Below are 114,519 nucleotides of genomic sequence, written 5' to 3'. Positions count from 1 at the left end.
TCACGGCCGGCCTGGTCTTCCGCCGCTGCCCGGACTGCGGGTTGTGCAACGTGGTGCGGGACGGCGATTTCAGCTGCGTCGCCTGCGCCGCCGACCTGCCTCGACAGTGGAACGTCGACCGGAGTTGACGATCTCTCCGCTCTAAAACTGAAGGGCGGAGCACTGGCCCCGCGTCCCGGTAGCCGAGCTGAAGGAAGCGGCCGAGCAGATGATGCTCTCGCACATGCACCCGGCGGCAGTGTGTGCCGTACCCGAGCAGGGTCCGGGTCGTCTCGGCCACGGCGGCCGGGTTGTCCCGCCGAGACGAGGGTGTCCGGATGATCCTCGCCGACGCTACGGCCGGCGCTGTGCAACGCCGCGCCGACCGACGCCCGGACCACCTCGATCTGCGGCAGGGGGTGCTGATCTCCTCGACCGACGCGCTGGCCGCTTCGGGTCAGCGCGTCAGATGCAGGCCGATCACCGGGCCGTTCGCCGAGTTGTCGATCGGGCTGGTCCCCGCCGTCGCGGACCGGTCCGGCTCGGGCTGTCGCCCGGGCCACCCTGGTCAGCCCGGGTAGTGGTTCGACCGTGACCTCGGCGGTGACCTGAAGGTCGAATCCGTCGAGCGTGCAGCCGGTGATCCGGGCGCTGTTGGCGGCGGCGATGTCCGCCGCCCGGGCACAGGCCCGATCCGGACCGTCCAGCGCATGGGCTGCGCCGGCGAGCGCGCCGAGGTCAGCCGCGACCCGGGCCTGGTGCCGGGCCACCCGGGCGGCCCCGATCGCCGCTGCGCCAAGGCTGAACACCACCAGTACCAGGCCCACGCCGAGCAGCCACAGGGTGCCGCTGCCCCGATCGGATCCACCGCAGTGCTGGATCGGCCGGCAACCTCGCCCATCAAGACGCCGAACAGTTCGTCGGCACCGAGCCCGGACTCGCCGAGTCCAGTCGAGCCCGGGACGGGCCCGGGTCGCGATGTGGTGGGTCGTCATGACGACGGCTCCGGTGCGCCCGGTTCGACCGCCGCCACCGCGATCGCGCTCACCGTCAACCGGGGCAACCGCGCACCCAGAGCGCGCACCGGTGCCCGTACGGTCGCCACCACCTTGTCGCCGTTCACCGAGACCGACACCACCGCGCCCGGTGGAGCGGCCCGGGCACCGGCCGGTACTCCCGGGGCACCGCGGGAGGCAGCCAGGGCCGCCTCCCGCGCCGCATCCACGCACTGCCCCTTGATGGTCACCGCGTTCACGGCGGTGAGCCCGGCGAGCAGCAACAACAGCAGCGCCGGCAGGCCGGCCGCCAACTCGGCGGTGAACGAGCCCCGGTCGCGGTCGCCCGGCCAGCGCCGGATCACGACAGGGCCCGGTCGATCACGCTCGCCAGTGCGGCCTGCACCCGGCCAGAGGTGAGTACCTTCAGCAGGATTCCGGCGAAGGCGACGGCGGCGAGGGTGCCGACGGCGTACTCGGCGGTGTTCATCCCGGCCTCGCCGCGGAGCCGGGCGGTCAACTTGCGCAGCATAAAGTTCCCTTCTCGGATCGGTCACAGCACGTCGCCGAGGACGGCGACGATCACCGGCACCAGGCCGGCGAGAATGAAGGCGGGCAGGAAACACAGGCCGAGCGGCAACACGATCAGCACACCGGCCCGCCGGGCCGCCGCCTCGGCACCGGTCACCCGGTCGGCCCGCAGGTCGTCCGCGAGTCGGGTCAACGCTCCGGCCAGCGCCGCCCCACTCGCCGAGGAGCGGACCGCCGCAGACGTCAGCCGCTCGGCGCCCGGCACCGGCCCGAGGCGCACCCACGCCTCCTCGGGCGTACCGCCGAGCCGGAGGGTCCGGCCGACCTCGGTGAGCCGCTCGCCCAGTGGGCCGGCGAGCGCCTCCGCGACCGCGCAAACGGCCCGGTCGACCGGTGCGCCGGCCCGTAGTGCCGCCGCTAGCAGGTCAGCGGCGAGCGGCAGGTCGGCTGACTCGCGCAGCCGACGCCGCCGAACGGCCGCTGGTTCGAGCCGTCTGAGCAACCGGTCGAGGCCGACCGCCGTCGCCACTCCGAGCAGTACGCCGAGCCAGCCGCCGAGCAGGACTCCGGCCGCCAGCCCGGCCAACCCCGCAGCGAACCGGATGAGGTCGATCCGGCCCGACCAGCCCGGCCGGCTGTCGTCCCGTCCGCGCCGGGCCACGTTGGAGCCGCGCCGCCTCTGGTCCGGCCCGCGTCCCGGGTGTCGGTCGCCGCGCTCGTCCAGCTCGTGAAGCGCGGGGATCGTGGCGTGGCGCGATCGGCGACCGGTCGGCCTCAGGGGCTGCCGCATAACGTCCGGGGAGGCGGCCGCCCGAGCGGACAGCCCGGCGGGGTCGAGCGCGGAGAGCCGCCGTCGGGACGACCGTCGGGCGGGCACCCCCACCAGTGCCAGCAGCAGGGCGAGACCGGTCAGAACTCCCGGGACCAGGATCCGCACCGTCGTCAGCGCCCCGAGGTGGCGACGGACGCGAATTCACCAGACCCACCGACCCCGCCACCGAAGCCGTCAACCTCGCCAGCCCTGCCAGCCCTGCCACCGAAGTCGTCAACCTCGTCAACCTCGCCAGCCTTGCCGGCTCTGCCACCGAAACCGTCGACTTCGCCAGCCCCGCCAGCTCTGCCACCGAAGTAGTCAACCTCGCCAGCCCTGCCAGCTCTGCTATCGAACCCGTCGATCTCGCCGGCCTCATCGGCCAACCTGCCGGCTTCACCAGCTAACCCGTGGAGCCCATCGCCGAACCTGTCGGTCGCGTCGGTCGTGCCGCCAGCCTTGTCGGCCCGGTCGCCATCGCTGTCGAGCCGGTCGGCGCGGCCGGCGCCACTGAGCCGACCTGCCCAGAGCAGGCCCACGAGTTGCAGGACGATGGCGCCGACCGCGCAGGCGGCACCGATCGGGGTGTGCAACAGGATCTCCAGCGGATCGACGCCGATGCCGTAGCCCAGGGCGATGCCGCCGGCCGGCAGCCCCGCCAGCAACCAGGCGGTGGCACGTGCGCCGGCCGCCTGCGCCTCGGCTGCGGCCAGCCCTCGATCCATCGCCCGCGCGTCGGCCTCGATCCGCTCCACCAGGTCGGCCAGGGGCGCGCCGGTCTGCTCGGCGAGGCGTACCGCTGCCCGGGCCAGACCGGCCAGTCGGTCCGAGCCGCCGGCCGCCACCATCACGGTCGACGGTGGCAGCCCGGCGCGCAGGTCGGCGGCGAGGCCGCAGAGTGCGTCGAGTTGGCGGCGATGTGCCCGCTCGGCAGAGCGGCTGGCCCGACGGCGGAGCAGGCCGCGTACTGCCAGGCCGGTGTAGACGGCGACGGCGAACGCCGCCACCGGGCCACCGGCGAGGATTCCAACGATGCCGCCCAGCGCAGCACCGACGGCCACGCCCCGCCAGGGCGGCACCGAGGCCAGCAGCCGATCCAGTGCGGTCGACCAGGACACCCGTGAACTCGCCGAGTCGCTCTCTGTCGGCCGGCCTCCCGGGTCGGGCCGCCGAGCGGTCTCCACGGCGTGGCGCCCGCCGATCACCGCCCGGCGCCGGGCCCGAACGCGGCCGACCGGCCAGCCGACCAGCACCGCCGCGCCGGCCAGACAGGCGCCCGCCAACCACCAGGCCGTCACGGCGTACCCCGGGTGATCTCCCGCCGGCCCGGCGAGGACTGCGGCCAGGAGCGGGACGCCGCGTCCAGCAGGGGTGGCACCGGCACTCCCCGCTCGGCGAGCAGTGCGGCCAGTGCCGGGGCGGCTGGCCCGAGACCCCGATCCCGACGCCAGGCCGGTACGACGGTGACCAGCCGCTCCGGACCCGCCGGCAGCAACAGGCAGACCGCCTCCAACACCCGTCCCGTCGACGCGCGACGGACCTGGAGCAGTACCTGGAGCGCGGCGGCCACCTGAGCGTGCAGGGCCGGCCGGGGCAGCCCGCCGAGCAGACCGAGTGCCTCCAGCCGGGCCGGTACGTCGGCCGGAGTGTTGGCGTGCAGGGTGCCCGCCCCGCCGTCGTGCCCGGTGTTCAGGGCGGAGAGCAGGTCGACCACCTCGGCGCCCCGGCACTCGCCGACCACCAGCCGGTCGGGACGCATCCGCAGGGCCTGCCGCACCAGGTCGCTCAGCCCGACCGAACCGGCACCCTCCACGTTGGACGTCCTGGCCTGGAGGCCGACCACGTGTGGGTGCAGCGGGCGCAGTTCGGCGGCATCCTCGACCAGCACGATCCGTTCGGTCGGCGGCACCAGGCCGAGCAGCGTGTTCAGCAGGGTCGTCTTGCCCGACCCGGTCCCGCCGACGACCAGGTAGGCGAGCCGGGCGGCGACCACCGCCGCGAGCAGCGTGGCGGCGGCGCGGGGCAGGGTGCCGTGGCGTACCAGGTCGTCGAGGGTGAACGGGCGCTGGCGGAAGGTACGCAACGAGAGGTACGGCCCGCTGGTCGCCACCGGTGGCAGTACGGCGTGCAGCCGGGTGCCGTCCGGCAGCCGCGCGTCGACGTACGGGCTGCCCTCGTCCAGCCGTCGGCCGCAGGCGGCGGCGAGCCGCTGGGCGAGCCGGCGTACCTCGTCGGGGCCGCCGAGCGGCACCGACACCGAAGACAGCCCGGTGCCCCGGTCGACCCAGACCTTGGCGCCGTTCACCAGCACGTCGGTAACCTGGTCGTCGGCGAGCAGGGGCGTCAGCGGGCCGGCACCGACCAGGTCGTGGTGCACCCGGGTGGCCATCCGCAGCACGGTGGTGTCGCCGAGGACGGCGGCGCCGGGCTCGGCACGTACCGCCGCGACGACGGCGGCCGGGGTCACCGTCGTCCCCTCGGCGGCGAACCGGCGCCGGACCCGGGCGGCGAGATCGTGCCTCATGACCCGGCCGCCTCGATGCGGGCGACCCGACTCGGGACGGTGTTCGTGCGGCCGATCCGACTCGGGGCCGCGTCAGTGCGGGCGGGCCAACCCTGGGGCGCGTCGGTGCGGGCGGGCCGAGCCTGGGGCGCGTCAGTGCGGGCGGGCCGAGCCTGGGGCGCGTCAGTGCGGGCGGGCCGAGTCTGGGGCGCGTCGGTGCGGGCGGGCCGCTGGCGGGTGGTCATCGCGCGTCGGCCGGAACGCCGGCCGCACCGGTGAGGTCGGTGATGATGCGCTGGCAGAGCGCCGCCAGCGGGCCGCGCCCGGCCGCCGCCGGGGCCTCGCCGCGTTCGAGGTTGCGGCAGAGCCCAGGCTCGGGTCGCAGCGTGCCGACCAGCGGCAGGTCGAGTGCCCGGGCAACCTCGCGGGCCTTGAGCCGGCCGGGGGCCGGACCGCGCACGATGACCGAGAGGTTGGCACAGTGCAGCCCGGCGACCGCGACCACCCGGGCCGCCGCAGCCGTGGCCCGCAACTCGGCGGGGACCAGTACGAACGCCTGGTCGGCGGCCTGGAGTGCGATCACGGCCGCGTCGTCGAGTTGCCGGGGCAGGTCGACGACGACGATGTCCCGGCCACGTCGACCGGCGTCCATGGTGGCCGCCATCGCCTCGGCCGGCAGCGCCAGCAGGTCGCCGCGATCCCAGGAGAGCATCACCAGGTCGCCCCGGCTGGGCAGCGCCCGGACCAGCGCGGGCGCGTCGACCCGGCCGTCCGCCTCGGTCAGCGCCGGCCAGCGCAGACCCTCCAACTGCTCCCAGCCGAGCACCAGGTCGAGGCCGCCGCCGAGCGGGTCGGCGTCGACCAGCAACGTACGCAGGCCGCATCGGGCCGCCGTGATGGCGAGCCCGCCGGCCAGTACGCTCGCGCCGGCCCCGCCGCGCCCGCCGATCACGGCGACGATCCGGGCCGGGCCGCCCACCGCACCCCGGCCGGTGAGACTCTCGCCGAACCGGTCGACCAGCCACGGCTCGGCCGCTGGCAACACGGCGACGTGCTCGGCACCGAGCAGCTCGGCCACCTCCCAGCCGCCCGCGCCCTCCCCGGAGCGGCCGACCAGGACCACCCGGGGTCGGCGGGGCAACCTCGCCCGCAGGCATGCCTGCGCCTGGTCGGTGCCGACCACCACCAGCGGCGCGGCGGCCCATCGGGACCGGGCCGACGCCGGATCGGCGGCTACCTCCACCTCGCCGCCACCCGCCGCCGCGAGCCGGAGCAGCTCGTCGAGTAGCTCGTTGTCCGAGGTCACAACCAGGGGCAGGCGCGGTCCGGGACGGACCGGGGTACGCGGTGGCATCACGTCCTCCAGCGGTGGGATCCGGCTCCAACGGGCGGTCCGGTTACCGCCAGACCCTGGCGTTCCGAACCTCCGTTCCGGGCCTCGAAAATCCGCGTTGTGGATAACTGGACCGGTTGTGGATAACGCCCGTCAGGGCAGTGGATCTGGTATGTCGCCCCGGGGCGTCCGGCAGCGATCCCGGCGGCAATCCCCCGGCAGCGATCCCCTGGCGGCGGGCGCGAGCGGCTGTGCGCGTACCCGCAGGGGGTTTTGTCGGGGTGCGGCGGGCGGGCTGCGGCGGGCGGTCGCCGACCGGTGCGGGCGCCGCCGGGCAGGCCATATTCGGAGCCGGCGGGGGTACCCGAGCCGTGCGGGTCGCTACCGCGCGACGCAGCGGTGAAGATCGGGGGAGGAAGCCGTCATGGCGCAGTCCGTGAGCATGACCTCGGTGGTACTGGAACCGGCCGCGGAGGAGCTGGCCCGGATGACGGCGAATCCGCCGTTCCCGTTCCAGCTCGGCCCGGAGAAGGGGCGGGCGAAGCTGGTCGACATGCAGTCGGGAACCATCCCCCGGCCAGAGGTCGACATCGAGGACATCATGGTGCCCGGCGGCCCTACCGGGCAGGTACCGGTGCGGATCGTCAAGCCCCGGGGCGCCGGCCGGCTCGGCGGCGCCGGCGGAGGGCTGGGCGACCGCCTCCGCTCCGCCGCCCAGGAGATGATGCGACCGCGCGGGGTCGGCGGCATGCTGCCGGCGGTGCTCTACATCCACGGCGCCGGCTGGGTCTTCGGTGACTCCCTCACCCACGACCGGTTGATCCGCGAACTCGCGGTCCGGTCCAACTCGGCGATCGTCTTTCCGGAGTACAGCCGGGCGCCGGAGGCGCGGTTTCCGATCGCGATCGAGGAGTGCTACGCGGTGGCGCAGTGGTTGGCCAGCCAGGGCGACGACTACGGTCTGGACCCGACCCGGATCGCCATCGCGGGTGACTCGGCGGGCGGCAACCTGGCGACCGTGGTGACGATGCTGGCCACCCGGCGCGACGGACCCCGCTTCGCCCAGCAGGTGCTGCTCTATCCGGTGACCGACGCCGACTTCGACACCGCGTCCTATCGGAAGTTCGGCACCGGCTACTACCTGTCCCGGGAGCTGATGACGTGGTTCTGGGACCAGTACCTGCCGGACCCGGCCGAGCGGTCCGACCCGATGGCCGCACCGCTGCGGGCCGGCCCGGAGCAGCTCCGGGGCATGCCGCCCACCCTGATCACCACCAACGAGGCGGACGTGCTGCGCGATGAGGCCGAGGCGTACGCGGCCAAGCTGCGCCAGGCCGAGGTACCGGTGACCCAGGTGCGATACCAGGGCATCATCCACGACATGGCGATGCTGGACTCGCTGGCCAGTACCCAGGCGGCGCAGGCGGTCACCGCCCAGGCCGCGATGACGCTGGCCCGGGCCCTGCACCACGAGTAGCGGCGCCGGATGTGTCAGCCTTCGGGTAGTTGAGCGCCCTCACGAGGCGGGGACGGCGATCGGGACCGGGGTCGGGAACCGAGCCGTACCGGCCGCGTCCTCGTATGGTTGGCCTGGTGAAGACCCTCCACACGGCGTACCGCGTCTCGGATCTCAGTGCCTCGCTTCACTTCTACACCGCGCTCGGGTACACCCAGGTCGGCCGGGTCGACCTGGGAGGCGGGGCGAGCCTGACGGTCCTCAAGTTCCCCGAGGAGGAAGTCGTCACACTCGAACTGGTCCACCGGCCGGACGACGGGCCGGTGGACATCGGCACCGGGTTCAGTCACCTCGTGGTGCAGGTCGACGACCTCGCCGGCACGGTCGACAGGCTGCTCAGGGCCGGTCTCTGGCCCGGGCCGGTGGACCAGCCCGCCGGTCCGTACGGCCCGCAGACCTCGTGGCTCAGCGACCCGGACGGCTACCGCATCGAGTTGGTGCAGTGGCCACCTGGGCACCCAGCCGGAATCACCGCCGCCGACTTCGGATAACCGCGGCGGGTAGCGACCACGGGCCTCCCCGCACGCGGCACGGGGAGGCCCGCAGCCAGCCCCAGCATGCCGGGCTGGGGCTACTGGAGACCGCTGCATACGGCTCCGGGCGGCTGGGAGCGCTGGGAACGGCTGGGAACGGCGCCTAGGACCGAAGTTCCGCCAGGGCCGCCGCGAGGATCCCGGACAGTGATCTCTGCGCGAGTTCGTCGCGAAGCGCCTGGTAGTGCGGGTAGTAGCTCAGCATCCGACCAGGGTTGGCCGGATCCGGGTACCCGGCGAACGCTCCCCAGCGCCACAGCGCGTACTCATGCCGGCTCGCCATGGGGCCACCGCCGTGTTCCGTGCACTGGAAATGACCGGGGATGAACAGCTCGGGGTAGACCTGCCACACCTCCTCCTCGTTCGGAATCGGCAGGTAGAAGCGGTCGAAATACCCGTCGCACCCCACCTGGAACGTGGCCTGCATCTTGGTGAAGGCGGCGATCAGGTACTCCTCCAGTTGCGCGGTCTGCAGTCTGGCCTGCGCCCGCGCCGCCAACGCGACGGGTCCCAGCGTGGTGAGCAGGACGCCGAGGTCGCGCATGGCCCCGAAGTTGAAGTTCTGCCCGACCACGTCGTACCGGACGTTTATGGCCGTGACGCAGGCCGTGGCGTCCTGCGCGAACCGCTGCTTGAGGCTCAGCGAGAAGTCCTGGCTCTCGACGAACTCCAGCATGGCGTGCTCGGTGCAGCCCCGGACCTCGGCGACGGTCAGCGCGTCCATGTGATTCTTGATCGCCTGCTCGGACCGGCGAACCTCGCTAATCATCAGGGTGACCGCCTGGTCCAGGGTCAGACCGCCGCTCTTCGAGTCGTTGTAGAGGGAGTACGCGGCGTAGGCGAACTGAGCCACCTGGATGATCGTCCCCGGGTCCACCGCCCGCGCCGAACGCGGCGCGGCCGGCACCGCGACCCCGGTGGCCACCACCGTGGCGACCAACCCTCGGATCGCCGTGTTCTTCAGTCTGGCTCGCATAGTCACATCCCTCCGTCGTTCATCCGCTGCAGGGTGTCCCGGGCCAGCACCCAGCTCGTGCCGGCGCCGGCGGCGGTCTTGAGCGTCGCCTCGGTCCACGGCCCTTCCCGCCAGTCGCCGTCGACCTGGTAGTCCTGGAAGGTGCGGGGGCCGCGCGGCGTCGAGCACGTGTACACCACGTGGTAGATGGACGGGTGCCAGTCCATGTCCCCCTCGCTCGGGACACACCTCGGCTCCAGCCGGTTGACGATCGCCTGCATCGCCGCCCGGTAGTCCGGCAGGTACGTGCTGGTGCCGATCCCGGCCGCGACCCGCGCTTCGAGCCCGACCGCGTAGAGCGAGTAGATGGCGAAGCCGAGGTGGTCTGCTTCGGAGTCGGACTGGACCGCATTGAAGACGCTCTTGGCCTGGCGCGCGTGCAGCGCGACCTCGAGGGCGTAGTCCTGCAACGGGTCCTCGCCGAGATGGGGCAGTGAGGGTATCTCCAGGATCGCGTGCTGGGCGGCGCCAACCCATGGCGCCGCGGCGACCGCGTCGAGATGCGTGAGGATCTCGTTCTGGGCCTCGCCGACCACCGCGACGAACTGCTGTAGCGCCTGGATGATCTGCTGCTCGGTCAGGTTGCCGCTGCGCGCCTCCAGGAACAGGTTGAAGGCGATCTCACCGACCTTCTTGATCGAGTCGGCGCCGGTCGCCCGTACCGGGGTGGCCGTTCCAGGCAAGGCCACCACCACCGCCAGCACCACCACGGCAACGCCGCGCAACAATCTGGCTCTCACCTCGAGTCTCCCTCCACTGTGGCCGCTGCGGAGCCAAGCCCGTCGATGCGGCGCTGGTACCAGGAGGAAAACATTGCCAAGCGCGACTGGACGATGACTGGATTCGACGCCGGAGCTTGCGTCACGAAAACCTCGGCATGAAACTGCACACGCTGGTCGCCCGTCCGGAGCGCGCCGGCGACCAGATCCTGCGGCCCGCACCCGGCCTGTCGTACCGACGGTTCATGGCCCTGGTCATGGTGGGCGAACTGGGGGTATCCACCCAGCGTGCGCTAGCGGATCCCGACGGTGAGCGAACCCTCGGTGAGCTCGGCGGGCCATCCGAGCCGTGGTCCCTAGCGAACCAGAAGCAGGGCTACCCTCGGTTGATGCGGTACTTGACACGGTCGTTCGCCGTCGGGGCATTGCGGCGAGGCAAAGGGATCGAGCAGTTCCTTGGTCCAGTCGATGTCGCGGGCGAACCCGCGATCCGCTGGGTTTCCGTAGACCCACGGGGCGGCCAGTACCGAGTTGCTGTACACCTAGGAAGAGACCCCGACGACGAGAGCGTCCGCGACCTGGCAAATCTGCTGCCGCTCGACCCAGCGGAGGAGCAGTACGTCGGAGAGGGCCGCGAACTCGCTCTGGTGCCCGACCCAGAGACGGCGATCACACAGGCGGAAACGCTCGCCGACGCAGTGCCCGGGCAGTGGGTCAACTGCGGGGTCGCCGGCGAGGGCTACGCAGACCTCGTCCGTTCGCGGCGTGGCGTGACGTGAGACCGAACATCATCCTGGAGGACTCCTGGGTCCTGAGCGTGGACGCCACGCTGACCCGGCTGACGTTTGCGCTCGACGTAGTCCTGACGCCGGCCCACTCCCCTGCCCTAGGAGCCCGGCCCGGCATGTCACCTCGCCAGCTTTCGCAAGTTGACGTGCCGAGTATGAGCATCCCTCGGTTGAGTACCGACCGAGGATCAACTGAGTAGTAACGGCATCCGCTCTCGACCCGTACCGCCGCCGGCCTCCCACCCGACGGGCGCCGCAACCCGACGCACGTCGTCCGGAAGACGTCGGCAGCCGGACCCGCGTACCCGAGGCCGCTGAACGGCCGTGACCAGCGTGAATGCGCTTCACCGCGAAAAGCGACGACCCCCGTCGGGGGGAGACGGGGGTCGTCTGGGGTTCGGCTCCGGGGGGGTCGAGCCGAACCCGCTCGGCGGTCACGGGGGGTGCGACCGCCGAGGTCTACCGAGCACAGAGGATATGAAAGTGTGTCGTAACTACAAGCATGCCTGAGTCGACCCGTATACGTCGAGTGGCGTTAACTTCCACTCCCTGCGAAAGTCCGCCCCCGAGCTGTGACCGTGATCACCCTGGGGCTGATCGGCCGATCAGGGGGTAACCGGTCGGCAGGTGCCAAAGGTGACCCCGCGCACCCGCTGACCATAGACCATCCGGATAGACTTTCGCGCCGTGGGCCGAAGCGCCGCTTTCTTCGATCTGGACAAGACCGTCATCGCCAAGTCGAGCGCCTTGGCGTTCGGTCGGCCGTTCTACCGGGACGGGCTGATCACACGCCGTGACGTGGTCAAGTCCGCGTACGCCCAGCTCATGTTCCGGCTGGGCGGCACCGACGAGCAGACGATGGCACGTACCCGCGACTATCTGGCGACCCTGTGCAAGGGCTGGCCGGTGGAGCAGGTCCGGCAGATCGTCGCCGAGACACTGCACGAGCTGATCAACCCCTACGTGTACGCCGAGGCCGCCGCCCTGATCGAGGAACACCAGGCGGCCGGCCGGGATGTCGTACTCGTCTCCGCCTCCGGCGAGGAGATGGTCCGGCCGATCGGGGAACTCCTCGGCGTCGCCGACGTGATCGCCACCCGGATGACGGTGGTGGACGGGCGGTACAGCGGCGAGGTGGAGTTCTACGCGGCCGGGCCCAGCAAGGTCGACGCGGTCGGCGAGCTGGCCACGGAGCGCGGCTACGACCTCGCCGCGTCGTACGCCTACTCCGACTCGGTCAGCGACCGCCCACTGCTGGAGTGTGTCGGCCATCCGAGCGCGGTCAACCCGGATCGGGCGCTGCGCAAGCTCGCCGTGGAGAACGGCTGGCCGGTGCTGGAGTTCCGGCACCCGGTGCCGCTCGGTCGCCGGCTCCGGGAGCGTCCCGCCGTGCCGGTCGCGGCGGCGGCCATCGGGGTCGGCGTCGGGGTCGCCATCGGCATCGCCTGGTACGGCCGGCACCGCCGGGCCCGCGCCACCACCGCCTGACGCCGCGCCACCAACGCCTGCTTCAGGAAGGAGCCTGATTCAGGCACGAGCCTGAATCAGGCAGGACCGGGGTCGATCGGTCCCCGTGCGCCCTGGCTCGAACCGGCAGCCGTCGCCCCGTCAGGCGTCGGGCCGGAGGGTGCCGGATTCGCCAGTACCTCGTCGCCGATCTCGGTCAGCCGCTCCGCGCCGACCTCCACCGCCGTCGCGTAGTGCCGGAGCCAGGAGCGGAGCCCGTCCGGCGTACCGGTGGCGAAGGCGCCGGCCGCGCCGACGTACTCCGGCTCGCGTTCCAGGTGACCGAGGTCGACCGCGATCAGGCCGCGCGGGTCGAATCCGGTGGCGAGCAGGGTGAGCCGGGCGGCGGCCCGGGCGACCACCCCGGACGGGCCGGCGAAGGGTCGCAGCGCCAGCAGTTCCCCGTGTACGACGGCAGCCAGCACCACCGGCGACACCGACGTCCCACCGGCGACCAGCCGGGCCAACCCGTCCAGCCGGGCGCCGAGCGCGTCCGGCCCGACCGACGCTCCGGCAGCCGGGCCGGGGCCATGATCCGGTACCGGTCGACCGAGCGCCTCCTCCGGCACCGCTCCCCTGGCGGCCAGGGTGTGCAGCCGGGCGAGCACCTGGCGGGGCGCCTTCGGCCACAGGTCGGCCAGTCCGGGCAGCGCACCGGCGACCCGGAGGGCGCCTTGCGGTACCGGATCGGTCACGGTCCCGGCGCGGACCGTCTCGCGCTCGTGGGCGTACCCCTCAAGGGCGGAGCTGGCCACCGCGGACCGCAGGCTGACCTCGGCCGCGACCTGGCCGCCGTGCCGGCGCAACGCGCGGTGCCGCAGCGCCTGGTCGACCCGCTCGCGGGCCCGCTCGACCGCTGGCGCGACGTCGGCGAGTTCCAGCAGCGGGGCGAGCGGGTCGGTGGCCATGCTGTCACCGTAGTTGCCGGCCAGGGCGGACCAGCGCCGAGCACCGGAACCGGCGCCCCCACCATCGGCGGCGGCCCGGCGCCCACCATCGGCCGCAGACCGGCGCCCACCATCGGCCGCAGACCAGCGCCGAGCACCGGAACCCGCGCTCACCGTCGGCGGCGGACCAGCGCTCACCGTCGGCGGCGGACCGGCGCCAACCGTCGGCGGCGGAACACGCCGTGACCGGCGAGCGCCGGAACGCGGCCATTCGGCGCGTCTGGCCGCGTGAGTGGTGTGCACCCCTCGCCCCGGCTACCAGGCCCGATTAACCTCCTACCGAACGACACTGACGCGATGCCTGAGGAGCCACCCACCATGAGCGAGACTCTGGCAAACCTGTTGCAGGAGACCCGGCGGTTCCCGCCGCCGGCCGACCTTGCCGCCGCGGCGAACGTCACCGCGGACGCCTACGACTCCGCCGCCGAGGACCGGTTGGCGTTCTGGGCACGCCAGGCGGGCCGGCTGGACTGGTCGACGGAGTGGGACCAGATCCTCGACTGGTCGAATCCGCCGTTCGCGAAGTGGTTCGTCGGCGGAAAGCTCAACGTCGCCTACAACTGCCTGGACCGGCACGTCGCCGCAGGGCACGGCGACCGGGTCGCGATCCACTGGGAGGGCGAGCCCGGCGACACCCGCACCATCACCTACGCCGACCTGCTGGCGATGACCAGCCAGGCGGCGAACGCGCTGACCGATCTCGGGGTCACCGCCGGTGACCGGGTGGCGATCTACCTGCCGATGATCCCGGAGGCGGCGGTCGCGATGCTGGCCTGCGCCCGGATCGGTGCCACCCACAGCGTGGTCTTCGGCGGCTTCTCCGCCGACGCGCTGACCAACCGGATCCAGGATGCCAGCGCCAAGGTCGTGATCACCGCTGACGGCGGGTTCCGCCGGGGCAAGCCGTCGGCGTTGAAGCCGACCGTCGACGAGGCGGTCGCCAAGTGCCCGACGATCGAGCGGGTGCTGGTGGTCCGGCGTACCGGGCAGGACGTGGCCTGGAGTGACCGGGACGTGTGGTGGCACGAGGCGGTGGAGACCGCCTCGACCGAGCACACCGCCGAGGCGTTCGACGCCGAGCACCCGCTGTTCATCCTCTACACCAGCGGCACGACGGCGAAGCCGAAGGGCATCCTGCACACCACCGGCGGCTATCTGACCCAGGCGGCGTACACCCATCACGCGGTCTTCGACCTGAAGCCGGAGAGCGACGTCTACTGGTGCACCGCCGACATCGGCTGGGTGACCGGGCACTCCTACATCGTGTACGGCCCGCTGGCCAACGGCGCCACCCAGCTCATGTACGAGGGCACCCCGGACACCCCGCACAAGGGCCGCTTCTGGGAGCTGGTGCAGAAGCACAAGGTGACGATCCTCTACACCGCGCCGACCCTGATCCGCACCATGATGAAGTGGGGCGACGACATCCCGCGCGGCCACGACCTCTCCTCCCTGCGCCTGCTCGGCAGCGTCGGCGAGCCGATCAACCCAGAGGCGTGGATCTGGTACCGGGAGAACATCGGCCGGGGCGAGTGCCCGGTCGTCGACACCTGGTGGCAGACCGAGACCGGGGCCATCATGATCTCCCCGCTGCCCGGGGTGACCTCGACCAAGCCGGGCAGCGCGATGCGCCCGCTGCCGGGGATCAGCGCCGACGTGGTGGACGACCAGGCGCAGTCGGTGCCGGACGGTGGCGGCGGCTTCCTGGTGCTGCGCGAGCCGTGGCCGTCGATGCTGCGTACCATCTGGGGCGACGACCAGCGGTTCGTCGACACGTACTGGTCCCGTTTCGAGGGGCTCTACTTCGCCGGTGACGGGGCGAAGAAGGACGACGACGGCGACCTGTGGCTGCTCGGCCGGGTCGACGACGTGATGCTGGTGTCCGGGCACAACATCTCCACCACGGAGGTGGAGTCCGCGCTGGTCTCGCACCCGTCGGTCGCCGAGGCGGCGGTGGTCGGCGCCACCGACCCGACCACCGGGCAGGCGATCGTCGCCTTCACCATCCCGCGCGGCTCCGTCGACACCGAGGGCAGCGCGGGCGAGGCGCTCATCGCCGAACTGCGGGAACACGTCTCGAAGACCCTCGGCCCGATCGCCAAGCCCCGGCAGATCCTGCTGGTACCGGAGCTGCCGAAGACCCGGTCCGGGAAGATCATGCGCCGGCTGCTACGCGACGTGGCCGAGAACCGCTCGCTGGGTGACGTCACCACGTTGCAGGACTCCTCGGTGATGGACCTGATCTCGTCGGGGATGCGTTCCGGCAAGTCCGACGAGGACTGAGCCGCCGCCGGCCAGGGACGGCAGCCGGCCCGGGCGGTGGTGACAGCCGGCTCGGACGACGGCGACGCCCCGCCCGGCACCGGTGGTGGCCGACCCGGTCGGATCAGTGAATCCGCACGATGGGCGGGCCCGACCTGGGCCCGCCCATCGCCGTCTCCAGCGGCAGGTCAGGGGCCGGGTCAGGGCTGGTGCGGGTCGGGTTGTTCGGGGTACGGGCCGACGTCGCGCCCGAGCTGCGGGTGCCGTTTCCGCAGGGGCGTACCCCGGTCCTGTTACACCACGACGGGCCGGCAGACGTGGGGGAACCAGCGTGGTTCCGGCCGTAGCCGAATCGTGACATTCCAATGCGCGAAAATAGGCAACCGTTAGAACGCTTTCGCCCTGATTAGACGTAGATCGGATCACCCGGACGAGCGGTTTTCGACCCGTGACAGCCTCCCATCGATCTGCAAGGGTGGTGGACGCTTCTGATGACAGTGCCCGCCAAGAGCCGGCCTGTCCTGTAACACTTCCACAAAGGAGGAGGACCTTTGAGGAGACGAGTCACAGCGGGTCTGGCGGGTGCCACGGTCGCGCTGTTGGCCGCCAGCGCGGTCGCCGTGCCGGCCTACGCCGCTCCGTCGGCGCCAGCTCCCGTGGACCGGGAACCCCAGGGTGCGGCCCACCGCGCCGACAACCTGTCCGACCCGCTCGCCGAACAGCAGCAGCAGGTCCGGCAGGAGGCAATCGCCGCCCTTCTCTCGGGCAAGGCGAAGCTGCAGACCCGGAACGGTTCGAAGGTCATCCAGATCAAGGCCGACCGGTTCGTCGAGTACCAGCAACCCCCGAAGACCGATCCGATCTTCTCGATCCTGGTCGAGTTCGGCAACCAGAAGGACCCGCGTACCGGCGGTACCGACGGTCCGCTGCGCAACCAGATCCGCCAGCCCGACCGGACCTACGACGGCGGCGCGACCGACGACAACAGCACCATCTGGAAGTCGGACTTCAGCCGCCAGTCGTACCTCGACCTGTTCTACGCCAAGGGCAAGGAGTCGATGGCCGACTTCTACCTGAAGCAGTCGGGTGGCCGTTACACGGTCGGCGGCGACGTCAGCGACTGGGTGAAGGTCCCGTTCAACGAGGCCCGCTACGGCAGCAACAACATCCCGGAGCGGGACGGCTACTGGAACTTCGTCAAGGACACCACCACGTCCTGGTACGAGTCCCAGGTCGCCGCCGGCAAGAGCAGCGCGCAGATCAAGCAGTACCTGGCCCAGTTCGACGTCTGGGACCGGTACGACTACGACGGTGACGGCGACTTCAACGAGCCCGACGGCTACATCGACCACTTCCAGGCGGTGCACGCCGGTGAGGGCGAGGAGGCCGGCGGCGGCGCCCAGGGCGCGGACGCGATCTGGTCGCACCGCTGGGCCGCCTTCCCCGACCTTCAGGGCAGCGCCGGGCCGGACTTCAACAAGCTCGGTGGCGTGCAGATCGGCGACACCGGCCTCTGGGTCCGGGACTACACCACGGAGCCGGAGAACGGCGGTCTGGGCGTCTTCGCCCACGAGTACGGCCACGACCTCGGCCTGCCGGACCTCTACGACACCCAGGGCGGCGACAACGGCGTCGGCTTCTGGAGCACCATGGCGTCCGGCTCGTGGCTGAACCACGGCAAGCAGGACATCGGTTCGACCCCGGGTTACTTCGACCCGTGGTCGAAGCTCTACCTGGGCTGGCTGAACCATTCCACAGTCGAATGGGACAGCGGCACCACGTTCGCCACACTGGGCGCCGCCGGCGACACCGACGGGCTGGCCCAGGCGGTCGTGGTGAACCTGCCCGACCAGGAGACCACCACCGAGTTCAACAAACCGTTCGCGGGCCAGTACGAGTGGTGGGGCGGCAGTGCCGACGACCTCAACACCACGCTGACCCGGACCCTCGACCTCAGCGGGGCCACCACCGCCGCCATCACGGCGAAGGCCCAGTACGAGATCGAGGAGGACTTCGACTACCTCTACGCGGAGGTGTCGACGAACAACGGCTCGACCTGGACTCCGCTGCCGAACGAGCTGATCGAGGACGCCGAGACCGGCATCGACGGCTCGACCGGCGGTGAGTGGATCGACCTGACCTACGACCTGTCGGCGTACGCCGGGCAGACCGTGCAGTTCCGCTACCGCTACCAGACGGACGGCGGCGTGCACTTCGAGGGTCCGTTCCTGGACAACATCTCGCTGGTCGTCAACGGTGCGGCGGCCTGGACCGACGGTGCCGAGACGGTCGACCCGGCGTGGACCGCCCGCGGCTTCACCCGGTTCACCGGCACTCAGACGGAGCTGGCTCCGCACTTCTACGTCGCGGAGTTCCGCACCTACTACGGCTACGACAAGACCCTGGAGACCGGTCCCTACAACTTCGGTTGGCAGAACAGCAAGCCGGACTTCGTGGAGCGGTTCAAGAACCACCAGGGTCTGCTGGTCTGGTACGTGAACTACGCGTACGGCGACAACGACACGATCGCGCACCCGGGCTTCGGCCTGAACCTGCCGGTCGACGTCCGGCCGGGCCCGATCACCGTTCCCGGGGTCGGCAACGTCACCAACCGGCGGAGCAGCTACGACGCCACGTTCAGCCGGTTCGCCAAGCCGGCCCAGACGTTCCACCTGAACGGCGTGGCGACCACGGTGCCGAAGCTGAACCCGGTGACGGTCTTCAACGACTCGGACCCGAACCGCTACTGGTCGGCGCAGAACCCGATGAACTCGGTCAAGGTCGCCGGTACCGGCACCAAGATCGAACTACTGCTGGAGAACCACCTGATCTCGGACCTGGCGATCATCAAGGTCACCAACTGATCCGACGTACCACGGTCGGGGCCGGAGGCGCGAACAGCGCTTCCGGCCCCGCTCGCTTTCCCGGCGACCGGCCGCCAGTAGGCGGTGCGGGGCGACCAGCCGTCGGTGGGCTCTGTCTAGCGACCAACCGTCAGGCGACCAGCCCTCCGGCGACCGGCCGTCAGGGAGCGGCCAGGTCGAGCCAGCCGTAGCGGTGTTCGCAGGGCGGGCCGGCCGCGATGCCGAGCCGCCGGTCGTCCAGGTCCAGCAGCACCGAGTAGACCGTCTCGGAGTGCTCGGCCGGCGGCATCCGCTCGTCGACGTGCCGGCAGATGCTCTGCGGGAAACTCGCGTGGTCACGGAAGATCGCCGCGAGGTCGTCCTCGCCGACCTTGCCGACCGCCGCCTTCGGGGCCAGCAGCCGCCGGGCCCGGGCGGACCGGAACAGCGACGACCCGCCCCAGTCCTTGATCGAGTCGTGGACCGGCAGCCCGGTCTCCAGGTGGTTGGCGTGCGTGAGGTACCCGTCCGCCGGGTGCAGCCAGCCGGCGTCCCCGGGTACCAGCTCCAGGTCGATCAGCTCGCCGCCGGCCTCCGCCGCCTGGCCGAGCAGCAGGTTGATCGAGCTGTTCCGGCTCCCTCGGCAGGCCGCCTTCAGCGCCTCGGCCAGGCTGTCCGCCTCCAGCGCCGCCCGCAGCAGTACGTGGTACGGCACGCCCGGCTCGACCCCGGGGGCGGGCAGCCCGTCCCGGTCACAGCCGAGCATGTTCACGCAGACGCCGACCCCCGCCGAGTTCAGCCCGGTCTTGGCGACCATGCCCGCCTCGGTCAGGGTCAGTACGGTCAGCCCGTGCTCGTCCCGGGTGGCCAGCAGCAGCATCACCTCCCGCTGGTCGGGGTGCCAGTCCCAGTTCTGCCCGAGCAGCAGGTGACCGGTGTCGGTGTGGGTGCCGAGCACCCCGACCGCGGTGCAGCCGCCGGCACCGGAGTCCGGTGGCGCGTCGGACCCGCCGTCCCGGTGCCGGCCGTAGATCAGCTCGGTACGTGCGTTCAGCGCGTAGACCTGCTCGATCCGGGCCCCGGCCCCCTCGGCCACCCCGTCCAGCAGCTCGGCGACCCGGGGGTGGTGCCGTCGGGTGGCGTCCCGGAAGGCCCGCCCGGCGACGGTCACCGCCGCCTCGTCCAACCCGCCCTCCTCGCGGAACCGGCGCAGATAGAATTCCAGGTTGGCGGTGATCAGGTCACGGGCCGCGACGCCGTACCCGGTACCGCACTCGGCCGGGGTGCCCTGCACCCGGATCAGCGGCACCGGCAGGTCGGAGTGGTCGAGCCGACGGGCGGAGGTCATGCCAGCACGCTAGCCGGACCGACCGGTCGTCGTCAGCGGCGTTCCTGATCCCCTGGTCAGGAGCACCGGGGCAGGCCCGGAAATTTCCCGGACGATCCCCTGATCCGTCGGTTGCGCCGGATCCGTCCCGCGCTGATGGCCCTAGGCTGTCGACATGAGGGAGCGAACCGGCCAGGTCAGCGAGGAGCGGCGAAGCGAGCGCAGCCGGCGGTGTCCCGACGCTCGGGACGCCGATCGGGACGCCGATCGGGACGCCGGCCGGCGGAGGCCGTCGACAGCGGCGACCGGGCCCGCCGGCACACCGGGGGAGGCGGCATGAACGAGCGCGGCGCCGGCCGCAGGCCCGTCGTCGACGAGTCCTGCGTACTGGTGGACGGGCCGTGGACGCATCGGTTCGTCGGCGCCAACGGCAGCCGGTTCCACGTCGTCGAGGCCGGCAGCGGGCCGCTGGTGCTGTTCCTGCACGGCTTCCCCGAGTTCTGGTGGGCCTGGCACGAGATGCTGCCGGCGGTCGCCGACGCCGGCTACCGGGCGGTCGCGGTCGACCTGCGCGGTTACGGCGCGAGCGACAAGCCGCCCCGGGGGTACGACGGCTACACCCTCGCCGCCGACGTGGCCGGACTGATCCGGGCCCTCGGCGAGCGCTCGGCGGTGCTGGTCGGCTCGGGCGCCGGCGGCATGATCGGCTGGACCGCCGCCTCCTTCCACCCCAGCCTGGTCCGCCGGCTGGTGGTGCTCGCGGCACCGCATCCGCTGCGGCTGCGCGCCGGCATCTTCGCCGACCCGCGCGGCCAGTTCGCGGCGGCCACCCCCACCCTGAAGTTCCAGATCCCCCGCTACGAGCACGTGCTGACCCGGGACGACGCGGCGCTGGTCGGCTATTTCCTGCAACGCTGGGGCGGACCGCGCTGGGTCGACAGCCCCGACTTCGCCGACTACGCGGCGCGCTGCCGGCAGGCGATCCGGATCCCGCAGGCCGCGTTCTGCGCGATGGAGGGCTACCGCTGGGCGTTCCGGTCGGTACTCCGGCTGCACGGCTACCGGTTCGTCAAGCTGATGCAGAAGCCGCTGGTCACCCCGACCCTGCAACTGCACGGCGCGTTGGACCAGGCGTCGCTGCCGCGTACCGCCCAGGGCTCCAGTCGCTATGTGGTGGCCCCGTACGAGTGGCGGCTGCTCGACGGCGTCGGCCACTTCCCGCACGTCGAGGCGACCGACCTGGTGCTGGGCGAGGTGCTGCGCTGGGCCAAGTCCTGACCGTCGCGCCGGTGGCGGCTCAGGCGCGGTTCTCGCGCAGGTCGGTGACCTCGGCCGCCGGTGCCCAGCCCTGGTAGACCCCGAAGTCGAACGCCTCCAGCCCCATCGCCTCGGCGACCGGCCAGCGCCCGCCGGTGTATTCCACCCGCAGCCAGTTGTCGTGCTGGGCGAGCACGATGAACGGCTGGCCCTGCCACGAGCACCTGGTCCGGACGTAGACCAGCTCGCCGACCTCGGCCGCGGCCACCACCCGGACGTACCGCCCGGGCCGGACCTCCTCGAAGCCCTCGCCCGGTTCCGCCTGGTAGAGGCGTACGTCGTCACCCGCCGGACTGGCCTCGTATTCCCGGCCGCGCCACTGGGCCACGTAACCGTCGCGCATCAGCCCTCCTCGGCCCGGCGCCAGACGGGTACGTCACAGTCCAGCGTCGCCACCAGTCGCTCGATGCCGTCGAGCCCGATCCGGTGCAGTTGCGCGCCGTGCGGCAGCCGTACGCTGTCCACCTTGAACTCGGCCACCACGTCACTGCTCTCGCCCGGCGCGAACCCGTTGCCCCGGAACGGCGGGCGCTCGATCACCCAGCCCTCCATCGCCCGCATGGCGGCCTCGTTCTGCCCGCCGTACGGAATCCGGTAGAGGCTGGGCCGGTACGCCGGCCAGCGGAGCACGTAGATCTCCTCGGCGTCCCGGACGAAGTGCGAACCGGGGTGGTTGAGGCCGAGCGCGGCGTAGAGCTTCGCCGGGGTACGCAGATGGGCGACCTCGGAGGCCCGGTGCACGAAACCCGAGACCCGGTCGTAGCCCCGGTCGAGATAGTAGGCGAGCTGGCTCGGGGCGATGGTCTTCTGCATCATCGTCGGCCGCCCCGGGTCCTCCCGATCCGGCGCGTACGTCGACCGGGGCGCCTCCTCCTCGGCCGGAGCCTGCGGCGCCGGTTCGCCGGTGTCGTCGCCGAGACCCACCTCCGCGGCCCAGTTCGCCAGCGCGACGATCTGCCCACCCGGCAGTTTCGCCCCGACCGGCGTGCCCGGGTTGACCGCGAACGAATAGTTGTCGTCCGGCCACCGCCGGATCAACTGGGCGAACTTGACCTCGACCGTGTCGATGGTCTCCGGCAGGTGGTCGGCGAGCCGCTCCGGCGAGGTGAACACCACGACATAGCGCTCCCCGTCCAACAACTCGGTACGCCACTCGAAGCCGTCGTCGCCGGGTCGGGCGCCCGGGGCCGAGTTGAACGCCACCGGCAACAGCACCCTGGCGAGCAGCAGCGTGGAGAGGAACGTGTCGGTACTGCCGTCACCGGCCGCGTCCAGCAGGCTCCCCTCGACCTCGTTGGCCGGGATGAAATCCGACGGGAGCCGGCGGGCGGGCACCGGATCGTTACCGGCCCGCGGCTCGGCGGCGACCGGTTCGGTCGTACCCCGCTCGGCGTCCGGCGGCCGGACGGGCGCCCCGGTCGGGATCGGCTCGGTCGGGATCGGCTCGGTCGGGGCCGTTCCGGGGACGAACTGCTCGGGGACCGACGGGCCGCCGGCGAACCGCTCGGTCACCCGGGGACCGGCGAACTGCTCGCTGGCGGACGGACCCGCGCCGAACTGCTCGCGAACAGATCGACCTGCGGCGAACTGCTCACCGGCCGGGGGACCGGCGGCGAACTCCCCGGTGACCGATCGGCCGGCGGAAAACCGCTCGGTGACCGATCGGCCGGCGCCGAACCGCTCGGTGACCGATCGACCGGCGCCGAACTGCTCGGTGGGTGTCGGGGCGGCGGCGAACCTCTCGGTGGGCGGCGAGCCCATCGTCAGGGACTCCGTCGCGAACGACCGGCCGGAGAACGCCTGGGTGAGACCGGTGCCGGTGAGGATCTGTTCGGTGGGACCGGGCTCGGCCGGTTCGGGTTCGGCGGCTCCCGCATCGGCGGCGGGCCGGCTCGCGGCTGTCGGGTCGGTACCGGACCGGGCTGCGGCGATCACTTCGTAGGCCGTCGTCGGGCCCTCGGCGGTCACGCCGGGCCACGATTCGCCGGACCACGGCTCACCGGTCCCGGACGCCGGCCGATGGGAGACCGGGGTGAACAGCGACGGCTCGGAGCGCGCGGATGGCGGGGTCCAGGCCTCCGGTGCCGCGATCTCCGACGGCGCCGCCGGCGGGCCAACGGGCGCGGTGGGCGGCTCCTCCGGCGTCCGGATCTCCACCGGCTCGGTGTACCGGTCCGCCTGCTGGCCAATCGGCTCGGTGTGCCGGTCTGCCTGCTGGCCGACCGGCTCGGCGGGTCGGTCTGCCTGCTGGCCGGCGGGGTGCCAGGCCGGTGGCGGGCCGCCCGGCGTACCGCCCGACGGCGGCGCGGATACCGGCGAGGCCGGGCCGGCCGGTGCCCCCGCGCCGGCCGAACTGCCGTTCGCCGCGTTCGACGGGGTGGGCCGGGTCGGACCCGCCGGCGTCATCCAGCCCGCCGAGGTGTCCTCGGAGATCTGGCTGCCGAAGTCTCCGCCCAGCCCGCTCCGGGCCGGTGTCGGCGCGATCACCGGCACCGTGGCCGGGATGCTCGGCGGGGCCGGTGCCGGCTCCGGGGAGGACGGGAACGATGCCGGTTCGCCGGCCGGCGGCACCGCCAGGGCCGGATCGCCACCGGTCTCGACCGACCGGAACGACTCGGCGGACTCCCGCGCCGGCTCGGTCGGCCGGAACGGGTGCGCCGACGGCTCCGGATCCACCGGCCGGAACGGCTCGGCGGACTCCCGCGACGCACCGGGCGAGCGCATCGGCAGCCCCGGCGAATCCGAATCCATCGACCGGAACGGGTCTGCCGACTCCCAGGACGCCCGAGGCGAGCGCCCCGGGGAATCCGAATCCATCGACCGGAACGGGTCAGCGGACTCCCGCGACGCACCGGGCGAGCGCAGGGGCAGCCCGTCCGGACCGGTCGGCCGGAACGGCATCCCGTCCGGCTCGACCGACCGGAACGGCTCGGCTGGTTCGGGCTCCGCCCTCGGCGGCCCGTCCGGCGGACGGCGCGGCACGGCGGCCGTGGCTCGGGCCCGGGCGGCCCGTTCGACCTGCTCCAGCCTCGCTCGGGCGCCCATGCTGCGGCCGGGCAGCCGTACGTCGCCCCGGGAGAGCTGGGAGACGAACCAGGCGGGCAGGTAGCCCTCGATCGGCAGCCCGGGGTTCACCGCGAGCCACCACTCCGGGTTCGGCCATCCGGCGGCCAGTTCGGGATAGGGTGCCCGTCGGGTCGATCCGGCGTTCTCGGCGAGACATGCGCGCAGGGCGGCGGTGGACGTGAATGCGAGTACGTGCGTCCGGCCGCCGGTGGTCCAGGTGCCCCAGCCCATCGGCGCGCGACCGGCGAGCGCCTCGGCGGAGACCGGCAGCAGAAGTTCGGTACGGGCGAGAATGCGGAAATAGAGTTCCTGGTCGCCCGCGCGCAGTGCGTCCCGCATCGCGGCCTCGGTCTCGGTGGCCGGCTCCCATTCGGTCACGGCCACCTCCCTCTCGCCGAACAGGCCACAAGCATCGCGTACAACCTACAAGGTAGGGACCGGATCACAATGGTTGGCTGGCGGTGGATGCCGTCGGCGACGATCCACCGATAGCATCCGGTGGGCAGGGCCGAACCGAAGACGATCCGGCCCGATGGCGGACCGAACCGATATCGGAGGCGACCCGATGCCTGGCCGGAGAACACGACTCACGCTGGTTGGCGCCATCACCGTGCTGGTGGTCCCGCCGATCGCGGCCGGTCCGGCCACGGCGGCGCCACTCGCCCCGCCGGCCGCGCTGCGGGCCCTGCCCGGCTGTGACAACGACACCCCACCCGCCCAGCCCATCACCACGCTGCCCTGGGCGCAACAGCGGTACGCCCCGGAGCGGCTGGCGCCGCTGGCAAACGGGGCCGGTGTGACGGTCGCGGTGATCGACTCCGGCGTCGACAAGACGCACGCGCAGATGAAGGGACGGGTGCTGCCGGGGCGGGACTTCCTCAGCCCCGGTCTGGACGGGTCGCGGGACTGCGTCCGGCACGGCACCGGCGTGGCCAGCATCATCGCGGCCGCCCCCCGGGCGGGCACCCGCTTCCACGGGCTCGCACCCCAGGTCAAGATCCTTCCGATACGGGTGAGCGAGAAGAAGGTCATCGAGGGCGAGGAGAACGGAGACAGCGTAAACGTCGAGACGTTTGCCGAGTCGATCCGCTGGGCGGTCGACAACGGGGCAGACGTGATCAACCTCTCGGTCGTGTACTACCAGGACAACGCGGCGCTCAAGGGGGCGGTGGAGTACGCCCTGGAGAAGAACGTCGTGATCGTCGCCGCCGCCGGCAACCTCTACAAGGAGAAGAACCCGAGGCCGTACCCGACGTCGTACGACGGGGTGATCGGGGTGGGCTCGGTCGGCGAGAACGGGCTGGTCTCCGAGTTCTCCCAGCGCGGCGACTACGTCGACCTGGTCGCCCCCGGCGGCAGCGTCGTGGTCGCGGCGCCGGAGCGCGGGCACGTACTGGACAACGGCACCAGTTTCGCCACCCCCTTCGTGACCGCCACCGTGGCGCTGATCCGGCAGTACTGGCCCGACCTGAACGCGCGGCAGGTGGCGCAGCGCCTGATCGCGACCACCGATCCGGCGCCGGGCTCGGACCGGGAGGCCTACGGTGCCGGGATACTCAACCCGTACCGGGCGGTCACCGACACGGCGGCGCCGGCCCGGCAACCGGAGGCGGCCGGACTGCCACCGCACCAGGACGACCCGGCGGAGGTGGCCCAGGCGGAGCGGCGTTCGGAGAGCCAGCAGCGGGCGCTGTGGGTGGCCGGCCTTGCCGGCACCGTGGCGCTGGCCGCGCTGCTGCTCGCCGTGGTACTCCCCCGGGGCGCACGCCGACGCTGGCGCCCCGCCGGCCCGACGTCCTAGCCCCCGGGGCAGGACACCGCCGCACCAGACGGCGGACCCGGATCAGCCGTTGGGCTGCTGGGCCGTGGCGGCGGTACGCGTGCCACCCGCCCTCGCGCACCGTGCCGCACCCCGGGCAAGCAGATGCCCCGGGTGCGGCACGGATCGCGCGGCAGCCCGGGGCAGTCTGGGTGGTACCGACGGCCTTACTGGAACAGGCCGGTGTTCTTCTTCTCGGTGCTGAGGTAGTCCGCAGCGGACTCGTCCAGCGCACCCTTGATGTCACGCAGCATGGTGGACATCTCCTGCGCACCCTGCTGCCACTTGGTCTGGCGCTGGAAGTACGCCTGCTGCGCGTCACCCTCCCAGGTGCTGACGAGCGGCGCGGCGTCCGACTCCAGCTGGTCGAGCTGCGAGTCGAGCGTGTTCAGCGCCCTCTGGATGTCCGCGCTGGCCTGCTGCAACGCGGCGAAATTGACGACAAGAACGTCACCCATCGGATCTTCCCTCCCCAGTCAAATCAGAGCGGCAGCGTCATGCCGCCGGCGTTGGTGGCGCTCATCCGGCTCGACGCCTCGGTGTCGGACGCGTCGTACTGCTGGCCGGAGGTACGGATCGCAGTCGCGGTCTCGCGCAGCGCCCGGTGGATCTGCTCCTGGTTCTGCGACCACTGCTGCTTGGTCTGCTCGAACGAGCGGCCACCCGCACCTTTCCACCCGGCCTGCAACGCCTCAAGCTGGCCCATCAGGCTGCTCAGCATGCTCTGCAGCGACTGGTCTACCGACTCGAACTTCGTGGCGGTCTGTTCCATCACCGCGGCTTCTGCCTGCGTCTGGGACACCCCGAAGTCACCCCGCTCCCTTAACTCGTCGTCAACCGGGACGCCCACTGTGGACTTCCCGGCTCGTGTCCGCTCCCCGAACGGGTCACGGCACATCCTGGCATTTACTTCCGTAGCCGACGGTAGCGGGCCAGGGCAAGGCTTGGATACCCCTTCTGGCCACCCCGTGGACAAACCCGTACCGCGATGAACCGGACCGGCAGCTACCGACGGTCACCGGCATTCTCCCCCACCAGGGCATTTCCCGCTCGCCCGATGAACCCTTCTCATTGGGCGCCGGCCCGGTCGCGGGCCTTCTCGGGATCCAGCGCCGGCCCGTCCGGAATCAGCGTGACCAGGATGCTCGGCATCCGTACCGGCTTGGTGGCGCCGTAGCCGAGGTTGCCGAGCACCTCGCCGCCACCGTTCACCGGATGCCGCCGTCCCTGGTCGGTGACGACCGAGATGGTGCCGCCGGTGGCACCGGGCGCGGCGGCGGCCTCGACCACCACACCCCGGCCGGGCTCCAGCACCACCTGGTCGGCGAGCGCCCCGCCCCGGGCCGACTGGGCCGAGGTCGCGGGCGGATCGGGGATCCCGGACATGTCAGTACCGATCCGGATGCCCTGCACGCCACGGTCGTCCGGCACGTCGCCGCAGACCACGCCGCCCTCCGCCGCCGCCATCTTGGGCGTCCTCTCCGGTGCCGCCGCGTCGTTGCCGGGCACCAGCTCGCCCTTCTTCGGCAGTGCGCCGTACTCGCCCTGGGAGAGCCGAGTGGCGTCGCCCTGCTTCACGACGTCGCTGGTCAGGAGGATGTTGGCCTGCACCTCGGTGATGTTGTAAAGGCCGTCCCGCCTGGCCACCGCGTACTGGCCGTCGCCGCCCTGCCGCTCGACCAGGAAGACCTCACCGATCTTCGCGCCCTCCACCGCGTCGGACGGCTCGCCTGCGTCGGGAATCCGGATCTCGCCCAGGTCCGCCCCGGCGGGCAGGGCGTTGAGCAGGGCCGGTGCCACCGCCACCTGCCGCTGGCTGCCCCACAGTGCGCCGACCACCAGGTCGGGATTCTGGATCAGGTGCCGGCGGTTGTGCCAGATCAGGAAGAGCTGGCCGTTGGGGTGCTCCGCCAGCAGACCCTCGTCGCCCAACTCCTGACCGCCGGGCGCCGCCTTGCCGATCAGCAGTGTCGACTGTGGCTGCCCGCCGCCGCCACCCGTACGCGGCTCGGAGCAGACCGTCCAGCCACCGGTGACCAGCCGGTTACTCGGGGCCAGTGACTCCGGCAGGTCGCGGATGCCGAGCGTCACGCCGCGCGGCTGGCCCTCCAGCGACTTGCGGGACACCGAGACGGTCTTCGGGGCGGGCTGGCCGACGATGAGCAGCGCCGAGGCGTAGTTGAGCACCGGGTGCAGGGTCTGGGTGTCATCGATGTAGACGTACTGCGCGCCGGACTCCTTCTCGACGATCACCACCGAGGCGTTCTTCCACTTCGTCGCACCGCCGCCGACGAAGACCCCGTAGACCACCGAGCCGCCGATCCCGATCAGCGCGATCAGCACGCTGGCCAGGGTGGCGCCGGCCGCCCGCCGGAACGGCGACTGTGCGGGATCGGTCTCCCGCATCACCAGCGCACCCACTACCCGCTGGACCATGAACTGGTAAGAATGCAACTGGTCCTGCCGCGATGGCATGCGGGCCCCCTCTCCGGTTGGTCCGGCCCATACGATAGGCCCCTGAGCGAATCGCGGGGGGCGGGCCCACCGCCGACGCCCATCCAGGGGAGGCTATCGCGGTGACGGTAACTGCGGCAGACAACCGGACCCGGCCGACCGGCACCCCGGGCAACCGGATCGACCGGTCACCACCGGCGCCACTGCCGGCGTCGGCGGCTCCGGCCCGGTCCGGCCTGTTCGGGGTACGGGCGGGACAGATCGTGGCCATCCAGGTGGCGCTGGCGCTGGTGCTCGCCGCCGCCAGCCAGGGTCCACTCCTGCTGGCCGGGGCCGCGCTGCTCGCCGTCGCCCTGGTGCTGCTGACCTGGATCCGAATGCGCCGACGCTGGCTGTTCGAGTGGATCTCCATCGGGATGCGCTACTCCTCCCGTCAGCGGACTCTTCCGCAGGCCGCACCGCCGGAGGCCCTGCTGGACCTGGTCAACCCCGGTGCCGTGGTGCTGCCGGTCGACCTCGCCGGTGACGCCGCCTGCATGGTCAGCGACGCCTACGGCCTGACCGCCGTACTCGAACTCGGTGACCAGGTCGGCATGCTCGCCGACACCCCGCAGTCGCTGCTCTCCCCGGCCGGCCTGCTGCCGGCGGCCAGCGCGGAGACCCCGCCGATGCGGGTGCAACTGGTGCTCACCGGTGCTCCGGCGCCGACGCTGAGCGCGGGCGGCGGCACCCCGGCGACGTCGTACCGGCAGCTCACCGACGGGCGGCTGCTCGGGCACGAGCGGGCCCTGCTCGCCGTACGGGTGCTGCGCGCCGACGGCTGGTCCGACGAGGACCTGCGACGGGCGCTCTCCAGCGCCGTACGCAAGGTGCGCCGCCGGCTCGCCCCGGTGCCGACCCGGGTGCTCGGCGAACGCGCCGCGCTCGGCGTACTCGCGGAGATGGTGCACCACGACGGCGCGCAACCGGCCCGGGAGAACTGGCAGGGCGTCAGCCTGGGCGGGCTGTTGCAGACCACCTTCCGGCTGCGCCGCTGGCCGGACCTGCGCACCGAGGCCGGGCGCCGCTTCGTGCCCCGGCTGCTGGCGCTGCCGGCGACCGCCACCACGGTCTCGGTGAGCGCCGGGCCGTGGGTGGGTGGCGGCACCGACAGCATCCGGGTGGACGTCACCGTGCGACTCGCCGCCGACAGCGCGCAGGCGCTCGGCACCGCCGTGCAGGCGCTGCGCCGGATGCTCTCCGCCGAACACGCCGTGGCCCGGCGACTGGACGGCGAGCAGCTCGACGGCGTCGCCGCCACCCTGCCGCTGGGGGTGCTGGGTGCCGGCCCGACCGCCCCGGCACCGGCCAACACCCTGCCAGCCTCCTCTGTGGACTCGCTCGACCTGCCGATCGGCCAGGCCGGGCTGATGCTCGGCGCCAACCGGCACGGCGCGGCGGTGGTCGCCCGGCTGTTCCGGGCCGAGACCACCCGGGTGGTGCTGATCGGTGGCGTACGCGCCGCGCAGCTCGTCGCGCTGCGGGCGATGGCGCTCGGCGCCCGGATCGTGGTCCAGACGGCCAGGCCGCGCGCCTGGGAACCGTTCGTACGCGGTGCCAGCGGGCCGGGCTCGCCGATCGCGATGATCCCGCCGGGGCGGCCGGTGGGCGGCCCGCCCGGCACCCAACTGCACCCGCTGCTGGTGGTGGTCGACGTCGGCCCGGTGGCCGCCGACTCGCAGCCGGGGCCGGGCTGGCAGACCAGCCTGGTCGTCCGCGACGAACTGGCCCCGGTCGACGTCGACGCCGTCTCCCGGGCCGACCTGGTGGTGTTGCAGCCGCTCCGGCCGCACGAGGCGCAACTGGCCGGCGTGGCGCTCGGGCTCGGCGACTCGGCGGACTGGCTGACCCGGATCCGGGCCGACATGGTCGGGGTGATCAACCGTCGGGTGCTGCGCTGGGCCCTGCTCTCGGCCACCCCGATCGAGTCCCAACTGATCGGCCCGCCAGCCCGGTAGCCGCCCCCTACGGCCGCCGGCCCGCTAGCCGCCCGCTACGGCCGCCGGTCCGGCCGGACTTGATCTGGGCGGATTTGGGATCACGTGGCACCATCTGCGGGCATGGGTTTCCTGACAGGTCTTCTCGTCCGGCTCGGCAGCACCGCCCTGGCCTTCTGGCTCGCCACGCTGATCATCCCGGGGATCACCCTGGACACCGACTCGATCGGCGGCGCGGTGGGCACGCTGGTCCTGGTGGCGATCATCTTCGGGGTGGTCAACGGCGTGCTCCAGCCGGTCATCAAGACCCTCGGCTGCGGGCTCTACCTGCTCACCCTCGGCCTGATCGCGCTGGTGGTGAACGCGCTGCTGTTCCTGCTCACCAGCGCCATCGCCGGTGGGCTCGGCCTGCCGTTCGAGGTCGACGGGTTCTGGCCGGCGGCGGTGCTCGGCGCACTCTTCGTGAGCCTGGTCACCTGGCTGCTCGGCCTGCTGATGGACCGGGACTGAGCCGCGTTCGGCCGCACCGACCACCGACCACTGGTCGGGAATTGGCTCGGGTCGGGCGGGCGGTTCGGGGATAGCGTCGCGGCGTGCTGACCGTGACACGAGACGACGGGTACGAGCTCTCCACCGATCCCCGGCGGGTGGAGGTCGACCGGGTACACCACTGGCTCTGCACCGACGCCTACTGGGCGCTCGGCCGGCCCCGTGACGTACTGCTCCGGGCGATCGAGGGCTCGACCGTCTACGGGGTGTACGCCCCGGGCGACGGCCGTCAGGTGGCGTTCGCCCGGGTGGTGACCGACGGGGCGACCTTCGGCTGGCTCTGCGACGTCTACGTCGACCCGGCCGCCCGGGGCCGCGGGCTGGCCCGCTGGGTCGTGCGTACCGTCCGGGAGGAGTTGGAGAAGCTGGGCGTACGCCGGATCATGCTCGCCACCTGGGACGCGCACGGCGTGTACGCCGAGGTCGGCTTCACCCCGCTGGCCAACCCGACGCAGTGGATGGAGTTGGATCTGCGACCGCCGCCCCCGGAGGGGAATGGTACGGCTGACGCGGCAGTCGGCGGGGCGGGACAGGAGTCGGTGACGCCGCTCACTGGAAAGGACTCAGAGCCGGGCCAGGCCCTTACGGTGGACGGATGAACCAGGTGCGGCGCGGATACCTCTACGGTCTCGGCGCGTACACCCTGTGGGGGTTCTTTCCGCTCTACATCCGACTGCTGGAGCCGGCCGGGCCGATCGAGATCCTGGCCCACCGGGTGGTCTGGTCGGTGGTCTTCGTCGCGCTGCTGCTCGCGGTCGCCCGCAACTGGGGCTTCCTGCGTACGCTGCGGCACCACCCGGGCAAGCTGGCCGGGATCGGGCTCGCCGCCGCGCTGATCGCGGTCAACTGGGGCACCTACATCTACGGCGTCAACTCGGAACGGGTCGTCGAGACCGCGCTGGGCTACTTCATCAACCCGCTCTTCGTCGTCCTGCTCGGGGTCACCGTGCTGCGCGAACGGCTCCGGGTCGGGCAGTGGGTGGCGCTCGGCATCGGCGGCGTCGCGGTCGCGGTGCTGACCGTCGACTACGGCCGGCTGCCCTATCTGGCGCTCACCCTGGCGGCCAGCTTCGGCGGGTACAGCCTGGTGAAGAAGCGGCTCGGACTGCCTGCCGCCGAGGGCATGTTCATCGAGTCGGCGGCGCTCACCCTGCCGGCGCTCGGCTATCTGGGCTGGCTCACCTGGCACTCCGAGTCGAGCTTCGGGCAGGTCTCCGCCGGGCACACCGCCCTGCTGATGCTGGCCGGCGCGGCCACCGCCATCCCGCTGCTGATGTTCGCGGGTGCGGCGAACCGGCTTCCGCTGACCGCGCTCGGCATGTTGCAGTACCTGGCGCCGATCCTCCAGCTCGGTTTCGGCGTACTCGTCTTCCACGAGCCGATGCCACCGGCCCGGCTGGCCGGCTTCGCGCTGGTCTGGCTGGCCCTGGTGGTCTTCACGGTGGACGGGATCCGCAACGTCCGGCGGTCCCGTACCGCACTGCTCTCCGCCACCCCGGAACCGGCGGCGGCAACCGCCACCCGCTGACCTCGGCGGCCAGTTCCGGGCGCCCGCCGCACGGGAAGACCTGGCGGCTACGCCGGCAACCGCACCGGGTCCGGCCGGCCGGCGGCCACCGACTCGTACAGCTCTTCGAGCAGCCGGGTCTGCTTGGCCAGGTCGAAGTGCTCGGTCACGAACCGGCGGGCCTGGTCGCCGAGTCGGGTCCGCAGGTCGTCGTCGGCGAGGAGCTGCCGGATGTTGCCGGCCAGGGCCGCCCGGTCACCCTCGGCACCGAGCAGACCCGTCTCGCCGGGCAGCACCGCCTCGGGGATTCCACTGTGGTAGGTCGAGACCGTCGGCAGGCCCAGGCTGGCCGCCTCCAGGATCGTCGTCGGCAGGCCCTCGGCGTCCCCGTCCGAGGCCGTCTTGGACGGCGAGACGAAGACCTTCGACTCCGCCAGATATCGGGCGACCGCCGACGGCTCCTGCGCGCCCAGGAACGTCGAGTCCAGGCCCAGCGCGGCGGCCCGCTCCCGGATCGGCCACTCCAGCGGCCCGGAGCCGATGAACAGCACCCGGGGCCGCCGGTCGGGCAGGGCGCCGAGCGCCTCGACCAGGTCGTCGACGCCCTTCTTCTCGACGAACCGGCCGACGAAGACCACGTCCCAGTGCTTCGGCACCTCCGGCACCTCGGCCGGGATCGGTACCCCGGTGTGGTGCACCCGGATCTTCGCCGGGTCGGCGCCGGCCGCGATCGCCCTGTCCCGGATGAAGTCGCTGACCGCCAGGATCAGCGCGGCCCGGTCGAACGCCTGGCGCAGGTTGCGCCGGTAGCGGACGCCGCGCAGGCCCGGCGCGTGCGGCTGCCGCGTCACGTCGTAGCCGTGCACGGTCACCACCAGCGGCACCCCGAGCTGGGCGGCCGTCCGGCTGATCAGCCAGCCGTCGTTGCCGAAGTGCGCGTGCACCACCGCCGGGCGCAGGTCGGCCAGCAGCCGCCGCAGCCTCGGCGACTCGCCGGTCAGCCGGAGCCGGAGGAATGCCTGCCGGTCCCGCCCGCCGTCCGGATAGGCGATCACGTCGGTGTCGGCGGCCAGTGGCGAGCCGACCCGGGTGGCGCCGAGGAACCTCGGCTGCCAGCGGGGCAGTGCGAGGCCCTGGTTGCGGATGAACGTCTCGGATCCGGCGAGCAGGCCGCTGCGCCAGATCACCACGGTCGGTGCCGGACCGGTCGTACCGGGCAGGGAGGGGGTGCTCACGCGCCGATCTCGCTGGGGCGGCCGGAGTCGCCGGAGGCCAACCGGGCCGGGCCGACCGGCTGCCGGGCGTCGGTGCTGGCGACCGGGCCGGGCGGGGTCGTCGGCACAGCCGCGCGGGTGGCGCCGGGCTTGCGCAGGATCCGGTCCCGGAGGGTACGCCGCAACTGCGGTGGGATCAGCCAGATCTGCCCGAACGCCAGGTAGTCGAAGATCCCGGGCTGACCGTGCCGGCGCGCCTCGCGCAGCAGGGTACGGAACGCCGCCGCGCTCCGGGTCGGTGCCGCCATCGAACTGATCACACTCATCGTGAGTGCAGCGTACGCCCGGCGGGTGAGCAGCGGCCGGCTCCGCTGGAGCCACTCGAACTGCTCTTCCCAGACCGTGTCGAAGGTGATCCGGGGCCGGTCCTCGTCCTGGTGCCAGATCACCAGCGGCTCGGCGGCGTAGACGAGGTCGACGTCGGCGTGGCTGAGCGCCCGGAACGTCCAGTCGAGTTCCTGGAGGCGGCGCAGGCCGACGGTGAACGGCACCCGGCGGAGCAGCTCGGTCGGGGCCAGGATGGTCGAGGTCTGGATGAAGCCGTCGCCGTGGAACAGCCCGCGCCGCACCGTGAGGTATTCGGTCAGCGGCTCGCCGACCGCCGGCAGCCGGCGCGGCATCACGAACTCGGCCCGGGGCGTCCGGTTCAGCAGCCGGCAGGCCACCACCGGCATCGCCACCCGGGCGCCCTCGGCCAGGTCCAACTGCACGGCGAGCTTGGTCGGCAGCCACTCGTCGTCGTCGTCGAGCAGGGCCGTCCAGCGGGCCCGCGCCGCCTCGACGCCGACGTTGCGGGCGTTCGGCGCCCCACCCGACTCGGGCAGCATGATCACCCGAATCCGGTCGTCGCCGATTCCCGTCAGCGCGTCCCGGGTCGCCTCGTCCGGCCCGTCGATCACGACGACGACCTCGAGATCGGTCACGGTCTGCGCGAGTACGCTGCGGGCCGCCCGGGTCACCAGGTCCGGCCGACCGCGAGTGGGGATCACGACGCTGACGTCAGGTGTGGAGGACATGGGACCCGCTAACTCGTCGGGGGATCTCTTCCGGGCAATACCGGACGTGAAGACTATTTGCCCGCGGGGATGCGCAGGTTAATTCGAGGCGGAGAATGCGCGTACATTGGTGAGGCGGTAGCCGTCCAGCGGGTGTCGGGGCCGCCAGGCAGGGCCTCGGTGCATTTGGTGAACTCTGGATGAACAGCGGCCTGGAGTGCCGGGACGGATCGTTGACGTACACTCTCGGTCGATTCAGTGCGGGCCCGGGTAATCGAATAGGTGAATTCGAGGAATCGGGCAGGTGAACCTGCGGAAATGGAGGCCAGGCCCGATGAGCGCGCCGGACGTCAGCGTGGTGGTACCGGTCTACAACACCATGCCCTATCTGACCCGGTGCCTCGACTCGCTGGTCCGGCAGACCATCGGACTGTCCCGGATGCAGGTCGTCGCGGTGGACGACGGCTCGACCGACCGCAGCGGCACGGAACTCGACCGGTACGCCGCCCGCTACCCCGGGACCTTCACCGTCATCCACCAGCCGAACTCGGGCGGCCCGGCCGGCCCGTGCAACCGGGGCCTCGACGCCGCCACCGGCCGGTACGTCTTCTTCGTCGGCGCCGACGACCACCTCGGCCCGGAGGCGCTGGACCGGCTGGTCACCGCCGCCGACGCCTGGGAGTCGGACGTGCTGCTCGGCAAGGTGGTCGGGGTCAACAGCCGGCACATCTACCAGGACATCTTCGCCCGCAACGCGGTCGACGTGGACCTCTTCGACTCACCGCTGCCCCGCTCGCTGGCCAACACCAAGCTGTTCCGCCGGGAACTGCTCGAACGGCACGGCATCCGCTACCGCGAGGAGTTGCGGATCGCCAGCGACCTGCCGTTCACCCTGGAGGCGTGCTACCGGGCCCGGCGCATCTCGGTGCTCGCGGACTACGAGTTCTACTACGCCGTACGCCGATTCAGCGCCACCAACATCACCTATCTGAGCCGGCACCTGGAGCGGCTGCGTACCGTCGAGGCGAACCTGGCGTACGTGGCCGACCTGATCGAGCCGGGCAAGCGACGCGACGCCATCATGGTCCGCCGGTTCGACCACGAGGTCGCCAAGCTGGTCGAGGACGACCTGCTCCGGCTCGACCGGGAGAGCCAGCAGGCGGTGCACGACGGCATCGGGCGGCTGGTGGCGGAACACCTGACCGAGGAGATCGCCGACCAGTTGGGCGCGGAGACCCGGATCCGGTTCGCGCTGACCCGGGACGGCAGCCTCGACGACCTGCTCGCGGTGATCCGGCAGGACGCCGAGGTCGGAGTGCCGGCCACGGTGGTCGAGGGCTCTCGGCGCTACGCGGCGTACCCCGGGTTCCGGGATCCGGCCCGCGACCTGCCGGACTCCTGTTTCGAGGTGACGGCGGTACCGGAGTGGCCGGCCAGGCTCGACGCCACCGGGTTCGGCTGGGAGGACGACGAGCGGGGCGAGCGGGTACTGACGATCACCGCGTACTCGCCGCTGCCGGACCTGGCCGGGGCCGGCGCCGATCCGCTGACCGTCAGCGCCGAGGAGATCCCGGCCGAGACCGTGGTGATCGCCCGGGGCGGCGCCGGCAGCACCGTACGGATCAGGTTCCGCGCCGCCGACCTGCTCGCCGGGGGCATCGCGACCGGGCGGCGCCGGATCGTCTCGGCCCAGGTGGGATCGTTCGACCCGGACCGGGCGCTCGGCGCGAACAGCGCGGCGGGCGCGGGCGGCGCGGCGGCGCTGCGGGCGCCCCGGTTGGACCGGGCGGTGCCACTGGTACGCCGCCGTGGCGCCCGGCTCTATCTGCTCACCCCGACCCGGGACGAGTCCGGCCGGCTGATGATCTCCGTCGTGCCGATCACCCCCGGCCGGGTCACCGCCCGGCTGCGCCAGAAGCTCCGCCGCCCCTGACCGTCCTGGCCGCGCGGCAAGGGCGACCAAGATTCTTGGCGAACTGTGGCTCGCTGCGAACCGTAACTCGCCAAGAATCTTGGCGAGACCTCAGCACCTCAGCACGGAAGAGTCTCGCGGACCGTGGGGGTACGGTCCGCGAGACGGGTGGCGAGTTGGTGGGCCGCTGCCGGGGCGGCCCGGAGATGGTTGGTCAGATCATCCAGCGGTGCCGCTGCACGAAGGGCAGTCGCGCCCACCCTCGACCCAGTCCCCAGGTGTGCCCGGCGTACGTCGCGGCCAGCACGACCAGCACCGCGGCGTAGATGAAGTGGTAGTCGGTCAGCGGATTGGTGGAGCCGGTCGGCTCACCGGCGCTGGTGTGCTGGGCGAGCGGGAACTCGGCGAACCACATCAGCGCCATGATCAGTGCGCCCGACGCGGCGGCGACCCGCAGGCCGATGCCGGCGATCAACGCGACGCCGACGGCGAGCATGCCGAGCATGAAGAGCCAGTTGGCCCACCAGGTACCGGCGATGCTGTGCGCGACCGACTCGAACGGCCCCACCGAGACGTGCGAGAGGAAGCCCTCGGTCGGCGAGCCGCCGTTGATCCAGGCCCGGGCCGACGGCGTCGAGTAGTTGAGCCCGAAGGTCTTGTCCAGGAAGGCCCAGAGGAAGACGAAGCCGGTCGAGATGCGCAGCACGGCCAGTGCCTTGGCGCCGGTCTTGGTCAGCATCGCGCCGGGCGAGTCGGCCCGCTCCAGCGGCGTGCTGATCGGGCGGGTGGAGTGGCGGGTGGTCATCGTGGCCTCCGGGGTCGACCCTTGTCCTGACACCCATCACTCTGCTCGGCACGGCCCCGCCGCACCCGGGTCCGAGCGCCTCAATGCCCGGGACCAAGGACCCGGCCAGGTCCCGGGACCAATGACCCCGGCGAGGTGCCGGGGCCCGACCGCCGCGACCTACGGCACGTCGTAGGCGAGCAGCGGGGTGTTGTCGTACCGGAGGAGTTCGAGGCGGATCAGCTCGGACCTGGTGAACCGGGTGACGCCGGTGAAGGTGGCGTCGTCGCCGGGAGCGGCGAGCCAGGAGCCGATCTGCTCCGTCTCGCCGTTCGGGCCGTGCGCCACCAGCCGGAACGTGTACGCCTTCGTATAGTCCCTGGTCTTCGCGTACTGGCAGCGCATCGTGATCACGGTGCCCCAGCGCGTACCGTCGAAGCCGATCTCGGCGGTGACCGGCACGTTGCCGCGTACCGGCTGCATGGCGACCATCCGCACCTCGACGTCGGTGCCGGCGTTCCAGCCGCCCACCACCGGAACGGCGATCCCGAACCCCAGCATGGCGGCCAGGGTGGCGGCGACCATGGCCAGCCCGCCGGTACGGAGCCGGCCGCGCCGCCGTTCCCGCCGTCGACGGGCCCGGGCCGCGTCGAGCAGCTCCGGCAGCCGTTCACCGGCGCTCGGTGCGGGGGAGATCTCCGCCAGCCCGGCCGGATCGAGCCGCCCCAACAGTCCCGGCAGTACGGCGAGCTCGGCGACCGCCTCCCGGCACGTCGGGCAGCCGGCCAGGTGCCGTTCGTACGCGGCCCGCTCGGCGGGGGACAGGGCGCCCAGCACGTACGCCCCGTCGTCGTGGGCGTACTCGCAATTCGTCACCCGGTCACCCCCATCTCCGCCAGTACCAGCCGCAGCGACCGCAGCGCGTAGTGCGTCCGCGACTTCACCGTCCCCGGCGGTACGCCCAGCCGGGCCGCCGCCTCGGTCACCGACCGGCCCTGGTAGAAGCACTCCACCAGCACCTCGCGGTGTGACGGCGAGAGCCGGTTGAGCGCCTCCGCCACCGTCCATGCCTCCACCGCCCGGTCCGCCTCGTCGACCACCTGTGGCGGCTCGGGCAGCTCGTCGGTGATCACCTCGCCGATCCGGGCGGCGCGCCGCCGCCACGCGTCGATGGCGAGGTTGCGGGCGATGGTGAAGAGCCAGGCCCGCACCGACCCCCGCTGCGGGTCGAGCGCCTCCGGATGCCGCCACGCCCGCAGCAGCGTCTCCTGCACCAGGTCCTCGGCCCGCTGCCGGTCGCCGCTGGTCAGCCGCAGGGCATGCGCGAGCAGCGCGTCGCCGTGCTCGTCGTGCATGGCGCGCAGCAGTTCGGCGTCCTGGTCGCTGATCGCCTGTCGCCTCCCACCCGCTCCGGCTCCTGACCCGCTCTGGCTCCTGACCCGCTCTGGCGCCCGGTTCCACGTGTCCGCGCACCCCGGTTCCACGTATCCGCTCCTGGCGAGTTCCACGTATCCGGTGCCGGGACGGTTCAACCCGGGGCCGGGGAGATGGTCGCACGGTGCGGATCCGAGCCGGGGCGGTGTGGATCCGAGCCGGGGTCGGCGGGACGCCATCGGCCTACCGGCCGAGCCGGGTCGCCCTGCCGGACATCCCGGTGTCGGCCCGACGGGTGGTGGCGCCCGGAACAGCCCGCTTCCTGGGGATGTTCACCTCTGGTTCACCCGAGGGCCGGACGCCGCTCACGGCGTACTCCTAGCGTCCGGCAGGCACGCGCCCTCGTGCGCCGTACCCAAGGTGCCCGGGCGCGCATCCCTGACATTGGCGAGGAGGCTCCATCTCCATGACCGAGCGACCCCGGCTGCTCCCCCTGCTCGGCCCGGCGGGCCACGGCGGGCGCGACGCCATGACCTGCATTTACCGGTGCGGAAACGCGTGTGCCCACCCGGTGCCGAACGAGTCCGACAACCCGTACTTCGGTGACGTCGTCCAGGCCGAGGTGACCCGGCGCGGAGTCGTCCGGGCCGGCGCGGTCGGCGCGCTGGTGCTCGGCTTCGGCGGCGCGGCGGCCGGCGCGCTCGCCGGCTCTCCGGCGATGGCCGCCCCCGGGAACGGCTCCAGCCCGGCGCTGCCCGAGGTGGACAGCTTCACCCCGGCCCGGCGACCCGGCAACGCGGCGCTCACCTTCAAGCCGATCCCGCCGAACAAGCTCGACACCCTGGTGGTGCCGAACGGGTACGACCACTCCGTCGTGATCCGCTGGGGCGACCCGGTCCTGTCCGGCGCCCCCGAGCTGGACGTGCAGCGGCAGACCGCCGCGCGGCAGTCCCAGCAGTTCGGCTACAACAACGACTTCGTCGGGGTACTTCCGCTGGACCGCAAGGGCGAGCGGGCGCTGCTGGTGGTGAACCACGAGTACACCAACGAGAACCTGATGTTCCCGAACTTCACCACCTTCGACGCGATGAGCGTGGAGCAGGTCCGGGTGGCGATGGCCGCGCACGGGCTCTCCGTGGTGGAGCTGGAGCGGGTCGGCGAGAGCGGCGAGTGGAAGCCGGTCCGCAAGGGCAAGCTGAAGTACAACCGGCGGATCACCGCGCACACGACGAAGTTCGACTTCACCGGCCCGGCGGCCGGCTCGGCCTGGCTGAAGACCGCTGCCGACCCGAAGGGCCGGACCGCGATCGGCACCCTGAACAACTGCGCCGGCGGGATCACCCCGTGGGGCACGGTGCTCTCCGGCGAGGAGAACTTCAACCAGTACTTCGTCGGCGGCGACGGCGCCCCGGAGACGCTCAAGCCGAAGCTGGCCCGGTACGGCATCACCACCACCGCCCGCTACCCCGCCGACAGCCGGAAGTGGGAGCGCGCCGACGAGCGGTTCGACCTGGCGAAGCACCCCAACGAGGCGCACCGGTTCGGCTGGATCGTCGAGGTCGACCCGTTCGACCCGGAGGCGAAGCCGCGCAAGCACACCGCGCTGGGCCGGTTCAAGCACGAGGGCGCGAACGTCATCGTGGCCAAGGACGAGCGGGTCGTGGCGTACATGGGCGACGACGAGCGGTTCGACTACCTCTACAAGTTCGTCTCGGACAAGAAGTTCAAGAAGGGTGACTCCTGGACCGCCCGGGAGCACAACCTCACCCTGCTGGAGTCCGGCACCCTCTACGTCGCGAAGCTCGACCAGACCAGCGCCGACGAGATCGACGGCTCGGGCAAGCTGCCGACCGACGGTGCGTTCAACGGCCGGGGCAAGTGGATCAAGCTGGTCCGGGGCAACACGTCGTACGTCCCCGGCATGACCGCCGCCGACGTGCTCACCTTCACCCGGCAGGCCGGTGACGCGGTCGGGGCGACCAAGATGGACCGCCCGGAGGACGTCGAGCCGAGCCTGCTCACCGGCAAGGTGTACGTGGCGCTGACCAACAACACCAACCGGGGTGTCGGGACCAACCCGAAGGCCGACGAGGCGAACCCGCGGACCAACAACAAGCACGGGCACGTGCTGGAGCTGGTCGAGGACCGGGGCGACAACACCTCGGAGACCTTCGCCTGGTCGGTACCGATCGTCTGCGGCGACCCGACCGACGCGTCGACGTACTTCGCCGGCTACGACAAGACCAAGGTGTCGCCGATCTCCTGCCCGGACAACGTGGCGTTCGACGGCTCCGGCAACCTCTGGATCGCCACCGACGGCAACGCGCTGGGCAGCAACGACGGGCTCTTCGCCACCGCCATCGAGGGGCCGGAGCGCGGCCACCTCAAGCAGTTCCTCACCGTGCCGCTCGGCGCGGAGACCTGCGGGCCGTTCATCACCACGGACAACCGCTCGGTCTTCGTCGCCGTACAGCACCCGGGCGAGCTGAGCGGCGCCTCGCTGGAGAACCCGGCGTCGAACTGGCCGGACGGCGACTTCGCCAAGCCCGGTGTGGTCGTCACCTGGCGCCTCGACGGCGACGTAGTCGGAAGCTGACCGCCAAAACCTGAGCACCGCCTCCTCCGTGGTCTCCTGCTACCCCTCCAGGGGTAGCAGGAGACCACGTTCCGGTTTCGGTCCGGCGCGGTCCGGCCCGGCGCGGTCCGGCCCGGCGCGGTCCGGCGCGGTCAGGTTTCGGTGGCGAGGCCGTCGGCTACGGCGCGGGCGACCGCGAGCAGCTTGGCCCGGACCACCCGGGCCGAGGTCATCATCTCGGCGGCCGGCAGCGCGCAGGCGAGCACCACCCGGCGCTCCATGTCCTTGTCCGGGGTGACCAGCACGGCCGCACACGCGACGCCGTGCCGGAACTGGCCGAGTTCCAGGTGCATACCGCGCCGGTCACCGGCCGCCAGGTCCGCCTCGAACGCGTCGGCGGCGACCAGGGTCGCCGAGGTGAACGGCCGCATGCCGTACTCGCGCAGGTAGCGGAACCGCTGCTCCGGGGTGAGGGTGGCCAGCAGCCCCTTGCCGAGTGCGGTGGCGTGGGCGCCCTCGTCGAAGCCGGGCACCAGATCCTCCACGTACGGCGACCGGGGCCCCTCGGCGACCGCGGTGATCGCCACCTGCCCGCCGACGAACCGACCCAGGTAGTGGCTGTAGCCCGTGTCCGAGGCGGCCCGGCGCAGCGACTCGCCCACCGCCGGTGGCCCGCGGAACGCGGTGACCAGTTCGCGGTACCGGTCCGCCACCTCCAACCCGACGATGTACGTGCCGTCTTCGCGCCTGATCACGTAGCCCTCGTAGGCGAGTGTCCGCACCAGGTGGTACGTGGTGGCCACAGTCAACTCGCAACGCCGGGCAATCTGTTTCACGGTCAGGCCCTTCGGTGCCCGTCCCACCGCTTCGAGCACGCGCAAGGCACGCGACACGCTGCGGATCAGGTCCGAAGGTTCCGCCAAGGGGTCGCGCACAACCACCTCCGCCGCCGGGGACTTACAGAATATGAAAAACCGGGCGCCTGCGAAATGCCCGATCGGATTGAGGATGCCAGATCTACCGCGACCGTGCGTGCAGCCACGGACACGAACGGTTCATACGGGTGGCTCGCGTAGGCTCGTCCCAAATGGCCGATCTCACCGAGAACACCCCGCAGGCCGTACCTTCCGCGCGGCCGACTCGTACCGTGCTCGCCGCCACCGTCATCACGGTGGCCGGGGTACTGCCGGTCTTCCTGATCGGCGGACTCGCCGTGCAACTCGGCGCCGAGCTGGACTTCTCCCCCGCCGGGCTGGGGCTGGCCGTCGCCGTCTACTTCGGGGTGAGCGCGCTCGCCTCCGTCCCGTCCGGCGCCCTCGTCGAGCGGTACGGCCCGACGGTGGTCGCCCGGGCCAGCCTGCTGCTGGTCGCCGCCGCCATGCTGGCGGTCGCCGCCGTGGCCCGCTCCTATCCGGTACTGGTCGCCCTGCTGGCGGTGGTCGCCCTGGCCAACCCGCTCGGCCAGATGGCCAGCAACGCCACCCTGGCGCACCGGGTACCGCCCGGCCGGCAGGGTCTCTCCTTCGGGGTCAAGCAGGCCGCCATCCCGGCCGGCACGCTGCTGGCCGGGGCCGCCGTACCAGCCGTGGCGCTGACCGTCGGCTGGCGCTGGGCGTTCGTCGCCGCCGCCGTACTGGCGCTGGCCATCCTGCCGGTCGTACCCACCGGTCCACGGGAGCGGGCGGACCCGGCGCGGCGGCGCGGCGAGCGGGCGACCGGGGCGCTGGTCGCGCTCGGTGTGGCCGGCACCCTGGCCGCCGGGTCCGCGAACGCCAGCGGCACCTTCCTGGTCGACTCGGCGGCGGCCCGGGGACTCTCCCCGGGGCTCGCCGGACTGCTGCTGACCCTCGGCGGTGCCGTCTGCCTGCTCTCCCGGATCCTGATGGGCTGGCTGGCCGACCGCCGCTCCGGCGGTCACCTGAACACCGTCGCCGCGATGCTGGTGGTCGGTGCCGGCGGGCTGGGCCTGCTGCACCTGAGTCCTCCGCTGGCCCTGGTGGTCGGCGTGGTACTCGCCTTCGCCTTCGGCTGGGCCTGGCCCGGGCTGCTCAACTTCGCCGTGGTCCGGCTGCATCCGCAGGCACCGACCGCCGCCACCTCGATCACCCAGACCGGCGTGTACGCGGGCGGCTGCCTCGGCCCGCTCGGCCTCGGCACCCTCGCCGACCGCCTCGGGTACCCGACGATGTGGCTGGTCGCGGCGGCGGCGATGCTGCTCGCCGCCGGGCTGATGCTGGTCGGCCGGCGAATGCTGCTGGCCGCGCTCCGGCGCCGGGCCGCCAGCCCGGCCCCACCGCCCGCCAGCCCGACCCCAGGGCCCGCCAGCCCGGCCCGAGTGCCCCGGCAGCGCCGGCCAGGTCGGATCCCGGCCGAGCAGCCGGAGACCGGCGACCCGGATTCCGCCGTAGCCTGACACCCGCCCAGCGCGGACCGACAACGCCGCCACCTGACCACGTTGACGCTCAGGATCATCGGCCGCGCTCACGTCGCCGAGTCGCTGCGCGGACCGACAACACCGTCGCCTGACCGCGCTGACGCTCCCGGCCGGCGCGGTCGACGTCAGCCGCCGTCAGCCGAGGTGTGGTCGGCGTCAGCCGGTGCGGTCGGCAATGAAGTCGCAGAGCGATTCGAGGGCCTGTCGAGGGGCGCTGTCGGGGAGCGGGGCGAGGCAGGAGCGGGCCTCCTCGGCATAGCTGCGTACCGTCTCCCGGGCCCGCTTCAGCGCCGGAGACTCCCGGAGCAGACCGAGCGCCTCGGCGTGCAGCGCGTCGTCGGTGACCGGGCCGAGCGCGAGGATCTCGCGGAGCCGTACCGAGGCCGCGTCGCCGTCGTCGGCGCCGAGCGCGTAGAGCACCGGCAGAGTGGGCACACCCTCCCGCAGGTCGGTGCCGGGAGTCTTGCCGGACTGCACCGACTCGGAGGAGATGTCGAGCAGGTCGTCGGAGAGCTGGAAGGCGACCCCGATCGTCTCGCCGTAACCGGCCAGCGCCTCGATGTGCGAGGGCTGGGCGCCGCCGAACATGCCGCCGAACCGGGCCGAGGTGGCGATCAGGGAACCGGTCTTCTCGGCGATCACGCTCAGGTAGTGCGCGACCGGGTCGGCGTCGCGCGGGCCGACGGTCTCGGCGATCTGCCCGTGCACCAGCCGGGCGAACGTCCGGGCCTGCAACCGGACCGCCTCGGTGCCGAGGTCGGCGGCGATGTCGGCGGCCCGGGCGAAGAGGTAGTCGCCGACCAGGATCGCCACCGAGTTGCCCCACCGGGAGTTGGCGCTCGACGCACCCCGGCGCACCGGCGCCTCGTCCATCACGTCGTCGTGGTAGAGCGTGGCGAGGTGGGTGAGTTCTATCACCACCGCCGCCGGTACGACCTGCGGGGCGGTCGGATCACCGAACTGGGCGCCGAGGGCGACCAACAGTGGCCGGAACCGCTTGCCGCCGGCGTCCATCAGGTGCCGGGCCGCCTCGTCCACCATCGGATCGGCGCTGGCGACGTTGTCGCGCAGCTCCGTCTCCACATTGGCCAGCACGCTGGCCACCGATGCCTCCACGCGGGCATCCGCGAACTCGAGCCCGATCGTGTCGAGCCCGAGTGCCGCCATGCCGCCAGCCGTTCCCCCCACGCCTTCAACCATGCCACACCCGCCGGCCAACCCCTGGTCGGGGGCGGTCGACCTCGGAATGGGCGTGGGGGCGACCGGTCATCGGACGAATTCGGCGGCGCCGTTGGCGAGATCCAGCAGCGGCGCCGGGGCGACCCCGAGCACCAGGGTGGCGACGACCCCGATCATCAGGGCCGCCGCGGTCAGCCCACCCGGCAGCGACACCGTCGGAGTGGACTCGCCCGGCTCGGAGAGCCACATCATCACCACCACCCGCAGGTACGGGAAGGCGAGGATCATGCTGGTCAGCACGCCCGCGATCACCAACCATGACTGCCCGGCGTCCAGCGCCGCGCCGAAGACGGCGAACTTGCTGGTGAAGCCGCTGGTCAGCGGGATACCCGCGAAGGCGAGCAGCAGGAAGGTGAAGAGTCCGGCGTAGAGCGGCGAACGCCGGCCCAGCCCGGCCCACCGGGACAGGTGGGTCGCCTCGCCGTCCGCGTCCCGGACCAGGGTCACCACGCCGAACGCGGCGAGCACCGTGAAGCCGTACGCGACGAGGTAGAACATCGTGCTGGAGAGCCCGTCCTTGGAGAGCACCAGCGCACCGACCAGCAGGTACCCCGCGTTCGCCACCGACGAGTACGCGAGCAGCCGCTTGATGTCCGTCTGGGTGACCGCCAGGATCGCCCCGACCAGCATCGTGAGCACCGCGATGGCGCCGAGCACCGGGGTGAAGTCCCAGCTCGCCCCGGAGAACGCGACGTGCAGCACCCGGAGCAGCCCGCCGAACGCGGCGACCTTGGTGCAGGCGGCCATGAAGCCGGTGATCGGGGTCGGGGCGCCCTGGTAGACGTCCGGGGTCCAGACGTGGAACGGCGCCGCCGCGATCTTGAACAGCAGCCCGATGGAGAGCAGCGCGAGCCCGGCGAAGAGCAGTACCTCGCTGGCGGCCGAGTCGGTGACCGCGGTCCGGATGGTGCCGAAGTCGACCCCGCCACCGGAGCCGGTGCCGCCGGCCCCGACCGTGAAGCCGTAGACCAGCGCCATGCCGAAGAGGAAGAACGCCGAGGCGTACGAGCCGAGCAGGAAGTACTTCAGCGCCGACTCCTGGCTCAGCAGCCGCCGGCGCCGGGCCAGCGCGCAGAGCAGGTAGAGCGGCAGCGAGAACGCCTCCAGCGCGATGAACATCGTCAGCAGGTCGTTCGCGGCGACGAAGAGCAGCATGCCGGAGACGGCGAACAGGGTCAGCGGGTACACCTCGGTCGCGCCGCCCTCGTCGGCGGCCTGCCGCTGGTCCTCCGGCGACCCGACGGTGACCGCCGCGTGCGCCACGAAGGCGCCGCCGCGCTGCACCGACCGCTCGCCGATCAGCATCAGTGCCATCCCGGCGAGCACCACGATCGCGCCCTGGAGGAAGAGCGTCGGGCCGTCGACCGCGACCGCCCCGCCGGCGGTGACCACCCGGTCCTGCGCGTTCAGCACCACCGCGACCAGCGCGCCGGTCAGGGCCAGCAGGCCGAGGACGAGCTGGGTCAGGTGCCGGCGCTTCCGCGGGATGAACGCCTCGACCAGGACGCCGACCAGGGAGGCTCCGAACAGCACCAGGATCGGTGCCAGAGCCGCGTAGTCGATGTCCGGCAGCTTGAGATCCATTATCGGACCTTCCTTACGTACGCGACTGGCAGCCGGCTCACCGGTGTGCCTCCTGGACGGTGCCCACCGTCGGCGCCGGATCCTGCTTGCCGAGGTCCTGCTCCATGGTGGCCTGGACGGCGGGGTTGATGACGTCGGTGACCGGCTTCGGATAGAAGCCGAGCAGCAGCAGCAACGCGATCAGCGGGGCGACCACGACCTTCTCCCGCACCGACAGGTCCTTGCGCATCGCCTCGACCCCGGACAGCGCCGGGTTGAGCGTGCCCTGGGTGGTCCGCTGCACCATCCACAGCACGTACGCGGCGGCCAGGATGATCCCGGCGGTGGCGATGATCGCGACCGGCTTGTTCACCGTGTACGTGCCGATCAGCACCAGGAACTCGGAGATGAACGGTGCCGTACCCGGCAGCGCCAGCGAGGCGAGACCGGCGAAGAAGAGCACCCCGGCGAGCAGCGGTACCAGCTTGCCGGCCCCGCCGAAGTCGGTGATCAGCGCGGAGCCGCGCCGGGCGACCAGCATGCCGACGACCAGGAAGAGCAGCCCGGTGGCGAGGCCGTGGTTGACCATGTAGAGCACCGCGCCGGTGCCGGCCTGGGTGGTGAAGGCGAAGAGCCCGATCCCGATGAAGCCGAAGTGCGCGATCGAGGTGTAGGAGACGAGGCGCTTCAGGTCGTTCTGCCCGACCGCCAGCAGGGCGGCGTAGATGATGCCGATCAGCGCCAGCGCGATGGCGTACGGCGCGAACCACTTCGACGCCTCGGGGAAGAGCGGCAGGCAGTACCGCAGGATCCCGAAGGTGCCGACCTTGTCCAGTACCCCGACCAGCAGCGCGGCGGCTCCGGCCGGTGCGGCGCCACCGGCGTCCGGCAGCCAGGTGTGGAACGGGAAGAACGGCGCCTTGATCGCGAAGGCGAGGAAGAAGCCGAGGAAGAGCCAGCGCTCGGTACCGGTGGAGATGTCGATCTGGGTCAGCGCCTGCCAGTCGAAGGTCTTGCCGCCGACCACCCAGAGCCCGATCACCGCGGCCAGCATGAACAGCCCGCCGACCAGCGAGTAGAGGAAGAACTTCACCGCCGCGTACTGCCGCTGGTGGCCGCCGTAGCTACCGATCAGGAAGTACATCGGCACGAGCATGACCTCGAAGAACACGTAGAAGAGGAAGACGTCGGCGGCGGCGAAGACGCCGATCATCGTGCACTCGAGGAAGAGCAGCAGTGCGAAGTAGACCGGTACGGAGCGCTTCGACTTCTCCGCGTCGTGCCAGGAGGCCAGGATCACCAGCGGCACCAGCAGGGCGATAAGCATCAGCATGACCAGCGCGATGCCGTCGGCGGCGAAGGTGAAGTTCACCCCCCAGCGCGGGATCCACGAGTAGGACTCGCGGAGCTGGAGCCGGTCGCCGCCGGCCTCGAAGGCGATCCACATGAAGACGCTGAGCACCAGTACGGCCAGCGACCAGCCGAGCGCGATCCGCTTGGCCAGCTCGCCCCGGCTGGCCGGCAGGAAGACCACCACCAGCGCGCCGACCAGCGGCGCGACGGTGAGCACCGAGAGGAAGGGGAAGTCGGACATTATTCGGCCTTACCTCCGTCGTCAGTGCCCGGCCGGTCGAGGTCGCCCGGCCGGTTGCGCGCGGCCGGTGGGTTGTGGTCGGTCACGCCAACCACCCCAGTTGGACCGCCAGGAACGCCGCCACCACCAGCACCGCGCCGGTGAGAATGGACATCGCGTACGACCGGACGAAGCCGGTCTGGAGCCGGCGCAGCCGGCCCGATCCACCGCCGACCGCGGCGGCGAGCGCGTTGACCAGCCCGTCGATGCCCCGGTTGTCGAGGAAGACGAGTGCCCGGGTGAGGAAGATGCCCGGCTTCTCGAAGACCGCCTCGTTGAACGCGTCGGTGTAGAGGTTGCGCCGGGCCGCCCGTACCACCGGGCCGGCCGGCTGCTCCACCAGCGCGGTGCCGTTGCGGAACAGCAGCCAGGCCAGGCCGGCGCCGAGCACGGTCAGGCCGAGCGAGAGCACGGTGATCACGGTGTGCGAGAGCACCGGCTCGTGGTGCTCGCCGTGCCCGAGCACCGGGGTCAGCCAGCTCGCGACCGGGGTCGCCATCAGCCCACCGGCGACGACCGAGCCGAGGCCGAGCAGGATCAGCGGCACGGTCATGATCAGTGGCGACTCGTGCGGGTGCGCGATGTCCTCGGTCCAGCGCTTCGGGCCGTGGAAGGTGAGCACGAAGAGCCGGGTCATGTAGAAGGCGGTCAGCCCGGCGCCGAGCAGTGCGGCGCCGCCGTAGAGCCAGGCGGTCCAGTCGCCGCGGGCGAACGCCTCGACGATGATCGGCTCCTTGGTGAAGAAGCCGGAGAACGGCCACATGCCGATGATCGCCAGCCAGCCCAGCCCGAAGGTGATCCAGGTGATCTTCATGTACTTCGCCAGCCCGCCGAACCGGCGGATGTCCACCTGGTCCTGCATGCCGTGCATCACCGAGCCGGCCCCGAGGAACATGTTGGCCTTGAAGAAGCCGTGCGCCAGCAGGTGGATGATGGCCAGCGCGTACGCACCGCCGCCGAGTCCGACGCCGAGGAACATGTAGCCGATCTGGCTCACCGTCGACCAGGCGAGTACCCGCTTGATGTCGTCCTTGGCCGCACCGATGATGCAGCCCATCAGCAGGGTGAGCGCGCCGACGCTGACCACGACGGTCTGGAGCGTCGGGTCGAGCGAGAAGATCGGGTTGGACCGGGCGATCAGGTAGACGCCCGCCGTCACCATCGTGGCGGCGTGGATCAGCGCGGAGACCGGGGTCGGGCCCTCCATCGCGTCCGGCAGCCATGCCTGGAGCGGGAACTGGCCGGACTTGCCGGCCGCGCCGAGCAGCAGCAGCAGGCCGATCGCCAGCACCGTGCCGCTCTGCAACGCGCCCGCGCCGTTGAAGACGTCGGCGAACTGGGTGCTGCCGAGGGTGGCGAACATGATGAAGATCGCGATGGCCAGGCCGGCGTCACCGACCCGGTTCATCAGGAACGCCTTCTTGCCGGCGGTGGCCGCGCTCGGCCGGTCCTGCCAGAACGAGATCAACAGGTACGACGCCAGACCGACGCCCTCCCAGCCGACGTAGAGCATCACGTAGTTGTTGCCGAGCACCAGCAGCAGCATCGCCGCGACGAAGAGGTTGAAGAACCCGAAGAACTTCCGCCGGCCGGCATCGTGCGACATGTAGCCGACCGCGTACAGATGGATCAGGAAGCCCACGCCGGTGATCAGCAGTACGAAGACCGCCGCCAGCGGGTCGAAGAGCAGTCCGAAGTCGACGTGCAGGTCACCGACCGCGATGAAGTCCCAGAGGCTCAGCTCGACCGAGCGGTTCTCCAGGCCCCGCAGCGAGAAGAAGTAGGACAGGCCGAGCACGAAGATGGCGCCGACGCTGGCCACGCCGAGCCAGTGCCCCCACCGGTCGGCCCGCCGGCCGAGCAGCAGGAGGATCGCCGCGCTGACCAGCGGGATGGCCACCAGCAGCCACACGCTGCCCAGCAACCCCGTGGCGTGGGCGTACTCCACAGAATGTTCCACTGGTGGGCCCCTCTTAGTACTTCAACAGGTTGGCGTCGTCGACGCTCGCCGAGCGCCGAGTCCGGAAGATCGTCATGATGATGGCCAGCCCGACCACGACCTCGGCGGCGGCCACCACCATGACGAAGAACGCCATGATCTGACCGTTCAGGTCACCGTTGATCCGGCTGAACGTGACCAGCGCGAGGTTGGCCGCGTTGAGCATCAGCTCGATGCACATGAAGAGGACGATCGCGTTGCGCCGGATCAGCACCCCGACCGCGCCGACCGTGAAGAGCAGGCTGGCGAGGATCAGGTAGTGGTTCGGCGACACCGACAGGAAGTCCGACATCTTATTTCTCCGTCCCCTTCAGCGCCTTGTCCTCCTCGGACAGCTCGCGCTGCGGCAGGATCTGCGGCACGCTCCGCTCGGTCAGGCCGCCGTCCGGCAGCCGGGCCGGGGTGGCGACCGAGGACGAGGTGGCGTACACCCCGGGGCCGGGCTTCGGTCCCGGGTAGTTGCCGGGGCGGAACCGGGCCTTCATCGTGGCGACCTGGTCCATCCGGTCCTGGCGGCGCCGCTCGACGTGCGCCAGCACCATCGCGCCGACCGCCGCGGTGATCAGCAGGGCCGAGGTGATCTCGAAGGCGAAGACGTACCTGGTGAAGAGCAGCGCGGCGATGCCCTGCACGTTGCCGTTCGCGTTGGCCTGCTCCAGGCCGACCGCGTCCGCCTGGCCGAGCGCCCGCCACAGCCCGGTGGCGACCAGGGCGCCGAAGCCGAGGCCGAGCAGGATCGCGGCGATCCGCTGCCCGCGCAGCGTCTCGATCAGCGAGTCCGAGGCGTCCCGGCCGACCAGCATCAGCACGAAGAGGAAGAGCATCATGATCGCGCCGGTGTAGACGATGATCTGCACCATGCCGATGAACGGCCCGGACTGGAGCACGTAGAAGACGCCCAGGCAGAGCATCGTCAGCACCAGCCAGAGCGCGGAGTGCACCGCGTTGCGGGCCCAGACCGTGCCGATCGCGCCCATCAGGGCGAGCGGGGCCAGGATCCAGAAGGTGATCTGCTCCCCGCCGGTCACCCCACCGGCGGCGGCGAGCACCGCTTGTCCGGTCATGACGCGTTCTCTCCCGTCGTACCCGAGCCGTCGACCGTGCCGGTCTCGGACCAGGGCGCCCGCTCCGCGCCGGCCGAGGTGCCCGGGTTGGTCAGCGCGCCGACGTAGTAGTCCTTCTCGGTGTCACCGAGCCGCATCGGGTGCGGCGGCTGCTCCATCCCCGGCAGCAGCGGCGCCAGCAACTGCTCCTTGGTGAAGATCAGGTCCTGCCGGTTGTCCCGGGCCAACTCGTACTCGTTGCTCATGGTCAGCGAACGGGTCGGGCAGGCCTCGATGCAGAGCCCGCAGAAGATGCACCGGGCATAGTTGATCTGGTACGTGCTGGCGTACCGCTCGCCCGGCGAGAAGCGCTGCTCCTCGGTGTTGTCGCCGCCCTCGACGTAGATCGCGTCGGCCGGGCAGGCCCAGGCGCACAGCTCGCAGCCGATGCACTTCTCCAACCCGTCCGGGTGCCGGTTGAGGATGTGCCGCCCGTGGTAGCGCGGAGCGGAGACCGGCGGCTTGAACGGGTAGTCGGTGGTGACGACCTTCTTGAACATGTGCGAGAAGGTGACCCCGAAGCCCTTGAAGGAACCGGTGATCGCGCCCACGTCACACCTCCTTCTCGTCGTGACCGGTGCCGGCGTCGCCCGGCTGTCCGGCTCCGGGCCGCTGTCCGGCTCCCACGTTCGCCGGTTCCCGCTCGGCGACCGCCCGTCTCGTCCGGGGGCTCGGTGGCACCTGGAGATCCATCGGCGGCAGTGGGAAGCTGCCGGCCGGTCGCCGGTTGACCTTCTCCTGGAGGGTCCGCTGCGGTGGCCGCTTCTTGCTCGGCCAGAGCAGCGTCACCAGCAGGACGACCAGCACCGCGCCCGCGATGAACGAGTAGCGGTACGAGTCGCTGACGTCCTCCTGCTGGAGGGTGCGGATGCCGGCCAGGACCAGGATCCAGACCAGGTTGATCGGCAGCAGCACCTTCCAGCCCAGCCGCATGAACTGGTCGTACCGGAGCCGGGGCAGCGTGCCGCGCAGCCAGATGAAGATGAAGACCAGACCGATGACCTTGCCCATGAACCAGAGCAGCGGCCACCAGCCGGAGTTCGCGCCCTCCCAGAGCGTGATCGGCCAGGGTGCCCGCCAGCCACCGAGGAAGAGCGTCGTGGTGACCGCCGACATCGTCACCATGGCGACGTACTCGGAGAGCATGAAGAGCGCGAACTTCAGCGAGCTGTACTCCGTCATGAAGCCGGCGACCAGCTCCGACTCGGCCTCGGGCAGGTCGAACGGCGCCCGGTTGGTCTCACCGACAGTGGAGATGAAGAAGATGATGAAGCTCGGCAGCAGCAGGATCGCGTACCAGCCGGGGGCGGGCAGGTCGACCACGCCGAAGAGGTTGAGCCGGGTGCCGTCGGCCTGTTGGCTGACGATGCCGCTGGTCGACATGGTGCCGGCGGTCATGAAGACCGCGACGATGCTCAAGCCCATCGCGACCTCGTACGAGATCATCTGGGCACTCGACCGCAGACCGCCGAGGAGCGGGTACGTCGAGCCGGAGGCCCAGCCGCCGAGCACGATGCCGTAGACGCCCATCGAGGAGCAGGCCAGCAGCACGAGTACGGCCACCGAGACGTCGGTGACCTGGAGCGGGGTCCGCTCGCCGAAGATGCTCACCATCGGACCGAACGGCACCACCGACAGGGCGGTGACCGCGCAGATCGTCGAGATGGTCGGCGCGAAGAAGTAGACGACCTTGTCCGCCGACTTCGGCAGGATGTCCTCCTTGAAGGCCATCTTGATGCCGTCGGCGAGGGTCTGGAGCAGACCGAACGGGCCGATCTGGTTCAGGCCGGGCCGCTGGGCCATCCGGGCCACCACCCGGCGCTCGAACCAGACGCCCAGCAGCGTGGCCAGGACCGCGAAGACGAACGCCGCCACGAGCTTGATCAGGACCAGCCACCACGGATCCTTGCCGAAGTCCTGAAGCGTCGGATCCTGGGCCAGGTAGCTCAGGCCACCCATCGGTGCCTCCCTTCGTACGCGACCGCGGGGCTCATCTGCGCCGACCTTTCGTTCGCGACTGCGGGGCTCGCAAGCTCACTCCTCGCGCTCACCGCGACGTACCTCCAGCGCTGTTCAGCAGCGGTCCCGGCTTGCCCGCCGCGTCGGCGGCGACCGGGGTGGCCGGGCCGGCGCTGAGCCGGACGATCGAACCGGACGTGGCGCCGAGGCCGCGCCGGACGCTCGCGCCGGGAGAGTTGGTGGGCAGCCAGACCACGCCGTCCGGCAGGTCGGTGATCGCCGCCGGCAGGGTCAGCGCGCCCCGGTCGGTGCCGACCGTGACCGCGTCGCCCTCGGCCACCCCCAGCGCCTCGGCGGCGGCCTTGCCGAGCCGGACCACCGGCGGCCGGGCCGTGCCGCCGAGCTGCGGGTCGCCCTCGGTCAGGGTGCCGGCGTCGACGAGCTGGTGCCAGGTGGCCAGTACCGCCTCGCCCGGGCCCGGCCGGGCCGGCGCGGCCGGCTCGACCGCCGGGGCGGCGGTCCGGTTGGCCTTGGTCGCCGGCAGCGCGCCCAGCTCGCGGCGTACGCCGTTCACGTCGCCGGTGCCGAGCCGCACGTCGAGCTGGGCGGCGATCGCGTCCAGCACCCGGGCGTCGGTCATCGCGGTGGTATTCAGTACGGCCTCGAAGGTGCGCAGCCGGCCCTCCCAGTCGAGGAAGCTGCCGGCCTTCTCCACCACCGGGGCAACCGGGAAGACCACGTCGGCGCGGCGGGTCACCGCGTTGTGCCGCAGCTCCAGGCTGACCAGGAACGGCACGTTGTCTAGCGCCTCCTCGGCGAGCCTCGGGTCGGCCAGGTCGGCCGGGTCGACTCCGGCCAGCACCAGCGCGCCGAGCGAGCCGTCGGCCGCCGCCGCGATGATGCCGTCGGTGTCCCGGCCGGGCTGGCTCGGGATGACCCCGGCGGCCAGGTCCCAGGCGCCGGCCAACTCGGCCCGGCCGGCCGCGTCGGTCACCGGCCGTCCGCCGGGGAGCAGGTTCGGCAGGCAGCCCGCGTCCACCGCGCCGCGGTCGCCCGCTCGCCGGGGCACCCAGGCCAGCTTGGCGCCGGTACGCTCGGCCAGCTCGGCGGCGGCGGAGAGTCCACCCGGCACCGTGGCCAGCCGCTCGCCGACCAGCAGCACCGCGCCGGGCTGGCGCAGCGCCTCGGCGACCGAGGCGTCCCCGGCCAGCAGCTCGGCCTCGTCGCCGGGGGCGGCGGTCAGCACCGTCGCACCGATCTTTGCCAGTCCCCGGGTCACGAACGGGGCCAGCGCGAGCACCTTCAGCCCGCGCTTGTTGTATGCCTTGCGCAGCCGCAGGAAGAGGATCGGGCACTCCTCCTCCGGCTCCAGCCCGGCGACCACCACGGCCGGGGCCCGCTCGACGTCGGCGTAGGTCACCTCGGTCGTCCCGGCCACCGTGCTGGCCAGGAACTGGGCCTCCTCCGCCGAGAGCGGGCGGGCCCGGAAGTCGATGTCGTTGCTGTGCAGCGCCACCCGGGCGAACTTGGCGTACGCGTACGCGTCCTCGACGGTGAGCCGGCCGCCGGTGAGTACCCCGACCCCGCGTGCCGAGTCGCGAGCCTCGCGCAGCCCGTCGGCGGCAACGCCGAACGCCTCGCTCCAGGACGCCTCGCGCAGCTCACCGGTCTTGGCGTCCCGTACCAGCGGGCTGGTGATCCGCTCGTTGGCGGTGGCGTACCGGAAGCCCCAGCGGCCCTTGTCGCAGTTCCACTCCTCGTTCACCGCCGCGTCGTCGCCGGCCAGCCGGCGCATCACCTTGCCGCGCCGGTGGTCGGTGCGCTGGGCGCAGCCGGCCGAGCAGTGCTCGCAGACGCTCGGCGTCGAGACCAGGTCGAACGGGCGGGCCCGGAACCGGTATTGTGCGCCGGTCAGCGCGCCGACCGGGCAGATCTGCACCGTGTTCCCGGAGAAGTACGAGTTGAACGGGACGTCGCCCTCGTCGCCCTCCTCGCCGTAGTACTCGTCCCGGTAGACGTTGATCTCCTCGGCGCTGGACCGGCCCATCAGGTCGATGAACTTGTCCCCGGCGATCTCCTCGGAGAACCGGGTACAGCGCTGGCAGAGTACGCAGCGCTCGCGGTCCAGCAGGACCTGGCTGGAGATGTTGACCGGCTTCTCGTATTCCCGCTTGTGCTCGTGGAAGCGGGTCTCGGTACGACCGGTGGACATCGCCTGGTTCTGCAGCGGGCACTCGCCGCCCTTGTCGCACATCGGGCAGTCGAGCGGGTGGTTGACCAGGAGCAGCTCCATGATCCCCTCCTGCGCCTTCTTGGCGACCGGAGAGGTGAGCTGGGTGCGTACCACCATGCCGTCGGCGACGGTCTGGGTGCAGGAGGCGACCGGCTTGCGCTGCCCCTCCACGTCGACCAGGCACTGCCGGCAGGCGCCGGCCGGGGCGAGCAGCGGGTGGTCGCAGAACCGGGGGATCTCGATGCCGAGCTGTTCGGCGACCCGGATCAGCAGCGCACCCTTCGGTGCCGTCACCTCGATGCCGTCGATGGTGAGCGTGACGGTATCGACCTGCTTCGCAACGTCCGTCATTAGTGGGCTCCTACCAGGGTCTTCTCCGACAGCTTGGGAGCCGTCCGGCCCTCGATGTAGTCGAGGTAGTCCTGCTTGAAGTACTGCAACGAGGAGGTCACCGGGCTGGTCGCGCCGTCACCGAGGCCGCAGAACGAGCGGCCGAGGATGTTGTCGCAGGTGTCCAGCAGGGTGGCCAGGTCCTCGTGGGTGCCCTGCCCGGCCAGGATCCGCCGGTAGGTGCGGACCATCCAGTAGTTGCCCTCCCGGCACGGCGTGCACTTCCCGCACGACTCGTGGTGATAGAACTCCAGCCACCGGTAGGTCGCGTAGACCGGGCAGTCCTGGTCGGAGAAGATCTGGGTCGCGGTGGTGCCGAGGATCGAGCCGGCCGCCGCCACCCCCTCGAAGTCCAGCGGTACGTCCAGGTGCTCGGCGGTGAGCAGCGGGGTCGACGAGCCGCCCGGGGTCCAGAACCGCAGGTTGTGTCCGGGCTGCATGCCGCCGGCCAGCTCGATCAGCTCGCGCAGTGTGATGCCGAGGCCGGCTTCGTACTGCCCCGGGTTGTTGATCCGGCCGGAGAGGGAGTAGATCATCGGCCCGGAGGACTTCTCGGTGCCCATGCTCTTCCACCAGGCGGCCCCGCCCAGCACGATGTACGGAACGCTGGCGATGGTGCCGACGTTGTTGACCACGGTCGGGCAGGCGTACAGGCCGTGGGTCGCCGGGAACGGCGGGCGCAGCCGGGGCTGGCCCCGGAACCCCTCCAGCGAGTCCAGCAGCGCCGTCTCCTCGCCGCAGATGTACGCCCCGGCCCCGCTGTGCACCACCAGGTCCAGGTCGAAGCCGGTACCGAGGATGTTCTTCCCGAGATACCCGGCCTGGTACGCCTCCTGCACGGCGTTGCGCAGCCGCCGGGCCGCGTGCACCGCCTCGCCCCGGATGTAGATGTAGGCGCGGTTGGCCCGGATCGCGTACGAGGCGATGATCACGCCCTCGACCAGCGAGTGCGGGTCGTGGGTCATCAGCGGCAGGTCCTTGCAGGTGCCCGGCTCGCCCTCGTCGGCGTTGACCACCAGGTAGTGCGGCTTGCCGTCGCCCTGCGGGATGAAGCCCCACTTGAGCCCGGTCGGGAAGCCTGCGCCGCCCCGGCCGCGCAGGCCGGAGTCCTTGACGAGCTGGATCAGGTCGTCCGGGTGCGCGGCGAGCGCCTTGCGCAGTGCCGCGTAGCCGTCCAGCCGCTGGTAGACGTCGAGCCGCCAGGCGTCCGGCGACAGCCAGCGCTTGGTGAGCACCGGGGTCAGCTTCTCCAGCGTCTCCCGCCGAGGCGTCGTGGTCACTTGTCGGCCTCCTCTTCGCTCGCGACTGCGGGGCTGGCAGGCTCACTCGCAGCCGACTTCAGCGAGCGCTCCTGCGCGTCCGTACCGCCGTCGCCGGCCGGCTTGGCGTCGCTGGCCGGCCTGTTGGCGGCGGTGCCGGCCTCCTCGGCGGCCTTCGCGTCGGCCGGGCCGGGCGGCGTGCCGTCGACCGGCGCCGCCGCCCCGGGCGCGTCCGGAACCGCGGTCCTGGCGTCCGGGTTCCGGGTCTCGGCGGTACGGATCTGCGGCGACTTGCCGTCCGGCGCCTTCACGTCCGGCGCGGTGCTGCCGGTGGCGGCGGCCGGCCGGGTGGTCGCCGGGGCCGGCTTGTCACCGGTCTGGCTGCCCTTGATCGGGGTGTTCGGGTCGTAGCCGGCCACCGAGATGCCGTGCTGCTGGGCCAGCCGCAGCCCGGCCAGCGTCGGGTCGCCGGCCAGCCCGTCGGCCACCGCCTCCGCGCGCGGGTCGGCGAAGCCGGCCAGTTGCCGCGACATCTCCTTGAGGGTGCAGAGCCGGGCGCCCCGGCTGGGCTGCGGACGACCGCCCGCGCGCAGCTCGTTGACGACAGCGACCGCCGCGTCCGGGTCGACCTGGTCGAAGAAGTCGTAGTTGACGGTCATCACCGGGCCGTAGTCGCAGGCCGCCAGGCACTCGGCGTGCTCCAGGGTGATCTTGCCGTCCGGGGTGGTCTCGTCGTGCCCGACCCCGAGGTGCTCGGTCAGGGTGTCGTAGACCTGCTGCCCGCCGAGCACGTTGCACATGGTGTTGGTGCAGACGCTGACCAGCCAGTCGCCGGTCGGCCGGCGCTTGTACATGGTGTAGAAGGTGGCCACCGCGCCGACCTGCGCCTTGTTCAGCCCGAGTACGTCGGCGCAGAACTCCACGCCGGCCGGGGAGACGTACCCCTCCTCGGACTGCACCAGGTGCAGCAGCGGCAGCAGCGCCGAGCGGGACCGGTCGGCCGGATAGCGGGCGACGATCTCCCGCGCCCGCTCGTCGAGCTTCGCGTGCAGGTCGGCGCTGCGTGGCCCGCCGTTGCGCTGTGCCGGTACCTCACTGCCCGGGCCGGTCAGCAGGCCGTCCAGCCGGGACGCCGCGTTGCCAAACTGGGACTCAGTCACTAGCGATCACACCCACCCATCACCGGGTCCAGCGACGCGCCGCCCGCGATCACGTCCGCGATCAGGCCGCCCTCGGCCATCGCCGGCAGCGCCTGGAGGTTGACGAAGCTGGGCTCGCGGTAGTGCACCCGGTACGGCCGGGTGCCCCCGTCGGAGACCGCGTGTACGCCCAACTCGCCACGGGGCGCCTCGATCCCGACGTAGACCTGGCCCGGTGGCACCCGGAAGCCCTCGGTGACCAGCTTGAAGTGGTGGATCAGCGACTCCATCGACTGACCCATGATCTTGGCAACGTGCTCCAGCGAGTTGCCCATCCCGTCCACGCCGATGGCGAGCTGCGCGGGCCAGGCGATCTTCTTGTCGGCCACCATGATCGGGCCGGGGCGGAGCCGGTCGAGTGCCTGCTCGACGAGCTTGAGCGACTCCCGCATCTCGGCCATCCGGACCAGGTAGCGGCCCCAGACGTCACCGCTCTCGGTGGTCGGCACGTCGAACTCGTAGTTCTCGTAACCGCAGTACGGCATCGTCTTGCGGATGTCCCAGGGCAGCCCGGCCGAGCGGAGCACCGGACCGGTGATGCCGAGCGCCAGGCAGCCGGTGACGTCGAGCACCGCCACGTCCTTGGTCCGCTCCAGCCAGATCGGCTGGCCGGAGAGCATGTCCTCGTATTCCTTCAGCTTCTTCGGCAGCAGCTTCAGGAACTCGCGGATCTTGACGATCGCCTCGTCCGGGACGTCCTGGGCGACCCCGCCCGGCCGGACGTACGCCATGTTCATCCGCAGGCCGGTGACCAGCTCGAAGATCTCCAGCACGTACTCACGCTCGCGGAAGCCGTAGAGCATCACGTTGACCGCGCCCAGCTCCATCGCCGTGGTGGCGATCCAGACCAGGTGCGAGGAGATCCGGTTCAGCTCCATCATCAGTACCCGGATCGTGGTGGCCCGCTCGGTCACCTCGTCGGTGATGCCGAGCAGCTTCTCCACGGCGAGGCTGTAGGCCGTCTCGTTGAACAGCGGCGAGAGGTAGTCCATCCGGGTGACGAACGTGCTGCCCTGCACCCAGTTGCGGTATTCGAGGTTCTTCTCGATCCCGGTGTGCAGATAGCCGACCACCGCCCGGGCCTCCCGGACGGTCTCGCCCTCCAGCTCCAGGATCAGCCGGAGCACGCCGTGCGTCGACGGGTGCTGCGGACCCATGTTGACGATGATCCGCTCGTCGTTGATCGGGTCGTGCCCGCTGACCACCTGGTCCCAGTCGCCACCGGTGACGGTGAAGACCCGACCCTCGGTGGTCTCCCGGGACTCGGCGTAGCTCGGGTTCGTCGACGTGCTCATTGGTACGACCTCCGCTGGTCGGGCGGTGGGATCTCGGCGCCCTTGTACTCGACCGGTACACCGCCGAGCGGGTAGTCCTTGCGCTGCGGGTAGCCCTCCCAGTCGTCCGGCATCAGGATCCGGGTCAGGCCGGGGTGGCCGTCGAAGACGACGCCGAACATGTCGTACGCCTCCCGCTCCTGCCAGTCCGCCGTGGGGTAGACCGAGGTGACGCTCGGCACCCGGGGCTGCTCGGCGGTGACCGCGACCTCCAGCCGGAGCTGCCGGCGGTAGGTCATCGAGGTGAGCTGGTAGACGACGTGCAGCCGGCGCTGGTCGGTGCCGAGGTAGTCGACCCCGGAGACCGAGGAGCAGAGCTCGAAGCGGAGCGCCGCGTCGTCCCGGAGCACCTGGCAGACCTCGGCGATCCGCTCGGCGCGGATGTGCAGGGTCAGCTCGCCCCGGTCGACCACGACCTGCTCGATCGCGTCGGCGAAGCCCGGGTACGCCTCCTCCAGCGCATCGGCGACCTCGTCGAAGTAGCCGCCGTACGGCCGAGGGCTGTCCACCACGTCGACCCGCTGCCGCACCAGTCCGCCGAAGCCGGAGGTGTCGCCGCTGCCGGAGATGCCGAACATGCCGCGCCCGGCCGGGCTGGCCGGGGGCAGTTCGGCCGGCGCCCCGCTGGTCGCCCCCACCGGCGGCCGGGACACCGGCACGCCGCCACCGTTCTGCTCGGGTTTGCTGGGCTCGCTCACCGGTCCGCCCTTCCCACCAGGTGGTTCTGCGCCTTCATCCAGTTCTCGATCCGGAGCTGCTCCTCGCGCCCCTCGGCGACCGCCCGGGTCCACTCGGCCCGCCGCGCCTTGTCGTTGCGGTACGACGACGGCATCGAACCGGGCGCCACGACTGGGATGTCGCCACGGGCCCGACGCGCCTCCAGCATCTTGCGGCCGTTCGGGCCGAGCGGCTCGTGGCCGATCTTCTCGCGCAGCTTGAGGATCGCGTCGATCAGCATCTCCGGCCGGGGCGGACAGCCGGGCAGGTACATGTCGACCGGCACCACGTGGTCGACGCCCTGCACGATCGCGTAGTTGTTGAACATGCCGCCGCTGCTGGCGCAGACGCCCATCGAGATCACCCAGCGCGGCTCGGCCATCTGGTCGTAGATCTGGCGCAGCACCGGGGCCATCTTCTGACTCACCCGGCCGGCCACGATCATCAGGTCCGCCTGGCGCGGCGAGGCCCGGAACACCTCCATGCCCCACCGGCCGAGGTCGTAGTGGGAGCCACCGGCCGCCATCATCTCGATGGCGCAGCAGGCCAGGCCGAAGGTGGCGCCCCAGAACGACGACTTCCGGGACCAGTTGACCAGCTTCTCGACCGAGGTGAGCAGGATCCCGGACGGGAGCTTCTCCTCGATACCCATCTGACGACCTCCCTCAGTCCCAGTCCAGGCCGCCACGCCGCCAGACATAGGCGTACGCGACGAAGACCGCGACGATGAACAGCACCATCTCCACGAAGCCGAAGAGCCCGAGCATGTCGAAGCTCACCGCCCACGGGTACAGGAAGATGATCTCGATGTCGAAGACGATGAACAGCATCGCCGTCAGGTAGAACTTGATCGGGAACCGGCCGCCGCCGACCGGCTGCGGGCTCGGTTCGATGCCGCACTCGTACGCCTCGAGCTTGGCTCTGTTGTAGCGCCGGGGGCCGGCGAAGCGCGCCGCGGCGACGGAGAACAGCGCGAAGAACGCAGCGAGGGCGAACAGCCCGATGATGGGTACGTACGGCGAGAGCGACATCGTTTTCCCCTGCTCGTCCTTCCCGGCCCTCGGTCAATTTCCAAATTCACACTATTCACAGTCCTCCGGGCGACGCTGCCCGGGGTGCCACTGGCGCCCGCGCCCGGGCCCGGCGACGTTCACACGGCCGGAGCCACCTTCGTCATCGCGTTGATGACCCGGTCCATCGCGTCCCCGCCGCGCGGATCGGTCAGGTTCGCCAGCAGCTTGAGCACGAACCGCATCAGGGTCGGGTGCGGCATGCCGTGCTTGGTGGCGATCCGCATCACGTGCGGATTGCCGATCATCTTCACGAAGATGTTGCCGAGCCGGTAGTAGCCGCCGTACCGGGCCTTCAGCTCGGCGGGGTAACCGGCCAGCGCACGTTCCCGCTCGGCACCCGCCGGGCGGGCCAGCGCCTGCACCACGATCTCGGCGGCGAGTTCGCCGGACTCCATCGCGTACGCGATGCCCTCGCCGTTGAACGGGTTGACCATGCCACCCGAGTCGCCGACCAGCAGCACGCCCCGGGTGTAGTGCGGTACCCGGTTGAAGCCCATCGGCAGGGCGGCGCCGAGGATCGGGCCGTCCGCGTTGGTCTCGTCGGTCATGCCCCACTCGGTCGGGGTGGCCGCGAGCCAGTCGACCAGCAGCCGCCGGTAGTTGGTCTTGCCGAACGCCGCCGAGGAGTTCAGCGCGCCCAGCCCGACGTTGACCCGGCCGTCGCCCATCCCGAAGATCCAGCCGTACCCGGGCAGCAGCTTGTCGGGGTGCTCCTTGCTGCGCAGTTCCAGCCACGACTCCAGGTAGTTGTCGTCGTGCTTGGCCGGCGAACGGTAGTAGCGGCGGACCGCGACGCCGATCGGCCGGTCCTCCCGCTTGTTGAGGCCGAGCGCGAGTGGAAGCCGCCCGGAGACGCCGTCGGCGGCGATCACCAGCGGGGCGCGGAAGCTGGCCGGCGCCTTCTCCGGGCCGCTCTCGGCGGTGACCCCGACCACCCGGCCACCCTCGTCGAGCACCGGCCCGGTCACGTTCATCCCGGTACGCAGCTCCGCGCCGGCCCCGACGGCCCGCTTCGCCAGCAGGTCGTCGAAGTCGAGCCTGGTCCGGACCAGCCCGTAGTTGGGGAAGCTGGCCAGCTCGGGCCAGTCGAGTTCGAGACGTACGCCGCCGCCGATGACCCGCAGTCCCCGGTTGTGCAGCCAGCCCGCCTCGGTCGAGGTGTCGACGCCGAGCTTGACGAGCTGCTTGACGGCCCGAGGGGTCAGCCCGTCCCCGCAGACCTTCTCCCGGGGGAACTCGGTCTTCTCCAGCAGCAGCACGCGTACGCCGTGTCGGGCCAGGTGATAGGCGGTTGTCGATCCACCCGGACCGGCGCCAACGACGATGACGTCCGCGTCGTTGTCGACCGTGGTCATCCGCGCCTCCCCTCCCGATCGCTCGTGAAATGCTTCACAAGCCTCGTCCGGGGAGGAGTCTAGAACCGCGAAGTGGCCGGCGACCGGTTAGGCGACCCTAAGTTGCCGAGGTAGGCGTGTTGACTACGTCCCCAAGCCCGTTCCGTACCCGGTCGCGTACCCCCTCCCGGTTGGTCCGTACGCCGCGCTGGGCGGCCAGGTCGAGCCGTCCGGAGCGTCTCGACGCTCGCCGCGCACCGACGTCGATCGACTACGTGGCCGGGACTCCTTCGGATGCGGACTACTCAGCTCGCAATCGCCCGATGACCACTGTCGAGCTGCCCCGTTTGCGCACCCGGCTCGACCGCTCCTGCGGATCGCCCCGTCCAGCCGGGCTTCCGGCGGCCCGGGCGCGGGCGGCGGAGATGGCCGGACAGCAGCCCGGCCCGCCGGGGTCGGCCGGCGGCGCGGCTCAGGTACGGTCCTCGCCGCCGCGCTGCTCCGGACGGCGCTCGATCGGTCCCGGGGTGAGCGGCCCCGGTTCGGTCGGATGCGGATCGGTCGGACGCGGCTGCACCGGGTGCGGGTCGGTGGGGTGCGGCTCGGCCGGATGCGGCTCTCCCGGAACGGGTGCCGCCGGATGCGGGTCGGCCGGACCGGGCCGACCCGGCTGGGGTTGCCCCGGCTGCGGCTGCGCCGGATGCGGTTCCGGCGGGTTCGGCTCGACCGGATGCGGCTCGACCGGATACCCATCGACCACCGGATACCCGTCAGGCGAGGAAAGGCCGCCAGGCGGGGAAAGACCATCGGGCGGCGAAAGACCATCTGGCGGGGGAGGATCGTCGGCCGGGGAGAGACCATCCGCCGGGGAAGGATCGTCGGCCGGTCCGGCAGCGTTCCCCGACAGCCGCCCGGCCGGGGTACCGCCCGCCGCCGCACCGCCGTTCTCCGGCATCCCCTGCACAGGGTGGCCGCCGTTCTCCGGCGACCCCTCGATCGGATAACTGCCCGGCGGCACCGGGTCGTCGTCCGGGGAGCGCTCGTGCTCGTACGGCAGTTGCTCCCGCAGGGTGCCGCCACTGACCCGGTCGAGCGCGGCCAGTACGTCGGCGACCACGGTCCGGACCGCGACCGGATCGGGCCCGGCAAGCTCCCGGAGCTGCGCGATCAGCTCGGCCGCCTCGGCCTCCGGATCGACCGCCTCGGCCTCCAGGTCGGCAACCTCGGCCTCCGGTTCGGCAGCCTCGGGCGCCGGCTCGGCGGCGTCACGGCTCGGACCGGCAGCCCCGGACCGAGGATCGGCGGCGGCCCGGTGCGGCTCGGCGGCGGTATCACGGTTCTGTCCGGCCGCGGTATCACGGTTCTGTCCGCTGGCAGCATCGCGGTTCTGTCCGGCGGCAGCGTCGGGCTCCGGAGCGTCGTCGCTCCGGTGCCGCGCGTCCGGCGAGCCCGCGACCGCCGGTGTCTCCTCGGCCGGCTGCTCGTCGCCGTCGACCTGCCGGTCTGCCCCCGCCATGGGCGCAGCCTACGGCCTGGAAAGCCGCTTCGCGGATCAAAACCGACTAAAGCAACATGAAACAGATGTGTCAGGAACGTATCGCGCGGTGCAGTGCGACGATGCCGCCGGTCAGGTTCCGCCAGCCGACCCGGTGCCATCCGGACCGGCCGATCTGCCCGGCCAGCCCGGCCTGGTCCGGCCAGGCCCGGATCGACTCGGCCAGATAGACGTACGCGTCCGGGTTGCTCGCCACCGCCCGGGCCACCGCCGGCAGCGACCGCATCAGGTAGGAGAGGTAGACCGTCCGGAAGACCGGGTTGGTCGGCGTACTGAACTCGCAGACCACCAGCCGGCCACCGGGCCGGGTGACCCGGGCCATCTCCCGGAGCGCCGCCTCGGTGTCCACCACGTTGCGCAGCGCCAGCGAGATGGTGACCGCGTCGAACGCCTCGTCCGGGAACGGCAGCCGGAGTGCGTCACCGGCCAGCAACGGCACCTCGGGCCGGCTCCGTCGGCCGGCCCGGAGCATCCCGATGGAGAGATCCAACCCCACCGCGTACGCCCCCGAGGTGGCCAGTTCGGCGGTGGAGACTCCGGTGCCGGCGCCCACGTCGAGCACCCGGTCACCGGGGCGCAGGTCGAGGGCGGCCAGGGTGGCCCGGCGCCACCGCCGGTCCTGCCCGAACGAGATCACGGTGTTGGTCAGGTCATACCGGGACGCCACTTCGTCGAACATCGCCGCCACCTCGTGCGGCTGCTTGTCCAGGCTGGCCCGGCGTCCGGACGGGGTACGGGTCACGCCGGAACACTCTGCCAGCCACCGGCCCGGCCGGTCGGCCCGGGGCGGGACGGCTCCCCACCGGTACCCGGCCGGGACGACTCCCGACCGGTACGCCTCCGGAGCGGCTCCCGGCGACGGCCCGATACCTGGCGGCACGCCGCCCGGACCGGAACACACCACGGGCGAGGTGGTCTCCCACCCCGCCCGCGATGCCGTGCGTTATGTGAACGGCCCTCATGGACCGATAGAGGACGACCCCGGTGCGCCGCGTCCCGACCCGGAGGTCGGTCCGTCCACGACGGTCAGCGGGTACGTGTGCCGGCACGTTATCGGTTCGACGGGCCCGGTCGCGCTCCCCTTGATCCAACCGTTATGACCGGCGAGACGCGCTCGACTTCCAAGAATGTCCTGGTCAGAGGGCTTTTATCCGGCGCGCCCAGCGCTCTGCCGCCGGATCGGGGCCAAGGACCGACCCCTCGCCCAGCCGCCGATGACCGAACGGACGAGGGTAGTCCCGTGTCCGAACGGACGAGGGTAGTCCGGGTGACCGAACGGACCGGGGTGGGTCAGCGGGCCGCGACGAGCGGGAGACTCCGGCCCGCGCCGCCACCGGGCAGCGCGATGGAGGAGAAGTGCGACACCACCCGGTCGTCGGTCGGGTCGTCGGCCGGGGTGTGGTGCACCGCCAGGCGCCGGTAGAGCGTGTCCCGCTGGGCGGGGATCCGGCCGGCGGAGCGGATCATCCAGATCAGCTCGTGCAGGTTGGACCGGTGCCGCGCACCGGCCGAGGAGATGACGTTCTCCTCCAGCATGATCGAGCCGAGGTCGTCCACCCCCATGTGCAGGGCGAGTTGTCCGGCGTCCTTGCCGGTGGTCAGCCAGGACGCCTGGAGGTGCGGCACGGTGTCGAAAAAGAGCCGGGCCACCGCGACCAGCCGCAGGTATTCCAGGGTGGTCGCCTGGGTACGGCCCTTGAGGTGGTTGTTCTCCGGCTGGTACGTCCACGGGATGAAGGACCGGAAGCCCCGGGTACGGTCCTGCACGTCGCGGATCATCCGCATGTGTTCGATCCGCTCGGCGTTGGTCTCCCCGGTACCCATCATCATGGTGGCGGTCGACTCGACACCCTGCCGGTGTGCGAGTTCCATCACCTCCAGCCAACGGGCACCCGACTCCTTCAGCGGGGCGATCGCCTTACGCGGGCGCTCGGGCAGCATCTCGGCGCCGGCACCGGCGATCGAGTCCAGCCCGGCCGCCTTGATCCGGCTGATCGCCTCGTCCAGGCTGACCCCGGAGACCTTCGCCATGTGCAGGATCTCGCTCGGCCCGATGGAGTGGATGGCGAGCTGCGGGTATGCCTGCTTGACCGAGGAGAAGAGTTCCTCGTAGTACTCCACGCCGTAGTCGGGGTGGTGGCCGCCCTGGAGCATCACCTGGGTCGCGCCCAACTCGACCGCCTCGGCGCAGCGCCGCAGGATCTCCTCGGTCGGGTGCGTCCAGCCCTCCCTGTGCTTCGGCGCCCGGTAGAAGGCGCAGAACTTGCACGCGGTCACGCAGACGTTGGTGTAGTTGATGTTGCGGTCGATCAGGTAGGTGACGATGTTGTCCGGGTAGCGCCGCCGCCGTACCGCGTCGGCCGCCTCGCCCAGCGGGTGCAGCGGCGCGTCGGTGTAGAGCAGCAACGCCTCCTCGGCCGTGATCCGCCCGCCGTCCGCCCCACGCTGCAGGACGCTGTCAACTTCCCGGCTAACCATCACACCCCCGAGCGTACGCCGCCCGGCCTGCGCACCGTCGCGCCCACTACTTCGCGGAAGTAGTGGGCGCGACCGGCGGCGGATGCCGCTCCTTCCCCGATCGTGCGCGATCACGCACCCGCGAGCGGAGCGAGGAGGCTCAGGTGGTGCAGCTTCCGTTGTCGGGGTTGACGCACTTGGCTCGGGTCCAGAGGGTTTCGAAGTTGTTGTGGAAGTCGGTCCAGACCGTGGGGTGCTCGATCTTCACCAGGGTCTCGTCGTGGTCGGTCAGCGCCGGGTCGGTGACGTTGTGCGAGCCGGTGAAGACGACGCTGCGCCCGGCGACCCCGGCGAAGGTGCCCTTGATGATGATGTTCTTGGAGTGCACGGTCACCACCCGGCCGTCGTGGTTGCTCGCCTCGGCGTCGTGGTACTTCTTCAGCGAGACGTTCGGCTGCCCGTTCAGGGTGGCGTACGCGGTGCTGCCCATCGTGCCGTAGACGACCCGGACCTTGCAGCCCAGCCGGCCGATCCGGCGCAGCTCGGTGGCGACCTGCGGGCGGGCGTCGGTGAACTGGGCGTGCGCCACGTCCACCGCGCAGCCGCTCTCGTACGCGCTCACCTCGGCGAGCCGGTTCGCCAGGGTGTCGCTGTCGGCCCGGGGCGAGTGGTAGACCGTGACGGCGGTGTTCGGCGACTTGTAGTAGCCGTTGGCGGCGTTGAAGTAGTCGTTGTTCTTCCGCTGCGCCCGCATGTCGTTGAAGTACGCGGTGAAGTGGTCGTACAGGTCGTAGTCCTCGTGCACGACCAGCGCGCTGTTGAAGAGGTTGTTCTGGCTGAAGGTGAGGTTCTGCGAGCTGACGAAGACGACCCGCTTCATGGTGCCGCTGGTGGAGAACGTGAAGACCTTGTTGTGGTTGATCGAGTTGCTCTTGTTGCCGATGCATGCCGTCGAGCCGGCCACCGTCGACGAGGTCTTGCCGCAGATCACCAGGTCGTCGAGGTTGGCCGAGTTGAGTACCGCCATCGCGGCGTTGTCGGCGCCGGTGTTGACCCCGCCACCGGTCTCGTCCAGCACGATCCGGACGATCACGCCCCGGGCCGCCGCCCGCTTCAGCGCCTCGGCCACCACGGGGGAACTCCAGCTGTACATGATGCCCCGGATGTAGCCGCCGGCCGGTGCGCCGTCGGCCAGCCGGACCAGCTCGTCCTCGATGGTCCGGTCCCGGGTGCCGTCGTCGGCCGGGATGTTGAACCGGGTGTACGCCGGGAACGGGTCGGCCGCGGCGACCGCGCCGTCACCGGCGTCGGCCGGGGTCGGGCCAACGGCCACGGCGGGCGGGGTGAGCAGGGTGGTGGCCAGTAGGCCGAGCGCCGCGCAGGAGGCGAGTCCGACCCGGGCTCGGCGCGTACGGAGCATCCTCATGGATTCCTTGGTAGTACAGATCCTTCAACGGAGCAACGTTCGGCGTAGGATTTCTTCACCAACTGGCATCGATCGACAGGTCGGCGTGCGGTGGGCGGATCGGCACGTCCCTCCGTCCGCCGAATGCCCGGCGAGTGTCCGGTCACCGCCCTGTCGGCCACCTAGCCCGGCTGCCAGGGTGAGGAACAACCACATCGGTACGGGGAGGATCCATGAGGTTACGCAGAGCCGTCGGCGCCGTGATGATAACGGTGACCGCCGTGGCCGTCGCCGCCACGCCGGCAGTCGCGACGCCGAGCACCAGTGTCCACACCGACCTGGCAGCCGCGCCGGACGCCTCGCAACAGGCGATGGTCACGTCGGTGGTACGCAACCCGGACGGCACGGTCGTCGAGACGAGCTACACCCCCGGGCCCGGGGTCAGCTCGGCCAAGCTGGCCGAGCGGCTCAGGGGGAGCGGGGTCGCCAACGTCACCGTCGAGGGCGAGGGCGGGCTCGGCACGCTCGCCGTGGCGGCGTGCTCCCAGGGGACGGCCCGGACCTGGCCCAGCGACACCGACTGCTTCGCCGAATGGGCGTACAACGGCTACGCGCGGCCACAGCTCTACTACATCGACTCGTCGAGCGCCGCCTGGCCGGTGGGTCGCGCGGTGACCAGGTGGAACGAGACGTCCGGGATCGACTCGGTCTACCGCACGACCAACTCCGGATGCCCCGGCGGCGGAATCCACTGCGTCCCGGTGGCCAGCGCCAACTACGGCGCCACCGGCTGGGTCGGCCTCGCCCGTCGCTGGCTCAACGCGGCCGGGACCTACTACACCCGCGCGGAAATCCAGCTGAACGACTACTACGGCGGCACCGAGGCGCAGCGCTGGAACACCGCCTGCCACGAGATCGGGCACGTACTCGGGCTCGGCCACAACACCTCGACCGGAAGCTGCATCTACTACCAGCAGTCCTCGCAGCGCTACCCCAACGGCGACGACCACACCCTGATCGAGCGCTACTACTGATCGACACCTGATTGACGCTCGGGTTCCCGACCAGGCCGGACACGCCGTCCGGCCTGGTCGCCGGCCGTGGCGCGGGAGCAGTGCTGGCGGGGGAGCAGCGCCGACGCCTCAGCCGTCGTAGTCGACCATCAGGGTGTCGGTGACCGGGCTCGACTGGCAGGTCAGCACGTACCCGGCGGCCACCTCGTCCGGCTCCAGGGCATAGTTGCGGGCCATCGACACCTCGCCGGAGACCAGCTTCGCCCGGCAGGTGGAGCAGACCCCGCCCTTGCAGGCGTACGGCAGCTCGCCCCGGACCCGCAGGGCCGCGTCGAGTACCCGCTCGGACCGCCCCATCCGGAAACTCGACGTCCGGCCGTCCAGCCGGATCGTCACCTCGGTGCCGGCGTCGGCCGTCGTCTCGACCGGCCGGACCGGCGGCGCGGGCGGCGCGTCCACATGGAACAGCTCGGCGCGTACGGCCCGGTCCGGCACCCCTCGCTCGGCCAGCACCCGCCGGGCGTCGAGCACCATCCCGTACGGGCCGCAGAGGAACCACTCGTCGATCCGCTCGGCCGGTACGACGGTGTCGAGCAGCCGGCCCAGCCGCTCGGCGTCGACCCGGCCGTGCAGCAGCGGCGACTCGCCCGGCTCCCGGGAGAGCACGTGCACCAGGTGCAGCCGCTCCGGATAGCGGTCCTTCAGGTCGGCCAGTTCCTCCACGAACATCACGGTACGGCCGTAGCGGTTGCCGTACACCAGGGTGAAGGTGCTGGCCGGCTCGACGGCCAGCGCGGTCGCGACCAGCGACAGCACCGGCGTGATGCCCGACCCGGCGACCACCCCGGCGTAGTGCCGGACCCGGTCCGGCGCGAACGCCGTGCCGAACGTCCCCAGCGGCGGCAGCACCTGCACCGTGTCGCCGGCCCGCAGCGTGGAGACCGCGAAGCTGGAGAATGCGCCGCCCGGCACCTCCCGTACCCCGATCCGCAGTTGTCCGGTCGCGTCCAGCTCGGCCGGGGTCGAACAGATCGAGTACGACCGCCGCACCTCCGCCCCGTCCGCGAGGACCCGCCGCACCGTGAGGTGCTGCCCGGCCCGGAAGGCGAAGGTGTCCCGCAGTTCGGCCGGTACCTCGAAGGTGACCGCGACCGCGTCCTCGGTGAGCCGGTCGACCGCCCGGACCGGCAACGGGTGGAAGACCGGCCGGCGCCGGACCGGCCGGTTGATGGTTACGCTCAAAACGCCCTCAGATGGTCGAAGGGTTCCCGACAGGCCCGGCACCGCCACAGCGACTTGCAGGCGGTCGAGCCGAACCGGCTGACCTGCTGGGTGTCGGCGGCACCGCAGTGCGGGCAACGGACGCCCAGGGTGACCGGCACGGGCCGCCCGCCCGCCGGACCCGGCGGGGCGATCCCGGCGGCGGCCAGCTTGGCCCGGCCGGCCCCGGAGATCCAGTCGGTGCTCCAGGCCGGGGCGAAGACCGTGACGACCTCGGCGTCCGGATGCCCGGCGGCGGCCAGCGCGGCCCGGAGGTCGGCCCGGATCACGTCCATCGCCGGGCAGCCGGTGTAGGTCGGGGTGATGGTCACGGTGACCCGCCCGGTCGCCGCGTCCTCGGTCACGTCCCGGAGCACGCCGAGGTCCTCGATGGTCAGCACCCGCAGCTCGGGGTCGACCACCGTGGCCGCGGCCCGGCGGGCCGCCGAGGACCGGTCGGCGCTCACCAACGGGCTCCCGGATGCGCCCGGTGCAGCACCTGCATCTCGGCAAGCAGGTAGGAGAGGTGCTCGGTGTGCAGCCCGGCCCGGCCGCCGTCCGGCCCCCAGCCGTCGGCCGGACGCTCCAGCGTCGCCGTCTCCAGCACCGGCTCCACGTTCGCCAGGAAGGCGGAGCGCAGCCCAGCCGGGTCGACCGGCGCGGCCGGGTCGGCCACGAACAGCTCGTTGGTGTACGGCCACAGCTCCGCCACCGCCGCCCGCATCCGCCGGTGCGACTCCGGGGTGCCGTCGCCGAGGCGTACCGTCCAGATGCTGGCGTGGTCGAGGTGGTAGGCCACCTCCTTGCGGGCCTTGCCTGCGATGGCGGCGAGCCGCTCGTCGGCGCAGCCGCTCAGCGCGGCATAGAGCGGGAGCTGGTACGCCGACAGGAAGAGCAGCTTCGCCATGGTCGTCGCGAAGTCGCCGTTCGGCAGCTCGACCAGCAGGCAGTTGCGGTACTCCCGATCGGAACGCAGGTACGCCAGCGCGTCCTCGTCCCGGCCGGCCCCCTCCAACTCCCCGGCGTGACTCAGCAGCAGTCGGGCGGCGCCGAGCTGGTCCAGTGCGATGTTGGCCAGCGCGACGTCCTCCTCCAGCTCGGGGGCGGCGGTGACCCACTCGCCGAGCCGCTGGGCGGCGACCAGGGCGTCGTCGCCGAGCCCGAGCAGGTAGTCGACGGTGGTCCGCGCAGGCGTGCCGGGGGTGTTCACAGGTGCGTCGACGGTGGTCCGCACAGGCGTCCCGGGGGCGTTCACAGGTACGTCGGCGGTGTTCACAGGTGTGCCGCCCCGTCCGGCACCGGATAGAACGTCGGGTGCCGATAGACCTTGTCGGCGGCGGGCTCGAAGAAGGCGTCCTTCTCGTCCGGGCTGGAGGCGGTGATCGCCTGGGCCGGGACGACCCAGATCGAGACGCCCTCCTGCCGCCGGGTGTAGAGGTCCCGGGCGTTGCGCAGCGCCAGCTCGGCGTCGGGGGCGTGCAGGCTGCCGACGTGGGTGTGCGACAGCCCGCGCCGGGCCCGGACGAAGACCTCCCAGAGCGGCCAGCCGGCCCGGCCCTGCCATGGGGCGGTCACGCCGGTACCGCCGTACGCTCGGCGGCCCGCTTGGCCGCGTACGCCTCGGCGGCCTCGCGTACCCAGGCACCGTCGGCGTCCGCCCGGCGGCGCTGCGTGATCCGTTGCCGGTTGCACGGCCCGTCACCGGCGATCACCCGCATCAGCTCGGCGTAGTCGGGCTGGGTGTAGTCGTACGCCTGCCGCGACTCGTTCCACCGCAGGTCGGGGTCGGGCAGGGTGAGGCCGAGTACGCCGGCCTGCTGCACGCACATGTCGACGAAGCGCTGCCGCAGTTCGTCGTTGGAGAACCGCTTGATCTTCCAGGCCATCGACTGCTGGGAGTGCGTGGAGTCGCCGTCCGGCGGGCCGAACATCGCCAGCGACGGATACCACCAGCGGTCCACCGCGTCCTGGGCCATCGCGTGCTGCTCGGCGGTGCCGCCGGCCAGTACGTGCAGGATCTCGTAGCCCTGCCGCTGGTGGAAGGACTCCTCCTTGCAGATCCGGATCATCGCCCGGGCGTACGGCCCGTACGAGCACCGGCACAGCGGTACCTGGTTGACGATCGCCGCGCCGTCCACCAGCCAGCCGATGGCGCCGACGTCGGCCCAGGTCAGCGTCGGGTAGTTGAAGATCGAGCTGTACTTCTGCCGGCCGGCGAGCAGCATCTCGACCAGTTCGTCCCGGCTCACCCCGAGGGTCTCGGCGGCGGCGTAGAGGTAGAGCCCGTGCCCGGCCTCGTCCTGCACCTTGGCGAGCAGGATCGCCTTGCGCTTGAGCGAGGGTGCCCGGCTGATCCAGTTGCCCTCCGGCTGCATGCCGATGATCTCGGAGTGGGCGTGCTGGGCGATCTGCCGGATCAGGGTCTTCCGGTACGCCTCCGGCATCCAGTCCCGGGGCTCGATCTTCTGATCCGCGTCGATCAGGGCGGTGAAGTAGTCCTGCGGGTCGGTGTCGGCGGCGGGGTCGCGCCCGGGACGGCCACGGTCGGCGGCCGTCCGCAGCGCCGCTTCCGCCGCCTCGACCTGATCGAGCAGGCCGCCGGCGGGTCCGTCATCCGGGACCGGGAAGTCATGTCCGTACACGCAGCAAGTGTTACAGCTCAACTAGTCAGTAACCAAGACGTGTAATAGAAATGCCGCCCAGACCCGGCCCTGAGCTGGGCAGCCGCCCGGCACCAAATGTCCGCACTGATGACTGAATGAGGCTGGTCACATCGACCGAAATATTCGGGATCTTTCACTACATAAACGGCTATTTCCGGCCGCCATCTGCGAAGTCCCGGCCTTCGCCATCTGGCGGATTGGACCGGGCCACGTAAACTTTCCCCGGTCCGACCTGCCACCTCCCCCGGCAGCTCGGGCGCGGAGCAGACCGCCGGTGTGGGGCTGGCGGAGGCGCCGCCGACACACCGCAAGACGCACAGCGCCCTGGACACAGTGGCCCCCCGGCCTTCACCCTTGGAGCCCCATCTCATGCGTCCCCGCGTGACCCTGGTGCTCGCCATCACGACAGTCGTGCTTGGCGGCCTGTTGCTCGTGCCCGCCGCGTACGCCCGGCTGGTCGACTCCGACGGGAGCGCGTCCTCGGCCGAGGACGCCCCGGTCGGGATCGAGCCGTCCGCGCCGCCGCCGCCGACCCTGGCCGCCGCGCCGGTGACGGTGAAGGGGGTGGACGGCTTCCTCGGCTGGGCCCTGCTCGACCGGGAGAGCGGGAAGATCTCCGGCTCCAAGAACATGGCCTCGACCAACTCGACCGAGTCGATGATCAAGGTCTGGATCGTCTCCGACTACCTCCGCCGGCTGGGCGACAAGACGCCTCCCTCGGAGTCGTTGAAGATGGCCAGCACGGCGATCCGGGACAGCAACGACGACTCGGCGGAGGCGCTCTACAACAAGGGCGGCCGGGGCGCGGTGGTGGACCGTCTGATCAAGACCTGCAAACTCACCGACACCCGCAAGGGGGCACCGGCGGGTGCAAGTTCTATTTGGTGGAGTTATACCGAAATGTCCCCTCGGGACGCCGTGCGGATGGGAGAGTGCGTCAAGGACGGCACCGCCGCCGGGCCGAAGTGGACCAAGTGGGTGCTGGACGAGATGACCAAGGTACGCGGCACGACGGCCGCGAAGGACCAGAAGCTCAAGCAGGGCGGCGGGCGCTGGGGCATCCTCGACGGGCTCTCCAAGGGAGTCACGGCACAGAGCCCGGTCGGCATCAAGAACGGCTGGACACTGATCAACGCTGACGGCAAGTGGCACCTGAACTGCCTGGCCCTCACCGACAACTGGGTGCTCTCCGTGATGACGCGATACTCCGGTGGCAAGGGCCTCGACTACGGCGCCGACGTCTGCGCCAGCGTGGCCAGCCAACTGACCGCCCCGCAGCCCGGCGCGGTACTGAGGGTCCCGGTGCCGCTGACGGTGCGGTCCTGATGGGCGCCGAGGAACGCGCCGCCGAGCGGCGGGCCCGGTCCAACCGGTCCACCCTGCTGCGGCTGACCCTGATCGCGGGCGTACTGCTGGCGCTGGTGCTGGTCGGGCTCCGGCTGATGCCGGGCTCGCCGTTCGCGAGTACCGCGGCGGCGAAGTGGGGGGAACCGTCCGGCTCGGCCGGTCCCACCGCCACCACCCCGGGCAAGCGGTCCACGCCCACCCCGACGCCCAGCCCCGAACTGCCGCCGTTGCCGGTGGCGCCGACCAACGTGAAGATCGACAAAGACGGCTGGTGGAACTGGGCGCTGATGGACACCCGGACCGGCAAGATCTCGGGTTCGGCCAACATGGACGAGACCAACCCGACCGCCTCGATGATCAAGGCGTGGATCGGGGCGGACTTCCTTCGCCGCGCTTCCGAGCAGGGTGACACCCCGAGCGACACCCGGATGAACCAGGTCTCGATCATGATCCGGGACAGCGACAACAACGCCGCGCAGACCCTCTACGAACTCAACGGCGGCACGGCGTCGATCAAGCGGCTGATCAGCATCTGCGACCTGACCGACAGCAGCCCGGCCGCCGACGGCGGCTGGAGCCGTACCGCGCTCTCGGCCCGGGACACCGCCCGGATGGGCGCCTGCATCGAGGACGGCCGGGCCGCCGGGCCGAAGTGGACCAAGTGGCTGCTCGACGAGATGCGCGCCGTACGCGGGGTCGGCAACTTCGGCATCCGCAAGGCGTTCCCGGCCGCCGAGCAGAAGACCATCGCGGTCAAGAACGGCTGGGTGGACCGGCAGCGCGAGCAGAAGTACACGGTGAACTGCCTGGCCATCGGCGACGGTTGGACGATGGCGGTGGAGACCAGGTACGCGATCAACCTCGGCTACACGTACGGGGCGAAGATCTGCGAGGACGTGGCCCGGCAGCTCCGGGCCGCCTCGGACACCACCTGAGCCAACCCCGGCGGGGCGGCGGGTCAGGCGGAGAAGAAGACCGGACCGCCCACCGGCAGCGGCGGTACGCCGGCCAGCTCGACGGCCCGGCGGGCGAACTCCCGCAGCCCCGCCACCTGGCGCTCGCCGAGCGAGAAGTCCAGCGTCCGGAAATACGTCGCCAGGGTCGCCGCGTCGAACGGCTCCCACCGGGCCGCCGCCTCGGCGACCTCGTCCAGTTCGGCCAGGCAGAGGTCCCGGGAGCGCAGGAACGCCTGGTGCACGTCCTTGACCTGGCCGGGATGGCTGGCCGCGAAGTCCCGGCGTACCGCCCAGACGGCGAAGACCATCGGCAGCCCGGTCCACTCCCGCCAGGCCTGACCGAGGTCGGTGACGGCGAGCCCGCGCCCGGGTGCCTCGTAGAGGGCGCGCAGCGCGACGTCGCCGATCAGTACTCCGGCCTCGGCCTCCAGCAGCATGGTGGTCAGGTCGGGCGGGCAGGTGAAGTATTCCGGGTCGATGCCGTACTGCTGGGCGAGCAGCATCCGTGCCAGCAGCACCCCGGTCCGGGAGGTGGAGCCGAGGGCGACCTTGGCACCGTCCAGCTCGGGCAGTGGCCGGGTGGAGACGATGTTGACCGAGAGCACCGGGCCGTCGCTGCCGACCGCGAGATCCGGGAGCAGCAGCAGTTCGTCGGCGTGCTTGAGATATTCGACCAGCGTGATCGGCCCGATGTCGAGGTCACCGGCGACCAGGGCCGCGCTGAGCCGCTCCGGCGAGTCCTTGTGCAGCTCGACGTCGATCAGCGCACCGGAGCGCATCAGCCCCCAGTAGATCGGCAGGCAGTTGAGGAACTGGATGTGGCCTACCCGGGGTCGCCGCAGCTCGCTCATGATCCGACCGTAACCGCCGGCTCGACCGGCCGCTCGGCCGACCGGTCCGGAAGTGGCCCAGGACGCATCGCCGCCCGTTCGCGCCGGGCGGCCCGCAGCACCACCGGGGTCACCGCGCCGACCACGGCCAGCCCGGCCAGCCCGGTCACCGCGACCAGCGGGCGGGGTGGGAAGCCGGCGAGCAGGATGCCGCCGGCCAGGTAGCCGAACATCCCGGCGCCCTGGATCGCGGCGCCCTGCGCGGCGAAGGCCCGGCCGCGCGCCTCCGGCGGCACCCGGTTGGCCAGTACCAGGTTGCTGAAGACGTTCAGCCCGCCGTTGGCGACGCCGCCGACCAGCCAGAGCAGCACCAGCCAGCCGGCGGCCGGCACGGTGGCGCCGAGCCCGACGAGCAGGCAGGCCACGCCGAGCATGGCCAGCACGCCTGTGACCAGGGCACCGTCGTCCCGGGCCCGCCGGGCGGTGCCGGCCAGCAGCCAGGCGCCGACCAGCATGCCGGCGGTCCAGGCCGCGCTGACCAGGCCGAACATCGTGGTCGAGGAGTGCAGGGTCTCGCGTACGTAGAAGACCTCGATCACGTTGACCGCGCCCACCCCGGCCACCGTCGCGGCGATCGCGGCCACCATCGTCCAGAGCAGCGGGTCGCGGCGCAGCCGCCAGGCCGGGGCCGTCGGTGTCGGACCCGTCCCGCCGGTCGCTCCCGCTGCCCGTCGCCCGCCCCGTCGGGTACCCAGCAGCAGCCCGGCCGCGATCAGCGCGAGATAGCTGCCGGCGTCGAGCAGCAGTGGGATCCGGGCACCGAACTGGCCGACCAGCAGCCCGGCCAGGGCGGGGGCGACCAGCATGCCGACCGAGCCGGCGGTCTGGTTGATCGCGCTGGCCCGGGGCAGGTCGTCCCGGCGCACCATCTCGGGCAGCAGGGCGGCCAGGGTCGGCTGGGTCACCGCCAGCCCGCAGGCGAGCAGCGCGGCGAGCAGCAGGATCACGGCGGTGTTCTCGGCGAAGGCGAGCGCGGCGCAGACCAGCGCCTGGCCGGCACCGGCCCAGACCAGCAGGGTGCGGCTGTCCACCCGGTCGGCCAGTCGACCGGTCAGCGGGGCAAGCAGCACCAGCGGCAGCGTGGCGGCCAGCATCACCCCGGCAACCGCCAGCCCACCGGCCCCGGCGGATTGCAGGGCGAGCGCCAGCGCGGTGGCGGCGAGGAAGTCACCGCAGCTCGACACCGCCCGGGCACCGGCGGCCAGATAGACGTCCCGCCAGCGGGAGACCGTCGGCGTGCCGTCCTCGGGCACGCCGGTACCGGCAGTTGCGAAGGACATACTTCGAAAGTAATCCTTCACATCTGCCGTACGCAAGCCACCCGGCCCGACCCCGGGTCAGCTCACTCCATCGGCAGCGCCGCGTAGTGGACCATCACCGGGCGGGAGCCCTCGGGCGGGTCGACCCGCTCCCGCCGCCGGTACGGCCGCATCAGCTCGCGGATCCGGTCGTTCAGCTCCACCAACTCCTCGGCGGTCATCATCAGCACCGCACCGCCGTAGCGGGAGGCGTCGTACCACTCCTTCGGCTCCTCGCCGATCCGCCGCGCCCACTCCCGGATCCGCTCCATGTCGCGGGCGGCGTACACCTCGATCAGGGTCTCCTGGGCGGCCCGCGCCTCCGGCGACGCGTCCTGGCCAGCCTCCACGCCCCACGAGCCGACGCTGCTGCGCCAGAGCCGCTCGCGGGCGTCGCCCCGGCTCGGGGCCTGCTCGACCAGGCCGAACTTCGCCAGCTCCCGCAGGTGATAGCTGACCGCGCTCGGCGAGAGCCCGACGATCTCGGCACACTCGGTGGCGGTGACCGCCGCCCCGGTCGTGGTCAGATGCTCCATGATCGCCAACCGCGCCGGATGCGCCAGCGCCCGCATCACCTGCGGATCACTGATCATCATCGGCCGCTGCTCGACGGGCTGCTCGGTCATGCGCCCATGATTCCGCCTCCGGCCGGCCCGGCGGCATCGACCCGGTGGTGCCGCCCGGCGCGCACTACTACAAACTGTCTGTAGTACAAACAGCAGGCACTACAAACAGTTTGTAGTAGGCTGCCCTCATGCCGATCGTGGGGCGGAGGGCCGAGCTGACGGAACTGGCCTCGGCCTGGCGGCGGGCCACCGAGGGTCATCCGGAGCTGGCGGTGGTCTGGGGCCGGCGCCGGGTCGGCAAGACCTACCTGCTCACCCACTTCGCCCGGGACAAGCGGGCGGTCTACTTCACCGCCACCCGACAGGACTCCGACGACCGGCAGCTCCGCCGGTTCGCCGAGGCGCTGCGCGAGCAACTCGGCGACGAGGTGGCCGACCTGGCACCGGCGACCTTCCCGGACTGGGAGGTCGCGCTGCGGTTCGTCGCCCGGCTGGCCCGCACCGATCCACTGCTCGTGGTGCTCGACGAAGCGCCCCGGCTGACCGGTGGGCACGCCGACTTCGCCGACACCGTCTCCGCCGTCTGGGAGAACCACGTCCGTGACCAGCGGCTGCTGCTGGTGCTCTCCGGGTCGGCGGTCGCGGTGATGGAGCAGATGCTCGGCCCGCAGGGCGGGCTGCACCGGCGGGCCGGCGTCGAGCGCCGGATGGACCCGTTCCCCCTGCGAGATGCCCGTGCCTTCCTGCCCGACCTGGCCCCCGAGCAGTTCATCGAGGCGTACGCGGCGTGCGGCGGCTACCCGCTGCACCTGCGGCGGTGGTCGGCGCAACGCTCCACCGAGGAGAACCTGGACGAGCTGGCCTTCACCCCCGGCGGCCTGCTGCTGCGCGACGCGCCGGACATCCTCTCCGAGGACCTCGACTGGCGGGGCGGCTACGAGCGGGTGCTGACCGCGATGGCTGGTGGCGCCCGGCGACGGTCCCGGATCGCCGGCCGAGCCCAGCAGCGGATCGACTACACCCTCGACCGGCTGCGTCGGGCCGGCTACGTCCGGGCGGTACGCCCGATCGGCGCGGGCGGCTCCGCCGACCCGATGTACGAGATCGCCGACGACTACCTCGCGTACTGGTTCGCGGTGCTGCGCGACGACGCCGACCTGATCGACGGCGGGCAGGGGCCGGCGGTCCGGCGACGCACCTGGGGGCGGTGGCAGACGCACGTCGCCCGGGTCTTCGAGGCGGCCGCCCGGGAGCACGCCCAGCACCTGGTGGCCACGGGTGCGCTGCCCGCCGAGACGGTGGTCGGCCGCTGGTGGAAGGACGAGATCGTCGAGATCGACGTGCTCGGCCTGGCCGGCGACGATCCCGTACTCGTCGGCGAGGCCCGGTGGCAGACCAGGCCGCTCACCCTGCGCGACCTGTCCGACCTGCGGCGCCGGGCCGCCCACCTGCCACCGCCCGGACCGGCCGGTCTGACCTTCGGCTTCTGGTCACGCGGCGGTGGCGACGAGACGCTGGCCGAGCACCCGGAGGTACGCACCTTCACCCCGACGGACATGCTGGCAAGCACACCGAGCCGGCGGTCCGGGCGGCGCGGTGGGTGAAATTCGGTGGAACGGAAGCTGAGCCGCAGGTAGGCTTGCTGGCCGCTTGACGGCCGAGGTGATAAAGCACCGCAGCGGACGTCCCCGCGCCGGGAGCCGGCCATCCGCCCCCGGACACGCGAGCGAGCAGCCGACGCGCTGATGCGCCGATGGGAACCCAGCATGCCCGCACAGGACCTCGACACCGACCTGGAGTACGAACGCGCACACCTGGCCGCCTCCCGGGCCGCCCTGCGGCGGATGCGGGAGCACGCCGAGTCGCTCTTCCAGACCGGCCAGGACGTCGCCGGTGACGCGTACGCGGCCGAGACGCTCGGCCGGACCCTCTCCCGGCGGGTCGCCGAACTCGCCGACGACCCGAGCACTCCGCTCTTCTTCGGCCGCCTCGACTTCGCCGACGCCAACCACCACATCGGGCGGCGGCACGTCACCGACCCGGCCGGCGAGCCGATGGTGCTGGACTGGCGGGCCCCGATCTCCCGCTCGTTCTACCGGGCCACCGTCCGCGACCCACAGGGGGTACGGGTCCGGCGGCGGTTCGGGTTCGGCGCCGGCCAGCTCACCAGCTTCGAGGACGAACACCTCGACCGGGGCGAGGAGTACGGCACCGCGAGCCGGATCCTGACCGCCGAGATAGAACGTCCCCGGGTCGGGCCGATGCGGGACATCGTCGCCACCATCCAGCCGGAGCAGGACGAGCTGGTCCGGGCCGAGCTGGCCGACTCGATCTGCGTACAGGGGGCGCCGGGGACCGGGAAGACGGCGGTCGGGCTGCACCGGGCCGCGTACCTGCTCTATCTGCACCGGGAGCGGCTGCGCCGGTCCGGGGTACTCGTGGTCGGGCCGAACCGGGCGTTCCTGTCGTACATCTCGGCGGTGCTGCCGGCGCTGGGCGAGGTCGAGGTGACCCAGGCGACCGTGGAAGACCTGCTCGACACCCCGGTACGTGCCGTGGACTCCCCGGCCACCGCCGCGTTGAAGCACGATCCCCGGATGGCCGAGGTGCTGCGCCGGGCGCTGGCCGGGCAGGTGCGGGCACCGGAGGAGCCGATCGTGGTCTCCGACGGCTCGTACCGGTGGCGGGTGACGGCGGAGGCGCTGCGCCGGATCGTCGAGGAGGCCCGCCGGGAGGGCCTGCCGTACGCCACCGGCCGGGAACGGGTCCGGGCCCGGGCGGTCGGGCTGCTGCAACGGCAGTCGGAGGCGCGCCGGGGCGACTCGCCCGGTGAGAGCTGGCTGCGCCGGATGGGCCGGTCGAAGCCGGTCACCGAGTTCCTCGACCACTGCTGGCCGGCGGTCACCCCGGAGGGGCTGGTGCACCACCTGCTGGCCGACCCCGAGGCGCTGGCCACCGCCGCCGACGGGCTGCTGACCGAGGCCGAACAGGCCCTGCTGAGCTGGCCGAAGCCGCCCCGCACCCCGAAGGCGACGAAGTGGACCGCCGCCGACGCCGTACTGGTCGACGAGGCGGCCGGGCTGGTCGAGCGGCTGCCCAGCTTCGGGCACGTGGTGGTCGACGAGGCCCAGGACCTCTCCCCGATGCAGTGCCGGGTGATCGCCCGGCGCAGCGAGCACGGCTCGGTCACCCTGCTCGGCGACCTCGCCCAGGGCACCGCCCCGTGGGCCGCCACCGACTGGCGGGAGTCGCTGCGGCACCTCGGCAAGCCGGACGCCTCGGTGGTGCCGCTGACCATCGGATTCCGGGTACCGGCCGCGGTGGTGGCATTCGCCAACCGGCTGCTGCCGGCGCTGGCCGTGGACGTACCGCCGGCCGAGTCGCTGCGCCGGGACGGCGCGCTGGACATCCGTACCGTGACCGATCTGTCGGCGGCGACGGTGGCCGAGGTGCGGGCGGCGCTGGCCCACGACGGTTCGATCGCGGTGATCGCCGCCGAGGCCGAGGCGGACGGGCTGCGCGCGGCGCTGGCCGGTGCCGGCATCCCGACCGCGACCGCCGACGAGGTCGAGGCGGCGGCCCGGGTCACCGTGGTGCCGGCCACCCTGGCCAAGGGTCTGGAGTACGACCACGTGATCGTGGTCGAGCCGGCCCGGATCGTGGCGGCGGAACCGCGCGGCCTGCACCGGCTCTACGTGGTGCTGACCCGGGCGGTGTCCCGGCTCGCCGTGCTGCACAGCGAGCCGCTGCCCGCGCCGCTCTGACCTGCCGCCCCCCGCCCCCGCTGCCGCCCCCGCCCCGCCGCGCCGTCCGATCGGGCGACACCGGTCGGCACCGGGCGGCACCGGTCGGCACCGGGCGGCACCGGTCGGCACCGGGCGGCACCGGTCGGCACCGGGCGACCGGCCCGGTCGGCCGGGCGCCGCCGGGTCGGGGTCCGTCTCGCGGGGGAACCGGTCGACGGACCGGGAAGCGGTCGACTCGTCCACGGTGTCGAGGCGTACCTCGGCACCGAAGTGGACGATTCGGTGGCCGGGTCGGGCCAGACTTCAGGGGAACAGACCACCGTCCAGGGGGAGGATCAGTTGTCCGTGCTCCGTCCACACCAGTCCCGCCGCGACTTCCTGCGTACCGTCGCGGGGTCGGCCGTAGCCGCCACCGCGCTCGCCGCCGGCGCCTCTCCGGCGCTCGCCGGACCGGCCGGCACCACCCGGACCGGCTCCGGCGGCACCCTGCCGGACGAGGCGCTGCGCGACACCCTGCGCGCGGTCACCGACGCCGGGATGCCCGGCGTCTTCGCCGAGGTCCGCGACGGTCGCACGACCTGGCGGGGCGCCAGCGGCGTGGCCGACGTGACCACCGGCCGGCCGATGCGACCCGACTTCCAGCACCGGATCGGCAGCATCACCAAGACCTTCGTCTCGACGGTGCTGCTGCAACTCGTCGGCGAACGGCGGCTCGTGCTCGACGCGCCGCTGCACCGCTATCTGCCCCACCTCGCCCCGGCCGGGGTGACGGTGCGGATGCTGCTCGACCAGACCAGCGGGATCAACGACTACGACCACGTGATCTTCGGCTCGGTGGAGGGCATCGAGAAATACCAGCACACGACGATCCGGCCGCTGGAGCTGGCCGCGATCGGGCTGGGTCAGGAGCCGACCAACGCACCGGGCGAGCGGCACTCCTACTCCAACACCAACTACGTGCTCGCCGGGCTGCTGCTGGAACGGATCACCGGGCGGCCGGCCGCCGCCGAGATCACCCGCCGCGTGCTGCGCCCGCTCGGCCTGCACCGGACCTACTTCCCGGGTACGGACCCGCGGATCGACGGGCCGCACTCGGCCGGGTACCTGCCCTGGGTCGACGGCACGTTGCGGGACTTCAGCGTCTACAACATGTCCTGGGCCTGGATGGTCGGGGACATCGTCTCCACCACCGCCGACCTGAACACGTTCTTCCGGGGGCTGTTCGGTGGCCGGCTGCTGCGCCCGGCCGAACTGGCGCAGATGCGGCGTACGGTGCCGGCCGACCCCGCCTTCCCGAACGGCGCCCAGTACGGGCTCGGCCTGATCAACCTGCCGCTGCCGAGCGGTCCCGTCTGGGGACACGACGGCGTCGTACTCGGCCACCAGGCCATGTCGCTGCACTCTCCGGACGGTCGCCGCCAGGTCAGCGTCGCGCTGAACGCCACCCACTACTGGGTACCCGGGCAGCCCGACCCGATCGGCGACGCGCTCGGCAACTTCCTGCTCACCGCGCTCGGCGGTACGGCGACGACGCCGGAGCCGGCCACCCTGAGCCGTACGCCGGGGAGCCTGCTGGGGCACGGGCCGCTGAGTGCCGTACCGGGCGCGGCGACGCTGCACCGGCCGCTGCCCACCGGTCGCGTGGCCGGCTGACGACCTCGCCGTACCCGGCTTCGGGCCGGAGGGTCACGTCCCGTCGAGCGGCGTGATCCTCCGGCCCGAGCCTGCCTGGGCGCTCTGCGGCAGGCCGCCCTGTGTCGACCGTCTCGAAATCGAGTTGGTGCGGTAATGGACTTTGCGCCGTAAACTCGTTTACGTGACCAGGAACTTTGACGACGACTCCGCCGGCAACCCCGGAGGCGACCCCACCAGCAATCCCGCCGGCAACCCCACCGACGACCGGGACGAGCTGCCGCCCGCCGACCCGGCCGCCGCGCTCCGGCTGATCGCCGACCAGCAGGCCGAGGCGGCCCGCAAGCTCAGCCCCAACCTGCTCTGGTACTACTGGCCCTGGGGTCTGGCCTGGCTGATCGGCTTCGGCCTCTTCTTCCTCCGCTTCGGGCCGGACGGCCGGGTCTTCGTCGACCTGCCCAGTTGGCTGCCCCTGCTCACCCTGCTCACCCTGCTGGTCGCCGCCGGGATCATCTCGGGGATCGTCGGCGGCCGGACGTACGGGCAGGTCACCGGCGACTCCAACCGGCGCGGCCTGTGGTACGGCCTGGCCTGGGGCCTCGGGTTCAGCGGCATCAGTGCGGTGCTCAGCCAGGTCTCGAACCACCTCCCCGAGGACGTCGCCGGACTGCTCTGGGCCGGTGTCGCCGTCGGGCTCACCGGCGCCCTGCACATGGCCGGCGGCGCGATCTGGCTGGACCGCAACCTGTTCCGGCTCGGCGTCTGGATCAGCGTCATCAACATCGCCGGGGTGATCGCCGGCTCCGGCTGGCACGCCCTGGTGATCTCGGTCGCCGGTGGCGGCGGGATGCTGGTGGCCGGCGTCCACTTCCTGCTCCGCGACCGTCACAGCAGCCGGAGCCTTGCCGCCAGCATGTCGGGTACCCCGAGCGGGAGCGCCCGGAGCAGTTCGTGACCGGCCTTCCCGAACTCGACCCCGTGATCCACGCACAGGCCCGGCTACGGGTGACCGCGACCCTGGCCACCCTGCGGGACGGCGACCGGATCAGCTTCCCCCGGCTCCAGGACATCCTCCAGATGACCGCCGGCAACCTCTCGGTGCACCTGCGCAAGCTCGAAGAGGCCGGCTACGTCGAGATCGTCAAGACCCACCACGGCCGTACCCCGACCACCCTCGTCGAACTCACCCGGCGCGGCCGGTTCGCCTTCGAGGAGTACACCCTCGCGGTCCGCGCCCTGCTCGATCCACCTCAGATTGAGGAGAAGCCATGATTCTCGCCCGCGCCGTCCAGGCCACCCGCCGGTACGGCGACGTCACCGCCCTCGACCGGGTCGACCTCGAACTGCCGGCCGGCGAGCTGGTCGGCCTGCTCGGCCCGAACGGTGCCGGCAAGAGCACGCTGTTGAGCCTGCTGGTCGGGCTGCGCCGGGTCAGCTCCGGCCGGGTCGAACTCTTCGGCGGCGACCCCCGCGACCCGGCCGCCCGCCGGCAGATCGGGATGACGCCGCAGGAGACCGGGCTGCCGCCCACCCTGCGGGTCGGCGAGGTGGTCGACTTCGTCTCCGCGCACTACGCCGACCCGGTGCCCCGGGCCGAGCTGCTCGGCCGGTTCGGCATCGACGACCTGGCCCGGCGGCAGACCGGCGGCCTCTCCGGCGGGCAGAAGCGCCGGCTGGCGGTCGCGCTCGCCTTCGTCGGCCGTCCCCGGCTGGTCTTCCTCGACGAGCCGACCACCGGGCTGGACGTGACCGCCCGCCGCGAACTCTGGGACGGCATCCGCCAGTTCCACGCCGACGGCGGCACGGTGCTGCTGAGCAGCCACTACCTTGAGGAGATCGAGGCGCTGGCACACCGGGTGGTGGTACTCGGCCACGGCCGGGTACTCGCCGACGACACCGTCAGCGCGATCCGTGACCTGGTCGGGGTACGCCGGGTCAGCCTGGTCGCCCCGGAGTTGCCACCACTGCCCGGGGTACGCGCCGTGGAGCGGGTCGACGGGATCACCCACCTGCTCACCACCGACGCGGACCAGCTCGTCCGGGACCTGGTGCACAGCGGCGTCTCCTTCGCCGACCTGGAGATCCGGCCGAGCAGCCTGGAGGACGCCTTCCTGGCCATCACCGAGACACAGCCCGACACCCAGCCGCAGCCCGACGCCCATATGCAGTCCGACGCCCAAGCGCAGTCCGCTGCCCAGGCGCAGCCCGACGGCCAGGTGCAGTCCGACGCCCAAGCGCAGTCCGCTGCCCAGGCGCAGCCCGACGGCCAGGTGCAGTCCGAGCCGCAGCCCGGCCAACCGCAGCCCGCCCAGCCCGCCGACGTGTGACGGAGGATCCCGATCGTGCGACTTTCGCTCGTGCACGCCAGATACCAGCTACTGGAGACCGTCCGGATCCCGATCGCGCTGGTCGGCAGCGCGTTCTTCCCGGCCGCCTCGATGCTCTTCTTCGTCGTCCCGTTCACCGGCGACGACCCGGTGATCGCCACCTACGCCACCGCCTCGATGGTCACCTTCTCGGTGATGAGCACCAACATCTTCCAGTACGGCATCGGGGTGGCCGAGGACCGGGCGCAGCCCTGGGACCCGTACCTGCGGACGCTGCCCGCCGGAGCCGCGCCCCGGTTCGCCGGCCGGATCCTCGCCGGCCTGCTGCTGACCCTGGTCTCGCTGCTCCCGGTGGTGGTGATCGCGGCGGTGGCCACCGAGGCCCGGGTGACCGGCCCGGCGTTCCTGGCCGCGCTCGGCACGGTCGTGGTGGTCGCGGTGCCGTTCACCCTGATGGGGCTCGCGATCGGCTACTCGCTGCCGAGCAAGGCGGCGATCGTGGTCGCCCAGGTGGTCTTCTTCCCACTGGCCTTCGGCGGCGGTCTGCTCTTCCCGCCCGGTGACTCGCCGGGCTTCATCGAGGCGATCGCCCCCTACCTGCCGACCCGGGGCGCGGTCGAGCTGATGTGGGCCGCCGTCGGGGACTTCCCGGTCGACCGGCTCGCGCTGGTCATGCTCGGCGTCTGGGTCGTGCTGCTGGCCGCGATCGCCGGCTGGGCGTACCGGCGGGACGAGGGGCGACGCTTCAGTTAGTTGAGGTGTCGCCCGCCGGGCGGGCACTTCCCGCTTCGCGGTGATACCACGGAGTCGTCCTGATGACACCGTGGTATCACGCACGAACGGCATACGCCTGTCGGGCCGGCCGGATCCCGGAGCCGCTAGGAGGCGGGCCGCCGGGTCCGGACCGGGACGACCAGGGGACCGTGCTCCCCCTCGATCACCCGGACCCGGGCCCGGTAGTGCGTACCGAGCAGGTCGTCGGTGAGCACCGCCCGGGGCGGGCCGTCGGCGACCACCGCACCGGCGGCGACCAGCACCATCCGGTCGGCGTACTCGCCGGCGACCGAGAGGTCGTGCATGGTGGCCAGCACGGTCAGGCCGTGGTCGGCGCGGAGCTGGTCGACGAGTTCCAGCACCTCCTGCTGGTGCCCGATGTCCAGCGCACTGGTCGGCTCGTCGAGCAGCAGCAGCGGGGCGCCCTGGGCCAGCGCCCGGGCCAGGAAGACCCGCTGCCGCTCGCCACCGGAGAGCGTCGCCAGCGGCCGGGCCGCGAACCCGGTCAGGTCCAACCGGTCGAGTACGTCGTACGCGACCGCCAGGTCGGCGGCGGACTCCCGACCCAGCGGCGGCACGTACGGGGTACGGCCGAGCAGCACGTAGTCGAGTACCGCCATCCCGGCCGGCACGACCGGGGACTGCGGAACGGTCGCCACCGTCCGCGCCCGGTCCCGGCGGCGGAGCCGGGCGATCGGCGTACCGAAGAGGGAGACGGACCCGGTGCTGGCCGGCAGCAGTCCGCCGACCGCGCGGAGCAGCGTGGACTTGCCGGCGCCGTTCGGTCCGATCACGGTGACCCACTCCCCGGTCCGGACCGACAGGCTGACCCCGGTCAGGATGCGCGCCCCGCCGAGGGTGACGCCGAGGTCTGCCACCTCGACGGCGACGCCGGCCGGGACGGTCGATCCCGTCGGGGCGCTCGATCCCGTCGGGGCGCTCGATCCCGTCGGGGCGGTCGATCCCGTCGGGGCGGTCGATCCCGTCGGGGCGGTCACTCCGCCACCCGACGGGTGGTGCGCAGCACGATCGCGAAGAACGGGCCGCCGAGCAGCGCGGTCACCACGCCGATCGGGATCTCGGCCGGCGCGGCGACGGTACGCGCGGCCAGGTCGGTCAGGGTCAGGAAGGCGCCGCCGAAGAGCACCGAGAGCGGCAGGATCGCCCGGTAACTCGCCCCGGCCAGCATCCGTACGACGTGCGGGACGATGACGCCGACGAAGCCGATCAGCCCGGAGACCGAGACCGCGGCGGCGGTGGCCAGCGAGGCGGCGGCGGCCAGCAGCAGCCGGGACCGCTGCGGATGCAGCCCGAGACTGGTCGCCTCGTCGTCACCGAGGGCCAGTACGTCGAGTTCGCGCCGGTGCATCAGCACCACCGCGGTGGTGAAGACCGCGTACGGCAGCACCACCAGTACGTCGTGCCAGCCGGCGGTGGCCAGCCGGCCCAGCATCCACGAGTAGACCTCCTGGATGCTCTCCGCGTTGCGTTGCAGCAGGTAGGTCTGGCCGGCGGCGAGGAAGGCCGAGACCGCCACCCCGGCCAGGATCAGCGTGGCCGGGGAGCGGTCCCGGCCGCCGGCCGCGCCGAGCAGGTAGGTCAGCAGTACCGCGCCGAGCGCGCCGACGAACGCGGCCAGCGGCACGGTGACCGGCAGCCCGACCGTGACGTCGGCGCCGGTGACCCCGCGTACCACGATCACGGCGGTCACCGCGAGACCGGCTCCGGCGGCGACACCGAGCAGGTGCGGGTCGGCCAGCGGGTTGCGGAAGACGCCCTGGTAGCAGCCGCCGGCCAGGGCCAGCATCCCGCCGACGAGCAGGCCGAGCACCATCCGGGGCAGCCGCAGCTCGGTGACGATCGCGATCTCGCGCTCGTTGAGGCCGCTGTGCAGGTGCACTCCGGGTACCAGGTTGAGCAGTTCGACCGCGACGCTGCCCGGCGGCAGGCTGACCGGCCCGAACGCGATGCCGGCGACCGCCGCGACCAGGACCGCCGCGAAGCCGGCGACCAGCCACCGGCGGCGCAGCCCGGCAGGCCGGGCGGTCCGGCCGCCCCGGGCTCCCCGGCCGGGCACGACCGGGGTCTCGGGGCGGGCCGGAGCGCCGGCTCTGCTCATGCCGGCACTCCGCTTCGCTGCGTGCCGTCATGAGGCACATCCGCACTGAACTGGCTGATTCGCTCGCTGCGCTCGCTCAAGCGGGGACCTTGGCGACCGCGTCCACGATCGCCCGGAGCAGGTCGACCACCCGGGGGCCCCACCGGGACGCGATGTCGTCGTCGAGCCCGATGACCTGGCTGTTCTTCACCGCGGTCATCCCGGACCAGCCCTTGCGGGCCGAGACCGTCTGGGCGGACTGCTGGCAGCACTTGGTGTCGGCCAGGAAGACCAGGTCCGGGTCGGCCTTGATGATCGCCTCCTCGCCGAGCTGCGGATAGCCGCCCTTCGAGCCGTCGGCGTCGGCCGGGTCGGCGATGTTCTCCAGGCCGATCATCCCGAACAGCGAACCGACGAACGTCCTGCTGGTCAGCGAGTAGTACTCCGGACCGAGCTCGTAGAAGTAGCTCAGCTTCGCCGGCCGCTGCGGCAGGTCCGCGACCAGCTTGTCGATGTCGCCCTTCATCCTGCCGACCAGGTCGGCCGCCTCGGTCGGATGCCCGGTGATCGTGCCCAGATCGGTGATCTGCCGGTACGTGTCGTCCAGCGTCTTCGCCGCCGGTGCCAGGTAGTGCGGGATCTTCAACTGGCCGAGCTGGTCCACGATCTTGTTCAGGTCGTTGGTCAGCACCACCAGGTCGGGGTTCTTCGCGGCGATCGCCTCGGCGTTCGGGGTGAACGCCGACAGCTCGGTCTTCGGCACCTCGGCCGGATAGTTCGAACTGTCGTCGACGGCGGCGACCTGACCGCCCGCGCCGATCGCGAAGAGCATCTCGGTCGCGGTCGGCCCGAGTACGACGATCTTCTCGGGGCGCTTGTCGAGGGTGAGGGTGCCGACCGTCACCGGATAACTGGCACCGCCGGTGCTCGGGGTCGGCTCCTGGCCGGGGTCGTCGGCGGCGCAGCCGGCCAGGGCCAGCGCCGCGCCGGCCAGCAGCGCGGCCAGCAGTCGGGGCGTACGTCGGGTCATCGGTCCTCCTGTCGGGTGAGGTCTGGTGCTCCGCCGACAGGTGCCTATGCCCCGCCCACGGGGCGCCCTTCCTCGAAGGCGCTTTCCGCGACCGCACCGCAGGCGACCTGGCTCAACCTCCGCATACCGGGCTCGGGGCCGCCGATGGCGGTGAGCGGGTGCGGGAAGGCATCACAGTTGCGGGACAGCGCCGGGTTCACACCGGCTTCGCTGCGGGGTGGTCGGGGAGAACGGTAGCGCATCCGCTCCGTGACCCGGCAGCGGCATAACGCCATCCGTACGCCGTTCCCGCTGATCAGGAGCTGTCCGGGCCGCCGGTCAGGGCGGGCAGACCCCTTCCGGCGGCCGGGACAGACGACTGTCGACTCAGCGCTCGGTGGTGATCCGGCCGGTGGCCGGGTCGAACGGGAACGAGACGTGCTGGTGGATCAACTGCCACCGGCCGTCGAGCTTCTGGAACACCCGGGTCCCGCGTGACCAGGACTCGACCGCCTCCTTACCCGGCTCCTGGACGCGCATCTGGTTGAGCCCCCAGGTGACGGCGATGTCGTCCCGGACCACGACCTCCAGGTCCGGGATGTCCCACCGGAACTCGCCCCGGGCCAGTTCGAAGCCCTGCCGGCAGACCTCCCGGACGGCGTCCGCACCCCGATAGATCTGCGGTGCCGCGTGCTCGTACGAGACCACGTCGGGGGCGATCTTCGTCATCACCGCGTCGAGGTCCTTCGCGGCCGAGTCCCGGAACCACTCCGCGAACTCCTGGCGGATCTCCTGCTCGGCGTTGGTGTCCGTCACGACGTCCTCCCGGTCGACACGTCGAAGAGATGCTGGTCGAGCTTGTCGAAGCAGCCCCGCCAGCCCTCGGCGTTGCCGTCCCTAACCGCGACCGACTCGAAGCCGGTCTGTTCGAAGGTCATCTCGGTCTTGCCCCCCTGGTCGGCGAGCACCACCGTCACGACCGTCTCGGCCCCGGTGTTGCCGGCGCCGTCGGCCTGGGTCAGGGTGAGGACCAGCCGCTCGGGCGGTACGACCTCGCGGAACTCGCCGTACTCCCGGTGCGTCTCGCCGTCGGCGGACCGGAACTCGACCTGCCACCGTCCGCCGGGCCGGGCGTCCAGTTCGCACCGGGTCACCTCGAAGCCCGGCGGGGCGAACCAGGTGCCGACCTCCTCGGCCGTGGTCCAGGTGCGGAACACGAGGTCCCGGGGTGCGTCGAAGATCCGGACTATCGGGATGCGGTGTCTGCCTGTTGCCATCACGGTTTTCTGCTCTCTTCCTCGTCGTCGGTCGCTGTCTCGTCGCCGGCTTCGGCACCGGTCGGGCCGCCCTGGAGCTGGGCCAGTCGCTCGTCGAACTGGTCGAACCGGTGCTGCCAGAGCCGGCGGTACGCGCCCAGCCAGGCATCGATGTCGGCCAGCGGCTCGGCCCGGATCCGGCTGGGCCGGCGTTGCGCGTCCCGGGCCCGGGTGACCAGGCCGGCGGCCTCCAGTACCGCGACGTGCTTGGAGACCGCCCGGGGTGTCATCGCGAACGGCTCGGCGAGGTCGGTGACCGCGGCGTCGCCGTCGAGCAGGCGGTCCAGGATCGCCCGTCGGGTCGGGTCGGCGAGCGCCGCGAAGGCCGCGCTGAGGGTGTCACGCGCCATTCGGTACCTCCTAGTTCTGGAACTAGTTGGTACCGTACGACTCGATCGGGAGCCGGGTCAAGCGGTCGGTTTCCGTCGGGCGGGCCTCGTAGAATCCGCCGAATGGCCCTCCCCAGCGACCAGCGGACCGGCAACACCGACCAACCGGCCGGCGGCACCGACCAGCGGACCGGCGACGCCCTCGACGTACTGCGCCGGGTCTTCGGCTACGACAGCTTCCGTGGCGAGCAGCGCGAGATCATCGACCAGCTCGTGAGCGGCGGCGACGCGCTGGTGCTGATGCCGACCGGCGGCGGCAAGTCGCTCTGCTACCAGATCCCCGCGCTGGTCCGGGACGGGGTCGGGGTGGTGATCTCGCCGCTGATCGCGCTGATGCAGGACCAGGTCGACGCCCTGACCACCCTCGGGGTACGCGCCGGCTTCCTCAACTCCACCCAGGACTTCGAGGCCCGCCGGCTGGTCGAGACGGCCTTCCTCGGCGGCGACCTCGACCTGCTCTACCTCGCCCCCGAGGCGCTGCGGTCGGAATCCGTGCTGCGACTGCTCGACCGTGGCACCATCGCGCTGTTCGCGATCGACGAGGCGCACTGCGTCGCACAGTGGGGCCACGACTTCCGCCCGGACTACCTAGCCCTGTCGATGCTGCACGAGCGGTGGCCGGCGGTGCCCCGGATCGCGCTCACCGCCACCGCCACCCCGGACACCCACACCGAGATCGCGGCCCGGCTCAACCTCAAGGACGCCCGGCACTTCGTCGCCAGCTTCGACCGGCCCAACATCCAATATCGGATCGTACCGAAGCGGGAGCCGAAGAAGCAGCTCCTCGACCTGCTCCGCACCGAGCATCCCGGCGACGCCGGCATCGTCTACTGCCTGTCCCGGGCCTCGGTGGAGAAGACCGCCGAGTTCCTCGTGCAGAACGGCGTACCGGCGCTGCCCTACCACGCCGGGCTCGACGCACCGACCCGGGCCGCCAACCAGCAGCGGTTCCTCCGCGAGGACGGGCTGGTGATGGTCGCGACGATCGCGTTCGGGATGGGGATCGACAAGCCGGACGTACGCTTCGTCGCCCATCTCGACCTGCCCAAGTCCATCGAGGGCTACTACCAGGAGACCGGCCGGGCCGGTCGGGACGGCCTGCCCTCGACCGGCTGGCTGGCGTACGGGCTCCAGGACGTGGTGCAGCAGCGCAAGCTGATCGAGGGTTCCGACGGCGACCTGGCCCGGCGCCGCGTACTCGGCACACACCTCGACGCCATGCTGGCGCTCTGCGAGACGGTGCAGTGCCGGCGGATCCAACTCCTCGGCTACTTCGGCCAGCAGAGCGGCCCGTGCGGCAACTGCGACACCTGCCTGTCCCCGCCCGAGTCCTGGGACGGCACCATCGCGGCGCAGAAACTGCTCTCCACCGTGCTGCGGCTGCACCGCGAGCGCGACCAGCGGTTCGGCGCCGGCCAGTCCATCGACATCCTGCTCGGCCGGCAGACCGAGAAGGTCACCCAGCACCGGCACGACACGCTGAGCGTCTTCGGCATCGGCACCGAACTGTCCGAGTCCGAGTGGCGCGGGGTGGTCCGGCAACTGCTCGCCCAGGGACTGCTGGCGGTCGAGGGCGACTACGGCACCCTGGCGCTCACCGAGACCAGCGGCGACGTACTCGGCAAACGGCGCGAGGTGATGATGCGGCGCGAGGCGCCCCGGGCCGCGTCGACCGGCCGGACCGCGAAGCCACGCGGCGCCGGGGCCGCCGCCGTCGCGCTGTCACCGGCCGCCGAGCCGGTCTTCGAACGGCTCCGGACCTGGCGCGCGGCCACCGCCAAGGAGCAGGGCGTGCCGGCGTACGTCATCTTCCACGACGCGACCCTGCGGCAGATCGCGGCCGAGCCGCCGACGACGCTGGCCGAACTGTCCCGGGTCAACGGGGTCGGGGAGAACAAACTCGCGAAGTACGGGCAGCAGATCCTGGACACCCTCGCGGAGTAGGGCACCGGCGGCAGGCTCAGGACGGCAGCAGCAGGGAGCCGATCTCCTTGCCCTCGATGACGCACTTCACGCTCCACATGTCGCCGGCCGGCACCACGTGCACCGGCTTGCCGGACTGGCGGGCCAGGTCGAGCGCTGCCGCGTCCATCACCCGGAGGTTCCGCTCCAGCGCGGCCGACGCGGTGATCTCGCGCAGGAAGACCGCGTCGGGGTCCTTGGCCGGATCGGCGCTGTAGATCCCGTCCACCCCGAACTTGACCATCACGACCGCGTCGGCGGCGGTGTCGATCGCCGCGTGCACCGCCGGTACGTCGGTCGAGAAGCCGGAGACGCCCATCCCGCCGGCCAGCAGCACCGTGTCGCCCGATGCCAGTGCCTCGACGACGTCGTCCCGCAGGTACTGGCGGCCGATGCCGGTGCAGGGGCCCCGGGAGAAGACCTGGGTCGGCACGTCGAGGCTGTTCAGCAGCCCCTCCAGCAGCAGTACGTTGATCCCGGTGGCCAGCATGCCGACGGTGTCGGCCCGACCGCGCTCCAGGTGCCAGTCGGCGCCTCGATCGCCCCGGAAGATGTTCCCGCCACCGACGACGACGGTCACCGAGACACCCATCGTGTGTACGGCGGCCAGCGACAACGCCACGTCGCGCAGCCGGGCCGGTTCCAAGGCCTGCCCGGACCCGAGTGACGCACCACTGATCTTCACGACGATGCGCTGGTAGCGGAGGTCTTCCATCGCACCCTTCTCCACCTCCCCTTCCGGTCCGTCGTCGCGACCGGTAAGGGTCGGAGCACCCGCGCCGCGCTGTCCAGGTTGGAAGAGGTTCATTACGCCGCCCTTACGTTCGGTCCGGACCAGAGATCCTGAGCAACTTTCCACACCACGTCGAGGGGTTCGTCCTGGCCCGACGGCCCCGATTCGGAGCGCGCCCGGAAGATGCCGGTCACCGCGAGCAGGTTGTGCGATCCGGCGCTGAAGTCGTACAGGTGGAAGCTGTTGTTCAACCAGGCGAGTTTCTGCGACTCCGCGCTGAGTCCGTGCACGATCATCGCCGACTGCCGTACCAGTCGACTGGAGAGGCACTTCAGCCCGTAGTCCAGATCCGGCACCTCGATGTACTGGAACGGCCGCAGCTTCCGCCAGTCCGGGTAGCACCGGTTGAGGAAGTCGAAGGCGGGGCCGCCGTGCGGGGTGAGGAAGGTCGTCCCGTTGTCGACCACCTCTTTGACCGTCACCGGCCGGCGGTAGCCGAGGTCCTCGACCGAGAGCATGCGCGGCACGTCGATCTCCAGCGGGATCACCTCGATCCGGTCGTTCCACTGCGCCACCGTGCCGATCCGGGGTTCCTGCTCGGTGGACATCAGCGTGGAGAGCAGGCAGATGTGCTCACCCGAGTCCTGACCCAGGGCCGCCAGCTCGATCTCCGCCGTACGCCGGGGCAGCGGGATCACGTCGAAGCCCCGGTTCGACGGCAGTGCGTCGTTGAGGTCGTGCAGGTAGCCGAGGCAGTTGGAGGTGCAGAGGATCGGCAGCCGCTTGGTGGCGGCGGCTGCTGCCCGGATGGCGGCGAGGGTGGCCTCGGTGATCGGTTCGAGGAGGTCCACGAAGACCTCGCCGGCCGGGGTGAGCCGGTAGTTCTTGTGCCCGGGTGGCCGATCGATGATCCGGACGTGCTGGGTGAGCCAGAACGCCTCGTCGATCTCGCGCAGGGCCTTGGAGACCGTACGCTCGTCCCGGCCGAAGACGTTGGCCACGTGCTTGAACGAACGCTCCTGGTGGTCGTCGGAGCGGAGCGACCGGAGCATCTCGATCAGCTCGTAGCTCAGCTTCGCCAGGACCGGGTCGAGTTCGGACATCGTCAGCTCCGCTTCGGCGAGGGGGTGGGTGCCGGGGTGTCCGGAGGCGACGGGAGTGTCGCCTCCGGACCCTCGGCTGGACACCGGAGTTCCGGACCTACTGGCCCGGACGACGGAAGTAGAAGTACGCGACCGCGGCGGCCGAGGCACCGAGCCCGGCTACCACGGCACCGACCAGTTGCTCGGCGAACCTGCCCATCAGTCCCCCGACCACGACGAGCACCGAGACGAACCAGTATCCGAGATAGCAGACCAGGGCCAGCCGATTCCGGGTCTGGATCGTGTCCGGGGTACGACTGATCGCGAGGTTGTCCGGGAGGTTGGAGATGAGATAGGAGGGTCGACTCTCGACAGGATCGTGAGCCGGCTCCTCCCCTTCCGGGTTGGGTAGGTATTCGGCCACGGCGCGCTCCTCGATGGGGTTGCATGCCATGTTCCGGGATCCCCGGGAGCCTTACAATAGCGAAATGGTGCGGTCATGACGCTCAGTGCACATTGTTTGCGGTTACTCAACCGCAATACCTAGCACCCATGCCGTCAAGTGCGGTACATCTACTTGCTGAAGTAGCACCCATGCCGTAGCGTCCGAGCCATGAACCAAGCGGCGGAAGACACTCCCGGCAACGACGCTACCCGCGGTCGTTCCCGCTCGTCCAGCGGCTCGTCGCGGCAGGTCAACCGGCCTGAGCGGAGCAAAATCAGCATCTCGTTGACCGGTAGCGCCGCCGCCAGCGTCGAAGAAATGGCCGACCAGCATCGGGTCTCGGACGGCGAGGTCGTCCGGCGCGCGGTCGCGGTCTTCAAGTTCCTCAACGACGAGATCTCCCGGGGTGCGGTGCTCAAGATCCAGACTCCGGACGGCCAGTCCGACCGGATCCAGATCCTCTACACCTGACCACCCAGGGGCTCCGTGCTGAACCTTTCTCAACCTGAACCGCGCGATGCTCAGGCACCGTGTCCGACCTTGGGGTCCGCCGGACCGCAAGGGGAGGTTGAAAAGGTTCATTGGAGGCCGGTCGTATGATCACCTTTAGTACCACCCGACAGGCGGGCTGGCAGCACACCCTCGCCGAGCTCCTCGACCGGGCCAACCGCGAACGCCTGCCGTTGATCGCCTGGGTCATCCGCAGCGCCGACGGCGTCCTGATCGGACAGTGCTGCGCCACCGACCCCGAGCAGCGCCGGTCCGACTGGGAGACCTGGTGCCGCGCGCTCGGAGCCGTCGCCCAGCCACCGCAGCGGTACGGCGACTCGGTGCACCTGCGGGCCGCGGCACACCGCCCCGGCCCCACCTCCGGCACGGACCCGGGGCACGGCTCCGGCACGGAAGTCGTCATTTCGGCCGACCTGTCCGGATGCGAGTAGCGAGCGGAAACTCATCCTCGACCCGCACTAGGCAATCCGCCACCGAGCGGACTCCGGGGTCCCGCCGGTCCGGTCGTGGCGCCGGACAGGACCCCGGAATCGGGCCACTACGAGCTGGTGATGGTCACGTTGTCGATCGCCGCCTCCACCAGGCTGGCCTCGGCGGCGTCGGCGGCCTGCACCAGCAGCCGCACCGACTGCCCGGCGTACGCCGAGAGGTTGGCCGTGGCGGTGGTCCAACCGCCGTTGCGGTTGCTGGCCGCACCCGCCTGGTTGAGCAGTTGGGTGGTCCCGCCACTGTGCACCACGCTGACCCGCAGGTAGTCCGCTGACGAGGCGTTCGACCCGTGCGCGAGATACCAGGCCAGGGAGAGCGTCAACGTGCCGCTGCTCGGCAGCGTGATCGCCGGCGACTGTGCCGTGGTCACACCACCGTCCACGTCGTAGTCACCGGCCGCCGCGCCGGCCAGCCGGCCGGTGACCAGGTCGTTGCTGCCGGCGTACGGGGCGAGTTGCTTGGCGCCGCTGGAGGTGGTCGCCTGGGCGGTACCCCGTTCCCAGGCCCCCGAGGTGGCGGTGTCGGTACCGGCCGGGTTGACGGTCCAGCCGGTCGCGGTCTCGAAGGTGTCCGACCAGACGGTGGTGCCACCGCCGGTGCCGCAGTAGGTCGCCTGGAGCCCGACCACCCGGTACGGGCAGTCGGCGTACTCGGAGATGAGCAGCGCCGCCTCGCGGTTGCGGGAGGTCTGCGCCGGGATCACCTCGTCCGGCGGGTAGAAACCGCCGCCGCCGGCCGAACCCGGGTACATCTCGAAGGTGTACGCGAAGATGTTGTGCGTCGCCCACATCCAGTCCAGGCTGTCCCCGTCGGTGATGTAGAGGTCGCTGGACTGTTCCGGGGTGTAGCCGTTGGTGGCCGCCATCTGCTGGCCGAGGGTCCGGAAGGTCCGCTCCTGGTCGGCGTTCAGCCCCGGCCCGGTGTTCGCCGTCGTGTAGCCGTACGGCCAGAGCACGAGCTGCGAGTACGTGTGGAAGTCGATGTTCACCTTGATCTGCTGGGTACCGCCGACGACCCGGCTGTTGACGAAGTCGCGCAGCCGGGCGGTCTCCGGCGCGGAGAACGCCGACGGGCCCCGATAGGTCTCCGAGGAGGTGGTGCCGGACGAGCCGCCGCAGCAGCCCCAGTTGTAGCCCCAGTTCCGGTTCAGGTCGGTGCCGACGTTCGACGAGCCGCTGTTCGGCTGCCGGTTCTTCCGCCAGGACCGGTACGAACCGGTGGCGATGTCGTACTCGCTGCCGTCCGGGTTGACCGTCGGGACGATCCAGATCTCCCGCGTGTTGACGATGTTGGTGATCCGGGAGTCCGAGCCGTAGTTGTCGGTGAAGAGGTTGAGCAGGTAGATCGCCATCTCGACGGTCAGGTGCTCGCGGGCGTGCTGCTGCGAGTTGAACAGGATCTCCGGCTCGTTCTCGTCGGTGCCGACGTTGTCGGAGATCTTGATGACCGGCAGGTCGCGGCCCTCGTAGGAGGTGCCGAGGCTGGACCGGCGGGCGATCGTCGGATGGTCGGCGACCACCTGGTTGATCACCGTGTTCAGCTCGGCGTAGTTGTGGTACGCCGAGTCGGCCGGCGGGAAGTCGAGTACGCCGACGTCACCGCTCGGCTGGCCCCGGTCCGGCGGTGCCGGTACGGCCGCCACCTCGAAGCCGAGCGCGGTGATCGCCTTCACCTCGGCCGGGGTCGCGGTGACGTAGAGCGCGCCGTGCTCGGCGTAGTCGATGCTGGTGCCGGTGGCGGCCACGGCGTTGCGGTCGGCCAGGGTACGCGGACCGGTCACCCGGTACTCGGCGCTGGTGGCCTGTTCCGTGCCGGCCCGGTCCGGTTGGGCGCTGGCGGTGCCGGCCGCCGGGCCGATGCCGGCCACGACGAGTCCGAGCACGACGGTGCCGGCGAGCGCGCCGGCCCGGGCCCGATGCCGGATCGACGGCCCGGACATCCAGGTGCGGAAGGGCATGTAAAACCTCCTGGGGGTAGGGAGGACTCCGCTGGGTAGTGCACACTGCACCATCCGTACCATGGTCATATCAACATCGATCACTTGACGTCCAATGCCAGTTGGACCCTTCTCTCGGCAAAGATTTTCTTGGCTTGAACATCTGGCGAAAGTTCCTGCCGAGCGGAATAGTGGCGGCAGGACCCCGACGTTCGTCCCCCTGCGGAGCATCGATGGCCAGTTCACCGAACCTGATCAGCCGCCGTACCTTCACCCTTGCCGGCCTCTCCGGCCTGGCCCTGCTCGGCACCGGCGTGCCGGCCCGGGCCGGCTCGGCGGTCGGTCGCCCCCGCCCGGTGCCGCACGACGAGCAGATCACCTGGCAGGACTTCTCCAGCTACCCCGACTGGCGGCGCGGCACCCACCGGGGCACCGTCGCCGTCCCCGGAGTGCGCGCCGGGATCACGATCCAGCGCCCGGCCGGCACCACCGAATACGCCGACCCGTACACCGGCACCACCCGCACCTGGGCGTACGCCACCTGGACCTCGCCGGTCACCCCGGTCGGCTTCGACGCCAGCGAACTGGTCGCCTCGTGGAACGCCGAGACCCCGGCCGGCACCTGGATCCAGGTCGAACTCCAGGGCACCTACAACACCGGCGCGCTGACCCCGTGGTATGTGATGGGGCGCTGGGCCGCCGGCGACCAGGACATCCGGCGTACCACGGTGAACCGGCAGGGCGACCCGTACTCGACGATCTGGACCGACACCTTCTCGATCGACGACGTCGCCACCGGGGTGCTGCTGCGGGCCTACCAACTGCGGCTGACCCTCTACCGCGCGCCGGAGAGCCGCCGGTCACCCCGGGTCTGGCTGCTCGGCGCGATGAGTTCACTGGTGCCGGACCGGTTCACCGTCACGCCGAGCGCCGGCCGGATCGCCTGGGGCCGGGAACTGGCCGTACCGCGCTACTCGCAGAACATCCACGCCGGGCACTATCCCGAGTACGACGGCGGTGGCCAGGCCTGGTGCTCGCCGACCTCCACCACCATGGTGCTGGAGTACTGGGGCAAGAGGCCGTCCGCCGAGGAGACCTCCTGGGTCAACCCCGACTATCCCGACCCGTCGGTCAACCACGCCGCCCGGATGACCTACGACTACGCGTACGAAGGCTGCGGCAACTGGCCGTTCAACACCGCGTACGCCGCCTCGTACGGGTTGGACGCCAAGGTGACCCGGCTGCACTCGCTGGACGAGGTGGAGCACTTCGTCGCCGCCGGGATCCCGGTGGTCACCAGCCAGTCCTTCCTGGCCGAGGAACTGGAGGGCGCCAACTACGGCACCTCGGGGCACCTCTTCGTGGTGGTCGGCTTCACCCTCGACGGCGACGTGATCGTCAACGACCCCGCGTCGTCCAGCAACGACGTGGTACGCAACGTCTACCGGCGGGACCAGTTCGAGCAGATCTGGCTGCGGACCAAGCGGATCAACGCCAGCGGCGGGGTCTCCGGCGGGTCGGGCGGGATCGCGTACCTGGTCAAGCCGGGGTGGAAGCCCTGGCCGAAGGTGGCCGGCTCGACCAACTGGTAGCCGTACCGCCCTGGTAGCCGCACCGACACCAGCTCACCTGGGGAGGATCATCGACCCCGTACCCGGCCGACGAAGTCCGGGTACGGGGTCGATGCCGTACCGGGTCCGCCGCGCCACGGCTCAGGACCGGTCGGTCGGCTTGTCCGCGTCGGCTGACTTGTCCGCGTCGGTCGCCTTGTCTGCGTCGGTCGCCTTGTCCGCGTCGGCTGACTTGTCCGCGTCGGTCGGCTTCTCCTCACCGGCCAGCGCGGCGCGCAGCCGCTCCTTCTCGGCCCGGCGCTTCTCCGCCGCACCGGCCAACTGCTGCGCCATCTCGTCCCGCCAGCCCCGAAGCAGGAAGAACGACAGCGCGGCGGAGAACGCCACCGCCAGCATGAGCTTGAGGAAGAGGTTCATCTCGACCGGCCAGAGCGCCAGGGCGATCGCCACGAACAGCCCGATCCGGCCCAGCGTGTACTTCACCGCGGGACTCATCTGAAGCATCTCCGATCAGTTCGTCCGGCCGGCGAGCCAGCGGACGCCGACAAACCAGACCAACGCGTACGCCATGGCGAAGACCGCCGCGGCCAGCCCGCCCGAGACCAGCGGCGGGGTCGAGGCGGCCAGCCCGGCGGCGAGCAGCCCGGCGGCGATCCCGACGGCCGCGGCCACCAGTGCCGCCGCGACCCGGGCCGGGCCGAACCGCCAGGCCCGGAACTCCTCGACGAAGATCCAGGCCGGCAGGACCACCGCGAGCCACCCGCTCGCCCGGCCGAACTCGCCGAGGCCGATCAGGGAGGCGCCGAGGTCGATGACGAGCAGCGCCACCAGCCCGACGACCACCCCGACCAGGGCGACGCCGAGCAGGTCGGCCAGCACCACGATCCGCCCCTCGTCGTCCCGACGGGGAAAGGGCGCCCGCTCGCTCCGCTCGGTCATGCCGCCTCTCCGCTGCACTCCACGCCGGCCGGCGTCGACCGATCCGCGCCCGCTCCGCCCGCTCATGACCTTTCGAGGGTACGTGAGCGGGCGCGGAACCATCCCTGCCGGGCCACGTTGCCGGCGATGCGGACCAGCTTCGGCCCGGCCCGGATCAGGCCCAGACCTGCTGCGGCTCGGCCCGGCGTTCGGCCAGGCTCGGCGGGGCGTCGTACTCGCGCAGCACCGCGTACCGGCTGTCCCGTTCGACCGGGCGGAAGTCGGCGTCCCAGATCAACTGGAGCAGCTCCTCCCGGGACAGCACGGCGGGCGTGCCGCCCTGGTCGGCACCGTGGCTGACCCGGTGTTCGGCCGCCGCACCGGCCAGGTCGTCCACGCCGAAGTTGAGCGCGAGCTGCGCCACGGACAGCCCCTGCGTCGCCCAGCAGCAGCGCAGGTGCGGCACGTTGTCGAGGAGCAGCCGGGACACCGCGAAGGTCTTCAGCGACTCGGCCGGCGACGCCGTGCCGATCTGCGCTGCCGTGTCAGTCTGCGTTGCCGTGTCAGTCTGCGCTGCCGTCCTCGTCGGCTGCTGCGGCCGGAGCCCGCCGTCGGCCGGTACCGCGAGGTCGTGCTCGTAGCGCAGCGGCAGGAAGCTGGTGAAGCCGCCGGTCTCGTCCTGTAGTTCGCGCAGTCGCAGCACGTGGTCGACCCGGTGCCGGGGCTCCTCGACGTGACCGAAGCGCATCGTCGCCGGGGTGCCGAGCCCCTTGGCGTGGGCGAGCCGGTGGATCCGGGACCAGTCCTCCCACGAGCAGTCGTCGACGCCGAGCCGGCGGCGTACCTCCGGGTCGAAGATCTCGGCCCCGCCGCCGAGCGACGCCAGGCCGGCGGCGACGAGTTCGTCGAGGATCTCGTCGGCGGGCCGCCCGGTGGTCTTCGTCAGCCAGTGCAGCTCAGTCGCGGCAAACCCGGTGAGCCGGACCTCCGGCAGCGCCGCCGCCAGCGCCCGCAGCAGCTCCGGGTAGTGCCGCCATGGCAGCGCGGGGTGCAGCGGGTTGACGAGTTCCAACTCGGTGAGCCCGTCGGCGGCCAGCTCCGTGGCCTGCCGGACGGCCTCGTCGACCGGCATCGGGTACGCGTCCTGTCCGTCCGCCTCGGGACGGAAGGAGCAGTACGCACAGCCGACCGCGCAGAGGTCGGTCAGCTTCAGTTGCCGGTTGACGACGAACAGCACCCGGTCACCGCCACCGCCCGCCCGGTCGCCACCGTCCGCTCCGTCACCACCGTCCGCTCCGGTACGGCGGTGGTGCGCCAGCCGGCCGAGCCAGACCAGGTCGTCGCTGGCGTACAGCGCCTCGCCGTCGGCGCGGTCGAGCCGAACTCCCGCGTAGACCTTCTCTTCCAGCTCACGCTTGCGTCCGGCGTCCATCGCAGCACGTCCCTCCAGGCACGATTCCCCGGACGAGCCTACGTGGAGCGCCCGAGATGCCGGCGGAGGCGGTCGGCGGCAGCGACCTGGTTCACCGAGTCCAGGTAGCCTTAACCCGCTTCTCAGCGTCTCGTTACCCGCCGTCGGATCGACATCCCCGGCGCGTTGAGGTAGACAAAGTGGGACGCGATACACCACGCATGGCGATACCACGGCCGCGCCGGGCGCGCTGCTGTGCACGTGACGGGAGCGGCATGGCCAACAGCAGGCGCGGACGACCAGACCGGCCCCTCAACGCGGTTTCGCCGGTGCTACGCCCGCTGGTGTGGTCAGCCCTGGTCGGCGCGATCGTCGCGGGCGCGATGGCGACCCCGGTCTACGCCGAACCACCACTGCCGAACACCGTCCCCGACGGCGGGGTGCACCCGCAGCCGGTCGGGGTGCCCAACGTGCCCACCAACACCGGACCGCCGACGACGTCCTATCCGCTGCCGCCGAGCGTGAACGGCCCGCTGGCGAGTCAGGTCATGGCGCTGGAGGTCGAGGTCGCCCAGTTCGGCGACCAACTGCTGCAACTCCGCCAGGAGCGGGACACGGCCACCACCGCGCTGACCGCCGCCGACGGCGTACGGCAGACGGCTCGGCTGGAGCTGGCCAACGCCCGTACGGCGGCCGACAACGCGGCGGCGGGCGCGCTGAAGGACGCCGCCGGGCTGCCACCGGGTGCGTTCGGCTCCGACCTGCACGGGCTGGACCTGCTCAGCCGGATCCAGCGCGGCGAGCAGCGTACCGGTGACACCGAGCTGGCCGCCGGTGAGGTGACCCGGGCGCAGCAGGCCGAACAGCAGGCGGAGCTGGCATACCAGACCGCGTCCGGCACCTACCAGCAGAAGGTCACCGCCTTCACGACCGCGGAGACGCGCTACAAGGAACGCTCCGCCGCCCTGGTGAAGCTCAAGCGCGACAACGCGGACCAGCTCAAGGCGATCGAGCGGGCCCGGGAAGCCGCCGAGCAGCGGATCGGCGAGACGATCGGCAGCGACAGCGTCGCCGGGATGGTCGCGCACCCCAAGGCGCTGGGCGCGATGCGTTACGCGCTCGCCCAGCGGGGCGACCCCTACCTGTGGGGCGCCGAGGGTCCGAACCGGTTCGACTGCTCCGGCCTGATGCTCGCCTCCTATCTCTCGGTGGGCAAGCGGATCCCCCGGGTCTCCCGCGATCAGTACAACGGCACCCGCAACCAGAGCGTGGCGCGGGAGGCGCTGCTCCCCGGCGACCTGGTCTTCTTCGCGTCCGGCAGTAGCTGGAGCAGCATCCACCACGTCGGGATGTACATCGGCGGCGGCAAGATGGTGCACTCGCCGACCACCGGCGACGTGGTCAAGGTCTCCACCGTCTGGTGGTCGCGGTTCTACGCCGCGACCCGGATCTTCCCGGCGGTACCGGCGCCGAACGCGACCACGCCACCGCCGACCACCCCGCCGCCGACCTCCAAGCCACCCACGACGCCGCCGCCGACCAGCAAGCCGCCCACGACGCCGCCGCCGACGAAGCCGCCCACGACACCGCCCACCACCACGCCGACCACGCCACCGGCGACCCCGCCCGTGACACCGGCACCGACCCCGGGTCCGCCGGACCCCACGCCGCCGGTCACCCCGTCGGCCGCCGAGCCGAGCGAGGCTACGCCCAGCGCCAGCCGATCGACCCCGGCTGCGGACGGTAGCCCCGACGGCAACTGACGGTGCCGATCAGCGGCCGGCTGTGCGCCCGTGCTGAGATGTGGCACGGTGAGGGTTGACGTACTTCCGACCCGGCCTACCGGACCGGGTGTGGGCGCGGGAGGCAACAATGGACGAATCGCAGGTCGGATCGGCTACCGGGGTGGCACCCCCGGGCTCTGACGGTCGGGCTGCGGCCACCCGGTCCGGATCGGACGGCGTGGACGAGAGCGAGTTGTCCCCGCTGCCGCCCCCACCACCGGTCGGTACCGCGTTGCCGGAATCGTCGGCCGAGGAGGAGCTTCCCGACGCCTACCAGCCGCCTCCGCCGCCCGCCGCCGGAGCGCTCTGGGCGGACGCGCCGCAGGACCCGCCGGCAAACCCGTCCGAAACCGACCCGGTCGACTCCGCGGATTCCCGCTCGGTTCCGGACGCCTCCCACTCGTCCCCGGCGGCTTTCGGTGCGGCTCGGGAGGGTTTCAGCTCGGCCCCGGAGGGTTTCAGCTCGGGCCCGGAGGGTTTCAGCTCGGCTCCGGGGGCGGAGGCGAGCGGGATCGCCGACCCGTCCGTCGATTCGTCCGCCGAGCGGGACGCGGATGCCGACCCGGGAGGCAAGACGAGTTCCGATGACAGGTCCGGTCAGGTCGACGCCGACGCCGGAACGGGTTCCGGAGCGGAGCCGGATGCCGCCGACCCGGCGCCGCCGGTCAGCTCGGAGTCCTCGGTCAGCCCTGAGTCGCCGGTCAGCCCTGCCCCGCGCAGCGGTACGGAGATCGCCGACGTGGCCGAGTCGGAGCCGGTCGCCGTACCGGAGCGGGTCGGTGACGGCGACACGGCAGAGCCGGTACGCGGCCGTGCCGTGAGTAGGGCCGCCACCACCCCCACCGCAGCGGAGATCGCCGCGATGCCCGCCGCCTCCTCGGGCAGCCGCACCTACCGTGCCGGTGAACTGGCCACCCCGGCGGTCGCCTCCCCGGCCACCGCCTCCTCGGCACCGGATACTCCACTTGCCGCTTCCTCGGCACCCGGCACTCCACTTGGCGCCTCCTCGGCACCCGGCACTCCACTTGGCGCCTCCTCGGCACCGGGCGCTCCGGCCGCCGCTTCCCCGGCACCGGCGGCAGTACCGACCCCGGCGCCTCCGGGAACTCCGGTGCCGCCGCTGCAACGGCGGCGTCCGCAGACTCCGGCGCTCGACTCCCCGTGGTCGGCGTTCGCCAACGCCGTCAAGTCCCCGCCGGCCCCGTCGAGCGGATCGGCCGCCGTTTCGCCGGCCGGCTCGGCGTCCGTCCCGTCCGTCGGGTCCGCCTCCGTCTCGCCGGCCGCCAGCGGACTGTCCGGGTCGACCCCGGCCGCGCCGGTACCCCAGCTCCGGGAGCGACCCGAGGCCGTGCACTTCGCCGCCCCGCCGGCAGCCAGCCTGTCAACACCGCTGTCGACCAGCCCTTCTGCGCCGCCGGCCAGCCCCGAGCGGTCCTTTCGGGATCCCGGGACACCTGTGGGCGGGACGCCGTCGTACACGGTGCCGCCGCAGCGCAGCGCGCCACGGAGCAGTGCCGGCACCACCCGGGCCAGTGCCTCGGTGCCGGGGCTCTCTCCGGTGCTGCCGACCGAGGCCGCCGCCGTGGCCGCGGTGCCGGGGGTGGCGAAGGTCTACCGGAGTACCGAGCCGGATCCGGCCAGCCCGCCAGCACCGGCGCGTCCCCCGGAGCCAGCCGGACCGCCCGAGCCGGCGCACCCACCGGCGCCACCGGTACCCGAACCGCCGGACCCGGGCCCGGCGCCCACGCCGTTCCCCGCACCGGTACCGCCGGTGCCCGCCCCGGGACCCGACCCGGTGCCACCAGCTCCGTCGCCGTACCCGCCGGTGCCACCCCGGCCCGCTCCGGTGCCGCCAGGCCCGAGCCCGGTACCGCCGGGTCCCGCGCCATATCCGCCCACTCCACCCGGCCCGACTCCGCCGGGCCCCACGCCGTACCCGCCGCACCCCGGACCGGTGCCGCCCGGACCGGTGCCGCCCGGACCGGTGCCGCCCGGACCGGTGCCGTATCCGCCGACGTCGGCGGCGCTGGGCTCGGTGGCGTACCCGGCGACGCCGGTCTCCCACGGGCCGGGCGGCCGGCCGGCGGATCCCCCGGCACCGGTCCCGCTGGTGGTTCCGGCGCCCGCCCTGCCGAGCTGGCCACCACCGACCAACCCGATGTCCTCGGCGAACCAGGCCAGCGGCGGTACCCCGGGCTACTCGCTGCCCACCGCCGACCCGGGTCCGTCCGTCGCCGCCGAACCGGCCGGCCGGCCCTGGCCCGGTGACCGCCCGCCGGGCACCAGCCCGGCCTCGCCACACCTCCAGGGCACCGGCCCGGCCTCGCCTCACCATCAGGGCACCGCCCCGACGACGCCGCACTCCCCCGGCTACCGAGACCGCGACCTGGCCCGGGACCAGCGAGCGGAGGGCACCGTGTACGGCGGCCCAGAGGGCCACCTCACCGTCTCCATGCCGTCCAACCAGCTCGAGAACTCGGGCTCGCTGACCGGGCACATCCTGGCCCAGGGCTGGACGGACACCCCCACGCAGAAGACGAACACCGGCAAGGTGGTGCTGGTACTGCTGATCGGGCTCGGCATCCTGGTGGCGGTCGGCGTACTTGTGGTGTTCCTGGTCGGGGACGTGTTCAGCAGCCTCTTCGACGGTCTGCTGAGCAGTTGACGGATCCGCCTGGGCGGGTGTCGGGTCGGCGGTCACGGGTGGTGAGCCTGCCCACTGGCGTGCGCGCCGAGGTGGCAGTGACGGCTGGTCCCCGTACACTCGGGTGGATTGTTGACCTGGCGCGTGCCACGCGCCTCTGGGCGATCTTGCGGGCGAATCAGCGGCGACCTCCGTCGCGGCGGGCCATCGCGAAGATGCGCCCCGCTTGAGAGGTATCCTTGACGACCTTTGCTGATCCCAGCATGTTTCCGTCCGTATTCGACGCGCGATCCGGTTCCGTTTCGGCAGGGACGTCCGCGTCTGATGAGCAAGCCGCATTGATTGTGTCGCATGTTGCCAATGTGCACGCTGATGCCACCGACTCGGTGAGCGCCGACGATTCCGGCACGCTCACCGAGGCGGTTCCGGGCTCTGACACGCCCACCGAAGCCGGTCCGGACGCGATTGCCGACCGGAACGACGCCATTTCCGCCCCGGTGGTTTCGGAGTCCACGGACTCCGGCCCGGCAGAGTCAGAGCCCGCCGAGTCCGAGCCGGTCGATCCCGAGCCGGTCGCGTCCGAGCGGGTCGATTTCGCCGGCCTCGGGCTGCCCCGGCAGCTCGTCCGGGCACTCGGCCGGGAGGGCATCGACACGCCGTTCGAGATCCAGCGGGCCACCGTGCCGGACGCGCTCGCCGGGCGGGACGTACTCGGCCGGGGGCAGACCGGCTCCGGCAAGACGCTGGCGTTCGGGCTGCCGGTACTGGCGCGGATGGCGGCCGGTCCCCGGGCCCGGGCACACCACCCGAGGGCACTGATCCTGGTGCCGACCCGGGAACTCGCGATGCAGGTCAACGACGCGCTGATGCCGCTCGGCCGGGCCCTCGGAGTGTTCCTCAAGACCGCCGTCGGGGGCGTGCCGTACGACCGCCAGATCGACTCGCTGCGCCGTGGCGTGGAGATCGTGGTGGCCACACCGGGCCGGCTGGCCGACCTGATCGAGCGGGGTGTCTGCCGCCTCGACGACATCGAGGTGACCGTGCTGGACGAGGCCGACCAGATGGCCGACATGGGTTTCCTGCCGGACGTCACCGAACTGCTCGCCAAGACGCCGGCGGACGCGCAGCGACTGCTCTTCTCCGCCACTCTGGACAACGACGTGGACGCGCTCGTCAAGCGGTTCATGACCGATCCGGTCACCCACTCGACGGCACCGCCGACCGCCGCCGTGTCGACGATGGACCACCACATGCTGCTGATCCCGCCGCACGACAAGTTCGCGGTGGCGGCCTCGATCGCGGCCCGGCAGGGCCGCACCATGATGTTCGCCCGGACCCAGATGGGCGTAGACCGGCTGGTCGAGCAGCTCGCGGCGGTCGGCGTCCGGGCCGGCGCGCTGCACGGCGGCAAGACCCAGCGGGTACGCACCCGCACCCTGGCCGAGTTCAAGGAGGGCCGGACGAACGTGCTGGTCGCCACCGACGTGGCGGCCCGGGGCATCCACGTCGACGGCGTCTCGCTGGTGGTGCACGTGGACCCGCCGAAGGATCCGAAGGACTACCTACACCGGGCCGGCCGTACGGCCCGGGCCGGCGAGTCGGGTGCGGTTGCCACGCTGGTACTGCCGAAGCAGCGCCGCTCCACCCTGGCCATGTTGCAGAAGGCCGGTGTCGAGCCGGAGCAGACCCGGGTACGGTCCGGCGACGCCGCGCTGGCCGAGGTGACGGGTGCCCGGGAGCCGAGTGGCGTACCGGTGGTCGACGAGCCGGCACCGCGCCGAGCGGCCGGTACCCGCCCGGACCGCACCCGCGCCGACCGCCGGTACGGCGACCGCCCCCGGGCTGACCGCCGCTACGGCGACCGGCCGCAGGAAGAGCGCCGGCACGGCGACGGCCCGCAGGGTGAGCGCCGCTACGGTGACCGCTTCCAGGGCGAACGCCGGTACGGCGACCGGCCGCAGTCCGACCGCCGCTACAGCGACCGCCGGTACGGCGACGGCGGTGGTACGCCGCAGGGTGGTCACGCCGAGCGGGGCGGCGAGTGGCGCTCCGGCGGGCGGCAGGGCGGCTTCCGGCACGAGGGCCGGCCGCACACCGACCGGCCGGTCTGGGACCGGTCCCGGGACGAGCGCCCGCGCGACGACCGGACCGCCGGGGACCGATCGGACGACCGGCAGGGTCGCCGCGACCACCGGTTCGACGGCCGGCGCCCGACCCCGACCCGCTGACCGGCGGCAACCCGCGGCCGGCGACCGGGCTTGACCGATCCGCGTCGCCGGCCGGTGGAGGCCCGCTGCCGATCCACCTCGCCGGTCGCGCGCCGACCCGCTGACCGGTCGGGCACGGCTCGATCGCCCCGGCCGGCCTCGATCTGGGCCCGGCAGGCACGGCTGGTCGAGCACGGGGCACGGGCATCCCCGGCTACGGGCTACCCGTCGGGCGCCGGGACGCTCACTGGTGACAGGCCGCCGACCAGGGCCGATGCGTCGAACCGCGCGGGCCCTGGTCGGGCTGCCGGGCGGCGAGGCGATTCGCGCGGTCGGGCATTCCTGTCGGTCGTCGCCGGTAACGTCCATGGACATGTCGAGCATGCCAAAGACGTTGTTCTGGAGCCGTACCGACGTGCCCGGTGCCGACCACGCGCTCGCCGTCGACCGCCGTGGGCTGACCGCCCGGGGCACCGCGCTCGCCGTCGACCCGATCGCCTTCACCTGCCGCTACGAGCTGCGCACCGACGAGCGTTGGGCGGCGGAGGGGCTGGAGGTGAGCTGCGAGGGCGCCGGTTGGCTGCGCACCCTGCGGTTGGAGCGGGCCGCCGGCCGCTGGCGGGCGAGCACCGCCGAGCAGGGCGACCTGGACGCGGCGCTGGCCGCCGCCGGCCAGCCCGGTGCCGGGCTGCCCGGCACCGAGGAGCCCGAGCGGCTCGCCGAGGCGATCGACGTCGACCTCAGCGCCTCGCCGCTCTTCAACACCCTTCCGGTACGCCGCCTCGGGCTGCGCGACGCCGCGCCGGGCAGTTCGCACCGGATCGTCGCGGTCTGGGTGCTGGTGCCGAGCCTCCAGGTGGTGCCGGCCGAGCAGACCTACACGGTGCTGGAGGGCGGCAACGTCCGGTTCGACAGCGAGGGCTTCACCGCCGACCTGACCCTCGACGCCGACGGCTTCGTGCTGCACTATCCCGGGCTGGCGCAGCGGCACTGACCCGTGCTGGGCGGTCAGCCGGTCAGCCGGGAGGAGTGGACCCGTCAGCCGAAAGCGGTGGGCTCGTCAGCCGGGAGCGGTGGGCTCGTCAGCCCGCCCACTCGCCGGTCACCAGGAAACGTTCGACTGTGGACCGGTACGGCGCCAGGTCGAGGCCCCGGCCGGCCACCCACCCGTCGGAATAGTACGTGTCGGTGTAGCGTTCGCCGCCGTCGCAGAGCAGCGTCACCACCGACCCGGTCCGGCCGGCGGCCCGCATCTGCGCGATCAGGGCGAACGCGCCCCACAGATTGGTGCCGGTCGACCCGCCGACCCGCCGGCCCAGCACCGCCGAGGCGACGCGCATGGCGGCCAGCGAGGCCGCGTCCGGCACCCGCACCATCCGGTCGACGACGCTCGGCTGGAAGGACGCCTCGACGCGCTGCCGGCCGATCCCCTCGATCCGGGATCCGGCGTCGGTGGTGACGGACCAGTCGGCCGAGGTCCACGCGGGATAGAAGGCCGAGTTCTCCGGGTCGACCACGCAGAGCCGGCTCGGCAGCCGACGGTAGCGGAGGTAGCGCCCGATGGTCGCGCTGGTACCGCCGGTGCCGGCACCCACCACGATCCAGTCCGGCACGGGGTGCCGCTCCAGGGCAAGCTGCGCATATATCGACTCGGCGATGTTGTTGTTGCCCCGCCAGTCGGTGGCGCGTTCGGCGTACGTGAACTGGTCCATGAAGTGCCCGCCCAGGTCCTCGGCGAGCCAGCGGGCCTCGACCACGACGGCGGCCGGATCGTCCACCAGATGGCATTTTCCGCCTTGGAACTCGATCAGCGCGATCTTCTCCGGCGAGGTGGCGGCCGGCATCACGGCGATGAACTGCACCCCCAGCATCCGGGCGAAGTACGCCTCGGAGACGGCGGTCGAGCCCGACGACGCCTCCACAATGGTGGTACACGGCCCGATCCAGCCGTTGCAGAGTCCGTAGAGGAACAGCGACCGGGCCAGCCGGTGCTTCAACGACCCGGTGGGGTGCACCGACTCGTCCTTGAGATAGAGGTCGATCCCCCACTCCCGAGGGAGCGGAAAGCAGAGCAGATGGGTGTCGGCGGATCGGTTCGCGTCCGCCTCCACCGCCGCGATGGCCTCGGTCACCCAGGCGCGTTCGGCGTCGTCGCACCGGTCGAGCTGTTCCATGACCAGGAACGTAGCAAGCCGCTCCGGTGGCCGGTCGGGTCAGGACGGGCTGAGCGGCTGGGGACGGTTCTCCCATTTCGTGGAGAGTGCGACGGCCGTCCGGGTCGAGGCGACTCCGGCGGTCCGGTTCAGCCGCAGGATGAGCTGCTCCAACTCGGCAATTGTGCCAACTCGCGCCTTGAGCAGGAACGATTCCACCCCGGCCATGAAGTAACAGGATTCGATTTCCGGCATGCCCCGGATCGCCTCCAGTACGTCGTCGGTGTCGCCGCCGGAGTCCTGCACGATGCCGATCAGCGCCGTCACGCCGAGCCCGATCGCCTCCGGTTCGACGTCGGCCCGGTAGCTCCGGATGACGCCACCGGCTTCGAGCTTGCCCACCCGCTCGTGCACGGCCGGCGCGGAGAGGCCGACCTGCCGGGCCAGTTCGGCGTACGAAAGGCGGGCATTGCCGCGCAGCAGCTCGACGAGGCTCAGGTCGATCGCGTCCACGTTCTGAGACCCTAGTCCGGGTGGTTGAACGGGCTGCCCGGGGTGCAGCATTGTTGCTGACATAGCGCTTAAATGCCGTAAATCGTCCGGCCTAACCTCACACACAGTACGTTTTCGCGTTTGCCGGACACGACACTCCGGCGGTGTTGTAATTGCCGTACGTCCCTTAAACGAAGGCTCTGGCAAGCATGTGTTCTGGGGGCGGTCCTACCAGTCCGGGGGCTTCGTAGACGCGAGGAGGGGGCTGTGGACACTGGAGATCGTCTGCTGACGCCGGGCGAGGTGGCAGCACTCTTCCGCGTCGACCCGAAGACCGTCACACGCTGGGCCGCGGCCGGGCGTATCGGCAGCATCCGAACACCGGGCGGACATCGCCGCTTCCGCGAGTCGGAGGTACGCGCGCTGCTCGAGGGTGAGGGCATGCTCGACGAGGTGGACGAGGGCATCGCGAACCGGCCGCGCAACGCCGGACCCGCCACCCCGAGTGGCCCTGGCCCGGCCGGCGCCGGAAACGTCGGCCTGCACTGAACCTCTCGCAACCTGGACGGCCCGGCGGGTGCGCTCCGGCCGCCAACCGCGGCCACGACGGACCGCACAGGGAGGTCGAGTGGATCGGCACCGGGCGGGGGCTCGGTCCCGGGGGCGGTCAGCCCCGGTCGGCCCCCAGCTCGCCGGACCAGCGCCGGAACAGGGAGTGCGGCACGTCGAGCGCGTCGAGTACCTTTCCGGCCACGAAGTCGACGAGCTGCCGGGCGGAGGCGGCGGCCCCGGCACCGTAGAAGCCGGGGCTCGCCGGCAACACCACGGCTCCGGCATCGTGCAGGGTGATCAGGTGCTCCAGGTGGCTGCGGGTGACCGGAGTCTCCCGGGGCACCACCACCACCGGTCGGTGCTCCTTGAGGTTCACCTCGGCGGCCCGTTGCAGCAGATCCTTGGAGAGGCCGATCGCGATCCCGGCGCATGCCGCCGTACTCGCCGGCACCACCACCATGCCCCTGGTCGGGTACGACCCGCTGCTCGGCCCCGCCGCCAGATCCCCGGCCGGCCAGTACGCCAGGTCGGCGCCGGCCAGGTCCCGCCCGAGCCAGGCGGCGAGGTCGTCCTTCCAGTGCGCGTCCCGGAACGGCTGGCCGGTCTCGTCCAGGATCGTCAACCGGGCCGCCCGGGAGACGACCAGGTCGACCGACTCACCCGCGTCGAGCAGCCCGCCGAGCACGGCGGCCGGATACGGCGTACCCGATGCTCCGGAGACGCCGACCACCCACGGCCTTCTCATGCCCCCCAGCCTGCCGCAAGCGTCGGAGCCGGCGCCGACCGCCCCCGGCCGCAACCTGCGGGGCAGCCGGCACGGTGACCGGATCATCACAAACCGCGAAATAGGACGTACCCGACGGCGATCACAAACACGTCGGAAGGCGCAATACTGCTCACGTCTGCCCGCGTGTTGACCCGAAGGGGGCCCCGGCATGTCCATGATCAGCTCGTGGGCGGCCGAGCTGAGGTGTCCGGTACCGGCACGCCTCTGCCCACACGCCGACGTGGTGCAGGAGTGGCTGGTCGACTGGGCGGACCGGATCATCGGCCCGCTCGACGCGGCGGCCCGGAACCGGCTCGCCAAGGGCGGCGTCGCCCGGTACGCCGGCCGGCTCTACCCGGACGCCAGCGAGGCCGACCTGCGGGTCCTCGCCGCACTCTTCACCTGGTTCTTCCTGCTCGACGACGCCTGCGACGCGACCCGGCGCCCCCGGCCGGGCGAGGTGGCCGCGCTCTGCGACGGGGTGCTGCGGCTGCTCCGGTCCACACCACCGCTGGCCGGGTCGCCACCCCGGTCCACACCACCGCTGGCCGGGTCGCCACCCCGGTCGGGGCAGCCCGTACCGGCGCCCGCCCCGGGTCGCCCGTCCTCCGCCGCCGGCCCGGTGACCCGGACCGGACCCCCGTCAGCGGCGCAGCCCCGGCCCGCGCAGCACCCGCCGGCCGTGCCGGGTGCCCGGTCGCCGAACCAGCCGGCGCCCCGGCTCACCACCCCACCGCAGAGCCGGGCGGCCAACCAGCCGGCGCCGAGGTCGGAGGCGTTCGACGGGCCGCTCCGGCGGATGCTGGCCGACGCCTGGCGTACCCCGCACCAGCGGATGTCGACGGACTGGCGGGACCGCTTCGTCGACGCCGTGGCGCACCACCTGTCCGGCGTGGTCACCGAGGCCAGCAACAAGGCGAGCGGGCGGCTGCCCGGCGTCGCCGAGTACATCCCGCTGCGCCGGGCGACCTCGGCCGCGTACGTCTCGTACGCCCTGATCGAGTTCGCCACCGGCCGACCGGTACCGGACGCGATCTACCACCACCCGGCGGTACGCGAGATCGCCTCCACCGCCAACGACCTGCTCTCCTGGTTCAACGACCTGCTCTCCCTGGACCGGGACACGGCCACCTCGGGCGGGCACAACCTGGTGCTGGCGGTGGCCCGGGAGGAGCGGATCCCGGTCGAGGCGGCGGTCGAGGCGGTGGTCCGGCGCTGGCAGCGCAGCATGCGGCGGTTCGTCGAACTGCGGGACGCCGTACCGTCCTTCGGGCCGGCGCTGGACGGGCCGCTGCGGCACTATCTGGACGGACTCGGCAACTCGGTGCGCGGCACCATGGACTGGTCCATGGAGAGCGCCCGTTACCGGGACGCCCTGCCCGCGAACCGCCCGACCGGACCGGCCGGCCAGGCCGAGCCGCACCGCCGCCCCGACCGACCGCCGAACGGCATCGGCGCCCGAGCCGAGCCGACCAGCTAGTCTT

The 114,519-nt window shown here is 71.8% G+C and carries 102 protein-coding genes, 2 pseudogenes and 1 riboswitch (1 of these 105 only partly in view); of the genes and pseudogenes, 38 read left to right on the top strand and 66 right to left on the bottom strand.

What is annotated here, in order from left to right; all coding sequences use genetic code 11:
* Positions 1 to 128: the final stretch of a hypothetical protein gene (locus Pma05_RS42990; protein WP_239313547.1), read on the top strand. 415 nt of this gene lie to the left of the window's left edge; 128 of the gene's 543 nt are visible here — the last part of the coding sequence; the start codon falls outside the window, past its left edge; the stop codon is at positions 126 to 128.
* A 378-nt stretch (positions 129 to 506) separates the two neighbouring features.
* Here Pma05_RS42990 and Pma05_RS42985 read toward each other — a convergent pair.
* The 7 genes and pseudogenes from Pma05_RS42985 to ssd form a co-directional block, all read right to left on the bottom strand.
* Positions 507 to 974: pseudogene (locus Pma05_RS42985) on the bottom strand (Rv3654c family TadE-like protein); the annotation flags it as partial.
* Positions 971 to 1,339 (bottom strand): TadE family type IV pilus minor pilin, encoded by a 369-nt coding sequence (locus tag Pma05_RS31970; RefSeq protein WP_372441591.1) that lies wholly within the window; start codon positions 1,337 to 1,339, stop codon positions 971 to 973. The gene Pma05_RS31970 and the pseudogene Pma05_RS42985, both read right to left, overlap by 4 nt.
* Complete coding sequence (locus Pma05_RS31965; protein WP_203861214.1) at positions 1,336 to 1,506, bottom strand: DUF4244 domain-containing protein; 171 nt, start codon at positions 1,504 to 1,506, stop codon at positions 1,336 to 1,338. Before Pma05_RS31965 ends, Pma05_RS31970 begins: the two co-directional genes overlap by 4 nt.
* A 21-nt stretch (positions 1,507 to 1,527) precedes the next feature.
* On the bottom strand, positions 1,528 to 2,283 hold the full coding sequence (locus Pma05_RS31960; protein WP_372441593.1) for a type II secretion system F family protein: 756 nt from the start codon (positions 2,281 to 2,283) through the stop codon (positions 1,528 to 1,530).
* 164 nt (positions 2,284 to 2,447) lie between these two features.
* Positions 2,448 to 3,614: a type II secretion system F family protein gene (locus Pma05_RS44115; protein WP_203861213.1), complete on the bottom strand. Its 1,167-nt coding sequence runs from the start codon at positions 3,612 to 3,614 to the stop codon at positions 2,448 to 2,450.
* Positions 3,611 to 4,840 (bottom strand): TadA family conjugal transfer-associated ATPase, encoded by a 1,230-nt coding sequence (locus tag Pma05_RS31950; protein ID WP_203861212.1) that lies wholly within the window; start codon positions 4,838 to 4,840, stop codon positions 3,611 to 3,613. Before Pma05_RS31950 ends, Pma05_RS44115 begins: the two co-directional genes overlap by 4 nt.
* 220 nt (positions 4,841 to 5,060) lie before the next feature.
* Positions 5,061 to 6,173 (bottom strand): septum site-determining protein Ssd, encoded by a 1,113-nt coding sequence (ssd, locus tag Pma05_RS31945; RefSeq protein ID WP_372441590.1) that lies wholly within the window; start codon positions 6,171 to 6,173, stop codon positions 5,061 to 5,063.
* A 403-nt stretch (positions 6,174 to 6,576) separates the two neighbouring features.
* Here ssd and Pma05_RS31940 point away from each other — a divergent pair, with 403 nt between their 5' ends.
* Together Pma05_RS31940 and Pma05_RS31935 are read left to right on the top strand one after the other, a co-directional pair.
* Complete coding sequence (locus Pma05_RS31940) at positions 6,577 to 7,629, top strand: alpha/beta hydrolase (protein WP_239313510.1); 1,053 nt, start codon at positions 6,577 to 6,579, stop codon at positions 7,627 to 7,629.
* Between the two features lie 116 nt (positions 7,630 to 7,745).
* The gene (locus Pma05_RS31935; RefSeq protein WP_203861211.1) at positions 7,746 to 8,159 is read left to right on the top strand and encodes a VOC family protein; all 414 of its coding nucleotides are present in this window, start codon (positions 7,746 to 7,748) and stop codon (positions 8,157 to 8,159) included.
* Between the two features lie 145 nt (positions 8,160 to 8,304).
* Here the strand turns inward: Pma05_RS31935 and Pma05_RS31930 are convergent, their stop codons facing one another.
* Positions 8,305 to 9,177: a hypothetical protein gene (locus Pma05_RS31930; RefSeq protein ID WP_203861210.1), complete on the bottom strand. Its 873-nt coding sequence runs from the start codon at positions 9,175 to 9,177 to the stop codon at positions 8,305 to 8,307.
* 2 nt (positions 9,178 to 9,179) lie between these two features.
* Positions 9,180 to 9,956 carry a hypothetical protein gene (locus tag Pma05_RS31925; protein WP_203861209.1) on the bottom strand — a complete coding sequence of 259 codons (777 nt, stop codon included), beginning with the start codon at positions 9,954 to 9,956 and terminating at the stop codon, positions 9,180 to 9,182.
* A 137-nt stretch (positions 9,957 to 10,093) separates the two neighbouring features.
* On the opposite strand from Pma05_RS31925, the gene Pma05_RS31920 reads away from it, so the two are divergent.
* Both Pma05_RS31920 and Pma05_RS31915 read left to right on the top strand, forming a co-directional pair.
* Positions 10,094 to 10,714 (top strand): hypothetical protein, encoded by a 621-nt coding sequence (locus Pma05_RS31920; RefSeq protein WP_203861208.1) that lies wholly within the window; start codon positions 10,094 to 10,096, stop codon positions 10,712 to 10,714.
* A gap of 696 nt (positions 10,715 to 11,410) precedes the next feature.
* Positions 11,411 to 12,211, top strand: coding sequence for an HAD family hydrolase (locus tag Pma05_RS31915; RefSeq protein WP_203861207.1), 801 nt, complete (start codon positions 11,411 to 11,413; stop codon positions 12,209 to 12,211).
* Between the two features lie 149 nt (positions 12,212 to 12,360).
* Here Pma05_RS31915 and Pma05_RS31910 read toward each other — a convergent pair.
* Positions 12,361 to 13,137, bottom strand: a pseudogene (locus Pma05_RS31910) (Fic family protein); the annotation flags it as partial.
* Between the two features lie 357 nt (positions 13,138 to 13,494).
* Here Pma05_RS31910 and acs point away from each other — a divergent pair.
* The 3 genes from acs to Pma05_RS31895 all read left to right on the top strand — a co-directional run bounded on the left by acs (position 13,495) and on the right by Pma05_RS31895 (position 18,302).
* Positions 13,495 to 15,459: an acetate--CoA ligase gene (gene acs / locus Pma05_RS31905; protein ID WP_203861206.1), complete on the top strand. Its 1,965-nt coding sequence runs from the start codon at positions 13,495 to 13,497 to the stop codon at positions 15,457 to 15,459.
* Positions 15,460 to 15,578: 119 nt separating this feature from the next.
* Positions 15,579 to 15,785 carry a hypothetical protein gene (locus Pma05_RS31900; RefSeq protein WP_203861205.1) on the top strand — a complete coding sequence of 69 codons (207 nt, stop codon included), beginning with the start codon at positions 15,579 to 15,581 and terminating at the stop codon, positions 15,783 to 15,785.
* A 204-nt stretch (positions 15,786 to 15,989) separates the two neighbouring features.
* Positions 15,990 to 18,302 carry an immune inhibitor A domain-containing protein gene (locus Pma05_RS31895; protein ID WP_203861204.1) on the top strand — a complete coding sequence of 771 codons (2,313 nt, stop codon included), beginning with the start codon at positions 15,990 to 15,992 and terminating at the stop codon, positions 18,300 to 18,302.
* Between the two features lie 160 nt (positions 18,303 to 18,462).
* Here the strand turns inward: Pma05_RS31895 and Pma05_RS31890 are convergent, their stop codons facing one another.
* Entirely contained in the window at positions 18,463 to 19,629 is a 1,167-nt protein-coding gene (locus Pma05_RS31890; RefSeq protein WP_203861203.1) for a C45 family autoproteolytic acyltransferase/hydrolase, read from the bottom strand.
* A 315-nt stretch (positions 19,630 to 19,944) separates the two neighbouring features.
* Here Pma05_RS31890 and Pma05_RS31885 point away from each other — a divergent pair, with 315 nt between their 5' ends.
* Positions 19,945 to 20,886 (top strand): alpha/beta fold hydrolase, encoded by a 942-nt coding sequence (locus tag Pma05_RS31885; protein ID WP_203861202.1) that lies wholly within the window; start codon positions 19,945 to 19,947, stop codon positions 20,884 to 20,886.
* Between the two features lie 19 nt (positions 20,887 to 20,905).
* Here the strand turns inward: Pma05_RS31885 and Pma05_RS31880 are convergent, their stop codons facing one another.
* Positions 20,906 to 21,271: a UCP033725 family protein gene (locus Pma05_RS31880; protein ID WP_101368460.1), complete on the bottom strand. Its 366-nt coding sequence runs from the start codon at positions 21,269 to 21,271 to the stop codon at positions 20,906 to 20,908.
* A complete protein-coding gene (locus tag Pma05_RS31875) occupies positions 21,268 to 24,369 on the bottom strand; it encodes an SseB family protein (RefSeq protein ID WP_203861201.1) in 3,102 nt (1,033 codons plus the stop codon). The genes Pma05_RS31880 and Pma05_RS31875 overlap by 4 nt, the downstream gene beginning before the upstream one ends.
* A 187-nt stretch (positions 24,370 to 24,556) precedes the next feature.
* Here Pma05_RS31875 and mycP point away from each other — a divergent pair, with 187 nt between their 5' ends.
* Entirely contained in the window at positions 24,557 to 25,792 is a 1,236-nt protein-coding gene (gene mycP / locus Pma05_RS31870) for a type VII secretion-associated serine protease mycosin (RefSeq protein WP_203861200.1), read from the top strand.
* Positions 25,793 to 25,977: 185 nt separating this feature from the next.
* Here the strand turns inward: mycP and Pma05_RS31865 are convergent, their stop codons facing one another.
* The 3 genes from Pma05_RS31865 to eccB form a co-directional block, all read right to left on the bottom strand.
* Positions 25,978 to 26,268 carry a WXG100 family type VII secretion target gene (locus Pma05_RS31865; RefSeq protein WP_203861199.1) on the bottom strand — a complete coding sequence of 97 codons (291 nt, stop codon included), beginning with the start codon at positions 26,266 to 26,268 and terminating at the stop codon, positions 25,978 to 25,980.
* A gap of 23 nt (positions 26,269 to 26,291) precedes the next feature.
* Positions 26,292 to 26,612 carry a WXG100 family type VII secretion target gene (locus Pma05_RS31860; protein WP_203861198.1) on the bottom strand — a complete coding sequence of 107 codons (321 nt, stop codon included), beginning with the start codon at positions 26,610 to 26,612 and terminating at the stop codon, positions 26,292 to 26,294.
* A gap of 266 nt (positions 26,613 to 26,878) precedes the next feature.
* Positions 26,879 to 28,285: a type VII secretion protein EccB gene (gene eccB, locus Pma05_RS31855; protein ID WP_203861197.1), complete on the bottom strand. Its 1,407-nt coding sequence runs from the start codon at positions 28,283 to 28,285 to the stop codon at positions 26,879 to 26,881.
* Positions 28,286 to 28,386: 101 nt separating this feature from the next.
* Here eccB and eccE point away from each other — a divergent pair, with 101 nt between their 5' ends.
* From eccE to rarD, 4 genes are all read left to right on the top strand, one after another.
* Positions 28,387 to 30,261, top strand: coding sequence for a type VII secretion protein EccE (gene eccE, locus Pma05_RS31850; protein ID WP_239313506.1), 1,875 nt, complete (start codon positions 28,387 to 28,389; stop codon positions 30,259 to 30,261).
* 102 nt (positions 30,262 to 30,363) lie between these two features.
* Positions 30,364 to 30,750: a phage holin family protein gene (locus Pma05_RS31845; RefSeq protein WP_203861196.1), complete on the top strand. Its 387-nt coding sequence runs from the start codon at positions 30,364 to 30,366 to the stop codon at positions 30,748 to 30,750.
* 83 nt (positions 30,751 to 30,833) lie between these two features.
* A complete protein-coding gene (locus tag Pma05_RS31840) occupies positions 30,834 to 31,388 on the top strand; it encodes a GNAT family N-acetyltransferase (protein ID WP_203861195.1) in 555 nt (184 codons plus the stop codon).
* On the top strand, positions 31,385 to 32,317 hold the full coding sequence (gene rarD / locus Pma05_RS31835; RefSeq protein WP_203861194.1) for an EamA family transporter RarD: 933 nt from the start codon (positions 31,385 to 31,387) through the stop codon (positions 32,315 to 32,317). The genes Pma05_RS31840 and rarD overlap by 4 nt, the downstream gene beginning before the upstream one ends.
* A 47-nt stretch (positions 32,318 to 32,364) precedes the next feature.
* Here rarD and Pma05_RS31830 read toward each other — a convergent pair whose 3' ends face one another.
* Together Pma05_RS31830 and Pma05_RS31825 are read right to left on the bottom strand one after the other, a co-directional pair.
* A complete protein-coding gene (locus Pma05_RS31830; protein ID WP_239313503.1) occupies positions 32,365 to 33,531 on the bottom strand; it encodes a glycosyltransferase in 1,167 nt (388 codons plus the stop codon).
* Positions 33,528 to 34,586: a glycosyltransferase family 2 protein gene (locus tag Pma05_RS31825; protein WP_203861193.1), complete on the bottom strand. Its 1,059-nt coding sequence runs from the start codon at positions 34,584 to 34,586 to the stop codon at positions 33,528 to 33,530. Before Pma05_RS31825 ends, Pma05_RS31830 begins: the two co-directional genes overlap by 4 nt.
* Before the next feature lie 313 nt (positions 34,587 to 34,899).
* On the opposite strand from Pma05_RS31825, the gene Pma05_RS31820 reads away from it, so the two are divergent.
* Entirely contained in the window at positions 34,900 to 36,498 is a 1,599-nt protein-coding gene (locus Pma05_RS31820; protein ID WP_203861192.1) for a glycosyltransferase family 2 protein, read from the top strand.
* A 193-nt stretch (positions 36,499 to 36,691) separates the two neighbouring features.
* On the opposite strand, the gene Pma05_RS31815 is transcribed toward Pma05_RS31820, so the two are convergent.
* From Pma05_RS31815 to Pma05_RS31805, 3 genes are all read right to left on the bottom strand, one after another.
* Positions 36,692 to 37,282, bottom strand: a complete 591-nt coding sequence (locus tag Pma05_RS31815) for a DoxX family membrane protein (RefSeq protein ID WP_203861191.1) — start codon at positions 37,280 to 37,282, stop codon at positions 36,692 to 36,694.
* A 159-nt stretch (positions 37,283 to 37,441) separates the two neighbouring features.
* Positions 37,442 to 38,137 carry an anti-sigma factor family protein gene (locus Pma05_RS31810; protein ID WP_203861190.1) on the bottom strand — a complete coding sequence of 232 codons (696 nt, stop codon included), beginning with the start codon at positions 38,135 to 38,137 and terminating at the stop codon, positions 37,442 to 37,444.
* The gene (locus Pma05_RS31805; RefSeq protein ID WP_203861271.1) at positions 38,134 to 38,649 is read right to left on the bottom strand and encodes a sigma-70 family RNA polymerase sigma factor; all 516 of its coding nucleotides are present in this window, start codon (positions 38,647 to 38,649) and stop codon (positions 38,134 to 38,136) included. Before Pma05_RS31805 ends, Pma05_RS31810 begins: the two co-directional genes overlap by 4 nt.
* Positions 38,650 to 38,819: 170 nt before the next feature.
* On the opposite strand from Pma05_RS31805, the gene Pma05_RS31800 reads away from it, so the two are divergent.
* Together Pma05_RS31800 and Pma05_RS31795 are read left to right on the top strand one after the other, a co-directional pair.
* The gene (locus Pma05_RS31800; protein ID WP_203861189.1) at positions 38,820 to 39,017 is read left to right on the top strand and encodes a hypothetical protein; all 198 of its coding nucleotides are present in this window, start codon (positions 38,820 to 38,822) and stop codon (positions 39,015 to 39,017) included.
* Between the two features lie 84 nt (positions 39,018 to 39,101).
* Positions 39,102 to 41,231 (top strand): PhoX family protein, encoded by a 2,130-nt coding sequence (locus tag Pma05_RS31795; RefSeq protein WP_203861188.1) that lies wholly within the window; start codon positions 39,102 to 39,104, stop codon positions 41,229 to 41,231.
* Between the two features lie 131 nt (positions 41,232 to 41,362).
* Here the strand turns inward: Pma05_RS31795 and Pma05_RS31790 are convergent, their stop codons facing one another.
* Positions 41,363 to 42,145 (bottom strand): IclR family transcriptional regulator, encoded by a 783-nt coding sequence (locus Pma05_RS31790; protein ID WP_203861187.1) that lies wholly within the window; start codon positions 42,143 to 42,145, stop codon positions 41,363 to 41,365.
* Between the two features lie 152 nt (positions 42,146 to 42,297).
* On the opposite strand from Pma05_RS31790, the gene Pma05_RS31785 reads away from it, so the two are divergent.
* Complete coding sequence (locus Pma05_RS31785) at positions 42,298 to 43,623, top strand: MFS transporter (RefSeq protein WP_203861186.1); 1,326 nt, start codon at positions 42,298 to 42,300, stop codon at positions 43,621 to 43,623.
* A 177-nt stretch (positions 43,624 to 43,800) separates the two neighbouring features.
* Here Pma05_RS31785 and Pma05_RS31780 read toward each other — a convergent pair whose 3' ends face one another.
* The 20 genes from Pma05_RS31780 to Pma05_RS31685 all read right to left on the bottom strand — a co-directional run bounded on the left by Pma05_RS31780 (position 43,801) and on the right by Pma05_RS31685 (position 68,111).
* Complete coding sequence (locus Pma05_RS31780; RefSeq protein WP_203861185.1) at positions 43,801 to 44,844, bottom strand: polyprenyl synthetase family protein; 1,044 nt, start codon at positions 44,842 to 44,844, stop codon at positions 43,801 to 43,803.
* A 66-nt stretch (positions 44,845 to 44,910) separates the two neighbouring features.
* Positions 44,911 to 46,470, bottom strand: coding sequence for an NADH-quinone oxidoreductase subunit NuoN (nuoN, locus tag Pma05_RS31775; RefSeq protein ID WP_203861270.1), 1,560 nt, complete (start codon positions 46,468 to 46,470; stop codon positions 44,911 to 44,913).
* Positions 46,471 to 46,504: 34 nt separating this feature from the next.
* Positions 46,505 to 48,040, bottom strand: a complete 1,536-nt coding sequence (locus tag Pma05_RS31770; RefSeq protein ID WP_203861184.1) for an NADH-quinone oxidoreductase subunit M — start codon at positions 48,038 to 48,040, stop codon at positions 46,505 to 46,507.
* A gap of 82 nt (positions 48,041 to 48,122) precedes the next feature.
* Complete coding sequence (gene nuoL / locus Pma05_RS31765) at positions 48,123 to 50,039, bottom strand: NADH-quinone oxidoreductase subunit L (protein WP_203861183.1); 1,917 nt, start codon at positions 50,037 to 50,039, stop codon at positions 48,123 to 48,125.
* Positions 50,040 to 50,052: 13 nt separating this feature from the next.
* Positions 50,053 to 50,370: an NADH-quinone oxidoreductase subunit NuoK gene (gene nuoK / locus Pma05_RS31760; RefSeq protein ID WP_203861182.1), complete on the bottom strand. Its 318-nt coding sequence runs from the start codon at positions 50,368 to 50,370 to the stop codon at positions 50,053 to 50,055.
* Between the two features lies 1 nt (position 50,371).
* Positions 50,372 to 51,142: an NADH-quinone oxidoreductase subunit J gene (locus Pma05_RS31755; RefSeq protein ID WP_203861181.1), complete on the bottom strand. Its 771-nt coding sequence runs from the start codon at positions 51,140 to 51,142 to the stop codon at positions 50,372 to 50,374.
* Positions 51,139 to 51,732 (bottom strand): NADH-quinone oxidoreductase subunit NuoI, encoded by a 594-nt coding sequence (gene nuoI, locus Pma05_RS31750; protein WP_203861180.1) that lies wholly within the window; start codon positions 51,730 to 51,732, stop codon positions 51,139 to 51,141. The genes Pma05_RS31755 and nuoI overlap by 4 nt, the downstream gene beginning before the upstream one ends.
* 1 nt (position 51,733) lies before the next feature.
* Positions 51,734 to 53,131 carry an NADH-quinone oxidoreductase subunit NuoH gene (gene nuoH, locus Pma05_RS31745; RefSeq protein ID WP_203861269.1) on the bottom strand — a complete coding sequence of 466 codons (1,398 nt, stop codon included), beginning with the start codon at positions 53,129 to 53,131 and terminating at the stop codon, positions 51,734 to 51,736.
* Positions 53,132 to 53,228: 97 nt separating this feature from the next.
* Positions 53,229 to 55,724 carry an NADH-quinone oxidoreductase subunit G gene (locus tag Pma05_RS31740; protein ID WP_203861179.1) on the bottom strand — a complete coding sequence of 832 codons (2,496 nt, stop codon included), beginning with the start codon at positions 55,722 to 55,724 and terminating at the stop codon, positions 53,229 to 53,231.
* Positions 55,724 to 57,043 carry an NADH-quinone oxidoreductase subunit NuoF gene (gene nuoF / locus Pma05_RS31735; protein WP_203861178.1) on the bottom strand — a complete coding sequence of 440 codons (1,320 nt, stop codon included), beginning with the start codon at positions 57,041 to 57,043 and terminating at the stop codon, positions 55,724 to 55,726. Before nuoF ends, Pma05_RS31740 begins: the two co-directional genes overlap by 1 nt.
* Positions 57,040 to 58,074, bottom strand: coding sequence for an NADH-quinone oxidoreductase subunit NuoE (gene nuoE, locus Pma05_RS31730; RefSeq protein WP_203861268.1), 1,035 nt, complete (start codon positions 58,072 to 58,074; stop codon positions 57,040 to 57,042). The genes nuoF and nuoE overlap by 4 nt, the downstream gene beginning before the upstream one ends.
* Positions 58,075 to 58,181: 107 nt before the next feature.
* On the bottom strand, positions 58,182 to 59,516 hold the full coding sequence (locus tag Pma05_RS31725; RefSeq protein WP_203861177.1) for an NADH-quinone oxidoreductase subunit D: 1,335 nt from the start codon (positions 59,514 to 59,516) through the stop codon (positions 58,182 to 58,184).
* Positions 59,513 to 60,253: an NADH-quinone oxidoreductase subunit C gene (locus Pma05_RS31720; RefSeq protein ID WP_203861176.1), complete on the bottom strand. Its 741-nt coding sequence runs from the start codon at positions 60,251 to 60,253 to the stop codon at positions 59,513 to 59,515. The genes Pma05_RS31725 and Pma05_RS31720 overlap by 4 nt, the downstream gene beginning before the upstream one ends.
* Positions 60,250 to 60,924 carry a NuoB/complex I 20 kDa subunit family protein gene (locus tag Pma05_RS31715; protein ID WP_203861175.1) on the bottom strand — a complete coding sequence of 225 codons (675 nt, stop codon included), beginning with the start codon at positions 60,922 to 60,924 and terminating at the stop codon, positions 60,250 to 60,252. The genes Pma05_RS31720 and Pma05_RS31715 overlap by 4 nt, the downstream gene beginning before the upstream one ends.
* 13 nt (positions 60,925 to 60,937) lie before the next feature.
* On the bottom strand, positions 60,938 to 61,303 hold the full coding sequence (locus tag Pma05_RS31710; protein ID WP_203861174.1) for an NADH-quinone oxidoreductase subunit A: 366 nt from the start codon (positions 61,301 to 61,303) through the stop codon (positions 60,938 to 60,940).
* Positions 61,304 to 61,422: 119 nt separating this feature from the next.
* Entirely contained in the window at positions 61,423 to 62,700 is a 1,278-nt protein-coding gene (locus tag Pma05_RS31705; protein ID WP_203861173.1) for a geranylgeranyl reductase family protein, read from the bottom strand.
* A 451-nt stretch (positions 62,701 to 63,151) separates the two neighbouring features.
* Positions 63,152 to 64,195 carry a hypothetical protein gene (locus tag Pma05_RS31700; protein WP_203861172.1) on the bottom strand — a complete coding sequence of 348 codons (1,044 nt, stop codon included), beginning with the start codon at positions 64,193 to 64,195 and terminating at the stop codon, positions 63,152 to 63,154.
* 70 nt (positions 64,196 to 64,265) lie between these two features.
* Complete coding sequence (locus Pma05_RS31695) at positions 64,266 to 64,976, bottom strand: demethylmenaquinone methyltransferase (RefSeq protein WP_203861171.1); 711 nt, start codon at positions 64,974 to 64,976, stop codon at positions 64,266 to 64,268.
* Positions 64,977 to 65,524: 548 nt separating this feature from the next.
* Positions 65,525 to 66,715 (bottom strand): cyclic dehypoxanthinyl futalosine synthase, encoded by a 1,191-nt coding sequence (mqnC, locus tag Pma05_RS31690; RefSeq protein WP_203861170.1) that lies wholly within the window; start codon positions 66,713 to 66,715, stop codon positions 65,525 to 65,527.
* Positions 66,716 to 66,851: 136 nt separating this feature from the next.
* A complete protein-coding gene (locus Pma05_RS31685; RefSeq protein ID WP_203861169.1) occupies positions 66,852 to 68,111 on the bottom strand; it encodes a phospholipase D-like domain-containing protein in 1,260 nt (419 codons plus the stop codon).
* 218 nt (positions 68,112 to 68,329) lie between these two features.
* Between Pma05_RS31685 and Pma05_RS31680 the strand changes: the two genes are divergently transcribed.
* Positions 68,330 to 69,130 carry a M12 family metallo-peptidase gene (locus tag Pma05_RS31680; protein WP_203861168.1) on the top strand — a complete coding sequence of 267 codons (801 nt, stop codon included), beginning with the start codon at positions 68,330 to 68,332 and terminating at the stop codon, positions 69,128 to 69,130.
* Positions 69,131 to 69,238: 108 nt separating this feature from the next.
* Here Pma05_RS31680 and paaE read toward each other — a convergent pair whose 3' ends face one another.
* The 5 genes from paaE to paaA form a co-directional block, all read right to left on the bottom strand.
* Positions 69,239 to 70,351, bottom strand: coding sequence for a 1,2-phenylacetyl-CoA epoxidase subunit PaaE (paaE, locus tag Pma05_RS31675; protein WP_203861167.1), 1,113 nt, complete (start codon positions 70,349 to 70,351; stop codon positions 69,239 to 69,241).
* Positions 70,348 to 70,836: a 1,2-phenylacetyl-CoA epoxidase subunit PaaD gene (paaD, locus tag Pma05_RS31670; protein ID WP_203861166.1), complete on the bottom strand. Its 489-nt coding sequence runs from the start codon at positions 70,834 to 70,836 to the stop codon at positions 70,348 to 70,350. The genes paaE and paaD overlap by 4 nt, the downstream gene beginning before the upstream one ends.
* Positions 70,833 to 71,579 (bottom strand): 1,2-phenylacetyl-CoA epoxidase subunit PaaC, encoded by a 747-nt coding sequence (paaC, locus tag Pma05_RS31665; RefSeq protein WP_203861165.1) that lies wholly within the window; start codon positions 71,577 to 71,579, stop codon positions 70,833 to 70,835. Before paaC ends, paaD begins: the two co-directional genes overlap by 4 nt.
* Positions 71,580 to 71,641: 62 nt before the next feature.
* Complete coding sequence (paaB, locus tag Pma05_RS31660; protein WP_203861164.1) at positions 71,642 to 71,944, bottom strand: 1,2-phenylacetyl-CoA epoxidase subunit PaaB; 303 nt, start codon at positions 71,942 to 71,944, stop codon at positions 71,642 to 71,644.
* Positions 71,941 to 73,011: a 1,2-phenylacetyl-CoA epoxidase subunit PaaA gene (gene paaA, locus Pma05_RS31655; protein ID WP_203861163.1), complete on the bottom strand. Its 1,071-nt coding sequence runs from the start codon at positions 73,009 to 73,011 to the stop codon at positions 71,941 to 71,943. The genes paaB and paaA overlap by 4 nt, the downstream gene beginning before the upstream one ends.
* 390 nt (positions 73,012 to 73,401) lie before the next feature.
* Here paaA and Pma05_RS31650 point away from each other — a divergent pair, with 390 nt between their 5' ends.
* On the top strand, positions 73,402 to 74,358 hold the full coding sequence (locus Pma05_RS31650; protein ID WP_203861162.1) for a hypothetical protein: 957 nt from the start codon (positions 73,402 to 73,404) through the stop codon (positions 74,356 to 74,358).
* Entirely contained in the window at positions 74,358 to 75,314 is a 957-nt protein-coding gene (locus tag Pma05_RS31645; protein WP_203861161.1) for a serine hydrolase, read from the top strand. The genes Pma05_RS31650 and Pma05_RS31645 overlap by 1 nt, the downstream gene beginning before the upstream one ends.
* Positions 75,315 to 75,337: 23 nt before the next feature.
* Here Pma05_RS31645 and Pma05_RS31640 read toward each other — a convergent pair whose 3' ends face one another.
* The 3 genes from Pma05_RS31640 to Pma05_RS31630 all read right to left on the bottom strand — a co-directional run bounded on the left by Pma05_RS31640 (position 75,338) and on the right by Pma05_RS31630 (position 78,149).
* Positions 75,338 to 76,186 (bottom strand): menaquinone biosynthetic enzyme MqnA/MqnD family protein, encoded by an 849-nt coding sequence (locus Pma05_RS31640; protein WP_372441589.1) that lies wholly within the window; start codon positions 76,184 to 76,186, stop codon positions 75,338 to 75,340.
* The gene (locus Pma05_RS31635) at positions 76,183 to 77,505 is read right to left on the bottom strand and encodes an MFS transporter (RefSeq protein ID WP_203861160.1); all 1,323 of its coding nucleotides are present in this window, start codon (positions 77,503 to 77,505) and stop codon (positions 76,183 to 76,185) included. Before Pma05_RS31635 ends, Pma05_RS31640 begins: the two co-directional genes overlap by 4 nt.
* A 62-nt stretch (positions 77,506 to 77,567) precedes the next feature.
* Positions 77,568 to 78,149, bottom strand: coding sequence for an ArsR/SmtB family transcription factor (locus tag Pma05_RS31630; RefSeq protein WP_239313497.1), 582 nt, complete (start codon positions 78,147 to 78,149; stop codon positions 77,568 to 77,570).
* Positions 78,150 to 78,277: 128 nt separating this feature from the next.
* Here Pma05_RS31630 and Pma05_RS31625 point away from each other — a divergent pair, with 128 nt between their 5' ends.
* From Pma05_RS31625 to Pma05_RS31595, 7 genes are all read left to right on the top strand, one after another.
* A complete protein-coding gene (locus Pma05_RS31625; RefSeq protein ID WP_203861159.1) occupies positions 78,278 to 79,693 on the top strand; it encodes an ATP-binding protein in 1,416 nt (471 codons plus the stop codon).
* Positions 79,694 to 79,855: 162 nt separating this feature from the next.
* Positions 79,856 to 81,853, top strand: a complete 1,998-nt coding sequence (locus tag Pma05_RS31620) for a HelD family protein (RefSeq protein WP_203861158.1) — start codon at positions 79,856 to 79,858, stop codon at positions 81,851 to 81,853.
* Positions 81,854 to 82,180: 327 nt separating this feature from the next.
* Positions 82,181 to 83,488 (top strand): serine hydrolase domain-containing protein, encoded by a 1,308-nt coding sequence (locus tag Pma05_RS31615; RefSeq protein ID WP_239313494.1) that lies wholly within the window; start codon positions 82,181 to 82,183, stop codon positions 83,486 to 83,488.
* A 163-nt stretch (positions 83,489 to 83,651) separates the two neighbouring features.
* A complete protein-coding gene (locus Pma05_RS31610) occupies positions 83,652 to 84,422 on the top strand; it encodes a transporter (RefSeq protein WP_203861157.1) in 771 nt (256 codons plus the stop codon).
* Positions 84,419 to 84,739, top strand: coding sequence for a transcriptional regulator (locus Pma05_RS31605; protein WP_203861156.1), 321 nt, complete (start codon positions 84,419 to 84,421; stop codon positions 84,737 to 84,739). Before Pma05_RS31610 ends, Pma05_RS31605 begins: the two co-directional genes overlap by 4 nt.
* Positions 84,736 to 85,794, top strand: a complete 1,059-nt coding sequence (locus Pma05_RS31600) for an ABC transporter ATP-binding protein (protein WP_239313491.1) — start codon at positions 84,736 to 84,738, stop codon at positions 85,792 to 85,794. Before Pma05_RS31605 ends, Pma05_RS31600 begins: the two co-directional genes overlap by 4 nt.
* Before the next feature lie 15 nt (positions 85,795 to 85,809).
* Complete coding sequence (locus tag Pma05_RS31595) at positions 85,810 to 86,547, top strand: ABC transporter permease (RefSeq protein WP_203861155.1); 738 nt, start codon at positions 85,810 to 85,812, stop codon at positions 86,545 to 86,547.
* A gap of 125 nt (positions 86,548 to 86,672) precedes the next feature.
* Here Pma05_RS31595 and Pma05_RS31590 read toward each other — a convergent pair whose 3' ends face one another.
* From Pma05_RS31590 to Pma05_RS31565, 6 genes are all read right to left on the bottom strand, one after another.
* A complete protein-coding gene (locus Pma05_RS31590; RefSeq protein ID WP_203861264.1) occupies positions 86,673 to 87,446 on the bottom strand; it encodes an ABC transporter ATP-binding protein in 774 nt (257 codons plus the stop codon).
* 116 nt (positions 87,447 to 87,562) lie between these two features.
* Positions 87,563 to 88,687 (bottom strand): FecCD family ABC transporter permease, encoded by a 1,125-nt coding sequence (locus tag Pma05_RS31585; RefSeq protein ID WP_203861154.1) that lies wholly within the window; start codon positions 88,685 to 88,687, stop codon positions 87,563 to 87,565.
* A gap of 76 nt (positions 88,688 to 88,763) precedes the next feature.
* Positions 88,764 to 89,696, bottom strand: coding sequence for an ABC transporter substrate-binding protein (locus Pma05_RS31580; protein ID WP_203861153.1), 933 nt, complete (start codon positions 89,694 to 89,696; stop codon positions 88,764 to 88,766).
* A gap of 106 nt (positions 89,697 to 89,802) precedes the next feature.
* Positions 89,803 to 89,902, bottom strand: a riboswitch (cobalamin riboswitch).
* A 160-nt stretch (positions 89,903 to 90,062) separates the two neighbouring features.
* On the bottom strand, positions 90,063 to 90,491 hold the full coding sequence (locus tag Pma05_RS31575) for a YybH family protein (RefSeq protein WP_203861152.1): 429 nt from the start codon (positions 90,489 to 90,491) through the stop codon (positions 90,063 to 90,065).
* Positions 90,488 to 90,952: an SRPBCC family protein gene (locus tag Pma05_RS31570; RefSeq protein WP_203861151.1), complete on the bottom strand. Its 465-nt coding sequence runs from the start codon at positions 90,950 to 90,952 to the stop codon at positions 90,488 to 90,490. The genes Pma05_RS31575 and Pma05_RS31570 overlap by 4 nt, the downstream gene beginning before the upstream one ends.
* Entirely contained in the window at positions 90,952 to 91,341 is a 390-nt protein-coding gene (locus Pma05_RS31565; protein ID WP_203861150.1) for an ArsR/SmtB family transcription factor, read from the bottom strand. The genes Pma05_RS31570 and Pma05_RS31565 overlap by 1 nt, the downstream gene beginning before the upstream one ends.
* 102 nt (positions 91,342 to 91,443) lie before the next feature.
* Between Pma05_RS31565 and recQ the strand changes: the two genes are divergently transcribed.
* The gene (gene recQ / locus Pma05_RS31560) at positions 91,444 to 93,324 is read left to right on the top strand and encodes a DNA helicase RecQ (RefSeq protein ID WP_203861149.1); all 1,881 of its coding nucleotides are present in this window, start codon (positions 91,444 to 91,446) and stop codon (positions 93,322 to 93,324) included.
* A 16-nt stretch (positions 93,325 to 93,340) separates the two neighbouring features.
* Here the strand turns inward: recQ and Pma05_RS31555 are convergent, their stop codons facing one another.
* The 3 genes from Pma05_RS31555 to Pma05_RS31545 all read right to left on the bottom strand — a co-directional run bounded on the left by Pma05_RS31555 (position 93,341) and on the right by Pma05_RS31545 (position 95,611).
* Positions 93,341 to 94,057 (bottom strand): amino acid kinase family protein, encoded by a 717-nt coding sequence (locus tag Pma05_RS31555; RefSeq protein ID WP_203861148.1) that lies wholly within the window; start codon positions 94,055 to 94,057, stop codon positions 93,341 to 93,343.
* 92 nt (positions 94,058 to 94,149) lie between these two features.
* Entirely contained in the window at positions 94,150 to 95,178 is a 1,029-nt protein-coding gene (locus Pma05_RS31550; protein WP_203861147.1) for a hypothetical protein, read from the bottom strand.
* Positions 95,179 to 95,275: 97 nt separating this feature from the next.
* Complete coding sequence (locus Pma05_RS31545; RefSeq protein WP_203861146.1) at positions 95,276 to 95,611, bottom strand: hypothetical protein; 336 nt, start codon at positions 95,609 to 95,611, stop codon at positions 95,276 to 95,278.
* A gap of 159 nt (positions 95,612 to 95,770) precedes the next feature.
* Between Pma05_RS31545 and Pma05_RS31540 the strand changes: the two genes are divergently transcribed.
* Positions 95,771 to 96,073: a hypothetical protein gene (locus Pma05_RS31540; protein WP_203861145.1), complete on the top strand. Its 303-nt coding sequence runs from the start codon at positions 95,771 to 95,773 to the stop codon at positions 96,071 to 96,073.
* 125 nt (positions 96,074 to 96,198) lie between these two features.
* Complete coding sequence (locus Pma05_RS31535; protein WP_203861144.1) at positions 96,199 to 96,543, top strand: hypothetical protein; 345 nt, start codon at positions 96,199 to 96,201, stop codon at positions 96,541 to 96,543.
* A 107-nt stretch (positions 96,544 to 96,650) separates the two neighbouring features.
* Here the strand turns inward: Pma05_RS31535 and Pma05_RS31530 are convergent, their stop codons facing one another.
* Positions 96,651 to 98,558, bottom strand: a complete 1,908-nt coding sequence (locus tag Pma05_RS31530; protein WP_203861143.1) for a M14 family metallopeptidase — start codon at positions 98,556 to 98,558, stop codon at positions 96,651 to 96,653.
* Between the two features lie 212 nt (positions 98,559 to 98,770).
* Here Pma05_RS31530 and Pma05_RS31525 point away from each other — a divergent pair, with 212 nt between their 5' ends.
* Positions 98,771 to 100,129, top strand: coding sequence for a C39 family peptidase (locus Pma05_RS31525; protein ID WP_203861142.1), 1,359 nt, complete (start codon positions 98,771 to 98,773; stop codon positions 100,127 to 100,129).
* A 120-nt stretch (positions 100,130 to 100,249) separates the two neighbouring features.
* Here the strand turns inward: Pma05_RS31525 and Pma05_RS31520 are convergent, their stop codons facing one another.
* The 3 genes from Pma05_RS31520 to Pma05_RS31510 form a co-directional block, all read right to left on the bottom strand.
* A complete protein-coding gene (locus tag Pma05_RS31520; RefSeq protein WP_203861141.1) occupies positions 100,250 to 100,603 on the bottom strand; it encodes a DUF4229 domain-containing protein in 354 nt (117 codons plus the stop codon).
* A gap of 15 nt (positions 100,604 to 100,618) precedes the next feature.
* Positions 100,619 to 101,047 carry a hypothetical protein gene (locus Pma05_RS31515; RefSeq protein ID WP_203861140.1) on the bottom strand — a complete coding sequence of 143 codons (429 nt, stop codon included), beginning with the start codon at positions 101,045 to 101,047 and terminating at the stop codon, positions 100,619 to 100,621.
* Between the two features lie 154 nt (positions 101,048 to 101,201).
* Positions 101,202 to 102,458, bottom strand: coding sequence for a radical SAM protein (locus Pma05_RS31510; protein ID WP_203861139.1), 1,257 nt, complete (start codon positions 102,456 to 102,458; stop codon positions 101,202 to 101,204).
* 254 nt (positions 102,459 to 102,712) lie between these two features.
* On the opposite strand from Pma05_RS31510, the gene Pma05_RS31505 reads away from it, so the two are divergent.
* The 4 genes from Pma05_RS31505 (at position 102,713) to Pma05_RS31490 (ending at position 110,066) form a co-directional block, all read left to right on the top strand.
* Positions 102,713 to 104,200: a C40 family peptidase gene (locus Pma05_RS31505; protein WP_203861138.1), complete on the top strand. Its 1,488-nt coding sequence runs from the start codon at positions 102,713 to 102,715 to the stop codon at positions 104,198 to 104,200.
* 199 nt (positions 104,201 to 104,399) lie between these two features.
* A complete protein-coding gene (locus Pma05_RS31500; RefSeq protein WP_203861137.1) occupies positions 104,400 to 106,886 on the top strand; it encodes a hypothetical protein in 2,487 nt (828 codons plus the stop codon).
* 341 nt (positions 106,887 to 107,227) lie between these two features.
* Positions 107,228 to 109,093 carry a DEAD/DEAH box helicase gene (locus Pma05_RS31495; RefSeq protein WP_372441588.1) on the top strand — a complete coding sequence of 622 codons (1,866 nt, stop codon included), beginning with the start codon at positions 107,228 to 107,230 and terminating at the stop codon, positions 109,091 to 109,093.
* A 352-nt stretch (positions 109,094 to 109,445) separates the two neighbouring features.
* Positions 109,446 to 110,066: a putative glycolipid-binding domain-containing protein gene (locus Pma05_RS31490; RefSeq protein WP_239313483.1), complete on the top strand. Its 621-nt coding sequence runs from the start codon at positions 109,446 to 109,448 to the stop codon at positions 110,064 to 110,066.
* 88 nt (positions 110,067 to 110,154) lie between these two features.
* Here the strand turns inward: Pma05_RS31490 and cds1 are convergent, their stop codons facing one another.
* A complete protein-coding gene (gene cds1, locus Pma05_RS31485; RefSeq protein ID WP_203861136.1) occupies positions 110,155 to 111,246 on the bottom strand; it encodes an L-cysteine desulfhydrase Cds1 in 1,092 nt (363 codons plus the stop codon).
* A 39-nt stretch (positions 111,247 to 111,285) separates the two neighbouring features.
* Complete coding sequence (locus Pma05_RS31480) at positions 111,286 to 111,738, bottom strand: Lrp/AsnC family transcriptional regulator (RefSeq protein WP_203861135.1); 453 nt, start codon at positions 111,736 to 111,738, stop codon at positions 111,286 to 111,288.
* Between the two features lie 246 nt (positions 111,739 to 111,984).
* Here Pma05_RS31480 and Pma05_RS31475 point away from each other — a divergent pair, with 246 nt between their 5' ends.
* Positions 111,985 to 112,266, top strand: coding sequence for a BldC family transcriptional regulator (locus Pma05_RS31475; RefSeq protein WP_101368527.1), 282 nt, complete (start codon positions 111,985 to 111,987; stop codon positions 112,264 to 112,266).
* Between the two features lie 118 nt (positions 112,267 to 112,384).
* On the opposite strand, the gene Pma05_RS31470 is transcribed toward Pma05_RS31475, so the two are convergent.
* Positions 112,385 to 113,014, bottom strand: coding sequence for a UbiX family flavin prenyltransferase (locus Pma05_RS31470; RefSeq protein ID WP_203861134.1), 630 nt, complete (start codon positions 113,012 to 113,014; stop codon positions 112,385 to 112,387).
* A 190-nt stretch (positions 113,015 to 113,204) separates the two neighbouring features.
* Here Pma05_RS31470 and Pma05_RS31465 point away from each other — a divergent pair, with 190 nt between their 5' ends.
* Positions 113,205 to 114,515 (top strand): terpene synthase family protein, encoded by a 1,311-nt coding sequence (locus tag Pma05_RS31465; protein ID WP_203861133.1) that lies wholly within the window; start codon positions 113,205 to 113,207, stop codon positions 114,513 to 114,515.
* Positions 114,516 to 114,519 lie beyond the last annotated feature (4 nt).

The sequence above is a fragment of the Plantactinospora mayteni genome (assembly GCF_016862935.1).
GTDB lineage: Bacteria > Actinomycetota > Actinomycetes > Mycobacteriales > Micromonosporaceae > Plantactinospora > Plantactinospora mayteni.
The sequence above is the reverse complement of the archived record's forward strand: the minus strand, read 5'-3'. Positions and strand labels throughout refer to the sequence as shown.

Bases quoted from the DNA above. Each gene is read 5' to 3' on its own strand.
- Pma05_RS31965 (WP_203861214.1), bottom strand. From the start codon at position 1,506: ATGCTGCGCAAGTTGACCGCCCGGCTCCGCGGCGAGGCCGGGATGAAC.
- Pma05_RS31950 (WP_203861212.1), bottom strand. From the start codon at position 4,840: ATGAGGCACGATCTCGCCGCCCGGGTCCGGCGCCGGTTCGCCGCCGAG.
- ssd (WP_372441590.1), bottom strand. From the start codon at position 6,173: ATGCCACCGCGTACCCCGGTCCGTCCCGGACCGCGCCTGCCCCTGGTT.
- Pma05_RS31940 (WP_239313510.1), top strand. From the start codon at position 6,577: ATGGCGCAGTCCGTGAGCATGACCTCGGTGGTACTGGAACCGGCCGCG.
- Pma05_RS31930 (WP_203861210.1), bottom strand. From the start codon at position 9,177: ATGCGAGCCAGACTGAAGAACACGGCGATCCGAGGGTTGGTCGCCACG.
- Pma05_RS31920 (WP_203861208.1), top strand. From the start codon at position 10,094: ATGAAACTGCACACGCTGGTCGCCCGTCCGGAGCGCGCCGGCGACCAG.
- acs (WP_203861206.1), top strand. From the start codon at position 13,495: ATGAGCGAGACTCTGGCAAACCTGTTGCAGGAGACCCGGCGGTTCCCG.
- Pma05_RS31900 (WP_203861205.1), top strand. From the start codon at position 15,579: ATGGGCGGGCCCGACCTGGGCCCGCCCATCGCCGTCTCCAGCGGCAGG.
- Pma05_RS31890 (WP_203861203.1), bottom strand. From the start codon at position 19,629: ATGACCTCCGCCCGTCGGCTCGACCACTCCGACCTGCCGGTGCCGCTG.
- Pma05_RS31885 (WP_203861202.1), top strand. From the start codon at position 19,945: ATGAACGAGCGCGGCGCCGGCCGCAGGCCCGTCGTCGACGAGTCCTGC.
- mycP (WP_203861200.1), top strand. From the start codon at position 24,557: ATGCCTGGCCGGAGAACACGACTCACGCTGGTTGGCGCCATCACCGTG.
- Pma05_RS31865 (WP_203861199.1), bottom strand. From the start codon at position 26,268: ATGGGTGACGTTCTTGTCGTCAATTTCGCCGCGTTGCAGCAGGCCAGC.
- eccB (WP_203861197.1), bottom strand. From the start codon at position 28,285: ATGCCATCGCGGCAGGACCAGTTGCATTCTTACCAGTTCATGGTCCAG.
- Pma05_RS31845 (WP_203861196.1), top strand. From the start codon at position 30,364: ATGGGTTTCCTGACAGGTCTTCTCGTCCGGCTCGGCAGCACCGCCCTG.
- rarD (WP_203861194.1), top strand. From the start codon at position 31,385: ATGAACCAGGTGCGGCGCGGATACCTCTACGGTCTCGGCGCGTACACC.
- Pma05_RS31825 (WP_203861193.1), bottom strand. From the start codon at position 34,586: ATGTCCTCCACACCTGACGTCAGCGTCGTGATCCCCACTCGCGGTCGG.
- Pma05_RS31820 (WP_203861192.1), top strand. From the start codon at position 34,900: ATGAGCGCGCCGGACGTCAGCGTGGTGGTACCGGTCTACAACACCATG.
- Pma05_RS31815 (WP_203861191.1), bottom strand. From the start codon at position 37,282: ATGACCACCCGCCACTCCACCCGCCCGATCAGCACGCCGCTGGAGCGG.
- Pma05_RS31795 (WP_203861188.1), top strand. From the start codon at position 39,102: ATGACCGAGCGACCCCGGCTGCTCCCCCTGCTCGGCCCGGCGGGCCAC.
- Pma05_RS31785 (WP_203861186.1), top strand. From the start codon at position 42,298: ATGGCCGATCTCACCGAGAACACCCCGCAGGCCGTACCTTCCGCGCGG.
- Pma05_RS31780 (WP_203861185.1), bottom strand. From the start codon at position 44,844: ATGGTTGAAGGCGTGGGGGGAACGGCTGGCGGCATGGCGGCACTCGGG.
- Pma05_RS31770 (WP_203861184.1), bottom strand. From the start codon at position 48,040: ATGTCCGACTTCCCCTTCCTCTCGGTGCTCACCGTCGCGCCGCTGGTC.
- nuoK (WP_203861182.1), bottom strand. From the start codon at position 50,370: ATGTCGGACTTCCTGTCGGTGTCGCCGAACCACTACCTGATCCTCGCC.
- Pma05_RS31755 (WP_203861181.1), bottom strand. From the start codon at position 51,142: ATGACCGGACAAGCGGTGCTCGCCGCCGCCGGTGGGGTGACCGGCGGG.
- Pma05_RS31740 (WP_203861179.1), bottom strand. From the start codon at position 55,724: ATGACGGACGTTGCGAAGCAGGTCGATACCGTCACGCTCACCATCGAC.
- Pma05_RS31725 (WP_203861177.1), bottom strand. From the start codon at position 59,516: ATGAGCACGTCGACGAACCCGAGCTACGCCGAGTCCCGGGAGACCACC.
- Pma05_RS31715 (WP_203861175.1), bottom strand. From the start codon at position 60,924: ATGGGTATCGAGGAGAAGCTCCCGTCCGGGATCCTGCTCACCTCGGTC.
- Pma05_RS31710 (WP_203861174.1), bottom strand. From the start codon at position 61,303: ATGTCGCTCTCGCCGTACGTACCCATCATCGGGCTGTTCGCCCTCGCT.
- Pma05_RS31705 (WP_203861173.1), bottom strand. From the start codon at position 62,700: ATGACCACGGTCGACAACGACGCGGACGTCATCGTCGTTGGCGCCGGT.
- Pma05_RS31700 (WP_203861172.1), bottom strand. From the start codon at position 64,195: ATGGCGGGGGCAGACCGGCAGGTCGACGGCGACGAGCAGCCGGCCGAG.
- Pma05_RS31685 (WP_203861169.1), bottom strand. From the start codon at position 68,111: ATGCTCCGTACGCGCCGAGCCCGGGTCGGACTCGCCTCCTGCGCGGCG.
- Pma05_RS31680 (WP_203861168.1), top strand. From the start codon at position 68,330: ATGAGGTTACGCAGAGCCGTCGGCGCCGTGATGATAACGGTGACCGCC.
- Pma05_RS31650 (WP_203861162.1), top strand. From the start codon at position 73,402: ATGCGTCCCCGCGTGACCCTGGTGCTCGCCATCACGACAGTCGTGCTT.
- Pma05_RS31645 (WP_203861161.1), top strand. From the start codon at position 74,358: ATGGGCGCCGAGGAACGCGCCGCCGAGCGGCGGGCCCGGTCCAACCGG.
- Pma05_RS31640 (WP_372441589.1), bottom strand. From the start codon at position 76,186: ATGAGCGAGCTGCGGCGACCCCGGGTAGGCCACATCCAGTTCCTCAAC.
- Pma05_RS31635 (WP_203861160.1), bottom strand. From the start codon at position 77,505: ATGTCCTTCGCAACTGCCGGTACCGGCGTGCCCGAGGACGGCACGCCG.
- Pma05_RS31630 (WP_239313497.1), bottom strand. From the start codon at position 78,149: ATGACCGAGCAGCCCGTCGAGCAGCGGCCGATGATGATCAGTGATCCG.
- Pma05_RS31625 (WP_203861159.1), top strand. From the start codon at position 78,278: ATGCCGATCGTGGGGCGGAGGGCCGAGCTGACGGAACTGGCCTCGGCC.
- Pma05_RS31620 (WP_203861158.1), top strand. From the start codon at position 79,856: ATGCCCGCACAGGACCTCGACACCGACCTGGAGTACGAACGCGCACAC.
- Pma05_RS31600 (WP_239313491.1), top strand. From the start codon at position 84,736: ATGATTCTCGCCCGCGCCGTCCAGGCCACCCGCCGGTACGGCGACGTC.
- Pma05_RS31585 (WP_203861154.1), bottom strand. From the start codon at position 88,687: ATGAGCAGAGCCGGCGCTCCGGCCCGCCCCGAGACCCCGGTCGTGCCC.
- Pma05_RS31580 (WP_203861153.1), bottom strand. From the start codon at position 89,696: ATGACCCGACGTACGCCCCGACTGCTGGCCGCGCTGCTGGCCGGCGCG.
- Pma05_RS31570 (WP_203861151.1), bottom strand. From the start codon at position 90,952: ATGGCAACAGGCAGACACCGCATCCCGATAGTCCGGATCTTCGACGCA.
- Pma05_RS31565 (WP_203861150.1), bottom strand. From the start codon at position 91,341: ATGGCGCGTGACACCCTCAGCGCGGCCTTCGCGGCGCTCGCCGACCCG.
- recQ (WP_203861149.1), top strand. From the start codon at position 91,444: ATGGCCCTCCCCAGCGACCAGCGGACCGGCAACACCGACCAACCGGCC.
- Pma05_RS31555 (WP_203861148.1), bottom strand. From the start codon at position 94,057: ATGGAAGACCTCCGCTACCAGCGCATCGTCGTGAAGATCAGTGGTGCG.
- Pma05_RS31550 (WP_203861147.1), bottom strand. From the start codon at position 95,178: ATGTCCGAACTCGACCCGGTCCTGGCGAAGCTGAGCTACGAGCTGATC.
- Pma05_RS31545 (WP_203861146.1), bottom strand. From the start codon at position 95,611: ATGGCATGCAACCCCATCGAGGAGCGCGCCGTGGCCGAATACCTACCC.
- Pma05_RS31540 (WP_203861145.1), top strand. From the start codon at position 95,771: ATGAACCAAGCGGCGGAAGACACTCCCGGCAACGACGCTACCCGCGGT.
- Pma05_RS31535 (WP_203861144.1), top strand. From the start codon at position 96,199: ATGATCACCTTTAGTACCACCCGACAGGCGGGCTGGCAGCACACCCTC.
- Pma05_RS31530 (WP_203861143.1), bottom strand. From the start codon at position 98,558: ATGCCCTTCCGCACCTGGATGTCCGGGCCGTCGATCCGGCATCGGGCC.
- Pma05_RS31525 (WP_203861142.1), top strand. From the start codon at position 98,771: ATGGCCAGTTCACCGAACCTGATCAGCCGCCGTACCTTCACCCTTGCC.
- Pma05_RS31520 (WP_203861141.1), bottom strand. From the start codon at position 100,603: ATGAGTCCCGCGGTGAAGTACACGCTGGGCCGGATCGGGCTGTTCGTG.
- Pma05_RS31515 (WP_203861140.1), bottom strand. From the start codon at position 101,047: ATGACCGAGCGGAGCGAGCGGGCGCCCTTTCCCCGTCGGGACGACGAG.
- Pma05_RS31510 (WP_203861139.1), bottom strand. From the start codon at position 102,458: ATGGACGCCGGACGCAAGCGTGAGCTGGAAGAGAAGGTCTACGCGGGA.
- Pma05_RS31505 (WP_203861138.1), top strand. From the start codon at position 102,713: ATGGCCAACAGCAGGCGCGGACGACCAGACCGGCCCCTCAACGCGGTT.
- Pma05_RS31490 (WP_239313483.1), top strand. From the start codon at position 109,446: ATGTCGAGCATGCCAAAGACGTTGTTCTGGAGCCGTACCGACGTGCCC.
- cds1 (WP_203861136.1), bottom strand. From the start codon at position 111,246: ATGGAACAGCTCGACCGGTGCGACGACGCCGAACGCGCCTGGGTGACC.
- Pma05_RS31470 (WP_203861134.1), bottom strand. From the start codon at position 113,014: ATGAGAAGGCCGTGGGTGGTCGGCGTCTCCGGAGCATCGGGTACGCCG.
- Pma05_RS31465 (WP_203861133.1), top strand. From the start codon at position 113,205: ATGTCCATGATCAGCTCGTGGGCGGCCGAGCTGAGGTGTCCGGTACCG.